General features: G+C 40.1%; 66 protein-coding genes, 1 other RNA gene, 1 pseudogene and 1 riboswitch. Of the genes and pseudogenes, 25 read left to right on the forward strand and 43 right to left on the reverse strand.

Features of this window, described 5'->3' with window-relative positions; genetic code table 11:
- Positions 1-326 precede the first annotated feature (326 nt).
- The 3 genes from V7K41_RS04755 to pstS all read left to right on the forward strand — a co-directional run bounded on the left by V7K41_RS04755 (position 327) and on the right by pstS (position 3,753).
- Positions 327-1,067: a cytochrome c biogenesis protein CcdA gene (locus V7K41_RS04755; RefSeq protein ID WP_334845990.1), complete on the forward strand. Its 741-nt coding sequence runs from the start codon at positions 327-329 to the stop codon at positions 1,065-1,067.
- 30 nt (positions 1,068-1,097) lie between these two features.
- Positions 1,098-2,495, forward strand: coding sequence for a cytochrome c biogenesis protein (locus tag V7K41_RS04760; RefSeq protein WP_334846106.1), 1,398 nt, complete (start codon positions 1,098-1,100; stop codon positions 2,493-2,495).
- 178 nt (positions 2,496-2,673) lie between these two features.
- Positions 2,674-3,753 carry a phosphate ABC transporter substrate-binding protein PstS gene (pstS, locus tag V7K41_RS04765; RefSeq protein ID WP_334845991.1) on the forward strand — a complete coding sequence of 360 codons (1,080 nt, stop codon included), beginning with the start codon at positions 2,674-2,676 and terminating at the stop codon, positions 3,751-3,753.
- Positions 3,754-3,790: 37 nt separating this feature from the next.
- Here pstS and queF read toward each other — a convergent pair whose 3' ends face one another.
- From queF to V7K41_RS04790, 5 genes are all read right to left on the reverse strand, one after another.
- Positions 3,791-4,204: a preQ(1) synthase gene (gene queF, locus V7K41_RS04770; RefSeq protein ID WP_334845993.1), complete on the reverse strand. Its 414-nt coding sequence runs from the start codon at positions 4,202-4,204 to the stop codon at positions 3,791-3,793.
- A gap of 93 nt (positions 4,205-4,297) precedes the next feature.
- Positions 4,298-4,699 (reverse strand): hypothetical protein, encoded by a 402-nt coding sequence (locus V7K41_RS04775; protein WP_334845995.1) that lies wholly within the window; start codon positions 4,697-4,699, stop codon positions 4,298-4,300.
- A 155-nt stretch (positions 4,700-4,854) separates the two neighbouring features.
- Positions 4,855-5,241 (reverse strand): phasin family protein, encoded by a 387-nt coding sequence (locus V7K41_RS04780; protein WP_334845997.1) that lies wholly within the window; start codon positions 5,239-5,241, stop codon positions 4,855-4,857.
- Between the two features lie 25 nt (positions 5,242-5,266).
- An RNA gene (gene ffs / locus V7K41_RS04785) (signal recognition particle sRNA small type) lies at positions 5,267-5,363 on the reverse strand.
- A gap of 37 nt (positions 5,364-5,400) precedes the next feature.
- Complete coding sequence (locus V7K41_RS04790) at positions 5,401-5,667, reverse strand: YciI family protein (RefSeq protein ID WP_334845999.1); 267 nt, start codon at positions 5,665-5,667, stop codon at positions 5,401-5,403.
- Between the two features lie 118 nt (positions 5,668-5,785).
- Here V7K41_RS04790 and V7K41_RS04795 point away from each other — a divergent pair, with 118 nt between their 5' ends.
- Positions 5,786-6,337 carry a 2'-5' RNA ligase family protein gene (locus V7K41_RS04795; RefSeq protein WP_334846001.1) on the forward strand — a complete coding sequence of 184 codons (552 nt, stop codon included), beginning with the start codon at positions 5,786-5,788 and terminating at the stop codon, positions 6,335-6,337.
- Here the strand turns inward: V7K41_RS04795 and V7K41_RS04800 are convergent.
- Entirely contained in the window at positions 6,263-7,708 is a 1,446-nt protein-coding gene (locus V7K41_RS04800) for an NB-ARC domain-containing protein (protein ID WP_334846003.1), read from the reverse strand. The genes V7K41_RS04795 and V7K41_RS04800 overlap by 75 nt on opposite strands.
- A 447-nt stretch (positions 7,709-8,155) precedes the next feature.
- Between V7K41_RS04800 and V7K41_RS04805 the strand changes: the two genes are divergently transcribed.
- Positions 8,156-8,911, forward strand: a complete 756-nt coding sequence (locus tag V7K41_RS04805) for a hypothetical protein (RefSeq protein ID WP_334846005.1) — start codon at positions 8,156-8,158, stop codon at positions 8,909-8,911.
- 261 nt (positions 8,912-9,172) lie between these two features.
- A complete protein-coding gene (locus tag V7K41_RS04810; protein ID WP_334846007.1) occupies positions 9,173-10,051 on the forward strand; it encodes a peptidoglycan-binding domain-containing protein in 879 nt (292 codons plus the stop codon).
- A 227-nt stretch (positions 10,052-10,278) separates the two neighbouring features.
- Here the strand turns inward: V7K41_RS04810 and cobO are convergent, their stop codons facing one another.
- From cobO to V7K41_RS04825, 3 genes are all read right to left on the reverse strand, one after another.
- Positions 10,279-10,956, reverse strand: coding sequence for a cob(I)yrinic acid a,c-diamide adenosyltransferase (cobO, locus tag V7K41_RS04815; protein WP_334846008.1), 678 nt, complete (start codon positions 10,954-10,956; stop codon positions 10,279-10,281).
- A 360-nt stretch (positions 10,957-11,316) separates the two neighbouring features.
- Positions 11,317-11,772 carry a GFA family protein gene (locus tag V7K41_RS04820; protein ID WP_334846010.1) on the reverse strand — a complete coding sequence of 152 codons (456 nt, stop codon included), beginning with the start codon at positions 11,770-11,772 and terminating at the stop codon, positions 11,317-11,319.
- A 255-nt stretch (positions 11,773-12,027) separates the two neighbouring features.
- Positions 12,028-13,296 (reverse strand): plasmid pRiA4b ORF-3 family protein, encoded by a 1,269-nt coding sequence (locus V7K41_RS04825; protein ID WP_334846012.1) that lies wholly within the window; start codon positions 13,294-13,296, stop codon positions 12,028-12,030.
- A 194-nt stretch (positions 13,297-13,490) separates the two neighbouring features.
- Here V7K41_RS04825 and V7K41_RS04830 point away from each other — a divergent pair, with 194 nt between their 5' ends.
- The 3 genes from V7K41_RS04830 (at position 13,491) to V7K41_RS04840 (ending at position 20,803) form a co-directional block, all read left to right on the forward strand.
- The gene (locus V7K41_RS04830) at positions 13,491-14,027 is read left to right on the forward strand and encodes a nucleotidyltransferase family protein (RefSeq protein WP_334846014.1); all 537 of its coding nucleotides are present in this window, start codon (positions 13,491-13,493) and stop codon (positions 14,025-14,027) included.
- A 189-nt stretch (positions 14,028-14,216) separates the two neighbouring features.
- Positions 14,217-19,631 carry a trifunctional serine/threonine-protein kinase/ATP-binding protein/sensor histidine kinase gene (locus V7K41_RS04835; RefSeq protein WP_334846015.1) on the forward strand — a complete coding sequence of 1,805 codons (5,415 nt, stop codon included), beginning with the start codon at positions 14,217-14,219 and terminating at the stop codon, positions 19,629-19,631.
- A 563-nt stretch (positions 19,632-20,194) separates the two neighbouring features.
- A complete protein-coding gene (locus V7K41_RS04840; RefSeq protein WP_334846017.1) occupies positions 20,195-20,803 on the forward strand; it encodes a nuclear transport factor 2 family protein in 609 nt (202 codons plus the stop codon).
- Between the two features lie 185 nt (positions 20,804-20,988).
- Here the strand turns inward: V7K41_RS04840 and V7K41_RS04845 are convergent, their stop codons facing one another.
- Complete coding sequence (locus V7K41_RS04845) at positions 20,989-21,408, reverse strand: (2Fe-2S) ferredoxin domain-containing protein (protein WP_334846020.1); 420 nt, start codon at positions 21,406-21,408, stop codon at positions 20,989-20,991.
- 222 nt (positions 21,409-21,630) lie between these two features.
- On the opposite strand from V7K41_RS04845, the gene V7K41_RS04850 reads away from it, so the two are divergent.
- Together V7K41_RS04850 and V7K41_RS04855 are read left to right on the forward strand one after the other, a co-directional pair.
- The gene (locus V7K41_RS04850; RefSeq protein WP_334846022.1) at positions 21,631-22,023 is read left to right on the forward strand and encodes a carboxymuconolactone decarboxylase family protein; all 393 of its coding nucleotides are present in this window, start codon (positions 21,631-21,633) and stop codon (positions 22,021-22,023) included.
- 56 nt (positions 22,024-22,079) lie between these two features.
- Entirely contained in the window at positions 22,080-22,895 is an 816-nt protein-coding gene (locus tag V7K41_RS04855; RefSeq protein ID WP_334846024.1) for an alpha/beta fold hydrolase, read from the forward strand.
- 3 nt (positions 22,896-22,898) lie between these two features.
- On the opposite strand, the gene V7K41_RS04860 is transcribed toward V7K41_RS04855, so the two are convergent.
- The 11 genes from V7K41_RS04860 to V7K41_RS04915 all read right to left on the reverse strand — a co-directional run bounded on the left by V7K41_RS04860 (position 22,899) and on the right by V7K41_RS04915 (position 36,721).
- On the reverse strand, positions 22,899-24,461 hold the full coding sequence (locus tag V7K41_RS04860) for a hydantoinase B/oxoprolinase family protein (protein ID WP_334846026.1): 1,563 nt from the start codon (positions 24,459-24,461) through the stop codon (positions 22,899-22,901).
- A 63-nt stretch (positions 24,462-24,524) separates the two neighbouring features.
- The gene (locus V7K41_RS04865; RefSeq protein ID WP_334846027.1) at positions 24,525-25,115 is read right to left on the reverse strand and encodes a hypothetical protein; all 591 of its coding nucleotides are present in this window, start codon (positions 25,113-25,115) and stop codon (positions 24,525-24,527) included.
- An 18-nt stretch (positions 25,116-25,133) separates the two neighbouring features.
- Positions 25,134-25,523: a DUF7689 domain-containing protein gene (locus V7K41_RS04870; RefSeq protein WP_442943129.1), complete on the reverse strand. Its 390-nt coding sequence runs from the start codon at positions 25,521-25,523 to the stop codon at positions 25,134-25,136.
- A 48-nt stretch (positions 25,524-25,571) separates the two neighbouring features.
- Entirely contained in the window at positions 25,572-25,898 is a 327-nt protein-coding gene (locus V7K41_RS04880; RefSeq protein ID WP_334846033.1) for a hypothetical protein, read from the reverse strand.
- 77 nt (positions 25,899-25,975) lie between these two features.
- Positions 25,976-28,069, reverse strand: a complete 2,094-nt coding sequence (locus tag V7K41_RS04885) for a hydantoinase/oxoprolinase family protein (RefSeq protein ID WP_334846034.1) — start codon at positions 28,067-28,069, stop codon at positions 25,976-25,978.
- Between the two features lie 148 nt (positions 28,070-28,217).
- Entirely contained in the window at positions 28,218-29,045 is an 828-nt protein-coding gene (locus tag V7K41_RS04890; RefSeq protein ID WP_334846036.1) for an energy-coupling factor ABC transporter ATP-binding protein, read from the reverse strand.
- Positions 29,020-29,832: a cobalt ECF transporter T component CbiQ gene (gene cbiQ, locus V7K41_RS04895; RefSeq protein ID WP_334846038.1), complete on the reverse strand. Its 813-nt coding sequence runs from the start codon at positions 29,830-29,832 to the stop codon at positions 29,020-29,022. The genes V7K41_RS04890 and cbiQ overlap by 26 nt, the downstream gene beginning before the upstream one ends.
- Positions 29,832-30,131 carry an energy-coupling factor ABC transporter substrate-binding protein gene (locus tag V7K41_RS04900; protein ID WP_334846040.1) on the reverse strand — a complete coding sequence of 100 codons (300 nt, stop codon included), beginning with the start codon at positions 30,129-30,131 and terminating at the stop codon, positions 29,832-29,834. Before V7K41_RS04900 ends, cbiQ begins: the two co-directional genes overlap by 1 nt.
- Complete coding sequence (locus tag V7K41_RS04905) at positions 30,118-30,897, reverse strand: energy-coupling factor ABC transporter permease (RefSeq protein WP_334846043.1); 780 nt, start codon at positions 30,895-30,897, stop codon at positions 30,118-30,120. The genes V7K41_RS04900 and V7K41_RS04905 overlap by 14 nt, the downstream gene beginning before the upstream one ends.
- A 26-nt stretch (positions 30,898-30,923) precedes the next feature.
- Positions 30,924-31,063, reverse strand: a riboswitch (cobalamin riboswitch).
- Between the two features lie 317 nt (positions 31,064-31,380).
- Entirely contained in the window at positions 31,381-34,191 is a 2,811-nt protein-coding gene (locus V7K41_RS04910; protein WP_334846045.1) for an ATP-binding protein, read from the reverse strand.
- 277 nt (positions 34,192-34,468) lie between these two features.
- Positions 34,469-36,721, reverse strand: coding sequence for a glycoside hydrolase family 65 protein (locus tag V7K41_RS04915; protein WP_334846107.1), 2,253 nt, complete (start codon positions 36,719-36,721; stop codon positions 34,469-34,471).
- A 641-nt stretch (positions 36,722-37,362) separates the two neighbouring features.
- Between V7K41_RS04915 and V7K41_RS04920 the strand changes: the two genes are divergently transcribed.
- Positions 37,363-40,008, forward strand: a complete 2,646-nt coding sequence (locus V7K41_RS04920) for a sensor histidine kinase (protein ID WP_334846046.1) — start codon at positions 37,363-37,365, stop codon at positions 40,006-40,008.
- Between the two features lie 535 nt (positions 40,009-40,543).
- Complete coding sequence (locus tag V7K41_RS04925) at positions 40,544-41,752, forward strand: glycosyltransferase family A protein (RefSeq protein ID WP_334846048.1); 1,209 nt, start codon at positions 40,544-40,546, stop codon at positions 41,750-41,752.
- A gap of 227 nt (positions 41,753-41,979) precedes the next feature.
- Here the strand turns inward: V7K41_RS04925 and V7K41_RS04930 are convergent, their stop codons facing one another.
- The 6 genes from V7K41_RS04930 to V7K41_RS04955 form a co-directional block, all read right to left on the reverse strand.
- Entirely contained in the window at positions 41,980-42,570 is a 591-nt protein-coding gene (locus tag V7K41_RS04930) for an SAM-dependent methyltransferase (RefSeq protein ID WP_334846049.1), read from the reverse strand.
- Positions 42,567-43,316, reverse strand: coding sequence for a PIG-L deacetylase family protein (locus tag V7K41_RS04935; protein ID WP_334846051.1), 750 nt, complete (start codon positions 43,314-43,316; stop codon positions 42,567-42,569). The genes V7K41_RS04930 and V7K41_RS04935 overlap by 4 nt, the downstream gene beginning before the upstream one ends.
- The gene (locus V7K41_RS04940) at positions 43,306-44,544 is read right to left on the reverse strand and encodes an acyl-CoA dehydrogenase family protein (protein WP_334846109.1); all 1,239 of its coding nucleotides are present in this window, start codon (positions 44,542-44,544) and stop codon (positions 43,306-43,308) included. Before V7K41_RS04940 ends, V7K41_RS04935 begins: the two co-directional genes overlap by 11 nt.
- A gap of 444 nt (positions 44,545-44,988) precedes the next feature.
- On the reverse strand, positions 44,989-45,690 hold the full coding sequence (locus V7K41_RS04945) for a helix-hairpin-helix domain-containing protein (RefSeq protein ID WP_334846053.1): 702 nt from the start codon (positions 45,688-45,690) through the stop codon (positions 44,989-44,991).
- A 24-nt stretch (positions 45,691-45,714) separates the two neighbouring features.
- A complete protein-coding gene (locus V7K41_RS04950) occupies positions 45,715-46,056 on the reverse strand; it encodes an NINE protein (protein ID WP_334846055.1) in 342 nt (113 codons plus the stop codon).
- Between the two features lie 675 nt (positions 46,057-46,731).
- Positions 46,732-47,127 (reverse strand): hypothetical protein, encoded by a 396-nt coding sequence (locus V7K41_RS04955; protein ID WP_334846056.1) that lies wholly within the window; start codon positions 47,125-47,127, stop codon positions 46,732-46,734.
- 455 nt (positions 47,128-47,582) lie between these two features.
- Between V7K41_RS04955 and V7K41_RS04960 the strand changes: the two genes are divergently transcribed.
- Positions 47,583-47,735 carry a hypothetical protein gene (locus V7K41_RS04960; protein ID WP_334846058.1) on the forward strand — a complete coding sequence of 51 codons (153 nt, stop codon included), beginning with the start codon at positions 47,583-47,585 and terminating at the stop codon, positions 47,733-47,735.
- A gap of 150 nt (positions 47,736-47,885) precedes the next feature.
- A complete protein-coding gene (locus V7K41_RS04965) occupies positions 47,886-48,239 on the forward strand; it encodes a hypothetical protein (RefSeq protein WP_334846060.1) in 354 nt (117 codons plus the stop codon).
- 663 nt (positions 48,240-48,902) lie between these two features.
- Here the strand turns inward: V7K41_RS04965 and V7K41_RS04970 are convergent.
- Complete coding sequence (locus V7K41_RS04970) at positions 48,903-53,414, reverse strand: DUF4347 domain-containing protein (RefSeq protein WP_334846062.1); 4,512 nt, start codon at positions 53,412-53,414, stop codon at positions 48,903-48,905.
- A gap of 532 nt (positions 53,415-53,946) precedes the next feature.
- Here V7K41_RS04970 and V7K41_RS04975 point away from each other — a divergent pair.
- Positions 53,947-55,299 (forward strand): histidine phosphatase family protein, encoded by a 1,353-nt coding sequence (locus V7K41_RS04975; protein WP_334846063.1) that lies wholly within the window; start codon positions 53,947-53,949, stop codon positions 55,297-55,299.
- A gap of 258 nt (positions 55,300-55,557) precedes the next feature.
- The gene (locus V7K41_RS04980) at positions 55,558-56,862 is read left to right on the forward strand and encodes a dihydroorotase (protein WP_334846065.1); all 1,305 of its coding nucleotides are present in this window, start codon (positions 55,558-55,560) and stop codon (positions 56,860-56,862) included.
- Positions 56,863-56,986: 124 nt separating this feature from the next.
- Here V7K41_RS04980 and V7K41_RS04985 read toward each other — a convergent pair whose 3' ends face one another.
- Together V7K41_RS04985 and V7K41_RS04990 are read right to left on the reverse strand one after the other, a co-directional pair.
- On the reverse strand, positions 56,987-58,078 hold the full coding sequence (locus tag V7K41_RS04985) for a hybrid sensor histidine kinase/response regulator (RefSeq protein ID WP_334846066.1): 1,092 nt from the start codon (positions 58,076-58,078) through the stop codon (positions 56,987-56,989).
- A gap of 690 nt (positions 58,079-58,768) precedes the next feature.
- Complete coding sequence (locus tag V7K41_RS04990; protein ID WP_334846068.1) at positions 58,769-62,086, reverse strand: PAS domain S-box protein; 3,318 nt, start codon at positions 62,084-62,086, stop codon at positions 58,769-58,771.
- Between the two features lie 924 nt (positions 62,087-63,010).
- On the opposite strand from V7K41_RS04990, the gene V7K41_RS04995 reads away from it, so the two are divergent.
- The 5 genes from V7K41_RS04995 (at position 63,011) to V7K41_RS05015 (ending at position 67,566) form a co-directional block, all read left to right on the forward strand.
- Entirely contained in the window at positions 63,011-63,226 is a 216-nt protein-coding gene (locus V7K41_RS04995; RefSeq protein WP_334846070.1) for a bromodomain-containing protein, read from the forward strand.
- 60 nt (positions 63,227-63,286) lie between these two features.
- Positions 63,287-63,838 carry an alpha/beta hydrolase gene (locus V7K41_RS05000; protein WP_334846072.1) on the forward strand — a complete coding sequence of 184 codons (552 nt, stop codon included), beginning with the start codon at positions 63,287-63,289 and terminating at the stop codon, positions 63,836-63,838.
- Between the two features lie 183 nt (positions 63,839-64,021).
- A complete protein-coding gene (locus tag V7K41_RS05005; RefSeq protein ID WP_334846074.1) occupies positions 64,022-64,579 on the forward strand; it encodes an HdeD family acid-resistance protein in 558 nt (185 codons plus the stop codon).
- A 176-nt stretch (positions 64,580-64,755) separates the two neighbouring features.
- Positions 64,756-66,834 (forward strand): glycoside hydrolase family 10 protein, encoded by a 2,079-nt coding sequence (locus V7K41_RS05010; RefSeq protein WP_334846076.1) that lies wholly within the window; start codon positions 64,756-64,758, stop codon positions 66,832-66,834.
- A 294-nt stretch (positions 66,835-67,128) separates the two neighbouring features.
- Entirely contained in the window at positions 67,129-67,566 is a 438-nt protein-coding gene (locus V7K41_RS05015) for an NUDIX hydrolase (RefSeq protein ID WP_334846078.1), read from the forward strand.
- Between the two features lie 98 nt (positions 67,567-67,664).
- Here V7K41_RS05015 and V7K41_RS05020 read toward each other — a convergent pair whose 3' ends face one another.
- Together V7K41_RS05020 and V7K41_RS05025 are read right to left on the reverse strand one after the other, a co-directional pair.
- Entirely contained in the window at positions 67,665-68,456 is a 792-nt protein-coding gene (locus V7K41_RS05020; RefSeq protein ID WP_334846080.1) for a GH25 family lysozyme, read from the reverse strand.
- Positions 68,457-68,557: 101 nt separating this feature from the next.
- Entirely contained in the window at positions 68,558-69,199 is a 642-nt protein-coding gene (locus V7K41_RS05025; protein ID WP_334846082.1) for a DUF4232 domain-containing protein, read from the reverse strand.
- Positions 69,200-69,419: 220 nt separating this feature from the next.
- Here V7K41_RS05025 and V7K41_RS05030 point away from each other — a divergent pair, with 220 nt between their 5' ends.
- Together V7K41_RS05030 and V7K41_RS05035 are read left to right on the forward strand one after the other, a co-directional pair.
- Positions 69,420-69,557 carry a pentapeptide repeat-containing protein gene (locus V7K41_RS05030; RefSeq protein ID WP_334846084.1) on the forward strand — a complete coding sequence of 46 codons (138 nt, stop codon included), beginning with the start codon at positions 69,420-69,422 and terminating at the stop codon, positions 69,555-69,557.
- 46 nt (positions 69,558-69,603) lie between these two features.
- A complete protein-coding gene (locus V7K41_RS05035) occupies positions 69,604-69,885 on the forward strand; it encodes a pentapeptide repeat-containing protein (protein ID WP_334846086.1) in 282 nt (93 codons plus the stop codon).
- A gap of 99 nt (positions 69,886-69,984) precedes the next feature.
- On the opposite strand, the gene pip is transcribed toward V7K41_RS05035, so the two are convergent.
- The 10 genes and pseudogenes from pip to V7K41_RS05085 all read right to left on the reverse strand — a co-directional run bounded on the left by pip (position 69,985) and on the right by V7K41_RS05085 (position 83,390).
- Positions 69,985-70,923, reverse strand: coding sequence for a prolyl aminopeptidase (gene pip, locus V7K41_RS05040; RefSeq protein WP_334846088.1), 939 nt, complete (start codon positions 70,921-70,923; stop codon positions 69,985-69,987).
- 92 nt (positions 70,924-71,015) lie between these two features.
- Positions 71,016-71,222, reverse strand: a complete 207-nt coding sequence (locus V7K41_RS05045; RefSeq protein ID WP_334846089.1) for a hypothetical protein — start codon at positions 71,220-71,222, stop codon at positions 71,016-71,018.
- Positions 71,223-71,827: 605 nt separating this feature from the next.
- Positions 71,828-75,769 (reverse strand): two-partner secretion domain-containing protein, encoded by a 3,942-nt coding sequence (locus V7K41_RS05050; RefSeq protein WP_334846091.1) that lies wholly within the window; start codon positions 75,767-75,769, stop codon positions 71,828-71,830.
- A 191-nt stretch (positions 75,770-75,960) separates the two neighbouring features.
- A complete protein-coding gene (locus tag V7K41_RS05055) occupies positions 75,961-76,617 on the reverse strand; it encodes a DUF928 domain-containing protein (RefSeq protein WP_334846093.1) in 657 nt (218 codons plus the stop codon).
- A gap of 153 nt (positions 76,618-76,770) precedes the next feature.
- The gene (locus V7K41_RS05060; protein WP_334846094.1) at positions 76,771-78,666 is read right to left on the reverse strand and encodes a CHASE2 domain-containing protein; all 1,896 of its coding nucleotides are present in this window, start codon (positions 78,664-78,666) and stop codon (positions 76,771-76,773) included.
- Positions 78,667-78,838: 172 nt separating this feature from the next.
- Positions 78,839-79,549, reverse strand: coding sequence for a response regulator transcription factor (locus tag V7K41_RS05065; RefSeq protein ID WP_334846096.1), 711 nt, complete (start codon positions 79,547-79,549; stop codon positions 78,839-78,841).
- A 446-nt stretch (positions 79,550-79,995) separates the two neighbouring features.
- Complete coding sequence (locus tag V7K41_RS05070; protein WP_334846098.1) at positions 79,996-80,946, reverse strand: AAA family ATPase; 951 nt, start codon at positions 80,944-80,946, stop codon at positions 79,996-79,998.
- 171 nt (positions 80,947-81,117) lie between these two features.
- Positions 81,118-82,209: a DUF4350 domain-containing protein gene (locus tag V7K41_RS05075; RefSeq protein WP_334846100.1), complete on the reverse strand. Its 1,092-nt coding sequence runs from the start codon at positions 82,207-82,209 to the stop codon at positions 81,118-81,120.
- Between the two features lie 78 nt (positions 82,210-82,287).
- Positions 82,288-82,659 (reverse strand): annotated as a pseudogene (locus V7K41_RS05080) (O-linked N-acetylglucosamine transferase family protein); the annotation flags it as partial.
- Between the two features lie 113 nt (positions 82,660-82,772).
- Positions 82,773-83,390, reverse strand: coding sequence for a hypothetical protein (locus V7K41_RS05085; protein ID WP_334846101.1), 618 nt, complete (start codon positions 83,388-83,390; stop codon positions 82,773-82,775).
- A 155-nt stretch (positions 83,391-83,545) separates the two neighbouring features.
- Between V7K41_RS05085 and V7K41_RS05090 the strand changes: the two genes are divergently transcribed.
- Positions 83,546-84,301: a TspO/MBR family protein gene (locus V7K41_RS05090; protein ID WP_334846102.1), complete on the forward strand. Its 756-nt coding sequence runs from the start codon at positions 83,546-83,548 to the stop codon at positions 84,299-84,301.
- Positions 84,302-84,634: 333 nt separating this feature from the next.
- Here V7K41_RS05090 and V7K41_RS05095 read toward each other — a convergent pair whose 3' ends face one another.
- Complete coding sequence (locus V7K41_RS05095) at positions 84,635-84,817, reverse strand: hypothetical protein (RefSeq protein WP_334846104.1); 183 nt, start codon at positions 84,815-84,817, stop codon at positions 84,635-84,637.
- Positions 84,818-84,929: the final 112 nt, after the last annotated feature.

The following is an 84,929-nucleotide window of genomic DNA, read 5'->3' on the forward strand; positions in this document are numbered from 1 at the left end:
TAGCTATAGCAATTATTGATGGCATGGAAGCTAGAAGTTTAAAGGGTGGATATGACCTTGAGCGTCTTATATTTAATTGCGCCTAGCTACTTACCCCTGCTTTTAACAAAGTGACAATTTGAAATCCGGGTAATGCAATTGTCATGCCAAATACTCCAGCCGTGCTTCTTCAGGGATAATCCGAGCTTAATTGTATTTTAAATACATTTCCTTGGGCAGATGAAATTTAGATGATATCAGGTTCGGATAATCACTTCTGCTGACTCAAAAACCAAAAGTAAGCTAAAATTCAAGCAGAGTAAGCATTTCCCGCTCAGAAACTCCCCATGTTTGATAACCTGCAAACCCAAATTTACCAACTAGAACAATTTGCCAACAGTCTCGTTTCTAACCAACTGACACACCTTAGCGTGGTGAGTATTGGTATCATCTTTGCAGCTGGTTTGCTCACCAGTCTCACACCCTGTATGCTTTCCATGCTGCCAATTACCATTGGTTACATCGGCGGTTATGAAGCTAAAAGCCGACTCCAAGCAGCTGCCCAATCAACTTGGTTTGCTTTAGGATTAGCAACTACATTGGCAGGAATGGGGATCATAGCAGCTTTTGTCGGAAAAGTCTATGGTCAAGTGGGAATTGGTTTGCCGATTATCGTCAGCATTATTGCTATTCTCATGGGGCTGAACTTATTAGAAGCACTACCTCTGCAATTTCCATCCTTGGGCGAAACGAATTGGATTTCGCCAGATTTACCAGCCGGATTGCGTTCTTATTTGCTGGGGCTGACTTTCGGTTTAGTCGCATCCCCTTGTAGCACACCTGTTTTAGCTAGTTTGTTGGGTTGGATTGCCAATACACAAGACTTAATTTTAGGTGCTGTTTTGCTACTTTCTTATACAGCAGGTTATGTAGCACCATTGATTTTGGCGGGTACTTTTACAGCTTCAATTAAAAAGTTACTAGAATTGCGTCGCTGGTCTGGTTGGATTAACCCAGTTAGTGGGGCGCTGTTGGTAGGATTCGGTGTATTTTCCTTAATTTCTCGGATTCCCCTCGGCAGTTTTTAATCTCAATACATTTGTTATATTTTATACATGATGACTTTAGAAGATTCGGCGTCAAAAGAATTAAAATGGTGGGCAGTACCTGGGCAGTTCTTACGACAAGAGCTTTTGCCTGTACTGACTAACTTACGATTAGCGATCGCACTACTGCTCTTGATTGCAATCTTTAGCTCTACTGGTACTGTAATTGAGCAAGGTCAGTCACCCGCATTTTACCAAGCCAACTACCCAGAACATCCAGCTTTATTTGGTTTCTTAACTTGGAAGGTAATTCAGGTAGTTGGGTTAGACCACGTATATCGTACTTGGTGGTTTTTAGCATTACTCATTTTATTTGGCACCAGCTTAACGGCTTGTTCATTTACCCGACAGTTACCAGCCTTAAAAGCTGCCCAACGCTGGAAATATTACGAAGAACCACGGCAATTTCAAAAGTTAGCTTTAAGTGCAGAACTAGATACTGGTTCCCTGAATTCTCTGAGCGAAATATTACAGAAACACCGCTATAAAATTTTTCTAGATCGAGAAAAAGAAAATCTCCTTTACGCCCGCAAAGGAATAGTCGGACGCATTGGGCCAATTATCGTTCATATTGGCATCGTCGCTATTTTGCTAGGGGGAATTTGGGGGGCGATGACTGGGTTTCTCGCTCAGGAAATGGTTGCTAGTGGCGATACATTTCAAGTGACAAATATTGTTGATGCTGGCCCAATAGCCGCCAAAATCCCGAAAGATTGGTCTGTGCGCGTCAATCGTTTTTGGATTGACTACACTCCATCTGGTGGCATCGATCAATTTTATTCGGATATGTCTGTCTTGAATAATCAGGGAAAGGAAATTGACCACAAGAAGATTTTTGTCAACGAGCCTCTGCGCTATCATGGCATAACTTTCTATCAAACTGATTGGGGAATTGCAGGTGTTCGCGTCCAATTTAACAACAGCCCGATTTTTCAGCTTCCAATGGCGCAATTGAACACCAACGGTAACGGGCGCATTTGGGGAACCTGGGTTCCGACTAAACCGGATTTGAGTGAGGGTGTCTCACTGTTAGCGAAAGACTTGCAAGGGATGGTATTAATTTATGATGCCACTGGCAAACTTGTTGATACTGTCCGCGCTGGGATGTTCACCGAAGTAAATGGTGTGAAGCTGAAAATTCTGGATGTCATTGGTAGCACTGGCTTACAAATTAAAGCCGATCCAGGTATACCAATTGTTTACTCAGGGTTTGGTTTGCTAATGCTGGGTGTGGTGATGAGTTACTTTTCTCATTCGCAAATATGGGCATTGCAAAAAGGCGATCGCTTGTATGTGGGTGGCAAAACTAATCGCGCTCAAGTTGCTTTTGAACAAGAGGTTTTAGAAATTTTAGATCGGTTGAGTTCACAGCCAAAAGCTGAGGAAAAAGAGACGGCGATTGAAGTTTAAACCCATAGGCGCTTCGCCTTCCCGCAGGGTAGGGGCGCAAAAGAAATCGCAGAGGTACGCAGAGGATTTCTTTGCGTACCTTTGCTTTTCCAAGTTATTTACAATCAATTACGCCTACACAGCTACAAATTAGGAAATTACTAGAGGTATTTATTAAACATTGAAACAAAAAATTTCTATGTCTGCCAAGCTTCCATCTCAGGGACGGGTTTGCCTTCTACCTTTAATCGCTATCTTGTTAAGTATTGCTTCTTGCGCTGCCGAGCAGAAAAATATAAAGCGTGTTTCCCTTGTTGGTACTGGGGCAAGTTTTCCCGCACCTTTGTACGAGCGTTGGCTTTCAGATTACAACCAGCAAAATCCCAATGTGGAAATTAACTATCAAGCTATAGGAAGCAGTGCTGGAGTGCAACAACTCATTGAAGGTACTGTAGATTTTGCAGCTAGTGATGTCGCAATTACAAGCGAACAAGCGGCCAAGATAAAACGGGGAGTAATCGCTTTGCCAATAACTGCTGGTTCTATTGTCCTAGCTTATAATCTCAAACCAGTTGCACAACAGTCCTCTCAAGTCAATGTGCCAAATGCTCTAAGGCTACCACGCCAAGTTTACGTAGATATCTTTCTCGGAAAAATTACGAATTGGAATCATCCTAGAATAGCCGCAGCTAATCCAGGTGTAAGTTTGCCCGATTTACCAATTCAGGTTGTACACCGAACAGATGGTAGTGGAACTACAAGCGTGTTAACGCAACACCTAAGCGCCATAAGTCCAGAATGGAAAAGCAAAATTGGGGCTGGTAAATCTGTAGCATGGCGAGTAGGAATTGGTGGAAAGGGTAACGAAGGTGTTACCGCCCTGATTCAACAGATACCAGGAGCTATTGGCTATATAGAATACATTTACGCCAAACAAAATAAGCTTCCTGTGGCTGCTTTAGAAAATAAATCTGGTAATTATATTACACCGACACCAAAATCAGTAGCACAAACTTTAGAAGCAGTGAAATTACCAGATGATAACTTGATTGCTTTTATCACCGATCCTACAGATGCTCAGTCATATCCTATCGTCACTTACAGCTGGCTTTTAACTTATCACCAATATCCCAACCGAGTCAAAGCTCAAGTGCTGAAAAATTTTATCAATTGGGCTGTGATTGACGGGCAAAAATCCAGTTTGGAACTTGGATATATTCCTTTGTCTAAAAAAGTTGTGCTTCAAGTGCAATCTGCCGTGAAGAAGATTGCTGAATGAAGCTGATTAATGCCATCTGCATCCATCAATGATAATGTTACTTTTGGTGACGCACTTCAACCACAGTATGTACATTCCCACGAGGCGTGAAATCTGCTTTCACCGTGACTTCCAACGGATCGCAAGCAGCCACAAAATCATCCAAAATTTGATTGGCAGATTCTTCGTGGGAAATGTAGCGATCGCGGTAACTATTAATATAAAGTTTAAGCGCCTTCAATTCCACTACCCGTTCATCAGGTACATAGCTAACATAAATTGTCGCAAAGTCAGGATAACCGGAAAACGGACATTTACAAGTAAATTCCGGCAAAGTAATGTTAATGTCATATCGCCTCCCTACACGCGGATTCGGAAAGGTAATTAATTTACCTTCTGCAATGTCGCGTTCGCCATACTTCATTTCTTGGCTGGTTTGGGATGTACTTTCAGATAATTTATCAGTTGTCATTTCTTATTTGTCACTTGTCATTTGTCATTTGTCATTTGTCATTTGTCATTTGTCATTTACTCCCCCTGCCCCCTGCCCCCTGCCCCCTGCCCCTCAATACTCTTCCTTCTCCCAGTCTGGACAATTCTCATCTTCACAACCGTGGGGATACATAGCACAAACTAATAAATTACCACCATAAACTTGACCGTGGTAGTGACTACAACCGATACAGGCAGGATTTTTTTCAGATGTGGGTTCAACTGAATAAGGAAAACCTGGATCTACATCTGCTACAATGTCTTCCAGTTCCCAGTAAGCTTCTAACATCGGTTCAGCTAAATCCTGTAGATACTGATCGACTTCATTAATAATATTATTGTGTACTTGCTCGCTGACTTCTTCCGTTAGCTCAAAAAAGGCGTCTACCACTTCACTCATTCCCAGGAAGAAGCGCTCTACTTCATCAGCCACTGTTTCGACGATTTCTACTAAATCCTTTTGCCACTGTTCCATAAACTTGACACCTTTGCAGGCTATAAACAGGACGCTTTGTGTTATCTGGCTTGAAGCACTAAAATATACACTAAGCAATGTATCTTATCAAGTTTTATCCGAAGTGTCATGTCAAAATGCCACTTATTAATGATATTTTGCTCAAACAATACTTTTTACCGATCGCGTTGCAATCGTTTTAACTCGTCTTGCAGGTTTAGCACTTCTTGGCGCAATTTATCTACATTTTCATCATTTGACGCCTCTTTCACCGTTGGCTCTTCATCTTCCTCTAAAATTTCAATGCGGCGAGGTTGAGAAGGGGGCGTTTCTGGTGAGGCTACACCAGATGGTTGAGCTTGTTGGGCTTGCTTCATCATATCTTCAACGAAGCGGCGAGCTTCTTCTGTGTTCATTTCGCCCTTGGCCACCATTTCATCTGCCAGTTTTTGGACTTGCGATCGCACTTCGGCTAATTTTCCCCCTGCTTTCTCACCCGCGTAAGAAGCTAATCCAACACCGAGGTAAAAAGCTTTTTGAACAATATCTCCAAAACCAGGCATTGTTGCTAACCGCTCCTAAAAATAGGGCGACCCGGAGACTAAGCCTACCACAAGCCTCCCGTGTTGCTGCTACCTTCCGGTTCTGACAAGATTTGGGTGTTGCGATCGCATAGATCCAGGTCTTATATAAGCATAACATTAAAATTCAGTAAGTGTGTGTTATTCCATTACAATTCGCCATTCATAAAGCTGATAGTTGACGCAGCCGTGTTTCACCAAGGGGTCATCAGCTACAATCACTTCTGCTTCCTGCTTTGAGGCTGCCTCAAACAGCAACATCCCGCCTCTTTGCTCTGCCCAATAGCCTGTTCGCGCTTTGTGTCCTTTAGCAATCAAATCCTGAATGTAGGCTTTGTGGGCAGGTACATATTGGTCAAAGGTAGGTTTATCGACTTTGCCTTCTTCAATTTTTACAAACCACGGCATTAACTTCTTAACTCCAGTTACAACAGACAGTCTGCTTTAGTTATGACTATTTTTGAGTAGCATTTGAGTAGCAATATAGACGAACTATGGTGATTTCCTAATTAATATAGATAGAGATATGAGCCGTTTTTTTGTTGCCCTCCTACCACCGCAAGATATTCAAGACTATGCCAACGAGATTAAGCAGTACTTTGCCGATCGCTATGCTAGTAGCGGGGCGCTAAAGTCTCCGCCTCATATTACCCTGCAACCACCCTTTGAATGGGCAGATGCTAACTTGCCACTGTTAGAAGCATCCTTGAAAGAGTTTGCTAGTGGACAACAGCCAGTGGCAATTACACTTAAAGGGTTTGATGCCTTTGCGCCTCGTGTAATATACATTAATGTTGTCATAAGTCAAGAGCTTTTAACTTTGCAAGCTGATTTAATGGCTCATACAGAAAGCAACTTAGGAATTGTTGATAAGGTTTCTAAAACCCGCGCTTTTGCACCCCATTTAACGGTTGCATTTCAGGATTTAACGAAGCAGAACTTTAAAGCTGCTTGGCCAGAATTTGAAAATCGTCAGTTGCATTTTGAGTTTACTGCTGACAAATTAACCTTGCTGCTTCACGACGGGAAGCGCTGGAATATTAAACGAGAGTTGGCTTTTTTCTCTGGTAGTAATTGAGGGATGTTTTTGTGATGGACGCTGGCGCTGTTTGATATTGTAGCTAATTTTGTTTTGGATTAATTGGTGATTTATATATTCTCTAGTCATGGGTGCTATCGAGAAAAGATTAGCATTATTATCTACTAAAGAGCGCTCTTGCAAAGATTCTAAAGCATCTAGTAATTGTGGTGTTGGTATAGTAGGTGAGATTTGCGATCGCAGTTCTGAAAGTGAGGCAGGCTGAGAATTACCTGCTAACCACTCAATAATCATATTTTCTGTATATGACACGCGTTTAAAATGCTCTTTTAAAAGCTGGTTAATCTCTCCAAAAACTAATGTTTTTTGGTTTAAAAACTCCGAAATATTACCATCAAATAATTTATCAATTTTGTTAAAAGCTATATTTAATACCAATGGATTACCGACATAGCTCTCAATGAGTTGATGCAAATCACCTGTTGAACCCCAAAAAGCACCTTTAGTTTTAAAGATTTCTTCTACTTCTGTGATTTGTAAGCCTTTTAGTTGCAATGCTTTAACAGGTAAGTTTTCTCCTAGCAGTCGTCTAATTACTCTCGGCGTTTCCTGACTTGTAAGCACTAAGCAACTTTGATGAAGTGTTTGTGCCACTCGTCTGATAAGTTCGCTATAATCTTCATAACCTTGATGATAGTATCCAATATCATATTTACCTAAAGCATTTTGTAAAATTGTCTCTAGATTATCTAATATCAATAAACAACGAGCATTTTTTAAATAATGAATCAACTGGGAAATTCTGCCGTCTAAAGTTTTTGATAAATTAGTTTCCTGCCCTTTGGATAAAAGTTTAATTAGATCGGCTAGCATATCTTTTACTGGTGGAGCATTGCGGAGACTGCGCCAAATTACAAACTCAAACTTATCTTGAATTTGCTCTGCTAGCTTTACTGATAAGCTAGTTTTGCCCATCCCATCCATACCTAACAAAGTCACTAGTCGGCAGTGTTCTTCGAGAATCCAGTGTTTTAGAGTTGTTAGTTCTGTTGTGCGTCCTAAGAATACAGAGATATCAGGTGCTTCGCCCCAATCAGTTAAATTTTGGATTGAATATTGATTACTGATTACTTCATCAGTCCGAGGTAATTGATAATCACTTGATTCAAGTAATAAATTAAAAGCCCTGAAACAGGTGTTTAGAGTTTGCTTGTCAACTCCTACTTCGCAATGAAATACCTTCATCAGTGTATCTGGATCTAAGCCAGTGCGATCGCTTAAATCTTCCAAAGTGTAACGTTTATCTAAGTTTTCCCAACTTTGTGCCTGACATTTCGCCGTTTCAAGTTTCTGAAATCCTTGAGGTGTAAGAATAACACCCCGTTTGCGCCTGCGTTGTAGTGGATTCATTATTGTCCCTTAAGTTTTGTACGTACACTCATAAAGTAATAGTCAGTAGTTAGCGCCTGTAATATGCCGCCAAAATATTTACTTCACTTAAGAGGGTGCTACAAAGATGAGATATGCTTTTCCTGAAATCAGGTTTGTTAAATATTATGAATATTAGAAATATGAATGTAGAGACGTAGCAGTGTTACGTTTATACAAAGGTTATGGATAACGCAGATTTAATTTCACCAGATATCTATTGTGACTGACGATGCATTTTTTGCAGAACTGCCAGAGATAAATTAAAAGTTTTGCTGAGGTTGTTGGTAGATGAAATCCTTGCTGAACAAAGCTTTGGAAAATTGCCGACCAAAAAGTTTTAAGTTTATTTCTTAAGTTCCTTAACTTCGGTTGTGAGCGCAGAGCTACACGTGCAAAATACAAAAAGTTTTCCAATTCAGAAATCCAGTGAAAAAGTTAAATCGTATTTTAATAGTTCTCCTCACCTTTATTCTTTGGCTAGGCGGGCTGAGTCCGGCTTTAGCTGATAACAAAACAGTATTAGGTGTAACCACCCTTTACAGTACCCCAGAACAACAAGGACAAGGAGTTACGGTATATAAAGATATACTTCAATACGCAATTGCTACCCCTTTCGCTCCAGATTCTCCGATTCCTGCTACTAAAGAAGAGTTTGATAAAACACTAGTACCACAACTGGTTAAAGCACTTGGAGATGGTTCTATTACGAAAGCTTGGTTCGACTTCCAAGCTGCAAAAGCTGAAAGTACTGGCAATAAATTATTTAGTGTTGATGCTCCTGTGGGAGAGAAACTATATAGTGTAGTAGCTGGAAAACCTTTGCAGCAATGTCCTCTAAAAATTCAAGATACTCAGATTGATTTATTTCTAGATTCAGACAATGCAGCTAAAAGAGCTAAAGAACTAGATGCCCAAGGTTATTTTATCTACGTTTCTCCTGTTGAGGAATTACGCAAAAAAGTACTTGATGCTCTGTACGATCAATATAGCAGTGGAAGTAATAATCCATCTTGTTTCTTAGTTAATGGCACTACTAAGAAAATTACAGTTGATTTCCAAAATATTTATACTTTACTTCCTTCTCAATTGCAGCAGCCAGCGAGGGAAAAACCACTCGTTTTCTTACCTAAGAATGAAAATGAGTTTTTATACGTTGTCAACGCCAGAGAGTCAGTTAGCTAGGATTCCACCAGATTATACCAATTCAAAATTCAAAATTCAAAATTCAAAATTAAGAAAGCCAGATAGAACAAAGGTTTGGGGTATGTATCTGTCGCATTCTTTTTTCAAATTGGGATTAATTTTGATAAGTTCGTAGTGGGTACAGTAGGGGCGCGCAGATGTGCGCCTTGAACACGTAGTATCATTAATAGTTGAGAATAAGCGATCGCATCTCTTTCTTTTTCACTGTCTGTAGTCGCATACGCCGAACGTCTCAAAGAGTTGCAGCTTGTCGTCACACATCGCTTAACTTTCGGAACGCCTTGCCAACAAGAAATGTTAGATTTATTTATTCCTACTTACCTAATTTTTGTAAAACAAGATACATTAAATGGTAGTTTAGTCGCAAAGGAACCAAAACGTATGGCCGTTAGTAGCCCTGAAGTCATCCGTCATATATTGATCGGATTGGGATATTTAGCTCCTGAGATTGATCCTAAGCCGGATCTCACTAAATTTGCTCCCTGGAAGCGGAATAACAACTTTTTGACAGACGATCCTACTGAAGAAGCGATTAAAAAGTTTCAGAAACAGTACTCACAAAAACTTACGGTTAATGGTAACGCTGATGCAGAGACTCGAACTGTAATGGAAGATACAGTCAAAGGGCTTCAGAATAGATTGAAGTTTCACGGTTTTGCAACCAATGCTGAAATTCCAAAAGACTTGCCTTTTTATGGGCCAGCTACTTATACAGCAGTCAAGAAATTTCAGAAATCTCAGGGTTTAACTGAAAATGGTATTGCTACTTTTGAACAGCGTCAAATTCTACAGCAATCTAGTCTAACAGATAAGCCCCAGCCCCAGTCACAAGTCAAGCTGAGAGATTTGTGTTTCCAATTCCAAAAGAATCCTCAAAATCCTTCTTACATCGCAGCATTAAATAATTTACAACAAAATTTACCCAAGGATGTTTTACACAAAGTTACTAACAAATGGAGGGGGACAAACGATCAAAATCCTGAGATTGTCAAGCTGACGAATCTGTTTACTTATTATGATGACAATAATGCAAACCATCGTGATGCACTAAATCACTTACAAAGTCAGCTGACCCCAGCCATCTCTCAAACATTTTTAAATCTTTGGAATAAGAAGTAACAAATGGGACTTTGCATCTGATACCAATTCAAAAAATGTTTACGACAGACAGATAAGCCCACCCGCGCTGACGCCCACCCCTTAGTAAAAGCAGCAGGATTGGTGAGATGTATTATCTATGTGTTGCATTCTTTTTTAAAATTGGTATGACATACGAGAATTAAAAGCCAGGTTTCCAATCTCTGCTGAGTAGGAAACCTAGTTTTTTAACAATTCTGAATTCTGATTCAATACTCAATTCCCGGTTGTGCTTTCACACCTTGATCGCGGAAAGGGTGCTTAACTAGGGTCATTTCAGTTACTAAGTCAGCACGCTCAATTAAAGCAGGTGGTGCGCCTCTACCTGTGAGAATAACGTGCTTGTTAGCAGGTTTTTGTGCCAAACCTGCTAAAACGTCTTCTACTGGTAAGTAAGCCATTTTGAGGGCGATATTGATTTCGTCTAACAATACCAGTTGAAAGTCTGGATTGCGGATGTATTCTAATGATTTTTCCCAGGCGGCGCTAGCTTTATCAAGATCGCGATCGCGGTCTTGAGTTTCCCAGGTAAAGCCTTCGCCCATTGCATGAAATTCTATCTGGTCTTCCCAATAGCTGAAAACCCTTTTTTCGGAAGGTTCCCAGCTACCTTTGATGAATTGGACGATCGCTACTTTATACCCATGACCGAGCGATCGCAACACCATCCCCAAAGCCGCAGTGGTTTTACCCTTACCATTACCAGTATTTACAATAATTAACCCTTTTTCTGGTACAGCTTCTGCTATGCGCTTATCTTGTACTTCTTTGCGTCGCTGCATCTTTTTGCGGTACTGTTCATCAGTCAGAGATGAAGACATTACCTCATCAATCAAGCGCCCAATTTCTTGGTCTGGGTTCAATTCTCGCGGTGTATCGTTTTTCATCAAGCTTGTCTAGAAATAACTGTTAAAAGTGTTGAGTATGAACCAAAATCGCCTTACTTATCCAATTTCACTTAAATTACTTGATTGAAAATATCCAGTAAGTTTTCATGTGAAATATTAATCCTGTGTTAGCTTTATTAATGATTTGCAGACAAGTATGGAAATATATATGATATACAAGCTGAACTTATAATTTGAGTTTACTATTACTGTTTTAAATAAGTTAATATGTTCATTAAAGCACTTTATCAGTAAAAATTTATTATTATCTCCTTTGGTACAGTTATGAGTTAGACTACCAACCAAGTGCGCTGCTTTAACTGTCAGGGATATGATATCTGATATTAGGAGTTATGCATATTATGGATGTTGTTGTTTCCATTTTTCCCATAAAGGCTGTGTATCCTCTGGTTGGCCGTCATAATTGAGCGATTCGTCTGAAATTATTACCCATGACTGGGCACTGCGTGTCCAAATGTTACCCACTGGGCGTAACCAACTTGTATCATCTAAGGTTCCAGCTTTGACATTGATAGTATCTGGCTTGTAAGCCCTTTCATGGAACAATCGCGTTCCGCAGTCGCCACAGAAAAGGTTATTTACTTCACGTCCACTATCATTTTTTCGAGTCCAAGCTTTCGGTTTTCCCTGAACAATCACAACAGCATCTCGTAGTACTGTGAGAGACATTCCAAAAGCACTAGACGATTGCTTTTGACACTCCTTGCAGTGACATAGGTAAAGGGTTAACGGTTCGGCATGAATTTTATAACGAATCTGTCCACATTGACAACCTCCAGTATATGGAAGACTCACAGGTTTTCTCTCCTGACAATTTGTATTGCCTTATTGTAACTAAAACTATCTCATACCAATTATCTGTGAAACTGTACATTATTTTGACTCCTCTCAACCTCTCCTTAGCAAGGGGAGGTGTCGCAGGTGGTGGGGTTCTTTCTATGGGTGTTTATAAAGAATTGGTATCAATCTTAAAGTGGGTTTCAATAGACACAAACAGAAGACATAGAGATACGAAAAAATTTTCATTATCTACACTTCCCTAAATCCTCCTCATTCTTCATTTTCATCCAATTCATCATCCTCACTCCAATACTGTTGAGGTGCATTTCCGTGAACTTCTAAAATCTTCGGTTTCTTGGTTTTGCTATCAGATGGACTAATTGCTTCTAACTGCACATCAAATTTCCAGTTATCACCAAAATCATAAAGATAGGTCATTTTTCCACCCGGTTCTAGAGATAAATCACCAATCTGCACTTGGTCGGCAAATGGGGGTGTTTCCATGTAGGCATGACCGATTTTTATGATGCGACCAAAATGGTCTTTATAACTAAACTCATACAGGTGATCGTAATCAAAGTCAAAAGCATCGAGAATTATCTCTGCTAGCCAGCTTAATGGTTTTTTTGCTGGTATGGCAATGCGTCGCCAAGCCTTAAAAAGGGATACTTTGAAAATATAAATACCATCAGTGAAGCCTTGCTTGGGAACAAGTAAATTCTGCTGCCATTCTGGAAAAAATGGTTGAAAATGTGACTGCAATTTTCCAAAATTAACATTCACATCATCCTGTAATTCTCCTCGTATACCTAATGGAAAGAGGAATTGCAACAGAGCATCACCAAAGGGTAAGCGTTGTAAACTAGTAATGCGCCACCCCTTGCCTTCTTGTGGTTTACCATGTTTGATAGATAATAATCCAAATAACTCTAACAGGGCAATATTATGCAGTCCAGGATAATAACTAATATTGTTTTGATCTTCATATTTAGGAAAATTTAAACCTTTATCTGGAACGCGAGGCCAAAGTTGAATACATCTAAATAAATTCCCTAATGAATCTTGATGTTCGCCTAAAACTTCGTTATTTCCCCAAATCAACCAGGCTTCTAATAAGTTGAAATAGCGTTCGGTTGGATTGAGGCTTGACCATGATTGCAAAGTTGCTGTGTCTAAAACTAAAAACTGCTTCTTCCCTTGGGATTTAATTTGGGCTATTCCAGAACTGCGTAATAACAGATATAGTCCATTAATGTAGGGGTATGATTTCTGTACGGGGCGTTTGAGTTTAGTTTCAATTGGGTGACTTAACCGAGAATTAACTTCTGATAGTACTTTTAGCTGTAGAAGGTTATTAACACTACTAACTTCTACTCCATTTGGTTGTAAGAAATCTATCAGAGTTTGAAAGTCATGCAGAATCGTACCGGGTTGATTTTCATCAATACTGAGTTCTTGTAGGAGTTTTTGTTGTGACTCTGTTAGGGAAGGCAGTTCAGGATTGAGTGTGCGTTCTAGTCGCGCAAATAAATCTTCCATAAATAAAAATTCTAAATTCTAAATTCACAATTTCACCTTCTGTGTAACCTGTTTTATTTCTACTATTACTACAGAGTTTCTCCTGATAAACATTGAACTGCAAAGTGTCACAACAGGACTATCAACATCGTAAGTTTAATGAAATGTGAATGATAATATTTTCACCTTTTACTTGACAATCCCAGGAATTTGATATGAATAGTAACACTCGCTTACAGATGATTTTGGCTGATACACGTATTAATACAGTATTAAGAGCGATCGCTCAACTAAATCTACCTAACTGGTGGTTAGCAGGGGGTGCAGTCCGAAACACCGTTTGGTCTTCAATTTTTGGCAATGACTGTGGGTTAGGTATTAAAGATTTTGATATTGCATTCTTTGATATAGAGGGAAACCGTTCCCAAGAACTAGCAGCAAAGGCGACTCTCACAGAACAATTTCCTGATGACGAGTTTGATGTCAAAAATCAAGCCAGTTTTGCTCGCTGGCGTCTTGGTAGCAAACCTTATACTAGTACAGAGGATGGCATCATAGATTGGCTGCACACCGCTACGGCTGTGGGAGTTCGACTAAATACCCAAGGACAATGGCAATTTTTCACACCTTACGGGTTGGACGACCTATTTGATGGCATTATTCGACCTACGCCAACGCATACTCATAACTTAGATGCCCAGAATAAGGCATCTGGATTTTTACGGAAGTGTCCTTATCTGCGCTTGGTGTAGAAAGTTACAATAAAATCAGTTTAGCCATTAGTTTCCGTTACAAAGAAATAATCGCTTTTTAATTTACAACCCTTGGATACCGAAGCACAATGTTAATATTTTTCTACGTACTGGGAATAATTAAACTAGAACCCCTTTCACGATAGAACAGGGATGATGGTAATTTTATAACTTTATAGTCAAAAATCAATGCCAAATCGTACTGGATACCAAATCAACTCGACTCTCCACGAAGGAATCCAAACAATTATTTATCAAGCACAAACGCCAAAGACGCAACAGCGAGTTATCCTCAAGCTGCTTAAAAATGAATATCCGACTCTCGAAGCCTTTACTCGCCTTAAAAATGAGTATCAAATTCAGCAAGGTTTAGACCATCCCAATATAGTTAAAGCTATCAGTATAGAAAATTTTGAAAACCGTGTAGGACTGTTGTTAGAAGACTTTGCTGGTCAGTCTTTAGCTCAACTACTACAAACAAAAAAACTTGACTTAATTAACCATTTAAAGATTACTATTCAACTGACTAAAGCTTTAGATTATTTACATAATAACCAGATTATTCATAAAGATATCAAACCCAATAACATTATAATTAACTCCCAGACAGGTATTGTTAAACTCGCTGACTTTGGTATAGCCTCCCGTCTCAATAAGGAAAATCCCCAATTTAATAACCCTAACTGCGTTGAAGGCACACTTGCCTATATGTCTCCCGAACAAACTGGGAGAATGAATCGCATTCTTGATTATCGCACCGACTTTTATTCCCTTGGTGTGACTTTATATGAAATGCTCACTGATAAAATACCATTTTTTAGCCAAGACCCCCTAGAAGTAGTTTATAGTCACATTGCAGTTCAAGCGATAAACCCGCAATCATTAAATTCACAAATTCCTACTGCTGTCTCGGAAATTGTGATGAAGCTGATAGCGAAAAATGCAGAAGATAGATATCAAAGTGCTACTGGATTATTAGCAGATTTAGAATTATGTCTCAAGCAGTTAGAAACGAAGGAAATCATTACTGATTTTGTGCCAGGTCGTTTAGATATATTGAGTCAGTTATTAATTCCTCAAAAATTATATGGTCGTGAAGAACAAGTTAATGAGCTTTTAGCTGCATTTAAGCGAGTTACATCTGGAACTAGTGAAATGATGCTAGTTTCTGGTTATTCTGGGATTGGCAAATCAGTTTTAGTCAACGAAGTTAATAAACCCATTACTCGCAGACAAGGGTACTTTATTTCTGGTAAATTTGACCAGTTAAAGCGAAATATACCTTATGCTTCTTTAATTCAAGCCTTTGCTTACTTAATGCGGTATTTGCTGACCGAGAATAATGAAAAAATAGAAATATGGCGTAGTAAAATCTTATCAGCTTTAGGAACAAATGGAAAAGTTATTACTGACGTAATTCCAGAAGTAGAATTAATCATCGGTACACAGCCGGAAGTTGCCCAAATTGGGGCAACAGAATCACAAAATCGTTTCAATCATGTTTTTAAAGAATTTATCCAAGTTTTTACTCAAAAAGAACACCCATTAGTCATATTTTTAGATGATTTACAATGGGCAGATTCAGCCACTTTAAATCTAATTCAACTGCTAATAACTGATTTCGATAGCAAATACTTTTTATTTATTGGTGCATATAGAGATAATGAAGTTAGTTCAACACATCCTTTAATCCAAAAGATAGAAGAAATTAAAAATAGTGGCACGGTTGTTAATAATCTTGTATTACAACCTTTAAATTTAGATAATGTAACTCAGCTAGTTGCCGAAACTCTTCAAGAAATAGAGGTTAAGCCCAGATTTTCTAACAATAAAATTATTAAGCTAGCTGAGTTAATTTGTAACAAAACAGGTGGAAACCCATTTTTTATAACACAACTAATTCAGGCACTTCATCAAGAAAAACTGTTAATATTTGATTTTAATAATGCTAAATGGCAATGGAATCTAGAGGATATTCAGGCAATTGGAATTACCGATAAAAATGTAGTTGAGTTAGTTGCCAGTAGAGTTGAAAAATTACCAAAGTTCACCCAAGATGTTTTAAAATTAGCAGCTTGCGTAGGTGACAGATTTAGTTTGGATGTTTTATCGATAGTCAATGAAAAATCACCTTCTTTGACAGCCAATGATTTACACTCAGCTTTGCAAGCGGGATTAATTCTGCCTTTAAGTGAAGCTTACCGTATCCCTTTAGTTTTTAATCAAGAAGAAGCTGTTAATTTAAATTTTGACACTTCACGGGTGGGTTATAAGTTCTTGCATGACAGAGTACAACAAGCAGCATATTCGTTGATTCCAGAAGAACTGAAGAAGTCTACTCACCTGAAAATTGGGCAATTGCTTCTTCAAAATATACCTAAAGAGGAAATAGAAGCTAATATTTTTGATATTGTCAATCAGTTGAATGTAGGTATTGTTAACCTGATAGAGCAATCTGAAAAAATTGAATTGGCACGATTAAATTTAATTGCCGGACAAAAAGCTAAAGCTTCTACAGCTTACGAAGCGGCTCTTAAGTACTTCACAAATGGAATAGAACTTTTAAATATAAATACTTGGCAAACTGAATATACCTTAACCATCGGTTTATATGAAGGAGCCGCAGAGGCAGCCTATCTGGGCGGTGATTTTGAGCAGATGCAAAAATGGGCTGAGGTAGTGCAGCAAGAAGCTAAAATTCTTTTAGATAAAGTGAAAGTCTATGAAGTACAAATTATCGCTTCTATCATTCAAAGCAAGCAACTGGAAGCCATTAAAATAGCAGTATCAATTCTGCAATTGTTAGGAATAAGTTTTCCAGATGAACCGACATCAACTGATATTCAGCAGGGGATGGATGAAATTGCTACTTCTTTGAAGGGGAAAGCCATTGCAGATTTAATTAACTTACCATTAATGACCGATCCTAACAAGATTGCAGCTATGAGAATCTTAATGGGAGTTCTCCCTGCGGCTTTTCAAACTGCTCCTGCAATGATGCCAATTATTGTTTGTAAAATGGTCAATTTGTCCTTAAGGTATGGAAATACGGCTGTATCTGCCTATGGTTATAGTCTTTATGGATTACTTCTTTGTGGAATTCAAGGAGAAATTGATTCTGGCTATGAATTTGGGAAATTAGCTTCAGGTCTGGTGTCACAATTTAATGCTGAAGAACTCAAGGCGAAAATTCTGACAGTTGTTAGTGCCCATGTTATGCATTGGAAAGAGCATGTTAGAGAGACATTAACATCATCAATGTCAGGATATTCTAGTGGTCTGGAAACTGGAGATTTGGAATATGCTGGTTATTGTGGTTACATTTATCCCTATCATTCATTTTGGCTGGGTAAAGAACTTTGGATTCTAGAAAAAGAACTGATAGCTTACTGTGATTCGCTGAAAAAAATCAATCAACAAGTAGCTTTGACTTGGAACTCAGTGTATTTGCAAACAGTTCTGAATTTGAAAGGAAGTTTTGAAAATGTGGAGTGTTTAATTGGAGAAGCCTACAACGAGCAAAGTATGCTGCCAATTCATCAGCAAGTAAATGACCTTTACACAATTAACCACTTATTTGTTAATAAGCTAATGCTCTCTTACATATTTGGAGAGTATTTTAAAGCTGTAGAAAATGCTGCGATCGCAGAAAAATCTTTAGGTGGTGTTACAGGGTTGTTTGTTGTCCCAGTATTTTATTTTTACGATTCTTTAGCTCACTTGGCAATATATCATACTGCTAAAGAGTCTGAGAAGCAAGCTATTCTAGAAAAAGTCCAAGTTAATCAGCAAAAGATGGAACTATGGGCTACTCATGCTCCCACCAATCACTTACACAGATTTTATCTCGTGGAGGCAGAACGGTATCAGGTTTTGGGTCAAAAGCTAGAAGCAATGGACTATTATGAAAACTCTATTGCCAAATCTCAAGCAAACGGTTTTCTCCAAGAAGAAGCTTTAGCCTATGAGTTAGCTGGAAAATTCTATCAGTCTCTAGGTAAAGAATTAATTCATCAAACTTATATAACTAAAGCATATTATGCCTATATTCGTTGGGGTGCGATCGCTAAAGTTAAACACTTAGAATTAAAGTATGTTTTTCTAGTAGGACAAACTACTACCATAGAAAACACTAGTTCAAAAATTGATACAACTCATATTACCACTAACACTACTACCAATAGCAGCTTAAGCGATTTTCTAGATTTTAATGCATTCATCAAGTTTTCACAAGCGATTACTAATGAAATTGTTTTAGAAAATTTATTGGGTAAGCTGATCCAAATTTTACTAGAAAATGCTGCTGCACAAAAAGCAGTACTACTCCTACTTAAAGATAATCACCTGTATATTGAAGCTTCTGGAAATGCTACTGACGATGTGGTGACGGTTTTACGTTCTATTCCTGTTGAAACCTATCAAGATTTACCGGTATCTGTAATTAATTACGTTCTCCGAACCCAGCAATATATTGTATTAAATGATGCAACAGTTACAGAGCCTTTTAATTTTGATATCTATATCCAAAAATCTCAAACAAAATCAATCTTTTGTTTGCCCATTATGTACCAATCACAGCTTACTGGTATTATTTATTTAGAAAACCAGTTATCATCAGGAGCTTTTGTTCTAGAAAGAGTAGAGGTATTAAAAGTCTTAGTTTCTCAAATGGCTATTGCAATAGAAAATGCCAGTTTGTACACAAGGGCGCAAGAGAAATCTAAAAAATTAAAACAATCGATAAAAGATTTACAAGAGGCACAATTACAACTTATCCAAAGTGAAAAAATGTCTTCTCTGGGTAATTTAGTTGCAGGTGTAGCACACGAAATAAATAATCCTATTGGTTTTATTACAGGTAGTATTACCCAAGCAAAAGATATTGTTAAAGATTTAATAGACTATCTGCAACTGTACCGAAAAAAATTCCCCAATCCTGGCGCTGAAATTGAAGAAAAAGCCGAAGAAATAGATATAGATTTTCTGCTAAAAGATTTACCAAAAATGATTGATGGTATGACAGTAGGGACACAGCGCATTCGTAATATTAGTACCTCTCTCCGTACTTTTTCTCGTGCTGATACTACCTCTAAAGTATTAGCTAATATCCATGAAGGTATTGATAGTACTTTGATGATTTTACAACATCGTCTGAAAGCCGATCCTAATCGTCCAGCAATTAAAATTATTAAGCACTATGCAAATATCCCATCAGTAAAATGTTATTTGGGACAATTGAATCAGGTGTTTATGAATATTATTGCAAATGCAATTGATGCTTTAGAAGAAGCAAATATCGGTCGTAATTTTTTAGAAATTCAAGAAAAGTATCCTAATATTATTACTATTGAAACTTATCTACAAGTAGACAATGACAAGGTGGTAATTAAGATTAAAGATAATGCTAAAGGAATGCCTGAAGCAATTAAAGAATGCATTTTTGAAAATTTGTTTACTACCAAATGTGTAGGAAAAGGTACGGGATTAGGATTATCTATTAGTCGGCAAATTATAGTTGAAAATCATGGTGGAAATTTGATTTGTGAATCAGTCTTGGGACAAGGAACACAATTTATAATTTCTATTCCCATTTTGGCAGAATAAGGGATTGTTGATAGTTTTAGCGGCAGATTCCCGACTTATCACAAATCTTCCAGGATTGCTATAGCAATCCTAAATCATTCGTGAGAGAGAAAAACGCTAAAAGGCTTAAAAACACGTACTTTTAATCTCCGTATTTTCTCTCGTTTCAATTCAGATTGCTATATAGTAATTCTATTTGATTTCTGACACTTGGTAAAATAAAATTCATTTTGCTGTTAGTCAAATTATGTAAGTGGTAACTTTATTACTTAATCAAATCAACACAAACTTAGTTGCAATTAATACTTGTAACTTATTAATTAACTGTTATAACTAATTGTATACATCAAATCTTGTACGTACTAGCTTTATCATTTACTAGAAAATAGGTTTTCTAGCGGATATAAAACGTAATTGCTAGCAAAGTATGCAAGCATTTAGCCAATTTTTATGAGCTAAAATTATTAGCCCAAACTTTAGTATTTGGTAAAGTACAAGATGCGAAAATCGTAAATAATTAAGGAAGTCATCTTGTGGAAAAAAGAAGAGAGAATAGGGGAATAGTTTCAAAGGCTATTTCGTTTTTGTTAAATCGTATAACTTTGATTGTGCTTGCAGTCACTTTTGTGCTGTTTGTTGGAGGTAGGTTTGAATTAGCAAGTGCAGCTCAACCTAACGCGGAATTAGAAATTCAAAAATTAACATCTTGTTACGCTCTGGGAACTGATGCTATTGGTAGAGGAAATCTGCTAGAGGGAAAGAATATTTATCGAGATTGTTTTACTCAAGATTCAGTCCTCACTGCTATTTTTCCTGATGGGGCAAGTGAAACACGTTATGGCACAGATTCTTGGGCAGATTTTGTCTATTCAGTATTCCAAGGAAATGGATATACAGCTACTCAACATTTGATGGGTACGATAAACATTTCAGTTCAAAATAATCAAGCAACGATGACTTCTTACCTCCATGCGACTCACAAACGCTCGGAAACCAGCATTGATGTCGCTAATGGCACTTATGAAGATAAAGTCGTTAACAAAAATGGACGCTGGAAAATTCGTAATCGTACTCTCAAACTCATCGATTTTTTGAATCTCAGTTCCCCAAGTTCTTCTTCAAGCACTAATGCTCGAAGTACTAATTCCTCAGCTACCTTTGTCAGACCAAATATACCTCGTTTAAAAGAATAATTCTTGAGATTGGAATAACACTAATACGGGTTGGATAAGTATTCTTTACCTCCCTGATGACCTGAAAAAAGGGGTGTGAATTAAAATATTCACTCCTTTTTTTATTTGCCACTTGAGCCAAATATAGTGCCAGAAAAAAGGCAGTTCTGAATTAAATAATTTTAAGCTTTAGTAAACCTTTGCAGTCAGCCTTTATTCTGTTTGATATATGAATAAAGAAGTTCGCGATCGCTCTGAGGATTTACAATTAAGCATGGACTATTACCGTGATTTCCATTACTTACAACAACAACAGTAATACCTATCCGTGGACAAACCCCTAAACAACTAGTGCTAACGACCCGAAATTCACCCCATAATCCCTCAAACTTTAAACGAGATTTCAACCAATTTTCTAAGTCTTCGGAAGCTGTTGAGCCTGAGCGCTCGTTTGCACATTGCGAACACACAAGCACCAAACCAGACTCCCATCGAGGAGAAACACTGGAAATAGAAATGTCTAACGGGCGAGAATTTATTAAGGGCGATGGTTGCTGAGAATTGAATGCAGACCTCTTGAGGATACGTTTTAGCAATCTCTTAATACGCTGGATCAATTTTTTCATGGACGACCCCACCTATTTATCTGACAGGATAGGGTAAATTTCCTGTTTAGTCTGTTCTAGTAGATCGCCCAAGAAATGCTAGCCTATGCCAAGTCGTTTGTAGACGATGTAGAATTTTCACCAATAGATGCCAAGGAGAGATGATATTACTATCTTTAATTGCAACTCACTATTACAATTTAGAGGTTCCCACTCGCTGGGGAAACTACATGGAATTAAAATATGACTAAGCCGATCGAATACGAAGAAGCCAGCGACGAAGTACGTGCAGTGTATGATGACATCCGCGTTACACGTCAGAATGACTACATCAATAACTTTTGGAAAGCCATAGCCAATCATCCTCCCACCCTGAAACGAACGTGGCAAGCTGTAAAGGAAGTGATGGTTAGCCCTGGTGAGATCGATCCACTGATGCGCGAACTGATTTATATTGCCGTGAGTGCGACGAATGGCTGTGAGTACTGCATCGCCTCACACACAGCGTCGGCGCGTGCCAAGGGTATGAATGATACTATGTTCGGGGAACTAATGGCGATCGCAGCCACTGCCAATATGACCAATCGCCTCGCCAACGGCTATCAAATTCCGGTGGATGAGAAATTCAAAACGTAGGAGTTTAGCCTTTGTCTATCCCTACTTAAAAATAAGGTTTAGCAGAATCATTTACTATGCCCAAGGTTCAGATTAATGGAATTGATTTGTTCTACGACATTAAGGGAACAGGTGAGCCTTTGCTATTAATAGCTGGCTATCTTTGCGATCATGCCTATTGGTCGCTGATTATGCCATCACTGGTTTCGCAGTATCAAGTCATTCGCTTGGATAACCGAGGTATGGGGAGAAGTTCTGCTCCCGAAAACCCCTATAGTCTGAAACAGATGGCTAGTGACGTTGCAGCATTGCTCGATCGCATCGGAATTAATCAGGTGCATCTAGCAGGCCATTCAATGGGTAGTCAGATAGCCCAAGAATTAGTGTTAGCACACCCTGAAAAGGTAAAAAGTCTGATGCTACTTTCATCTTTGGCAAAGGGTGATGCATTATTCAATAGCATCATTGAGACTTGGGGCGAACTTTCTAGTAATGTAGACCTAAAACTTTATGAAAAAGTCGTATTGCCCTGGATATTTACAGATGCTTTCTACTCAATTCCTGACATGATCGAAGGTCTGATTGAATTTGCCATCAGATATCCTTTCCCGCCTGCAACTCATTCACTTTATCATCATAGCCAAGCCATCCTTAGCAGTGACACAATAGACCGCCTCCAAAAAATTCATTGTCCTACCTTAGTTTTGGTTGGTAAACAAGATATTCTCACCCCGTTAAAGTTTTCCCAACAACTTACTCAAGGTATTCCCAATGCTGAACTTGTAGTCATCGAACGTGGTGGTCATGGCTTCTTGATTGAGTCGCCGGATGCTGTGGTTTCAGCTATGCTTAATTTTCTGGGGAAGTTGAAGCCAGCTTATAGCAATTTTTGATTATTAAGATAATTTACCAAATCCACCGCCGCCAGGAGTTTCTATTACAAAAACATCTCCAGTTTTCATCTCTACTGTTGCTGTGCTGTCTAAATTTTCTTCAATTCCATTCTGTCGTTGTATCCAGTTGCGTCCTACTTTTCCTGCTTCCCCACCATTTAATCCAAAGGGAGGAACCAGGCGATGACCAGAGAGAATATTAGCTGTCATGGGTTCTAGAAATCGAATGCGGCGGACAACTCCATTACCACCCGAATATTTTCCTTTGCCACCGCTATCGGGACGAAGACTAAAGCTTTCTAAAAGTACAGGATAACGGGTTTCTAAAACTTCTGGATCGGTCAAGCGAGAGTTAGTCATGTGGGAATGAATGCCATCAGTGCCAGCAAAATCAATTCCTGCACCAGAGCCGCCGCAAATAGTTTCATAATATTGATATTGCTGATTACCAAAAGTAAAATTATTCATCGTTCCTTGAGAAGCAGCTATAACACCCAAAGCACCATATAAAGCATCGACAATAGTTTGAGAAGTTTCTACATTACCTGCGACTACTGCGGCTGGATAGGTTGGGTTGAGCATACAGCCAACCGGGATAATAATTTCTAGAGGATTAAGACACCCAGCATTGAGAGGAATACTATCATCAACTAAAGTACGGAAGACATATAACACTGCTGCTTGAGTTACAGCTTTAGGAGCATTAAAATTACTATTTAGTTGTAGAGAAGTCCCTGTAAAATCAATAGTAGCACTGCGGTTTTCTGGGTGAATCGTTACTTTAACTTGAATTTGTGCGTCATTATCCATTTTATAAGTAAATGAGCCATCCTTGAGAACTGCGATCGCACGTCTAACAGACTCCTCAGCATTAGCTTGCACAAATTTCATATAAGCTTGAACAGTATCGAGCTTGTATTGGAAAACCATTTTACGAAGTTCTTGTACTCCTCGTTCATTAGCGGCAATTTGTGCTTTAAAATCAGCAATATTTTGGTCAGAGTTGCGAGCAGGATAAGTATGATTTGCGAGGTGCTGTCTGACTGCTGATTCTCGAAAATTTCCCTCTTCAACTAAGAGAAAATTATCAAAAATAATTCCTTCTTCTTCAACTGTGGTACTGTGGGGAGGCATGGAACCGGGAGTAATTCCACCGATATCAGCTTGGTGTCCGCGAGAAGCGACGTAGAATAGGGGAATAGATGCAGAATTTTCTCTACTTTCTAGAAAAACAGGGGTAATTGTAGTTACGTCAGGAAGATGTGTACCGCCGTTATAGGGATTATTAGATAGATAGACATTTCCCGGTTTTATGGTGTCGCCTTTATCATTAATTAAACTGCGGACACTTTCACTCATTGAACCTAAATGTACAGGAATGTGGGGGGCGTTAGCAACTAGTAATCCAGAAGAGTCAAAGATAGCGCAGGAGAAATCTAACCTTTCTTTAATATTGACAGATGTTGCCGTATTTTGGAGAACAATCCCCATTTGTTCTGCAATAAATTGATAGAGGTTTTTGAATATTTCTAAGCGGACGGGATCGGGTTGAGATGTTGTGTACATTTTGAGATTTTCTTGAGATAGATGATTTCATAGCTAGATTTGCCCTACCACCAGCAAATTTATTTAAGGAAGTCTAATTAGACATTTCTTGCTTTTCTCCTTAGCTAGCTCTTCATTAAGATTTTGTCTAGCTCTTTCAGCATTATCTAATTTTTGTTCAAGCTCTTGAATCACTTCTGGTTTAGCGATTTTTTGTAACTCTTGACTTTCGGATGTCAGGTCTTGAATATCTTTTTTATAATTGTCGATTTGCAATTCTAAATTTGATATTTTGCTTTTGTAGTCGGATATAGCCTCAGACTCCTTTACAAAATTAGCTAGAAATGGTGTGGCAAACCCCAAGCCAAAAATACCGATAATAAAAGTAAATTTTAGCAGTCGATTAACTAAATCTTCCTGTTTTGCTTGCTTAGATTTTTCTGGCTTCTCGACTAGTCCCACATCAATTAAATATTGAAAAACTACTTTTTCGCTATAACTTAAATCATCTAAATTAGTTTTCCAATCTACTTTGTCTCTAAAAGCAATTTTGCAGTAATGTAAAATAAAATCGTCTTCAATATGATTTGTTTGTGATAACTTTGTGAAAGCTAAGTTAATCGTCTTTAAGTAATCCTCTTGGTTCAACCTAGTTAGCTTCATTTCCATAGTCACTTGAATTTTAATTTTGAATTAATAAGTCTGACGTTTTAAAATTTGCTGTACAGAACCATACATTTCACTTGTCAAACCTTCAAGTTCATGCTCTATATCCTCCCAACGCCCAAGTTTACTCGTCCATTTTCCGTTAGATAATTGTCTGGCGGCGTGGGTTGGTTCACCATCAGAAGTAGTGTATATTGCTATCTTCTCAAAACCCACTTCAAGCTCGGAATTGTCGCAAACTTTGTACCCTAAGCTTTTGTATGCTTGGATAAAAGCTGACATAGTTAATTCTGCTGTTACAGCTTCTACCCAGTAATACATATTATCTGGGTCTATTGGACTCCACCAGCGATCATCCTCACCCGCAGCCCAAGCAAAACAATTATATGATGTACTTGGTTGCTGGTTACAGAATATTCAGTATGGTATAAGTTGGGAAATTTATTTTCTCTGTAGCTTTCTAACTTACCATCTATATCCATTTGCTTTCCCCCATTCAATCCAAGCTACAGCCATTTGCTGAAGTCTACCACGCTGTTCAGCTTTGACAGGGTTTGCTCCTGTAATTGCATTTAAGGCCCAAAACCAATGGTCTGGTTCGCGCTCAAGTTCACGCATAATTAAAGGAACAACAGGTTGTCCCATCCCGATTATTCTTTGATAAGCGGGATGCATTGATATTTTTGAAGCAACAGAGAGCATTCCTGTTTCACGCCGCCATTGTTCTGCTAATTCTGAGAATGTAGTTTCTATTTCTGCGGTTTTAATAACCGGATAAACGTAAGGTGACATTTAACCTCTATTTAGATTGGCTACAAGTTAACTAATATTAATTATCTTGTAAATTTACGTTGTCTTTGATGAATTCATCAATCTTTACGCTGTAAAATTAGATGATTACATTCAGTTAATCTCGCTTGCCAGTTAGGTTCCACTACAATAGTGCTAATTTTTTCGACAACGATCGCAGGGCCATTAATACTATCTTCTGGTTGTAAATCTTCCCGTCGATAAACAGGAGTATTGTGCCATCTATCAGCAGTAAACATCCTGACTGTCTCAACAGATACAGGGACTTCATTTAAAGGGCGAGTACGAATAATTAAAGGTTCTTCGGGAGTATCCATTTTCTGAATTACTTCCACGGAAGCGGATTCAACAATTAAGCTTTTCTCTAATTGAATAAAACCATAGCGAGATTGATGTTCACTCTCAAATTCTTGTCGCATCAATACCACATCATCGGCAAAATTAACGGTCAAGGTAGAGTTAGTACCCTGATATTTTAAGTGAGCTTTTCGGATTACTTCTACTTGACTCAGTGCCTCATCTATTTCGCTTATAGCTTGAGTTTCTAAATATTCCATTAACTGCTGTAATTTAGGGACTAATGCTTGAGTTAAAGGTTGTTCAACTCCTCCTTCTTTAATCGCCCGCACATCAGCTAATCCCATTCCATAAGCAGAGAGAACGCCAGCATAAGGATGTAGAAATATTTTTTTCATTCCCAAAGTATCGGCAATTAAACAAGCAACTTGCCCACCTGCACCGCCAAAACAACAAAGCACATATTGGGTAACATCATAACCGCGTTGCAGACTTATTTTTTTAATTGCGTTCGCCATATTTTCCACTGCGATCGCCATAAATCCTGCGGCTACTTGTTCAAGAGTGCAATGATTTAACGTAGCGGCTTGAATGTCTTGAGTTAATTGGGTAAATTTTTGAATAACAATATCTTTATCTAAAGGTAAATTGCCATCAATGCCAAAAACTGAAGGAAAATATTGTGGGTGAATTTTACCTAACATTACATTGGCATCAGTAACCGTTAATGGCCCGCCACGCCGATAACAAGCAGGCCCAGGATTTGATCCAGCAGATTTAGGGCCGACACGATAACTAGAACCATCAAAAAAGAGAACAGAACCACCTCCAGCAGCAATGGTATTAATTGCTAATACAGGAACTCGCATCCGCGCCCCAGCAATTTCCGAATCTAGTTGTCGTTCATACTCTCCTTTAAAATGGGCAACATCTGTACTTGTCCCTCCCATGTCAAAAGTAATAACTAACTCGAAACCTGCCCTTTTACTAGTTTGAACTGCGCCAACAATACCGCCAGCCGGGCCACTTAAAATACTATCTTTTCCTTGAAATTGTTCAGCTGCGACTAAACCGCCATCAGATTTCATGAACATTAATTTCACTCCCGGTAACTGACTCGCTACTTGGTTGACATAGCGACGTAGAATAGGAGTTAAATAAGCATCGACTACTGTTGTATCTCCCCGGCTAACCAACTTCATTAAAGGACTAACTTGATGGGATACGGATATTTGAGTAAAGCCGATTGCTTGGGCAAGTTTGGCTATTTGTCGTTCGTGTTCAGGATAGCGATCGCTGTGCATCAAAACAATAGCACAACTCCGAATTCCTGTATGGTAAACTGCTTGTAAGTCACTTTTGACTTGTTCAATATTTATAGGTATTAATTCATTTCCGTTAGCATCGTAGCGTTCATCTATCTCAATCACTTGCTCATAAAGCATCGTTGGTAAAATTATCTGGCGGGCAAATATATTTGGACGGTTTTGGTAGCCAATTTGCAGTGCATCTTTAAACCCTTTGGTGATCAGAAGAACAACCCTATCTCCCTTTCTTTCTAACAGCGCATTTGTTGCTACTGTTGTCCCCATTTTCACTACTTCTATCGCTTCTGTAGGAATGGGTTCGTTGGTAGCAATCCCCATGATATCTCGAATACCTTGGATGGCCGCATCTTCATATTGTTCGGGATTTTCTGAAAGTAGTTTGTAGACTATAATATATTGCTGATTAGGTAGATTCACAATTAAAAAACGTTCGGGATGTTTTGAAAGTCTATTGATAAATGCTTGATTATTAGTAACAGCAACAATATCTGTGAATGTACCACCACGGTCAGCAAAAACCTTCAGCATTACTCTGTTTACTCGATACTATAGTAGGTAGCATAATAATGATATAAAAATATTATACTATGGAAATCCACTTTGATTTCTGAACTTATTTGCGTTGTGTGCTAAACGCGATAGGTAGGCAGTAGGGACTAAGAAATAGGAAATCAGTCTAATTATGAAATATCTTTAATATTCGCTGCTGTACTCTTTTTATAACTACTTCCTCTTCAGGAGATAGCCCATCAAATAGCATCTCATATATCAATGGTACACCCAACTCTAACTCTTCTAAAAGTATACGCTGGCTAAATACATCTTGTGGTTTGCCTTCTAGCATCAGCCGCCCTTTATCCATGACAAAAACCCAATCTGCCCAACGATAAACTAAATCTAAATCATGGGTTGCCATTAATAAAGTGGTTCCATCTTGATGAATTTTCTTCATAGTTGCTATCAAGTTACGAGTATGTTTTATATCTAAGTATGCAGTTGGTTCATCTAACACCAATAGTTCGGGTTGGAGTACCATGACATCAGCTATAGAAACTCGTTTTTTTTGTCCTAAACTCAGATGATGTACTGGTCTTTCTGCTAAAGTTGTCAGTTCAAATTCAATTAATGCTTGTTCTACTCGGTCTTTAATTTCATTTTCTGGCAAACCTAAATTACACAAACCATAAGAGATATCTTCTTCAACAGTAGAAGCTACTAATTGTTGTTCTGGATCTTGAAATACTAGCCCAACTTTCTGCCGTAATTTACTGAGATAACTTCGATTATAACTTAACGGTTCACCACGCCAACGTATAACGCCAGAATCAGGTTTATATAGACCATTAGCTAATAAGAATAGTGTCGTCTTACCGCAACCATTTTGACCAATTAATGCACACTTTTGGCCAGATGGAATTCTCAGTGTTAGACCATTCAAAGCTGATTGCTGTGCTACTGGATAGGTGTAATATACCTGCTCAAATTCGAGTAAATATTCCTGCATTTTGCCAAAATTCTAATCCTATTAATCCTACACAACCGCAAATTGCTTCGATGATATATCGCGCTTGGGGGCGATAGCGCCGGGGATGCCAAACTCGAAATTCACTCACAAAACCTCGTGATTCTAGTCCGAGAGAGAACTGACTATATCGTTGTAAGGTTCGCTGTAATAGTTGTCCGATTAGTAGTGCTAAACTTTTCATTCCAATAGCAAGAGTGCGGTAGCCACCACGGGAATTTTGTGCTGTCCATAATTCACTGGCTGTATTCAGCAGGATGAAAATAAACCGATACATTAGTAATAATAAATCGGTTAAAAGCACTGGAAATCGTAAGTAACGCAGAGTTTGTAATATCTCCGTGAACGGGACAGTTAACATGAGAAAATATAAGCAAGAAACAGATGCTAATGCTCTGGTTAAAATTCCCAATGCTTGGATACTGCCACTATGACTGATATAAATATAGAAGTGTCCGAAAGTTAGTCCAAACCACGAGTCTAATTGCACCCTTGGCAAATCAGTAATCGCAACTCCATTCACCATTAGGGCTGGTAAACTTGTCAAACAAAAAACTATGGTGAACATTAACAACCGAAAATAAACACCAGCCGGAATTCTTGCATAAATAACTGTCCAAAGACCCATCCAAAGCACCATCAAAATTTGCACTAGCGGATGGGTAGCAAGGGAAATAGCAAGAGTAGTAAATGCAAAAATTAGTTTATGTTCTGGTGGCAATCTTCGCAGTCGATTAGTATAAGCTAAAGTATCTATTTGCAAGCTCATTATTCACGTTTTTGTTGTTGGGAACGTCCTTTATACAACCCAATTGCATAACCAACTACTCCCGCACCTAAAGCTGCTTGCGAAGCAAATAATAAGCTTTCTATTTCACCACTAGCTGGTTCAAAAAATGATTTAAACCAGGGTTTATATCCAGGTTGTATTTCAGTAATTGCTTTTTCTGCTTTGTCATCGGAACCGGCAAATTCGCCACCACGCACAAATATTAACGGTGCAACTGCTAAAGCTAATACAGCTACTACCAACAGCCAGTTACTCAACCCTTTTTTAGATTGACTCATTACTTTGACGCTCCTGCTTGATTAATTGCAACAATTCCAATTCTTGAGGATTATAGGATTGCAACCAGTTCCATACCAACACAGTTAGTAATCCTTCACTAATTGCTAAGGGAACTTGAGTTATAGCAAAAATTCCGGCGAACTTGGTAAATGAAGCAATAAATCCACCAACAGGGGCAGGAAAAGCTAGGGCTAGTTGGATAGAAGTGATAACATAGGTTAGTAAATCTGCGATCGCAGCTGCTAGAAATATGGCGATTTTTTGTTTACCACCCAACTTCATTGTCAGATTATATATCCAGTAAGCTGCAAATGGTCCAGCGATCGCCATCGAAAAAGCATTTGCCCCCAGCGTTGTCAAGCCGCCATGCGCTAGTAACAAAGCTTGAAACAACAATACTAAGCTACCCAAAACTGTCATAGTCAGGGGGCCAAACAGCACCGCACCTAACCCTGTCCCCGTAGGATGAGAACAACTACCTGTGACGGAAGGGATTTTCAACGCTGACAGCACAAAAGTAAAAGCACCAGCCAAGCCCAGTAGTAGTTTTAGTTCCGGGTTAGCTTGGGTAATACGAGTCAGACTACGCAATCCTAATAGAAAAAATGGTAATGCCACAACCCACCAAAAAATCGCCCACTGCACTGGTAAAAAACCTTCCATAATGTGCATGGCGTAGGCGGGTTTGGGTAAACCAACTACCAGATAAAAACTGATAACTCCCATCAGGGTTAGACTGACTAACGCCTGTTTTTTTCTTTTCATAATCTGTAACTCGCAGATTTATGTAAACGAATTGATTCTAACCGGCGGGCATCCTGACTCACCTAATTTTGGTTCACAGTTGCGGGACAGCGTCGGATTTTCACCGGACTTTCCCCCTTGCGTCCGATGGCTGCTCCCCATCAGAACCGATTGGAGTAACTATAACACTATTACTAAATTTTGAGCCGTGATTTTTAACCCTTTCAAATCGGACTCAGTATCAGGATATAGAAACCGAGTTACGACAACAGTTACTGCAAGTTAGTCGAGATGAGCAACGAAACAGAATCACTGCTGATATCTTCGTTAACAATTATGCCATGTAAAAAATTTGTGAAAAACTTGGTTTTCGTATCGAACGCACATGATAATTCCACTGTAGCCAAAGCCTAAATCAAGCTAACATTCTAATAGACCTCTTGCAACCCAAGGGGGAAATTTTTACTTTGTTAAAAATAAAACCACGTAAGATGATGTTGACAATTAGATAACTTGCTGGTTTAGCGGAATTACAATTACAAATTCTGTCCCCTGCCCAGGAGCAGAAATACATTGTAATGTTCCCTGATGTTTTTGGGTGATAATCTGATGACTAATAGATAAACCTAATCCAGTACCTTTATCAACTGGTTTAGTCGTAAAAAATGGTTCAAATAATTGTTTTTGTACCTTTTCTGGAATGCCTATACCATTGTCGCCAATGCAAATAACTACCTGATTTTCGCTAGTGAGTTTAGTCTGAATCCGTATTTGACGAGTAGAGAGCGTTTCTTCCCTTACTTCCCACTCACCATTCTCCACTGCCTCTTCTAAAGCATCGATCGCATTTGCGAGAAGATTCATAAATACTTGATTCAGTTGTCCAGCATAACATTCTACTAATGGCAGGTCGCCGTAGTCTTTAATCACTTCAATTGCTAGATTGTTAGATTTAGGTTTGAGGCGATGTTCCAGAATCATCAACGTATTATCTATCCCATCATGGATATTCACAGCTTTCATTTCTGCGTCATCTAACCGAGAAAAGTTTCGCAGAGATAAGACAATTTCTGTGATTCGTTCCGCACCAACTGTCATAGAAGTTAGCAAGTTGGGCAAGTCTGCGATCAGAAAATCTAAGTCGATCGCTTCTGTTTCTTGTTGAATTTCCTTTGCTGGATTAGGATAGTTTTGCTGGTATAATTGCAGCAATCTTAATAAATCTTGGATATATTGATTGGCATAGCCGACATTGCCATAAATAAAATTGATTGGGTTGTTGATTTCATGCGCTACACCTGCTACCAACTGTCCCAAACTCGACATTTTCTCACTATGCACCAATTGAGATACTAGCTGCTTTGCTTCTTGGCGCAATTGTGCTTCTGAGTATCGCAATATCTGCTCTGCTTGTTTGCGCTGGGTAATGTCGTGGAGAATGACGACATATTCCTGAAAATCCCGATGGGGTCGGTCAGAGATGGAAACTTCCAGAGTTCTATTTTTCCCATTACCGATTAGAATTTGTTCGCTACGCTTTGTCCACTGCTCTGGATAGTAGACTAATGCAGGTAGCCATTTGTTAAGGTGATTTCCCCGCAACTCAGAGGGGTTGACACCAAAGAACGATTCTGTGGCTGGGTTAGCTTGGCGGATAATGCCTCGGTCGTCTACGACTAAAATACCATCTTGGGCGACAGTAAATAGATGTTCGGCGGCTTCTCGCGCTTCTGCGATCGCCACCACTTGCGGTAAACTTGTCCAACAAGCGATCGCTACTCCCACAAATGCCACGCTCATCAGTAGCACCACAAATATATTCTCACCGCCCGCAGTTGCCACTTTATTAAGTTTGACGCCAAATAACCAGCCAACTGCCACAGCGCTGCACAGTAAAAAAATCAGGATGCTCACCTGAAGAATTACTGAATCTTTGATAATTACCACAGGGCGCGTGCGATATCGCCGCATCCACCAATCAGGATGGAAAGCAGGGAAATCCATACGGCGAATTACTGCATCTATTCCCATAACACCAATGGGAAATAATAGCCCAATCAGCAAGTTGAGCCAACCCCAGGCAAATCCGCCCACCAATAGCACCACAACTTCTAACAGCAGAATGGCCAGAGATATGCGAGGAAACAAAACTTCCGGGCGATCGCGCCGCAGCCAAAGCCCCAAATGCAGTAACATAAAGGAGATAAACCAGCCAATGTTACCAACAGCCACAATTCGCGCCACATCTCCCCAAATCAGATAAATTAAGCACAACACCAGTGTTAATGTCAATGCTGGGACAAACACACCTCGACGTGAGACAACAGAAAATACTGGTGAAATGTGGTTATCTAAGGCCAGTTGATACAAAATTCGCGGGCAATTAGAAACCACCGTTGCCGAACCTAGTAGACAAGCAGCTACTAGCAAAAAAGAAACACTTACACTAGCGAATCTTCCCCAAAAGGGCCGGGAAGCCGCCACAAGATTCAGGAAAGCATTGTCTTGAAGGTTGGGATTTGTTGCTAACCGCATCACTACCCAAGACCCCCCCAAAAAGATGGGTGGCATCATCCAGGCGGCAACGTCTAGAAACCTTAGCGTTTGAGTGGGGTTGCGGCTATCGGCGACAAAGGAAGAAGCCGTTTCACAACTGTAGGTTGCATAAGTGACGAAAAAGAACCACTTTGCCCAATCCACGAAGCTCAAAGATGACCAACTGCTAGGAAAAAACCCAGGACTAAAGGGAGAAAACGTTAACCAGCTAAGACCTTGAACACAGAAAGTCATTAGCAGTGCAAAGGCTGGAATTACAAAAAACAAATGTAAAATACTCAGGGCGCGAGTCCCACTAAACGCCACAATAAAAGGTAACAGTGTAAAGCTAATATCCAGAAATATGTCTGGACAGGTAATACCCAGCGCCTGCAAATTTACTTTAATTAAATCTCTGAGTACGATTGTATTCACTGACAGGTAGGAAACCCAATTGAGGAGGTATCCAATTGCTGCATAGCGAGCTAGTCCTGGGTAGTGTTGCAGTAGCTTGGTAGCATAGTTAGGTGTTCCTCCAGCTACATTGATGAAATGCATACCTAAGCGTTTTACCTGATAGTTAAGCAGCATTCCAAAAATCACCGCAGGTATCCAAACAAAAATAGCTTGAGAACCGAGAGCAGCATGAATAACTGGAACCAATGCTGTCCAAGAAATATGAGCTGTCAAACCAAAGCTCCAACTTTCAACAGCACTCAAGCTTCTAGTTAAGCGAGGGGAAGAAGATTGGCCCAATGTGGAATGAGCAAAATGGGACATGATTAGCAGTGTTCGGTGGGATAATGTAATTAAGCTTATTAGCTAGAGTTCCCATCTCTTAAATATTCAGAATAAAAACTTTTTGTACGGAATCATACTTAGATGTTACTACATCTAATCTTTCATCAGAGAAAATTCACTTTACAAGACCAGCGTTTATTGCCCTCATCCCCCAACCCCTTCTCCCAAATTGGGAGAAGGGGAGCCAATTTCAAAGTCCCTCTCCAATTTGGAGAGGGATTTAGGGTGAGGGCTTTTGATTCACGCAAGAAGTCTATTAGCTAATTTTTGAGCGTGTATCTGCCAAGGTGGGAACTTTGACTTCTGTTTCGGCTTGTAAGTCGAAGTCATACCACTCGTTACGCCATTGCAGGCGAAACTTCAAACGCGTCCAGTTAGGTGGTAGATTGGGACAGGCAATGGGGCCAAATTGATTCATGCGAATACCGCCAAACCCAAAAACTACTGCTTGCCATACTCCTCCAGCACTGGCAGCGTGAATTCCTTCGGCTGCGTTCAGTCTCACATCCTCTAAGTCTACCAAGGCCGATCGCAGAAAGTGTGTATAGGCTTCGGTTGGTTGATTGAGGTCGCAAGCTAAGATGGCGTTAATGGCTGGGCCTAATGAAGAACCATAACTGTGGTCGGTGCGTTGGGTGTAATAGTCCCAGTTGGTGGCGAGGGTTTGATGGTCATAACGTTCGCGCAATAAATACAAGAGCATCAATACATCTGGCTGCTTAAGAATCTGCTTTTGGCTGGTAGCTTCAATTCCCAACAAACCTTGCAGAGATTTGCTGCGCGGTTCGTAATCAGCGAGGTTAACGTCTTCTAGCTGGAAAAAGCCTTCAAATTGCTCAATTAAACCCGTTTGAGCATCTTCATTGACAAATAGACGCTCTTGGATTTCCGCCCAATGGTGTAGACGCTCTGTGGTTAAGTTGAGTTTTTGCACTAGTTGGGCTGAGGTTTCAGGATAAGCTTGTTTGAGCCAATCCCACAGCGCCAAAGCTGACTGCAAATGCCACTGTACCATGAGATTGGTGAAGGCATTATTATCAACGCGATCGTGATTTTCATCCGGGCCAATCACATCTAGGATGTCATAGCTGTGGCGCTCTTGGTTCCACTGCACCCGACTTTCCCAGAAAACAGCCGTATCAAGGATAATTTCCGCGCCATAATCGCGCATCCAGTCATCATCGTTGGTAGTCTGCCAGTAGTGTAAAATTGCATAAGCGATATCAGCAGTGATATGCACTTCAATGTCACCGCACCAGATGCGGATTAATTCACCGTTGGCAGCCGGAACCCAGCGCGGAGTGACTTCATCGCCAGTAGTGGCACTTTCCCAAGCAAACATCGCTCCTTGATAACCTGCTTCTTGAGCTTTGCGTCTCGCTCCTGGTAGGGTGTGGTAGCGGTAGGTGAGCAAGTTACGCGCTAAGGCTGGTTGAGTTAAGGTGAGGAAAGGCAGGATGAATATTTCTGTATCCCAAAAGATATGTCCGCTATAGGCAAAACCGGAAAGGGTTTTGGGAGGAATGCTTACCCGGTTGTCGTGACGCGGTGTCACCGCTAGTAATTGGAAGAGATTGTAACGGACGCTCAATTGAGCCAAGCGATCGCCTTCTATAATAATGTCACTGTCTTGCCACACTTGCTCCCATGCAGCAATATGAGCTGCTAATAGGGTAGTATATCTCGGTTCATCAGCGAGTCTTTGTAAGGCGGCGGCAATCGGGATTTCTGTCTCTCGTGAAGTAAACAAGGTGACAATTTTTTCTACAATTACCGTTTTTCCGGGATATAACTCTAAGGTGGTTGTCAAAGTGGGAGAACTAGAAGCATTTTCGATGCTCACGAGTCTAGTCTCGTCACCATCTACCACTAACTTAGCTGCCATCCCAAGTTGAATATCTGAGTGGAGAGTTTGACTGTTTAACCAGATAATCCGATCTATACCACTTTGGTTTAAGGTTCGCCAATGTTTGATGCCTTGAGTATCTGGTTCGCTGTCAAATCCGGCTTCAACGGTAACTTCACCCTCAAAGTCTACCGATGTGATTTGAGCGCGAATTGCCAAAACGTGTTGGTCTGCTAAACTGGTGAAACGCTCGAAGTGAAAATCTAGGATATGACCATTAGGACTACGCCAGCGCACATCACGACTAACTAAGCCTAAGCGTAAATCGAGCCGACGTTCGTAGTTGAGAATCTCACCACTGTCCATGCTAAAGCGAACGCCTGCAACTTTCACCACTAATGGCAGCCAGTTGGGACAGTTTACCAATTCGGTATGAGCAATTGTCACATCATCATAAACACCGTGGATGAGTGTGGCTGGAAAATCTTGGGAATACCCTTCCTCAAACGTACCCCGCACTCCTAACAACCCATTACCAAGAGTGAAGACAGTTTCTTTGTGATGTAACTGCGTCGGATTAAACTCCGTTTCAATAACGTTCCAGTCAGTATTGTCAATTAATTGCTGATTTTGTTGAGAATTGTGAGTGGATACGTTGAGCATGAGTGATAAAACCTCTTGGGGATGGCTGTAAGTAAGATGCAGTAAAATTAGGAGCAATCTTTAAGTGATTAACTCCTTTTCTTTAGCGCTTAGATTAAAAGATAGTCTGAACGCTAAAAAATACGCTTCTGATAAGAGTAACGTTTCAAATTTCATCTGTCTACAGTTAGATTTATTGAAAAATGCCAGTTATAACTCATAAATCTCAACTAGCTACGAATTGATTCAGCTTTTCATCAATTTCTTTCATATTTACAATTCAGGCAAGACGCGATTCATCGCCGTCTCTACAAAGGACTGATTATTGTAAAGACGGCGATTTATCGCGTCTTTGTCTTTGTGATACCATGTCCGGTTAATTAGTTATAATTCCCGTAATCTATGCAGAAACCGGAAAACCCTCTTTCCCCCTGCTCCCTGCCCCCTGCGGTCTTAATAATAAGTCTTTCACCGGACACGATATGATGGACGATTTTTGACTGGTAAAATCTACAGGTGCAGTTAAGTAACGTTTTGTTCTTTTACCAGAAGTGATATATTGGCACTTGACCCGACCGAGTACAAACTATGCATAAGCCCACAGGACAGCAAACTCGAGGTGTTGTACTCAATACTACAGAACAGGAAGGGGGAGTGGGCAGATGAATAAAAATACTGGGCAAGGTAGTGTTTTTTCCCTGTTTCAAGGCGTACATCTAAGTCGCATCTTGGTAGCGTTGTTTCTGCTGCAAATCTGGCTAGCTGTGGGATTGACTGCATACTTATCAATCGGAAACGGGCAAAAAGCAGTTAATGAGGTAGCTAACGAATTACGTCATGAAGTTGCCAATCGAGTCGAGCAGAATTTACAAACTTATTTGGCAACTCCGCGTCAGGTACTACGCAGTAATCAAAATCTTATTAACATGGGGTTGCTGAAGATAGAGAATCTGGCAAGCTGGGAGTCATACTTAATAGAGCAGTTAAAGATTTTTCCAGATGCGTTGGCAATAACTGCAAACAATGAACAAGAATATCTAGCGGTGGAGAAGTTCAACGATCGCCAATCTTTACTCAGAAAAGCCGATAAGTCAACTGGGTACGATCTCTATACCTACATAATTGACTCTCAAGGTCAACGTACTCAATTACCAGAAGTAATCAAAAACTATGATGCGCGATCGCGTCCTGATTATCAAACAGCAGTTACCGCCAAAAAATTCAGCTTTAGTCAGATTTTTACACCCCGCACTGAACCAACACTCCTAATTAGTGCATCTCAACCCATTTATAACTCCCAAGGTGAATTACTCGGAGTCAACAGCACTCTCAATCACATATCACAAATTGGGGATTTGCTGCAAAACATCAAAGTTGGCAAGTCTGGGCAAATTTTTATTATCGAGCGATCGGGGCTATTAGTGGCAAGTTCCACAAGCGAAGAACCATTCCGCTTACAAAATGGTAAACCCATTAGGTTAGCAGCTTCCCAAAGCGGCGATTCTTTGACTCAAGCAACCGCTAAATACTTAAAAACTAAATTTAGTAACTTTGACCAAATTCAAAGTTTACAGCAACTGGATTTTTCCTTGGACGGCAAACGGCAATTTTTAGAAGTTAAACCGTTAGAGGGCGAACCAAATGTCAACTGGTTGATAATAGTGGCTGTCCCAGAAGCAGACTTTATGGGACAAATCAATCGCAACACTCAAACCACAATTTTTCTCTGTTTGGGAGCGTTGGCACTAGCTATTATATTGGGGATTGTTACCGCCCGGTGGGTTACTGTGCCAATTTTGCACTTCAGCAGGGCGACAAAAGATTTAACTGATTTTACCAACAGCGAAGACTCAGTGGTGAAAGTACAAGGCATTCAAGAATTAGAGGTGCTAAGTGGATCTTTTAATGAGATGGCGCAAGATTTACGCAAAACCTTTGCTGCACTGATTAGCAAAAATGAGGATTTAGAACTGCAAGTTAAGCAGCGAACTCAAGAATTACAACAGGAGATTCAAGAACGGATTAACAACGAGCAAAAACTGGAAAAGCATCATCAAGTACTAGCAGAACTGGCAAATCACAAAGCGGTTTTTGAAGGAAATTTAGAAACAGCATTCAAAGTCATCACAGAAAAAGCAGCCAATGCCTTAGAAGTAGAGCGAGTGAGTGTGTGGTTATTCAATAGTGAGCGCACCAAGCTACAATGCATAAGTCTCTATGAACGCAGCAATCAGAGACATTCGGCAGGTTTAGAACACAACCTTGCAGATTATTTAATCTACTTTAAAGCTTTGGTGGTTTCTCGTACCATTGCCGTTTCTGACACTCGCACCGATCCACGAGTACAAGAATTATGGGATAAATTGCTCGAACCAAATAATATTGTATCCCTACTTGATACCAGCCTTTGGGTTGGGGGCAAAATGGTGGGAACAGTATTGTACGAGCAGGTTGATATTCCCCAAAAATGGGAACTGAGCGAGCAAAACTTCATTAGCTCAATCGCGGAAATTGTCGCCCTAACTTTAGAAGTATGCGATCGCAAACGTGCAGAATCCGCTCTGCGTCAGGCTAAAGAAGCTGCCGACGTGGCAAATCGTGCCAAAAGCACCTTTTTAGGAAACATCAACCACGATCTGAGAAATCCCTTAAGCTCCATTCTAGGAATCACAGAAGCACTCAAAGAGCAAGTGTACGGCCCTGTGAGTGAAGAACAGCGCCAGTCTCTAAATATGCTCGAATCTAGCGGTAAAAACTTACTAGAATTAATTAACCAAATCCTTGACTTTACCGACACCGAATCCAGCAAGATAGAGCTGCAACTAGCTGCTACTTCGATTCAGGGATTATCTGACTCTAGCCTAAGTTTTGTCAAACATCTGGCATTCCAGAAAAATATCCGGCTGAGGGTAGAAGTACCTGAAGAACTCGAACCCATTCAAGTTGATGAACCCCGCATCCGCCAAGTATTTATCAACTTATTGACTAACGCGATCAAGTTTACTAAAGAAGGAGGCGAAGTCTGGATTGAAGTTCAGCCAAGTTCCACCAATGAATATATCTTTTTTAGCGTGGTAGATACAGGTATTGGAATGCTTTCTGATGACCTTTTCAAATTATTTCAACCTTTTGTACAAGTTGAAACTGCCTCTAACCCTCGTTCTCCAGGCACTGGTTTAGGATTAGTAATGGTGCAAAAAATTGTCGAGTTGCACGGTGGAACTGTCCATGCCGAAAGTCAGTTAGGTAAAGGTAGTCGATTTACAGTCAAACTTCCTTGGAAAAAGGCGGGAGAATGGGGGAGTTAAGGACTTCCTAATAAAAAATAATTAATCGCAAAATGAGCTGTTGTTAAGCTGTTATTGAGCATGGCAAAAAAATATCTTAATAGTCGTCTTGGATGGAGGAATTGAGTAATTTAATATTTGGAGTTACCTGAGAATTAATATTAATTCAAATGTACTTAGAATCTACTTTTCGAGTATAGCCGTAGTCACACAGGTTAGGACATTTTAAAAGCATGAAAGCTAGGAATAGTAATACTTTTACCTCCTGCCTCCTGCCTCCTGCCTCCTGCCTCCTGCCTCCTGCCTCCTGCCTCCTGCTATAACTCTGTTGTAAATGGACTCTTCTGCGATCGCAAACGAACGCTTTTGTCAGCCCAAAAGCATTGGCCGAAACCTTTCTGATTTCCTCAAACTCCAAAATTTTTCGATCTACCTACTGTAGGTAGATTCCAAGTAAATCAAAGAACATTCAAAATAGTATTACAAATTACTAATAATTTCCGATTGTAGATGAATATCCTGTGTCGCTGTTCCTGGAGATGGAAAAATGGTTTTTATGGAAAGTAAGCGCTTACTCCTCGTTGCTGACTTTCCATCTGTACAACTTGATAAAGACTCTTCTCAAACTTTAGTCCAAATACCGCCTTCACCGCATTGTGAAGTTTGTGTAATTGTTCCAGTTTGCAATGAAGCTCAGACATTGGTAGCAACCCTTACTGCCTTAATACATCAAGTTGATCTACAAGGACAGCTTTTAGATCCCAGACGCTACGAAATAATTTTGTTGGCAAATAATTGTAGCGATGATTCAGCAGCTATAGCTCGGAGTTTCGCGGGGCAACATCCAGATATAGCACTGCATGTAGTTGAAAAAACTCTACCACCTGCACAAGCCTATATTGGTCGAGTGCGGCAGATTTTGATGGATGAAGCATATCGCCGTTTGTCTAGTTTAGGACGTACAAGGGGGGTAATTGCTTCAACTGATGGAGACTCGCAAGTAAGCCCAACTTGGATTGCTGCCAACCTGTACGAAATTAACTGTGGTGCTGATGCTGTCGGTGGGCGAATTATCACTGAGCGTGCTGGTCGTGCGGCTTTAGACCCTTACGCCAGAGCTTGCTTTCTGCGTGAAGTGGGCTACCGCTATTTAATTAGCGAATTAGAAACTTATCTCGATCCCGACCCCTATGACAGCTTTCCTCGCCACTATCAACACTATGGAGCAAGTTTAGCAGTAACAGCAGAAATGTATGCACTGGCAGGAGGCTTACCACCAGTGCGGACTCCTGAAGATGTGGCTTTTTACCGTGCCTTGGTACGGGTAAATGCCCGTTTCCGCCACAGTTTGCTAGTGCGGGTAGTAACTTCGGCAAGACAAATCGGACGTACTAATGTTGGTTTAGCAAATCAACTAAATGAATGGATAGAAATGGGACGGCAACAGCAAGCATTTGTAGTCGAACCAGCAGCGGCTATCGAAACTCGTTTTGTTGCACGTCGCCAATTACGACTGATGTGGTGGTGCGCTCTCAATGGCTATCAGCCATGTTATCCTAGTGTCACATCCTTGGCAGAGATGCTGGGAGTTTCAGCCCAATGGCTTGTCCAGAAATTAACGCAACCTTATTCCTTTGGTCAGTTGTTTGAACTAGTCGAAGAACGCCAGCAAGAAGAACAAACTTGGGCTTCGCGCTGGAAATACGTGGATATTAAACAAGCAATTGGGGATCTGCGCTTGCGTCTTGAGAGTTTGCGTCAGTAATTGCTAAGGGGAAGCGTTACCCGAAAGTAGGGCAACGCTTCCAAAAAAAATATCCGATCATTTTTTAAGCAGGGGAACTCTTAGCAAGGCAAGGAAAAGTCGTTTTAATTCCATAAATTGGATAATTTATTTTTTGAAGTTCCCCTAGAGTAACGCTTAGGGAGATCCAAAGCCGTTTCTTCTAATAGGTAAAACTAAACAGCAAAAAATAAGACTCATTTTATTTCTCAGACTCGCTCGAATAAATCAAGTCGATATTCTTCCTCGCGTTGACCTTTTAAATGCCGCAGTTTATTCGGTGTCAACTCAAAAAACGAGTTATGAACTTCATCTCCACTCAACGGATAATCACGAGCATAGAGTGTCCAATGAACTAAAAGTAGATGTCCTCCAGGTTCTAGGTGTTCTAAAATGTACTGTTGCGATTTTTTCAAGTCTTCCCAGCTCCAGTAATAGCCAACTTCCGAGACTAGAGTTAAATCAAACATTTCATCAGGATATTGCTCTGGGACACGCATAATCTGGAACTTGACATTGGAGAGATGCTGACAGCGCTCTATTGCTTTATCCTGAGCTATTTTTGATACATCAATCGAGAGGAGTGAGTCACAACGCTGTTGCAGTTTCTCAGTTAAAACGCCAATCGAACCGCCGATTTCAAAGGCAGACCGATAGCGCTCTTTGCGTAAAGCTGCGATTGTGGCAGCATATTTGTTAGCTTCGTATTCACTTGTCTCAAATCTCCACGGGTCGAGATTTTCGCTGTAGAGTTTATCGAAGTAGCTGGGTGGTAAGGAGTCGGATTGTGACGGGTTCATAGATTTTCCTCTATATAAACTTCCCAAGGATGAGTGAAGTTCGCTAACATTTCAGGAGTTAAGCGAAAGCCTTCTAGATCGTCGTCAATTAAGTCTGTAATTTGGGAACGATAAGCAGCGATCGCTTGTTGTTTCAACTCCACTACTGCGCTAATATTTAACCGCCAGGTTGTCACCTCAAGAGATGCTGGCAGACTCCCGCGTTGCTCCCAGTCCCAATCCCAAATAGGATATTCAATCAATCGGGGGGATAAGCGCAAATCATCCAGCGCTGCTTTAATTAACTTCCACGTTGCTCGATGGTCTGCGTGAGGGTCATATCGCCACGGTAAAAAGATAATTTGTGGGGCGACTTCTGTAATGTAAGCACGACAACTAGCTACTGCACTTTGATACTGTGTTGTAATTGACCCATCTTGCATTCTCCAAAAGGTGACAGCATTTCCTTCTACACCTAGCAATTTCATTGCTGATAGCGTTTCAGTTTCCCGCAATGCCCGGAGTTTATCAGCGGGATATTTCCGAGAGCGAGGGTGTGAAAGTGTACCATCACTGACAACTAATACTTGCAGATAACAATTTAAAGATCGTAACAAAGCGATCGCACCCCCACAACCTAACGTCTCATCATCAGGATGAGGTGCGACAATTAGTGCGGAACTACAAGCGATCTCGTTAATTGAACGCCAGGGCAAACCACTCGGATTGCTTAGTGGTAATCCAATCAACCTAGATTTATTCATCATTCCAAAGCAATTTAGCAGGATTACTTTCACCCAGAACATACTGCCCTACATTTGCCAAGGATGCATCAAAAGCAGGTTGACGCAGATACAGAGTCAAATCTCGGATGATGCGTTCCATCGGATTTGGTGGCATTAAGCCACGAGTCCCAACAGAACGTTCGCACAACTGCATTACATCAATGCATATTTGCTCAATTGCTGTTCTCACCATGTTTGCATAGGCAACGAGTTGGTCTGCTTGCGGGTGGGGAACTGTGGGATAGCCACCAAATATAGGTGCATACGCTGCTACTTTATCCGCAGCCCCCCGCAGCCAGAGATTACCATTTTCAATGGCGATCGCCATTCTGCCCAGCCGTTCTTTTTGATATGGATCGTTCGTATATTCCAAGTCCTGGAGATACTGGCGAGTCAGGTTAAACAGTGCTTCTGCCCCACCTAATTGCACAGCAGCAAACCGAATCACCCCAACAGATAACCAAGGCTGTCGATAGTAATCTCCTGGCTGTCCAATTAAAGCGCTCCGATCCAACTCTACATCGCTAAAATCTACTTTATAACTAGCAGTAGCTCGCATCCCAGAAGGTTGCCACCAAGCTGGGTCACTAACTGTTGTCACTTCGTCCATCGGTACAATGCATATTTGCCAACCGCCGTCTGGCAATACTCCATTCACGAAAGGACGTTCCACATAGCCTGCGCCAGTACAAAAGGTTTTAGAACCTTCCAACCGATAACGTCCATTCTCACAAGGAATTACCTTAACACCATCTGATGCTTCGGCATTCCAAACGCCAAATATTTTATGATCCTCGCGGGCGTCACGAGCGTAGCTTGTAACTTGTTCTACAGTACCAAAAGTCTGAATCAGTTGCAGGGCGTTGATATGTCCTTCATAAATTCGCCCAACTGCTAGATTGCCATGCCCTATCTGTTTTAATAGTATTAGAAGCTCGTAGGTAACACTAGCATCTATTCCTGCACCCCATCCGCCTAATTCTTTCGCCAATGGTGCAGCCAACAACCCAGCCTTAGCAATTAACTCAAACTCGTGCTTGGGAAAAGCACCATTATAATCTATTACACTGGCGTTATTTGCACAATAATCAGCAATTTCTGTGGCACGTTTGAGATCCAGAGTAATGTTAGAATCATGCCATTTAGGAATAACGACATTCTGTGATAGTTGGATGCTAATAACCGACTCCTTTGTATAATCTTTCTTTATGCATTGTTGATAATAATGAAATTAAGTCGTTTAATACCTCTATCTTTTGTGTGATTATATACTCAATAAAAAGGAGGAAAATTTAAATAACGAACTTTTTACTTATTTACAACTGATACAACGCTTCAACCGCGTCCTGACGCTAGGACGTTAGTTGAAGGTAGGTATATTTATCAACCGAATACAAGATAAGGTAATAAACTTATCAACATTGGTCATCTTTACTCGCTACTCTCAATTCTACCAAAGAAAGAGACTGAATATTAACGCAGCTTAGACAGTTCCCTTGTAAAGTCAAGTTCAAAGGCAACGAACTAAGTACAGAACGTGATTAAAAAGGGACAGAAATCAAGCCGCAGTTATCAGGTTATGTGAAGAGAAATCATTAAGTATTTTAGTTCGGCTCCTTGATAAAATTTTGACCCTTTTTTCTGACGAGCTGTACTAAGCTATGTGACGATAAGTAGTAAATGGTAATCCAGTGCGTTGCTTTACGTCAATCAATGATTTATACTCACCTCGTTGCTGCCTTTCGGCAACAATTTGTTCTGCGATCGCTCCATCTAATCCACAGTTAATCAATTCATCAATTGAATATGTGTTTAATCGTTTCCAAGAAAAATCAGCTTCTTTTTTGTAGTTGTAGCTAAAAGTAATTAGTGGTGTAATTCGAGTTACCTGCTTTTCGGGAATTCCGGCTATTTCGATTAACTCTTCTACATGAGTGAAAACATATCCCTCATTCATCAATGATTCGATGTTATTTGCATAAACTATCGGTAGCCCTAAATAGTTAACTAGTTCATGTTTAGAGCATTCATTAATATCTACCTTATCACGAGTACTAGCAACTAACTTTGCTAGCTCTTGTTCTTCGGGAATTGGTAAGTTTTTTGGATAAGTTTTAACTAAATAAGATTTTTTCAGGTAGAAAGCAACGCCAATTTGGGCTAGCCAGATTGCAACTGCTAAACTATTTGCCGATAAAGCTAAAGCTAAAGTAGAGGTGCTAATTCCTATGACAATCCAAGTATTAGTCTTGGATTTATAACCTGCATAGGCAATAGCAAATCCCCCAAATGTCGGAATTAATGATAACCACACCCAAGCAGGAGTTTGTTGGAACCAAGATTTAGATTGTGACACGGTAAATCAACTTATGATTTGAATTTACAAAGATTTCAGAAGTTTTTGCCGCTTTTCCTCATACTCTTCTGCAGTAATTATCCCAGAATCAAAAAGAGTTTTTAAATCAGCTAAGGCACTGGTTGCATCTTTAGCAGATACTGCTCCACCTGCGCTTGCTAGACCTCGATTATACTTTGTATTGAATTCGGTATCTGACATTATAATTAGCCCGAAGAACTCAACAAAGGCTATTAAAGCTGGAATACAAGTCCAGCAAAACAATAAGTACAAAATCCCTGCTACATTTTCTCCTAAATAAAATTTGTGAATACCCAGCCCTCCGCCAAAAAAGCAAAGCAGAATTGCTGTAGATTTAGTCTTCATGGTATTTCCTTACTTAATAAAATCTAATAAATATTTATTGGCGTATAATACAAAAAAACTTTTTGACGCTTTTTGATTATTTATGTGGTTTACTAGCAAACCTTGCTGTCAAAAAATGAATAACAATTATACATAGCTGAGATTCCATTAAGACTAAATATCCTTTAACTATGTAGTTTAAATCTAGGTTGGAATTGAAATAAAAAATCAGAGAACCAATTGCTAGATATGGAACTAAACGCAACTGATGAAGTTTAAATTTGAGTTTTTGGTTATTCAAGTTGCTCATCAGTAGATAAAATTATGTTGAGCAATAATTGTTTATAAACAATCGAGCGGTTATTACAAATTTGCTTGGCTTAACAGATATTGACTGTTATTTAAAGCTAATTGTAGTTAATTTCTATCTGTTAAACCTCACGAATTTTACCGACTTTACTTATAGTTACATCGATATAGTTACGTAAAGTTTCTGATGACTAAAGTAAAATGCACAGCAGAAAAAATCACTTAAGTTTTGCCTTATTTGGTGTTTTAGACAAGAGAACAATGTAAAATTCAAGCACGACAGCGATTAGCAGTTCTTGTTCTACTCTGCATAATTCCTGTTCGTGCCTAAAAACCTGCTAAAAACAGGCTTTGTTTCAATAGTGCAGACTTAAGTCTGAGGCGCTTTTATGCAGTTGTAGCATCCTTAATAGTTGCTTCCTCTAAAGTCGCTTTCAAGCGTGTTGCTCTGCTTTTACGGATGCGATCGCTTTTGCGAACACCACCCGCCATCTGATATTCATGACTGTCTTTACCGTACTTAAAGGCAACTCCCAGGAGCATTTTTTCACTCAGATCGCTCAAAGTTTTTTCCAACTCTTTCATCTCACTTTTATAAGAGTCAATTACAGCCAGAGTGGTATTATAAGCATCTATTTTACTGCGGTACTGCTGAATTACTTGTGCAACATTTTGCAAGTTGCGAGCATCCCCAAAATCCATGCTGGGATCGATTGCTTTAAGTCCGGCGATTCTCAATTCAGCTTTTTCTAGAACGCGATATGTACGCTTTTGACGAGGCATAATTATGTTCTTTTTATGGTGTTCTAGAGCTAGCTTGCCTTAATAAAGCCTAATTTTGGTTGGGTAAAACCCACAAAATTTAGTGTTTATTATAACAATATATTCAGTAATATCAACTAAAACTAGGATGTTTGTAACGAAAATCGTCGTGATGGTAACTAAATTCGTAACATTGTAACGAAAATTATGATGTTTATAACAAAAATCGTCGTGATGGTAACTAAATTCGTTATTTTAGTAACAAATTTGTAATAATGTAACGAAAATTGTAGTGATGGTCATTAAACAGCTTTACCCAAGCGATCGCTCTACTGCGACTGTTAACCCGGATTTCTCACTTGTGAGAAAAAATCATTTATATAAACTGGATGACACGGATTTATTTTATTTAAAGGCGCGTCCACTTCGTCCACTTGCCATACTTAAAACTGCTAGAATCCTTTTGCAACATAAATTTGGCAGTTTTTGACCTCTATTTTTTAAAGTCTTGTGAGAAATCCGGGTTAAATATCCTTAATTTAATGCTGGCATATCTCAACGAACTTAACTGCGATCGCAAAGAAACTGAACCAGATAATCCAACTTCCAAAGAGATGCCAAAGCTATAACTTGTTAATACCTAAAATAGCAAAAATCATTGACACGCTAAGTATATAGGCAATAAAATTATTATAGTTGAACCTAACGATAGAGTTAATCAAAATATTTTTCCCAGAGAATAATAGACAAGCAATATTAAAAATAATTTGGATAAAACAATGAACGCCAAAATTATTGCTTTCTTGGGGATTACGGCAGCCTTTACAAGCTTAGGAAGCCAAGTCTATGCCCAATCACCAGCATCAAACTCAAATCCCGGACAATACAGATTAACTGGTGATTCTCTAGTTGGAATCGATCGGAAAACAGCCCAAGATGACTTTAGAAGTTTTTTTGAGCAAACGAATCCAGCAAGTATTTCCAACAATAATAGAAGAGACAATAAAGCTCCAGCCCAAATCCGCTTTAACGAATCATTATCACAGCCAGACACTTCGGTTTTCTTAACACCAGCTCAGTCAGGCAGTGACAATGATGGACTGCAAGTACAGCTAGATATAAGGAGAGAATAATCAGGTATAAAGGCTGACGCTGTAGTTTTAATTAATTATGCGTTTCCCAAAATCCTTGCTAATAGTCTGTCAATTTGAAATTGATGGGTAAGCAAGTTTGTAGTAAGAACTTTAGTCCTTAATTTTCTAAGCACTAAAGTCCTTACTACAAACCCTTAAAACTAGGTTAGACATTGTACTAGTGGTCTGTCCCATTAATTCTGAGAATTAAGAGAACGAACCGCATTCGCGTTAGCGTCTCCCCTTGGGAGAAGGACGCAAAGAGCGCGAAGTTAAAAGGTAAAGAAGAGAAATTTAAAACTGATTCACCTAGCAAAATTAATGGGACAGACCACTACTAGTGGTCTGTCCCATTAATTTTGCTAGGTAAACTCATTTTTAATCTCTCTGTTTTTCTCCTACTCTGTGTTCTCTGCGCCTCTGTGGTTCGTTCCTTTACCCCTCAGAATTAATGACACAGACCACTAGTTATGATTAGGACTTACGCAAAATATCTCTCAAACTCTGATTTCTCCGTGCCGCGCCAGTTGCTACAAGTCGGGGAACCCGCCCAACGCACTGGCTTCTCTGTGCCTCTGCGGTTCGTTATTCCGTAACTTGTGCGTAAGTCCTAATGATGTCCGGCAAAAGTGTATTCCCGCCATACTATGCTAAATCTGAGCACTAGACAAAGACATTACTACCGACTACCAGATTTGTCGCGGTGAAATTATCCAAAGTCACAAATGTGTCAGTGTAATCCTTACCGTAACTAACTTGTGTAGAAGTACCCAATTGTACAAAATGTAGGTAGCCATCACCGATGGGATTGCTGCCAGTGTAGCCCAGACTCTTAAACAGATCAGTGAGGACTAACTTATCCTCGCTCTGATGAAAGTCAGTGATTGTATCACTGGGAACGGTCAAGGTTTGGTAGATGAACTGGTCATGACCGCTACCACCAGTTAGGATATCTTTACCTGTACCACCAATAAGAATGTCATCGCCAGCACCACCAAGTAGGGTATCATTACCTGTACCACCGCGTAATAGGTCATTGCCACTCTTGCCGTCGATGCGGTCATCACCCCCCTGACCATTAATGACATCATCTGAGTTATCAAAGCCATTGACATTATTGTTCAGGTCATTGACAAAGGTGACTGTGTTTTTGTTGAAGACGGTGCTTTGGGTGGAATTGGCATTAAAGACATCAAAGCTATCACGAATGCTGCTTTGCCCATCAAACAGGATATTGCCGACGCTAGAAAGGTTGTCTAAGTTTTCCAGGGCAAAGTTTTGCAGGATAACTTTGTCATCAGCTACGCCTTCAAAAGTGATTTCCAGATTGTTACTATTCTGGGTGAGTAGCAGATTTCGGGCAGTCAATCCAGCCCCTTGGAATTTGAGTGTATCTAATTCGCCAACGATTGCTGCCGATGGATTTGAGCCTTTTCCTAACTCACCGAAATCGCTGATAGTATCAACACCGTCACCTAAGTTGTAAACAAATTTATCTTTACCACCGCCACTAGTTAGGAAGTCGTTGTCTTGATTACCTGTGATGATATCGTTCCCGCCTTCAGCATCAATTATGTCAGCGTAGTTGTTGCCCACTAAATTATCAGCGCCACTGGTTCCAATCAAACCGTTGAACTCTAATGCACCAATGTCAAGTGTACCCTCAGATATTCTGTCAAATCCAGCGCCGCGTTGGTCAGTGGTGATACCTGCTGGAATCAGAGCATTATTGCCTGCGTTAATGGCGGGACTATCTACAAGTAAGGCATGGGTAGGGGTTGCACCACCGTTATTTTGCAGTGGGCTAAGTTTGGGATCGATAGGGTTGGCGCTGCTGCCAACGATGCTGCTGGTAGTAAAACCAGCGCTACCAGTGTTATCTCCAATCAGGTTATTACCGTCGTCGGTGAAGTCGCCGGAAACGTCGGGGTTGATGTCGCCGCCGTAGAGATTCCTGTTGTTGAAGTTGCCTGCAATGATGGTGTTCGCAACAATCACACTCCCGCCACCAGAAACACCTCCACCAGTGCCGCCCCCCCAGTTGTAAAGGTCTTCTGCGGTGTTATTGGTAATCGTGGTGCTGTTCAGATTGAGGATACCTGAGCTAGAGATGCCGCCACCGTCCCCTCCACTTGCCCTATTGCCAGAGACAGTACTGTTGGTAATGTTAAGGCTGCCTGAGTTGGATATGCCGCCTCCAGAAAGTGCTGAATTACCAGAGATAGTGCTATTACTCAAGCTGACACTGCCAGAGTTAAAGATGCCACCACCGTATGAGGGGTAAGGGTCAGGTTCATAACGAGACTGACCACTGGCGTAAACCCCATTACCAGAGACAGTGCTTTCTGTAAGGCTGAGAGTACCTATGTTAAATATGCCTCCACCGACGGGAGAGGAGTTATTACCAGAGACAATGCTTTGTGTAAGGCTGAGGTTGCCTTTGTTAAATATGCCTCCGCCTAAGAATGACCCAATGTTATTAGAGACAGTGCTTCCCGTCAGAGTGAGAGTGCCTTTGTTAAAGATGCCGCCTACCGCCCCCCTGTTGCCAGAGACAATGCTTTGCGTCAAGTTGAGGCTAGTATTGTTATTAAGCAAAATACCGCCAAAGGGATCGTTAGCATTAGCAATCTTCAAGCCATCAATGCTGGCATCTGTCCCTGTCCCCGATATCTCAAACACGCCGGAGGCATTATTTCCACTGACGATCAGGTTTGCTGCCCCAGTCCCCAAAAGGGTAATATCATCGGTAATTGTTAGTTTCCCTGTGGTGAGGGCGATCGTATCTGGAGTGGCATCACCAAAAACTCCTGCAAAGGTAATAATATCTGTCCCAGTAGTAGCATTGGCATTGAGGATAGCCTGCCGCAACGACCCGTCTCCAGAATCGTTGGTATTAGTTACAACGAAATCATTGGCTGCGATCGCCACCGTCGCACTATAATCCACATTATCGATTTGGTAAGCTGAATCTGCTGCCAAGGTGAGGGTAAGATTTTCTGCCGTTTCTGCCTGAATATCATTGACAGGCGTCAGGGTGATATCTACATAGCTTTGCCCATCAGCAATCACAATACTGTTGCCGCTGACAGGGTTGCCACTCACGCTGAGGTTGTAGTCTGCGATACTGGCATTACCATTGGCAGAGAAGTTAAGTGTTAATGCCCCACTGCTATTACTGCGGCTGATGCGGTAAATGCCAGTATCGCCACTGTTTTCATCGGCAGTGTTATCAGTTGCGATGATCCTGATGGTGGGTACGAGGGGATCGGGATTATCCGGTAGCGTAATTATGGTAGGCTGGACTTCATAAGCACCAATATCAATTGCAACGCCGGATATCCTGTCAAATCCAGCGCCTCTTTGATCGGTGCTGACACCAGCAGGAACTAGGGAATTATTGCCAGCATTAATAGCGGGACTATCTGCAAGTAAGGCATGAGTAAAGCTTGCCCCACCGTTATTTTGCAGTGGCCCGATTTTTGGGTCAATGGGACTGGCGATTGTGCCAACGAGAGTGCTGGTGGTAAAGTTAGTACTATCAGTATTATCGCCAATCAAATTATTGCCAAAGTCAGCGACGTCACCGGACACGTCAGGGTGTATATCACCGGAGGTGGAGTTGTCAAAGTTACCTGCAATAATGGTGTTACTAACCTTCATGGGGCTACCATAATTTGCAACACCCCCACCATTGCCATCTGAGTCGGCTATGTTGCTAGTAATTGTGGTGTTGATCAGAGTGAGGTTGTCGCCTGAGTAGCTGCCAGAATCATAGATGCCACCACCTTCATCAGTCGCCGTATTGCCAGAGATGGTGCTGTTAGTTAGAGTAGCTGAACCGCCACCATAGCCACCATCATCTCCGTTAACGATGCCGCCGCCGGAGTTTGCCGTATTACCAGAGACAGTACTTGCCGTTATGTTGAGAGTACCGCCCTTATTGTATATGCCGCCACCGTAGTTTGCCGTATTGCCAGAGACAGTACTTGCCGTTATCTTGAGAGTAGCGACTTTTGCGTTGGAACCGTCATTATAGATGCCACCGCCGAAGTGACCCGTATTGTCAAAAACACGACTTCCCGTAAGGCTGAGGATGCTACTGTTATAGATTCCGCCTTTAGTATTACTAAAGACAGTACTTCCCGTTAGATTGAGGATGCCGTTATTAGAGATGCCGCTTTCCTCTGTATTGCCAGAAATACTGCTTCCTGTCAGGCTGAGGATGGAATTTGAATTGATTTGAATACCGCCGCTAGCGATCGCCAGGCCATCAATAGTAACACCTGTCGCTAGTCCCGATATCTCGAATACTCTGGAAGTATTATTACCACTCACAGTCAGCTGAGATACGCCAGTTCCCAAGATGCTCAGATCATCGGTAATGGTCAGTTTTCCAGAGGTGAGGGTTATTACATCTGGGGTGGTATCAGTAAACACTCCTCCAAAGGCGATCGCATCATTCCCAGCAGTAGCATTAGCTAAGTTAACTGCCTCCCGCAGTGTCGTGATACCATTATTCGGATCGCCATCATCTGCGTCCCCGGTACTATTTACCGTAAAGGTTGCCAGTACTCCCGCGTAAGCTTCCCGCGTCGTTTCTGAAAACGCTAGAGTCAGTTCCATATCACTGGTGCGTACTTCCAGTTCCCAGTTACCTCCTAATGCCGCATTGCCAATCCGCTGACGGGAAGCAGCAATATTCGCTCCCGTAAGTTGGTGCAGTTTGGCAATAAATTCTGCCCCCAGATCGCCGTCAGCTACGTTGCAACCATAGATGAGTAAGTTGGCTACTGTTGTAGCAGATGTAACTAATGGTTTAACGGTTTTAGATAAGGTGGAAAATATCTTCTGCCATTGTTGCAGTTGCTGGCTATGGTATTCAAGGGTATCAAGTCCCAAGTGAGTGTTACCCAGTTGCAAGCTACCGGGGGCACCGTGGCAAACAATATGAATACTACTAAGATCCTGGTCAGCGCGAGTTGCCAAAATCTGCGTAATTTGCTTAACACCGTTCTGTGTCGGGTCAATAACGAATACTTCGCTGTTGGGGATAACACCGTTAATTAAACTCTGGTAGTCTTCAACTGCCGTGTCAATGAAGACCAGGTTATGCGTATATAAGGTGGGAATTACGGAATTTAATTGGAAGTGTGGAGTATGTAACGTTGCCATTTTGTTAGCTTAAACTAAGGTTATGAGTTCAACTAAAACTGACTGAAGCTTTGTCATTACAGGGTTTTCACACAGTTATTAACAGTAATAATGAATTATTTTTTACCATTAATTTCCTTTTTTATCATCAGGCCAATTGCTGTTTTTGTAAAGCAATATTTCAAGAGCGCCCATAAATGAACTAGTACCATGCGGCGTAAATACACATACCATTTTTAAGCCTTGCAGTCTGCCGAATTTTCGTAGCTTTTAATGGTCTGCTTACTTTTGCCAAGCTGTACTAGGCATAATTCCTAAATTGTACCTAGTACTTTGTCACTGTTATCTGTAATAGTATTCAGGGGAATATTTTTACTTAAATCAAAATAGCTTTATTAGAAAATATCGTTCAGACAACGGCAGTTTTTGCCGATCGTACTGCCTCCTCTAACAGAATAAAGTTTTGCACCTGACTCAATCCGCCTTCCTGAGTCGATAATTATGCAATCGTTTTGCAGTAAAATTAATCGTCAAGATAGAGGAGGGCTTTGAGATGACTCGTGTCATCATTGTGCGCCACGGTCAAAGCGGTTATAACACCGAGCGGCGTATCCAAGGACGCACTGATGCGTCAACATTAACCGAAAAAGGTCGTAACGATGCCAGTAAAGTAGGCAAAGCCCTCAGCAATATCTTATTTAATACGATTTACAGTAGTCCCTTACAACGAGCGAAACACACAGCAGATATTATCCATAGTGAGTTAGCTACTCAGGCTAAACAATCTGCTGTACTCCAAGTTTCTGATTTGCTGCTAGAAATCGACCTACCTTTATGGGAAGCATTGCTGACTGCTGAAGTTAAGCAAAAATTTGCTGAAGACTACCGCACTTGGCATCAACACCCCGACAAACTGCGGATGCTGCTTAATGATGCAGAAGGAACAAGAGAACATTTTCCCGTTCTTGCTTTATACGAACAAGCACGGCAGTTTTGGCAAGAAATTTTGTCCCAACATCAAGGTGAAACTATTCTCATCGTGGGACATAACGGAATTAATCGCGCCTTAATTAGCACAGCGTTAGGAATCCCCCCCAGTCGTTACCACTCAATACAGCAATCTAACTGTGGCATCACCGTATTAAATTTTGCTGGAGGATTGGGCGAACCAGTCCAGCTAGAATCCTTAAATCAGACGCAACACACCGGAGAAACTCTACCTTCATTGCGACCGGATCATCAAGGAGTACGATTGTTACTAGTGCGTCACGGTGAAACCGACTGGAATCGCCAAACCAGGTTTCAAGGACAAATTGATGTCCGTCTCAACGATAACGGTAGACAACAGTCACAAAAAGCAAGCAAATTTCTCCAAGAAGTAGCAATTGATAATGCTTGCAGTAGCACAATGCTGCGCCCTAAAGAAACAGCAGAGATTATCTTAAAACAACATCCGAATGTAAAGTTAGAATTGCAAGATGGTTTAAGAGAAATCAGTCATGGTCTCTGGGAAGGAAAATTAGAAACAGAGATAGAGCAAGAGTTTCCGGGAGAATTGCAGCGATGGCGGCTGATACCAACGCAAGTCCAAATGCCTGAAGGGGAGAATTTGCAACAGGTGTGGGAGCGCAGCGTTGCAGCTTGGCAATCAATTCTGCAAGCAGCATCAAATAATCAGTTCAAAACTGTATTAGTAGTAGCTCATGACGCTACTAACAAAACCTTGCTTTGTCACATTCTGGGTTTATCGCTGGAAAATTTCTGGAGTTTTCGCCAGGGTAATGGTGCAGTCAGTGTTATCGACTACCCTGCTGGAATCGATGGTTTACCAGTACTGCAAGCGATGAACATCACTTATCACTTTGGTGGAGGCGTACTAGATAAAACAGCAGCGGGGGCATTGTGAGTGCTGAGTATTGAGTGCTGAGTGCTGAGTGAGGAGTTAGGAGTTAGGAGTGAGGAATGAGGAATAAAGTTAGAAGCGATGACTGAAGAACAAATAACTCATAAGTAGCTAGACGTAAATAAATTAAAGTTTGTAGTAAGGACTTTAGTCCTAATAATCCTTGCTTTAAGCGATGAATCGCTCGCTACAAACTAAGATTTTACTTTATGTTTAATTATGCCTACCTACTTAACTCCTAACTCATAACTAAAAACTTTTATGACTGAACTGCTGCAAAAAGTACGGGTAATTGATCCTGTTTCTGAAATCGACGAACTCTTTGATGTGCTGATTACTGATGGTTATATCCGAGAAGTGGCTTCGCACATTTCTGATATCAGTTCCGATACTCAAATCAAAGATTGTCAGGGATTAGTTCTCGGCCCTGGATTAGTTGATTTGTACAGCCACTCTGGTGAACCTGGCTTTGAAGAACGGGAAACCCTCTTGTCTTTCTTACAAGCTGCTGCTGCTGGCGGCTTTACCAGAGTTAGCATTTTACCCGATACATCCCCAGTTATTGATAACCCTGCGCTTGTGGCACAGTTGCAGCAGAAAAGGGCAGAGGGGCACAAAAGCAGAGGAGCAGAGAAGAATTTGTCCCCTCTGCTCCCCTGCTCCCCTGCTCCCCTGCTTCATCTCTGGGGTGCTATCACCGTAGATGTTGCTGGGAAGCAGATGACAGAATTGGCAGATTTAGCGTCTGCTGGAGTTGTTGGTTTTACTGATGGTAAACCTTTAGAAAATTTAGCGCTGGTGCGGAGAGTGTTAGAGTATCTCCAGCCATTGGGTAAACCAGTAGCATTTTGGCCTAGCGATCGCCAGTTAACAGCCAATGGTGTAATGAGAGAAGGGACAGATGCTCTGCGTTTTGGTTTACCTCCAATACCCGCCAGCGCTGAAACTACTGCGATCGCAGCAATGCTTGAATTGGTTGCAGCCATCGGCACACCAATCCATATCATGCGTGTCTCTACAAATCGCAGCGTGGAATTAATCGCTTCAGCGAAAGCGGCTGGTTTACCCATCACCGCCAGCACCACCTGGATGCACCTTTTACTTGATACCAAAGCAGTTAAGAGTTATCACACCAGCTTGCATTTAGATCCGCCTTTAGGTAATCCCAGTGATATGGCGGCGTTGCGTGCAGGGGTACGTGCGGGTGTAATCGATGCGATCGCTATCGATCACACACCCTACAGCTACGAAGAAAAAGTCCAAGCCTTTGCCGAAGCACCCGCTGGGGCAATTGGTTTAGAGCTAGCATTACCTTTACTGTGGCAATATCTCGTTGAAACTGAGGAATTTACAGCTTTAGAATTATGGCGGGCATTGAGTACCAATCCAGCAGAGTGTTTGGGGCAAAAAGTAAGTGCGATCGTACCTCATCAACCAGCAGAACTTACTTTATTCGACCCCCAGCAAACCTGGAAAGTCGAACGTAAAAGTCTTTATACACTTTCACAAAATACACCTTGGTTAGGACAGCAGTTAAAGGGTCATGTTGTGCAAACTTGGTGTTGAAAAAGCATACTTAAAACTACGGAATATAACTAATATCCTAAAAGATTAAGATAGATTTCCTTTACTCTCTGAATTACTATTTTGTAAATTTATATTTTACTGTAGTTATATTTGTAAGCATCCCCTAGCAAGGCAAACTAACATTTACAGTAGTTCCTTTTTCAGGAATGCTAACAATTGTCAATTCACCACCATATAATTTAACTATATGCTGAACAATAGCCAGTCCTAAACCAGAGCCTTGTTGTTCCCATAACTTTCGATTAAATTGTACAAAAGCTCCAATTTTATTAATCTCTTCAATTGCCATCCCTTTGCCATTATCAATTACATATAAATTAAATTTATTACCTTCTATTTTACTCATAACTTTGATTTCGCTGTTCAGTAAAGAAAATTTAAAAGAATTCTCTACTAATTCTTCAATAAGAATACTCAAATTTTCTTGTGGTAATTGTACTGGAGATTCTTGGATATCTAGCTTTAAATCTTTTTCTCTACAGTTTTCTGTAGCTTTTTTGAGAGCGACTTCACTAATAATTTTTTCAGTAAAACATCTATCTTTTTTTTCTTTAATTTGACGAGTTTTTTCGGGACTTTTAGTTATTAATTCCAGATTACTATATAATAAAAACCTTTGAACGAGTGCATTCAAGCGATTGGCGGATCTGTAAATTAATTCGGCAATTTCGACTTCTTCAGAGTCAGGCATGATGCCACAACTATCTATTAACAACTGTGACATACCGAGAATACCATTTAAAGGCGTATTCAGTTCGTGAGGTAATGAGTGAGCAATATTCATTCTGAGTTCGTCTAGTTTGGCTTGAGCTTGGCGCTCAACCAAAGCGTGTTTATGAAGACGAGAAGCGATCGCATTGAGTAGTTCTTCAGGAGTAAATGGTTTAGTCAAATAATCATCAGCCCCAAAATCCATTCCCTGACGAAAATCTGAACGCTCTGATTTTGCAGTAACAAATATTAAAGGAATATCGATAGTTACTTCATTTTGACGTAAAGCAGACAGCACGCTATAGCCGTCTAATTCAGGCATCATAATGTCACAAATAATTAAATCAGGTAATTTTGATTGAGCAATTTCTAATCCAATCTTTCCGTTTGCAGCTATCAAAGTTTCAAAATCAGAAAGTTGTAAAATTTCTTGAATGTTTCCTCTTACTTGAGGTTCGTCTTCTATAATTAAAATTGTATTCATCTATGATTAGTAAAAATAAAAATATCAGTTTTATTTTATTGGTCTTGCATGATATTGTATAGCAATTTTCGACCTAGTAAGATATGTTTTCAAAGGTACTAACCTTAGTAAACAAGATTTGGATATACTTCAGTTGCTTAAGAAACGCTATATTCATATAAAGCTTATCTTGCTAAACAATAAAAATTAATTGTCAATAATACCGTATAAGCCTATTTATGCCCTAAGTACAAACGCTGAAATATTTAAATATGCTTGTTGTATAACTATACTATTTACTATGGTTAAGCAAATTAAAATTTTGCAAAGTTTTGGCATTTTCTGGGGTTAGTAGTGTTTGTAAGTTATTCATTTCATTCAAAAACATGATTTTTCTAGCTACTCTTGTTGTAGGATACTCAAGTAGCGATCGCACTCAACATCTGATTGAGTTTTTCAGCATATAGATTGCCATATTGATATTTGAAAGCGGATTGCCTAAGTCTTGTAAAAGTTTTTGTAAAACCTGGTTGCATATTTATCCTATGTGTTGGCTCTCTTACAGTTTTTGTGATATCTATAGACGCAGTAAATGCAGTTGCTAAAACTGATTATTCAGCTTAAAAACTTGGGAATTTACCTTAGATTCCAAACAATATACCGCAATTTATTGTTCCCTAAAATTCTTTACTAATAACACATTAGATATTTTTAATTGAGGAAATCACTTATAATTAGTGGCAGTTCTACCCTAAATGTCGTACCGACTCTGACCTGGCTAGCAAAGGTAATTCTTCCTCTATGAAGGTCTATACAATTGTTGACTATTGCCAAACCTAATCCAGTTCCTGGCGTATTACCAACATTACTAGCTCGGTAGAATGGTTCAAATAAGTTCTGTTGATCCTCTGGTAAAATACCAATACCCTCATCTTGAATCAGAAAAACTGCGCTTTCATCTTGAACTAATAAATCAATTTGAACATTGCTACCATCTGGTGAGTATTTGACAGCGTTTGAAAGCAAATTGCTCAGTATTTGTCGCAAAAGCTTCTTGTCTATACAAGCCATAAAGCGATCGTGTGTTGATGAATTACTCAAGTACTGGGGAGAAAAGGCTAGGGTATGTTTGGGAGAACTGAGTTGAATTTCTTCTACCAAAGAACGACAGAAATTAATTAAATTAATATAAGTTGGTTCAAATGCCAATTTCCCAGCTTCAGCCTTATTAATTAGCAAAATATCATCTAATAGTTGCGTAGTGTGTTGAACATAAGTCTGAATGCACTGGAGATGTTTATGTTTTTGTTGTTCATCTAGTTTATGGCTAAAACTTTTTAAAATTCCAGCAGAGGAAGCAATCACAGCTAAAGGAGTTCGGAACTCGTGGGAGGTCATAGAAATGAAACGAGATTTCAACTCACTGAGTTCTTTTTCTTTTACTAAAGCTTTACAAATATTTTCTTCAGCTTGTTTGCGCTCGCGTATATCTTTAACTACACCGATTGCATAAATGGGTTTACCAATTGGATCTCGAATTAGCGAAACCGTTAGATTTATCCAAATTACATCAGCATTTTTATGTAAATAGCGCTTCTCAATAGAGAATGTTTCTACCTTTCCTGCTATTAATTTTTGCAGATGATTTAGATGGATTTGTATATCCTCTGGATGTGTGATATCTCTAAAGTTTTTCTTTAGTATTTCTTCTTGGCTATAGCCTAAAATTTCACACAACTTTTGATTAGCTTTAAGAAAATGACCATCTAAAGTTTCTAGTTTAATTCCCACAGCTGCTTGATTAAAAATAGCTCTAAGTTCTGCCTCGCTTTGTTGTAAGTCTAAAGTGCGTTGCTTAACCCTGACTTCTAAATCTTGATTGAGTTTTTGTAGAGCTTCTTGTGCTCGTTGCCTTTGCAGTTCAGCAGATGCTCTGGCTGCAAATACTTTGAGAATTCCTTCAAATTTATGTTGGTCAGGTATGGGTTTGTCATCTACTATGCATAGTGAGCCAATTGGTTGACCAAAATCATCACTCAAAATAACTCCCATAGAACTTTCAGCTTCCATAGCAGTTAATCTTTTAGCATTAGGAAAGAACTGCTGAATTCTAGAACTACAGTGGTAAAATCCTTGCTTAAGCAAAATTTCACATAGAGTTGATTTTGGGTCATAACAAATATTCGGTTGTAACTGCCCATCAGACCAAAATCCTAAAGTGTGAGCTTGCCCATCAATTAACTCACTTACTAAGGTGTTACGGACATCTAAAGTAGAAGAAATATGCTCAACTAATGCTGGGAAAAAGTCACGTCCAGTCGTAGAAGCTGTACTTTCTATCAAACTTTGTAAGGCTATTTCAGCTTGTTTGCGTTTTGTAATATCGATTCCAATTGCAACAGCGGCTGTGTTTTGTTGATATTTTTGAGCTACAAGCAAATAATTGCATATTTTACCATTGATTTGGGCATCGATAACCTTAGAATCTGCTACATCTTGCCTAGCTAAAAATTCACGCATAAATTCTGTAAATTGCGGGCTGTTTTCCATAAAGCCCAATTCTTGACCAACAAAAGCATCGGGAGTCAAGTTAAAACTTTCAGCTAAATGGCGATTAACCCCTAAATAATATCCATCATCATTTACCCAAGAAACAAACCCAGGTACTGCATCTAAAACCGTTTGTAATTGCTCTTTTGCTTGTTGCAGATTTTTTTCTGCTCGTTTATATTCTGTAATATCCTCAGAAATACACAACAGGTATTCGGGTTGTTGGTTTTTGTCATACAAAGGAATTTTAGTCGTGTGTAAAATTCTTCTACCAAAACTAGGGTTGTCAATAGGTTCTTCAGAAATATCTTGAGGTAAACCGCTAGCAAAACTTTCTAGGTCTTTTTGGCAGAAAAAGTCTGCTTGTTCTTTCGGGAAGAATTCGTAATCTGTTTTGCCAATAGCCTGCTCTGCTGTAATACCAAAAATATTTTCGCAGGTATGATTCCATAGCTTGACTGTCCCAAAACTTTCTGGTTTTGCATCTTTAACAAAGACGGCTACAGGCAGATTATTAATCATCGACTGTAAAAAGTTGCGAGTCTGTTGGAGTTCCTCTTGTGCTTTTCGGCTTTCAGTAATGTCAATGCCTGTACAGACGATATAATCAACTTGATTATCACGATTAGGTAAGACTTTATTTGACCAAGAAATTAAGCGGCGATCGCTATCTTTAGTAACTAAATAAGTTTCGTAACGTTGAGGAAATTCTCTTTTAGCTAAATTTTGAAAAATATCTTTGATACATTGTGTGATTTCAGGTAACAGCAGCACATCCCAAACAAATCTTCCTTTAACTTCATCAAATGCGTAACCCGTAGCTTGTTCGCAAGTATGATTAAAGCGAACAATTTTTCCTTGAAAATCTAGTACTATCACTAGAGCGTCTGCTAGATTCAAAACGGTAGCAACAAAATTACGCTCCAATCGCAGTTCTGCCTCGATTTTTTGGCGTTCTACAAGTTTGACTCGTGTATGATTGTAAAGTTCGGCTTGTAGAATAGAAACTGTCAGCAGACTAGTAGGAGTCACTAATCCAATTAATTCTCCTCGATCCCCAATAATAGGCAGATGGCAAATCCGATTTTGCCTCAGCAAATGTAATGCAGTGAAAACATCTTTAAAATCTCTTAACTTCAATGTTATTAACTCTCTGGTCATCACTTGAGCAACACTGATACCCTCTAGATTTTTACCTTGTGCTGTCAGCTTAATTAAATCTCGTTGCGTAATTATCCCCACCAACTGTGAGTTTTCTATAACTAAAACACAACTGGTAGCTTGAGATGTGTTGCTAGCTATATCTTTACTTGAGTTGGTCAAAGAATTGCTATCTTTGATTGACAAGCTATCGTGATTACCTGATGCCTCATTGATTAGTGCAATCACATCTGGAAGCATAATCTCAGAGTTAACAATGAGTGGATGACGAATGATAGTCTGTTGTAAATTATCAGAGATGAGAGAGTTAATAAACATTATGTATAGAATTATCTTTAATAAAGAAGTAAATAATATTTTTGCTCATAATTAATTCAAAAGCATCAGTGTTTTCTAGGATTATTTTTCTTAAATTTTTATAAATATTTTATATTATTTTGACTAAATCCCATTTATTGTAAAAGCTGGTTTTTTAGTAGAAGTATATTATTTGTTCATGGCTTGAGTTCTGAGTTTTTTCTTAATTTCAAAAAATAACGGTTTTTAAGGTAGATGCAGCTTAACTGTAATCAGAGTAATTAGAACTAAGTAAAAAATAAAGTTTGAGCAAAGGACTAAGCTTTAAAACATCGGATTATGTTCAGAATCCCAACACTTGTTATCCTGCCAGGTTCTACTACTGTATTGACAGTCAAACTTATTGTCAATCCAGGGAATTGATGTAGGATTGGCATTTGAAGATGAAATTATAGAACTAACTGAAGATATACCCTGAGAGGTTAAATTCGTCACTCAACCCACGGCCCTGTTTCATTAAGCTTTCAATTCTCAATGAAAAGCGATCGCGGCTGTAATTGGATTGGATTTGTATCAGTTTTAGCCTATCCCTTGCAGATGCAATTTGTCAGCCAGGGTAGATTTGGTCAACCTCATGCCATACCTGGTTAGCAAGATTCTCCAGTGCCATAGCCAAATACACAGGATGGTCATATTCACCCTGCTGCAAGCGGTCGAAGAAGATTTCGTATTTGGAGGAATAGGATTTTGGCGTTCATAGAGTTGCGATCGCAACTTCATAATTACCTTAAAATTAGGGTTATAGAGTATTCTTACTCTAAGATGATGTTAAATTTATACCCTCTGAATGAGCCTCTTCAACCCATAGCAGGAGTATCACTTTCCATTCAGCGTCTAATATAAACAACTAGGAAATCAAATTGCAGTATATCTGCCTTTCAAATTATGGACTGGAAGTACAGGTGGAAAAATGGTTATCGACCAAGCCGAGATGAAGCAGCAAAAAATCCTCATTTGTTAGATGAGAGTCAGTTCGAGAACGAACAAGACCGAAAGCTTGCTGAAGAAACTACAAGGAAGCGTTTGGGCGTACCTGCATCAACTTTAGACGAAGATAAATCCATACTACCTCATGCAGCTTCGCCTAATGACAAGGTTTAATACTAAAACATAGGCATTTTTTGCCTATGTCTACTCCATACCATTATCAAGTTTAACAAAATGCAGATTTATCAACTTTTTAGTCGATTAAACAATAAAAAATTTACTAACTTACTCACTCAGACAGTAGCTCTAGGTGTAGGCACTATTGTTCTATTCTCAACTACTAATGCTAATGCTGCCGAGCAAGTCGTTTTAAAGTATGGTACTTTTCAGGGGCAAATATCTGTTGAAGAATTAAGTCAGTTTACAGAAACTGGCAAAACTACCCCAACATTAACAGCTTATTTACAGGCGGCGCAACAAGACCCCGCAGTAGCTCGTAAGGCACTGAAAGCTCCAATAAAAGCTAATGCTGCCTTTTTAAATAGCTTACTGTCTAGTTGGGCAGGGCCAATTTTAGTTAATCAAATTGGTGAGGTAGTTCACCCTCCCGCAGGACAACTAGATCAGCAGGCTTTGCGAAGTGCTTTAAGTGCATCTATTAAACAAAATGGTGAAGTTACACTACTTGGAGCTATTCAGAATTATCCAAATACTTCTGTTGAACTTGAAGGAGATCGTCTCATCTCTGTTTATGAACGCCTAAGCAATCTTGCAGAACTTTTATAGGGTTACTTAAAGACAATGCAGTTGTTATCAGATGATTGATTTAGTATCTCAATAGTCGTAAATTTTAGTCACGATCGCGATCAAATTAATACTGATGAGTCTATCTTAGGGTTCATACGCTGTTACTTAGAAATTCCCTAACCTAAATGTAGAGTTTAGTCTAAGAATAGGAAAAGGATTTTTATGACAAGCGATGTTTCTAGAGATACTAACAAGAATGTGAATGGGTCACTGATAAGTGGTGTTATCCTGAGTGTTTTGGGGATTATTGCGATCGCAGCGCCTAATTTCACCACCTTATTCGCTGAAACTTGGATTGCCGCGATTTTGATTTTCGCCGGATTTACAAAAGTGGTTTATGCCACTCAAACCCGCGAGAGAGGAGGTTTTATTTGGAAACTTCTCTTGAGTGGACTTTATATTGCGACCGGCATTATGCTGTTTATTTCCCCTTATACGGGTGTTCTCACACTGACTCTGTTACTTGGCACATTTTTGTTGACTGAAGGCACATTCGAGTTAATTCTGGCATTCAAGTTGCGTCCACAAGAAAACTGGACGTGGATATTAGCTAATGGCATTATTACCCTCGTGTTAGGTGCAATAATTTGGTTCCAGTGGCCCTTCAATGCGCCTTGGCTGATTGGGACATTAGTTGGTGTCAGCATTATTTTCACCGGCATTTCACGTGTGATGCTGGCGTTGAGTGGGCGTTCTACTTTAACTGCGGAACTACCTTAAGTGGGGAATAGGGAATAGGGAAAGGTTTCTAAATGCCTAATTCCCAATCCCCAGTATCCAAAAAAGTTTACAAGACATTGCAGCAGCGATGCCTACGGCTGGCTATACCTATGCTAACAAAATTGCTAAATTAACTAAGGAAATCAAAATCAAGGCCAGCTAGCTGCTTTTCATCAATGGTATCTATTGCTACTCCATTCTCGGATATTCAAAACCATTGGGCACGCTCATTTATTACAGCTTTAGCCCAACGCGGTATTGTCAATGGGTTGCCTAATGGCACTTATCGCCCCGATAATTCACTTACCCGTGCTGAATTTGCCGCCATCATCGCCAATGCATTTGGGACAGTTTCCAAGAAGCGGCAGTATATTCCCTTTATTGATGTACCCACGAATTATTGGGCAGCAGCCGCCATTAAAACAGCTTACGAAAAAGCATTTATTAGCGGGTTTCCTGATAAAACTTTCCGTTCTGCTAACCGAATTACTAGAGTAGAAGTCTTGGTTTCCTTGATAGGAGGCTTAGAAATTGCCACTAAGGTAAAACCTGACCTTCTCTCAAAACTCTCACAAATTTATCAAGATTCTGTTCAAATTCCTGAGTATGGTAGAAATCATGTAGCTATTGCCACCAGCGCCGGATTGGTGGTTAGTTACCCAAATATCAAATTACTCAATCCTAATCTCGCAGCTACCCGTGCAGATGTAGCAGTGATTATTTATCAAGCTTTGGTGTATTTAGGTCAGGCAGAAAAAATTGCCTCTAGTTACTTAGTGCAACCGCCAATATTAACGCCCACGCCGATACCGATACCGATACCAACTCCAACTCCAACTCCAACGCCGACACCTACACCTGTCGGTAGCGTTAGGGTAAATCATAGCCGGGAGTTCCGGGGAGCATGGGTAGTATCTGTGTGGAATGGTGATTGGCCTTCCAAACCTGGGCTTTCTGTTGCTCAACAAAAAGCTGAACTTACCGAGATTATTACTAAATTACAAGCGCTAAACTTCAATGCCCTGATTTTCCAGGTGCGACCAGAGGGAGACGCTTTGTATGAATCTAGATTAGAGCCTTGGAGTGCTTGGATTACAGGAACTCAAGGGAAAGCACCAGAACCATTTTACGATCCTTTAGCGTTTGCGATCGCAGAATGTCATAAGCATAATCTTGAACTCCATGCTTGGTTTAACCCCTACCGCGCTAGCACCTCCACCGACCCAGCTAAAACAGTCCCTCCCCACATAGCAGCGACCAATCCAGAAAGCGTTTATTTGTGGAAAACTCAGCGCTGGATGGACCCAGGACTAAAAATAGTTCAGGACAGGGCGTATAACGTAATTCTCGATGTAGTGAAACGCTACGATGTTGATGGCATTCACTTAGATGATTATTTCTATCCCTATCCCATTGAGGGACAACCTTTCCCCGATGATAAAACCTACGCTGCATATAAAGCAGCTGCTGGTACACTCAGCCTTGGCGACTGGCGACGGGACAATGTTAACAAAATGGTACAGCGCCTTTGGCAGGGGATTAAAACAACCAAACCCGACGTTAAATTTGGTATCAGTCCTTTTGGGATTTATCGCCCCGGACAACCCGCTGGTATTACTGGGTTGGATGCTTACAACGTGCTGTATGCTGACTCAAAAAAATGGTTAGAAGAAGGCTGGATTGATTATATCGCTCCTCAACTTTACTGGCGCACAGACCAACCACAACAAAGTTATCCAGCGTTGCTAAAGTGGTGGACACAGGTAAACACAAAGCAAAGACACGTTTATGCTGGTAACAATCTAACAGAACCAAGCAACAAGAGTCGGGAGAGTGACGAGATTGAAAAACAGGTGAAAATTAGTCGTAGCCAAGCTGGACAGTTGTCACTGGGGAATATTTTCTTTAATCTCAGTGTTTTGACAGAAAATAGTCAGGGCATTGCTGATAAATTTCAAAGTCTGCTTTATAACAAACCTGCGCTACCGCCAACTTTGCCTTGGCAGGATACAACACCACCATCTCCACCCATTGGACTACAAGTCAATAACCGCAAACTAAGTTGGCAGCCTGGAGATAATCAGCCAGTTCGTTCCTGGACACTTTATCGGCTGAGTGGCGATACTTGGACAATTGGGCGAATTTTGTCTGCTGGCACAACCTTCGCTACCGTCCAACAAGCGGGAACCTATGCCGTGTGTGCAGTGGATAGATTAGCCAACGAGAGTGTGGGAACAGTTATTACAGTTAGTTGAACAAAAGTGCTGCCCAGATTCCCGATAACTTTTATGGAGACAACTGACAAATAGTGTCTGACTCCTCAAGATAAAACCAGTCTGACAATAATAGTGTAACTGCGGCATTAAAACCATCATCACCCGCTCAAACACTTATGCTGGAAATTTTTTGAATAATTAACTTTTATAAGCAAAAAACAATTTTTAACCTTTTCATAACTTAAGGTTAACCAAAATTTATTCGGTATCAGCTCTAGAATTTTTGAAGTAAACATTGTACAAAAAAGCTAGGACGTACAGGATGTAAATTACATGAGTCGAAAAGCCAGCAAAGTGTTTAAACAGTCTGGGGTAATTCCTTACAGAGTGAACAATGGTAAAGTTGAAATCTTGCTAATTACAACCCGTGACTTTCAACACTGGGTAATTCCGAAAGGAGATATTCCTAGTGGCATGAGTCCACCTGCTTCAGCAGCCAAAGAGGCGTGGGAAGAAGCAGGGATAATTGGGCAAGTAGATGCAAATGAACTGGGAACTTACAAGTACCGCAAACAAGGCAAAATTTACTGTGTCAAAATGTATTTATTATCAGTCGATATGCTGAGTGAAGATTATCCAGAAGCAACTAAAAGAAAACGGCAGTGGGTAGAAGTGAATAAAGCTATCAGGCGGGTTAAGTTTAATTCACTCAAACGAATCCTTAAAGGTTTTTTCCAGGTTAAATCTCAATTTTGTGCATTACGCTCTTAAGTAATTGTCACAATAAATCAAACTATATTATACAATAAAAATTAATTAAAGGTTTGGAGCCGTTGACTACAAACCTTTGTTTATTCACACCTACTTACTTAAATCCATAGTAAAGCTACCCAAGTTTTTATACCGACAATTCCATCAGCCTGCAATTTCTTAGATGTTTGGAAACTAACAATTGCATTTTTAACTGACTCAGAAAAACGCCCATCAATGGCATCAGTATATAATCCAATATCTTTTAATTGCTGTTGTAATTGTTTTACTCTCAGCCCAGAATCTCCTAGCTGTAATCCATTAAATCTATTCAAATCGGCTCGACCACTAACACCAGTCACACCAGATATATCACCTTCATATTGATGGATTAAATATTGTCCCTGCCAAGCACCAGGAATAGTTGGGTTTCTAGTTCCGTAGTGGGCAATCCATAACGGATAATTAGCAAAATCAGATGGATTACCAAGTTCTGTCCAGAAGCTGGGGAAGGTATAAATAATTGGTTTGATTGGTTTTTTTGTTTGTTGTAAAAGGGCTTTTTCTACCTCTGCTAACCACTGTTTGGCTGCATTAATTACAGCTTGGCTATTTACTTTGTCAGTTACCTCTACATCTATGACTGGTGGTAAGTCTCCCGGTTCTAATTTGCCTAAAGTTTTTAAGAATTCCTTTGCTTGCTGAACCGGGTCAGATGTATGGGGGTGAAAGAAATGATAAGCACCCCGAATAATACCAACAGCTTTCATGGTTTGCCAGTGATGAGCAAAAGCAGAATCTTTAATGCTAGCTCCTTCTGTGGCTTTGACAAACGCAAAAGTTTTACCAGAGTTTTTTACTGCCGTCCAATCTACTCTGCCGTCTTGATCGGCAACATCAATTCCTTCCATAGTATTTTTTAACCTTTTTGATTAGTACAATCTTGAACTTATCAGAGGCTTTGATTAAATTTATGCTTTTTCTGGGTCTTTGAGTAAATTACAGAAAGTTACTAGGGTTGAGTGTTAGCGGCTTGTACTGGAGTCACTCTAACTTTGCCTGTACAAGGCTTGATTTGTTCTGTAAGGGTAAAGTGATCGTAAGCATTAGGAGGTGTGATTTGAATTTTACTAGACATTGGGCAGTTTTTCTCTGGGGAACTAATGTGGTTGTATGCTATCTGAAATGAGGCTTGTTTTCCAGGAGCTAGAGTTACTTGTTGTCGAGGTTGCTTACTCGAAAAGTAAGTGTCCTGGGAGCGAATAACTTTAATCCCCTCCAAAGGTTGATCTTTTGCATCCAGTAGTGCCAATCCCGGATAACCATAGAGGTTGCAAGGGGATGAGCCGTTATTAGTAAAGGCATAGGTAAGTGCAACATTCCCAACCCCAGCATCTTCAGAGACTCGGCGCACTAACAATTGACTAGTTTCACAGCGCGCCGGATTCGTGCCAGTAGTGGCTTCAGGGGTAGAATTCTCTGTAGTTTTTTCAGTCGGTGTAGGTGTTGAGGTCAATACAGCTTCTTTCGTCGGCTGTTCAGTGATTGTTGGTAAGGCTTGTGTCTGTTTGGGAACAGAGGAAGAACCGACACAGCTAGTTGTCACCGCAGCCAGGAGCAACAACATACTGCTTTTCATAATTAGAATTCGCATATTTTTTTTCTCTCTAGTGAACTACTTCCACTGATGCTTTTCATACAGTGTAAGTTTCCAAATTCACAAGGGTTAGCGTTGCTGGTTATCTTTATATATTAGGACTTACGCAAAAAACCTCAAACTCTTATTCCTCCGTGTCCTCTGCGTCCTCTGTGGTTTGATTTTTCGTTACCTGTGCGTAAGTCCTGTATATGTTGGTTGATGTAAGAGATAAGTTATGAATGCTGAAGAGTTGTTGCAACGCTACGCTGCTGGGAAGAGAGATTTTACTGGAGTTAAGCTGTCAAGAGTTCGCTTGCTCGACGTGAATCTTAGCAGGGCTATTTTCAGGGAAGCCGATATCAGTAAACGCTAGTCTGGATTGGACTAATCTCAGTTATGCCGACTTGAGCTATGCCAACTTGAAGGGAGCACGTCTGGGTGAAGCCGCTTTGAAAGGAGCTAATTTGGAAGGAGCTGACTTGAGTGGAGTTGTTTGCGGTCAAACTGGTTTCTTTGATACTAATCTCAGCCATGCCAACTTGAGAGGAGCTATTTTGACGGAAACGTCTTTCGACGATGCCAACCTCAGTTATGCTGATTTCAGGGGTACTCAAAATTTCAGTATTAATAGGTGCAAGGGAGCTATCTTCCACGAAACTATCATGCCTGATGGAAGTATTCGAAGTGAAAGTACTGCATAATCCCCTCGAATCTTAGTAAGGATTGCCTTGCCGTGGGTTTGGTCTTACATCCGCTCCTTTGGCAAACTCCCCATCTCCCAAGCTAAATATTCAACTGAATTAAATATTATCTGTTGCTTCAATCAGAGCACTGCAAATTCCTGGTTCACTCATCGAATGTCCGGCATCAGGAACCACTATAAATTCGGCTTCTGGCCAAACTCTATGTAATTCCCAAGCTGAGATCATTGGGCAGACTATATCATAGCGTCCCTGAACAATTACAGCCTGAATATGGCGGATGCGATCTACATTTAAGAGTAATTGATCTTCTGTTTCCAAAAATCCCTTATTCATAAAGTAATGGCATTCAATTCGAGCGAAAGCGGAAGCAAATTCACTCTCGCCAAACTTTTGCATGAGTTCTGGGTCTAAGAAAAGTCTACTAGTACTAGCTTCCCAAATTGACCAAGCACGCGCTGCTGTTAATTGAATTTCTAAATCTGGATTGGTCAACTGCTTGTAATATGCTGCGATCAGATCGTCACGTTCATCTATAGGAATCGGTTTGAGATATTCTTCCCAAGCATCAGGAAAAATATAGCTAGCACCCTCTTGGTAGAACCAGCGCAGCTCTTTTTGTCTCAGCATGAAGATACCACGCAGAATTAGCCCCGTGCATCGAGAGGGATGGGTTTGACTATAGGCTAATGATAAAGTGCTACCCCAACTTCCACCGAAGACGACCCACTTTCCTATACCTAAATGTTGGCGCAGTTTTTCGATATCACTGACTAAATCCCAAGTGGTGTTTTCTCGTAATTCAGCATGGGGAGTACTTTGACCACAACCGCGCTGGTCAAACATGATTAACCGCCATTTTTCTGGGTGGAAATATTGCCGATAAAAAGCTGGACATCCACCACCGGGGCCCCCATGCAGCAAAACGATGGGTTGACCTTGCGGGTTTCCTGACTCTTCAAAATGGATAGTATGAAGGTCGGAAACTTGTAAATTACCTTCTAAGTAAGGCTCGATCGCTGGGTAAAGTTCTCGCATTTTGCATATTTTATCAGTAATGTTGTCATGGCGATCGCTATGTTTTGGTAAAACAACTTCAATCTCTTCATGTCAGGTGATTGAGTAATACACTAGCTTTGATATTGCGATCGCGATCGGCTTCTGTAAAATGTGGGTTCTAAACCTGACAAAGCTAAATTGTTGCAATCATGGCGATGCCTGCGGTGGTCACTGACTTGTACTAAGCGCAGTCGAAGTAGCTTTGTCGTTCGCGCAGCGTCTCGTAGAGAAGTGCGGGCTACACCAACGCATTTGTTATTTCGGCGTCTCCATAACACAATACGCTTGGGATAAGCCTTTTTCTCTCCCCCTGCCTCCCCTGCTTCCCCTGCTTCCCCTGCCTACCTAAACAGATAAATTTCCTTAACTGAACCGTATTGCTCCATAACGCACCCTACGAAACTACTAGAAAAGTTGAAACCTATGCTGGTCATACTTGTGTGTACACCGTAGCCCAAGTAGGGAGAGGGATTTAGGGTGAGGGCAAAAACTACGGTTCTCAACATAGACAAGGTTTAACTACCCTTTCAGAGGATGTTTGAAAAGTCCTTAATGATGTATCAAATAGTTTTAGATCCCCCTAAATCCCCCTTGAAAAGCAGGGTGGTTTCATACGAAAAAAGAAAAATACATAAGTCTTGATTTCTCGTGAAAGTGGCATGGCTTTTTCCCTCACTTCCATTCCTCTCCCCCACGGGGGGAGAGGCTTTGAAACCCAGTTTTAATTTTTCTTTGCTTGTATGAAACCACCCTGCTAAATCCCCCTTGAAAAGGGGGACTTTAATCCTACTTCCCCCCTTTTTAAGGGGGGTTAGGGGGGATCAAGAAGTGTCTAAAATCACAGTTAATCACTTTTCAAACAACCTCTCATTTAAAAATTGCTTCACTGACATTCTCGACTGAGTACCAACCGTCCATCAGCAAGTCGATAAAGCCCTTGTGGTTCAACTATTGCATCGCCTTTTTTCCAAGTCTGCGATATTGGTTCAACATTACGCACTTCACCAGTCGAATAGATTGAAATTAATCCATCCCCTGGACTATTACGTAAAGCACCAGAACCTGTAATGAAGAATGTACCCTTTTGCTTGGAACTGCCTGAAATGCAACTATTGGCGATGAGTGCATTGGTGTCGATGACGTTTGGAGATGTTCCAGTGAAGCTGTTTTGAATGTAACTGGTATCGGGTGCGTTAATATTTGTTGTACCTGAAACGCCTAATTCAGAACTTGCAGTAATATCGCTTTTTCCGGTTGGTTTTGTCCGCGCTTCGATACCGAAGATACCTTGCGAGTTGATTTGGACTCTTCCACCGGAACCAGTGTATGCGTTGGCGCTGATGTCGCTGTTTTCTTCTGGGCTGGCGGCGATAAATTTAGAGTTGATATTGATGTTACCGCCATCGCCACCTGATTTGGCTAACCCCGCAGTTGTGGTGATATTGCTGTTACGACGCAATAGTAATAAATCTGTAGCAGTTAAGTTAATATTTCCACCATCACCAGAGGTAGTTGCAGCAGCAATAATTCCTTTATTATCTAGTTGTACAGTACCTGAATTAATGTTAATATTCCCGGCAATTCCATCTCCCTGACTACTAGCAGATAAAGCTGCACCATTGAGAGATAAATCACGGGCTGTGACATTAATATTCCCGCCTTTACCTTTACCTGTGAATCCTGCATCTACTCCGACTATGCTAAAGATGCCAGTGTCAAAGTTAGAACCATCGAGAGTTGTCCCCTGAAGAGAGAATTTTCCGCCAGCATTAACGGTGACATTGCCTGCATTTCCCTGTCCAATTGTCGCAGCGTTGATTTTAGCACCATTTGTGAAAGAAATGTCACCAGTAGCATTAATTAGCACATTTCCAGCATTGCCTTTACCACCAGTAATAGACAATAAAGCAGCACCATCGGATAAAGAAAAATTACGTCCCTGAATTTCAATATCTCCACTCTTACCTACTGCATTTAGGTAAAGAAAGGAGGATAAAAAGCTTTTTCCTGAAATAGAAACGTCGCCACCTGCTCGAATTGCAATTTTACCAGCATTTCCATCTGTGGCAATAATTGTTGCTATATTACTATCTTTGATTGTTGTGTTACCTGATGTAGTTATAAAAACGTTACCCGCGTTGCCTTCACCATTAGACAATGTAAACAAATCAGCACCATCAGATAGCTCTAAACTACGGGCTACAATCTCAATATCACCACTGTTACCTACACCGGTTTCCAACACGCCGCTAAATATTCCGCTACTAAGTCTTTCACTACGTCCAGAAATTGTCACAGCACCACCTGCTTGAATTTTAATATTCCCGCCATTACCTTCACCCGATGTACCATTACTCAAAGAAGAACCACCTGTGAAGGAAACATTATCTTGTGTATTTATGGAAATATTACCAGCATTACCTTTACCACCAAGATTGCTGTTAAAAATGGCAGATTCTCCGTCTAAAGAAAAAGACTTGGCGAAGATATCAATATTTCCGGCATTACCTACACCTGTTTCGGAAATGGCGCTACTTATATTACTGCTATTGGCAAGATAAACTGTATCTGTTGCTTGGATTGAGATATTACCAGCATTTCCTTTGCCAAAAGTGCTAGCAAAGAAATAAGAACCATTATTTAAAGAAAGCTTTCCTGTTTGGATATCAATATCTCCACCATTACCTCCTAGTTCTGAAGTTGCACTACTAAAATTTGCTTGATTATTCAAAGATAAAGTATCATCAACTTTAATGGAAATAGTGCCAGCATTTCCCTGCCCAAGAGTAAAGGCGTTAATGTAAGCATTATCTAATGATAAATTTCTAGCTTGAATGTTGATAGTACCACTGTTACCCCTTGCTTTATCGCCAACATTAGTACTAATTTGAGTTAAACCAATATTATTAGTATCGCTGAGAGAAATTTTCTCTGCGGCTTGAATAAAAATATTACCTGCGTTACCTATTCCATTTGTACCTGTATCAATACTTGCACCATTTGTCAACGACAGCAAGCCAGTTGTGACTGCTATATTTCCCCCATTACCAATACCTCCAGTTATTACATCACTTTTGATACCAGCAATCGAATCGCCTACTATCCCATCTAGCTGAATTGTGTCGCGGGCATTAACAAATATATTACCTGCATCACCTTTACCGGAAACGGCGGTAGAGATTTGTGAACCACCTAATAATGAGAGGGTTCCAGTATTAACCCGGATATTTCCACCTTTACCTACACCATCAGCAAACACCCGGCTGCTAATATCACTATTACTATCAAAAGTAATATCATTAGCATCAATCGTAATATTTCCCCCATCTCCTTTACCAAGGGTACTGCTGCTAATAAATGCCCCATTAGTTGATTGGAGAGAAGCTGTTTTTATCTGAATATCTCCAGCTTTACCTGTACCTTCTGGGTTGACGCTACTAATAATACGGCTATAAATTCGATCTGGTTCACCGTCACTTAAAGTAGTATCTATAAAACCATCTAAACTTATGCCATTACTCGCATTAATATTGATACTACCGGCATTTCCCTGTCCGAAACTTTTAGTGTTGAGTTCGGAACCTTGCGCTAAAGAAAGAGAACCTGTTTGGATGTTAATACTACCACCATTACCTACACTCCCTTCTTCCGCAGAACTATAAATATCACTACTATCTGTAAGCGTAATGTTATCTTTAGCTAGGATGGAAACTTTACCAGAATTCCCTTGCCCAAAAGTACTGGCATCTAGAAATGAATCATTACTTAAATTCAGGGAACCTGTAATTATATTAATGTCACCTGATGTACCAACAGCGTCTTTTCGCAATGTATTAGAAATAAAGCTGGCGTTAGTGAGATTTATGGTTCCTGTAGCGTTAATTTCAATATTACCACCTTGACTATTTGGTGTTCCTAGACCTATGTCTCTACCTGCTCTAAGTTTACTTTCTCCTGCTAAATTCACATCACGAGCATGAATTTTGATATTCCCGCCATTCGTACCGCGAACATTAACTTCTGCGGCGTTATTTAGAGAAACATTTGCTCGTTCTACACCATCAGGTACTGCCAAACTGATATTATCACCTGCAATATTTAATCCTACATTTCCTGGTGCAGCCAAACCTGCTAATTCAATATTCCCTTCATAAGTGCGAATACTCCCACCATCAAGATTGATATTTCCACCGACAAGCAGCAAACTTTTACCATCTGCTACTCTTAAACCTGTGACATCTTCAGCAAGAAGATTTTTACCAGCATCTGCTTGCGATTGATTGGTAATTCCTGCATTCGCTTGGATTTGATTAAACAACAACGCCGAAGGATTAATCGTCAATAATGGTGCTGCTTCAAGATTCGTCGCGCTAAAAACCCCCTGATTTCCAAACTGAATTCCGTTCGCTGTTGTGCCCACAAACGAACCCTGCAAATCTAAACTGGCATTTTTACCAAATAAAATGCCATTGGGATTGAGCAAAAACAAATTCGCACCACCTAATACACCCAATCTCCCGAAAATATTTGATGAGTTACCACCAGTAACGCGAGAAAAGATATTGGTTATTCCCTCTGGATTAGCAAAATAAACACCTTGACCTTCATTTACGTTAAAATCTTGAAAACTGTGAAATAGGTTAGCACCACGAGCCGCACCGCCGTCGATGCGGTCATTGTTTTTATTAATGGGAATGACTTGCGATCGCTCCTTTCCCAGGCTGTTATCGGGAGTTAACTGAGCAAAAGTAGGATGAATAGAAACTGCAATACCTACCACGCATCCCAGCCATCCTGTGACAGCAACCGGCCAAATTTTCACCATTTCTATTATGCCTACTATTTCTATAGTGGTTCTTAGTTGTTTAATAAAGACCTCACCCTAACCCTCTCCTAAGAGGAGAGGGGATCAGAAAAATTTTTATTGCTGGAAGGAGAGTAAGATTCAAAGCCTCTCTCCTTTTAGGAGAGAGGTTTGGAGTGAGGTCAGAGTGTGTTGCATCAAAATGAAAACTGCTATATTTTTTCGCTAGCAATTTTCTGGAGATATTCAATTCGTTGCTGAATATTTTTTTTATCTACGCCATCACCGATAAGCATTTCGGACTGTGCAAGCTCTTTAACTAAAGTTGCCCCAGTACGCCCCAGTTTACCATTACCAGTTGCTTTTAATGCTTCTTCTAGGGCTTCATACCACAGATCGTTTTCAGCATAATAATTTATGCTTTCTGGAATGCTAGTAAATCGATTTTTAGCAAGTGATTCAAGATTGATAACGGTAAATTCTGCACGTCTAATAATCGTGTCGTTTTCGCAGTCAATTGCAATTTGCCATAAATATGTTTTACCTACTGTGAGTTCGGGGTAATCAACGGGAAGTTTTAGTTTGTTAATCCCGACTGTTGTGGGTATTTCTTTAACTTGCCCAATTTTTTTAACGGTGTTGGCTGAATCAAATTCATACAGTTGGAATCGCGCATTTTGAGAACTTGACATATACCAAGCTAACATTGGACGTTTAGAAGCGGTTTTACCGATAAATGTCTGAGGTGCAAGCTGTGTCAGTGGTATGCCGCTAGTTGAACATCCACGCGAACCACCCGGACGGGTATTTCCGCTGGCTGGTTTGCGATCGCGCGGGTTAAACTGAGCAAATGCTGGGATTGCAGTCATAAGAAAAACTACCCCGACAACCAAGCTTGTAAGTCTGCGCTTATTTTGCCAAGATACGAAATGTTGATGATTCATGGTAAATGCTGTTGATAGTATGCTTATCTAAAAGTTTTGGAAAATTCAGAATTCTGGCGACTAACGCCTTATTCTTTCTTAAAATTCCTTCATAGGTGTCCAACTAAGTTCGCATATAGTTCCACGTGGAGAAAGGGATTCACGGCGAAACTCTCCTCCTAATTGTTTAGCAAGCATTTTAAAATGTTTTGTGCCTTTATTTTCTAGTTTTGATTTAATGCCCGAACCGTTATCTTTCACAGATAAATTGTATTTATTTGCGCTATAAACACCTGATGCTTGAACGCGCTTAACTCCTTGAGCGTGTTTACCAACATTACATAGAGCTTCTTCCAAAAACAGACATATTCCCCGTTTGTGTTCTATACTTAAATATTTATCATTAATTGGGTCAAAATTGCGTATTTTTACTTTTAATGTTTTAAAATGTTCAAAATCTTGACGTTCTAATGTAGTTGAATAAACTTCATATAATAAATCGTGTAGAGGTCGTTTCAACTCAAGTGTTAATCCGCTACCTAAACGCAAACTCTCTTCTGTGGTTAATGCTTCGAGTTTGAGAAATTCGCCAAGTTCCCGAATTTCGCGATCGAGTTTTTCAAATTGCCCAACCAGTTGTTCGTAGGGGATGTCATTAGCACGCAGATGCTTTAATCCATAAGCAAGAGTTTGCAAAGGGCCATTATGAATTACGGTAAAAGTATGTTGAATTGTGTTTTGACGTTCGTTAATTTGCGATCGCAAAAATTTATCATGCTGGTAAAACGCAAAAGCACTCAAGCCAAGCCCATTTACACCTAAGATCAGCAAACTAGGTACTACCGGAATCCATATACCCCACATCCACAACATTATATACCCACAGCTAAATAGAGCAAATACAGCTACACTAACACTAAGTATATTTTCCCAAATGGATTGGGTAAGCCGTCCGATAATAATCGGCAAAAAACCCCAAATAAAGATCCATACGTACTCTTCTATATCTCCCCAACTATGCAACATTGGGCGATTGTCGATTACACTACTAAGAATTTGACCGATCGCATGAGCGTGATAGTCAATGCCATAAATTTGACCGTTTAATTCTAAGTTTGACAATGCAGATGTATAAAAAATATCGCCGACACTTGTGTTGCGGTTGCCAACTAATACAATGCGATCGCGCAACAATTCTGCATCTACTTTTCCATTTAAAATCTCACGTAGCGAGACAACATGAAAAGGCTTATAAGTATTGCGGAAGTTCATCAAAATTGACAATCCACCATCATCAACATTAACGTATCCGCCAAAATTACGAGTGATTCGGGGTAATTCAATCCCTCGAAATCTGATTGTATTCGGGTCATTTTTTCCTGTTTCCAATTCAATTCCTTTCGCCTGAAAGTACTTAATAACTAACCGCAGCGCTAAAGAATATTTATCTTCGTTGATATTGTCAGGATTATTAGGGTCTGTTGTAAATAACAGATAACGTCGATTTTTGCTATCCTTATCATTGGGTAAATCTACAAATCCAACTCGTTCCGGTGGCAAATTCTGAGGTGGAGAAATTTGTTTCGGTGGTAATATTTTTTGAATCCCGATAATATTAGTATTTTGCTGTAACACTTGCGCCAGTTGTTTCCCACCAGGTTCAACAGGAACATTTTTGAAGATATCTAGCCCAATAGCTAGTGGTTTATAAGTTTCTAGCTTGGTGAGTAACTCTGCAATCTTCTCATCTGGAATGGGATATTGTTTAACCGATTCAATATCCTTTTCATCGATACCTACAATTACTACACGTTCATCAAGTTTTTCTACCGGACGCAGATATAACATTTTATCGAAAAGCATCCATTCCCAAGATTGCATTCCTCCAGTTATACGTATCAATATCACCATAAACAGTACTATGATTCCAGGAGGTGCAGCCTGTAACCACAATCCAAATTCTTGGCGAATGCGATTCCAAATTCTCCTGCTCATATCATGTCCGAATAATTAGTTATAATTCTCACAGTCATTGCACCCCCACACGCCAGATGCTTTACTTGGTGAGACAAAGCTAGGCTTTGTCTGTTTAGGTTTATTCGAGTTTAATAAGTAATCAAACGGACATAATATCATCTCGTTTTTTACCGAATTAAATTTCCCCGGATTAATCAATTAAACCTTCATCACGGGAACGAATTTCAGTTTGAATTCGCATATTCTTACCACTTTGCTTGCAGTCTTCAGGATACACTCCCAACACATCCTGAATCTTCGTCCAGTAAGTACGGACTGCTCGTTCTGATTTATACATTCGCTCGGCGATCGCTCTATCTGTCAAACTCTCTTCAAAAGCTAACCGCAACACCTCCAACCATTCTGGTTTGAGTTCGATTCCCGTTTTGATGTCTTTGGTGTGAGTTGCACCATGAAGGGCCAAATTAACCCGCATTAGCATTTCATCTTCGGGTAATCCTTTATCTGCGATCGCAAATCCAGCTTGATGATTATCAATCTCGTGTTTGATCCGAATTAACGCCTTCACATAACTAGTTTGCACCATGAAATTCTGATCGGGATATTCTTGGAGCAAAGTTTGCAACAGCTTAATTCCGGTATCAATTTCTGCTGTCTCTCCTTGGCGATCGGGAATTGATAAATCCATCACAATCAGGTCAAAGTGTTGATATTGAAGTTGATAAAGTGTCTCTTTTGCCGTCTGAGCCTTAGCGATCGCAGCTTCGGGATACTGTCGACTTAAGACATCGAGCGTACCAGTTAAAATTAATTGGTGGTCATCTACAACAAGAATACCCAGTTTTTTTTCCACTGGTAAATATCCAAAAACTTGATGTTCTTTTAAATTTACTACTACCATAATTTCATCCAAATTCAAAGTTTCCTTAAGCTTTATGAAAAATTCCTTCGTCTTTGACGTTTAACTTGAGAGTCATATCTTGTATCTTTTAGGCCTAACTCATTGAAGTATGCGCTTATTTTAATTGGAGATGAATTTTCAAGCTATACAGAAAAGTGCAAATCTAGAGGTCAATACGGTTCGGTTAACGTGTTTATTCCTCAAAGATCCCCCCAACCCCCCTTAAAAAGGGGGGCTTACAACCCTCTTTTACCCCCTTTTTAAGGGGGTCGCCGTAGGCGGGGGGATCTTAACCGAACCGTATTGATCTAAAGGTGCGATCTGATTTTGGAGTCCTCACCCTAAGTCCCTCTCCGAAACTTGGGAGAGGGACTTAGGGTGAGGACTCCCCTTCTCCCAATTTTGGGAGAAGGGGTTGGGGGATGAGGGCAAGAGGTTTAATTTTTTCACCTCGGAACTGGTACTTGATTAATTACCGACGCAATTACCGCATCCATTTGTAAACCATCCAGCATCGCTTCTGGTTTCAATATGAGACGATGACGTAGCAACGGTGATGCAACTGCTTTTACATCATCTGGCGTTACAAAATCCCTTCCTGCTAACCACGCTAGGGCTTGAGATGTCTGCAACCAAGCACCGGTAGCGCGGGGTGATGCACCCAAAGTCAAATCGGGATATTGACGCGATATTGTCACCAACGCCAACAAATAATCAACGATCGCTTCTGATACTTTAACTTCTTTGACTGCTTGTCGTGCTTGCAAAATGTCGCTTACTGTTGCGATTGGTTTCAAACGGCTAATATCTAAACGTCGTGCTGCAAAACCCGCCTGACGATTGAGTAACATTTGCTTTTCAGCAGCTCGATCGGGGTAATCTACCACCAGCTTAAATAAAAATCTGTCTAACTGTGCCTCTGGTAATGGATAAGTACCCTCAAATTCCAGAGGATTTTGTGTCGCAATTACCCAAAATAAATCTGGTAAAGGCAAACTTTCGCCATCCAGCGTTACCTGCATCTCTTCCATTGCTTCTAGCAGCGCCGCTTGTGTCTTGGGCGGAGTACGGTTGATTTCGTCCGCTAGCAGTACTTCGGTAAATATTGGCCCTTTTTTCAAAGTGAAATTGCGGCTATTCAAGTCAAAAATATTTGTACCAGTAATATCTGAAGGTAAAACATCAGGTGTTAATTGAATCCGGCGAAACTCCCCTTGAATTAACTGCGCTAACACTTTTACTAGTAGGGTTTTCCCAGTTCCCGGTACTCCTTCTAAAATTACATGCCCACCCGCTAGCAGTGCTACTAAGAGTTGCTGTATTAAACTAGATTGTCCGACAATTACTTGATTAAGACCTTGACCAAGCCTAACTAAGATAGGATGTGTTTCACTCATATTTTTTATTGATAAATAACTAACCCAAAATACTATGCATAATTCCAAAACATTAATTTTTAATTTTTATAGGATTTACCCACAGCTAACGGAAAACGAACCACAGAGAACGCAGAGGTCACGGAGAAATGAGAGTTTGAGAGAGTTTTTGCGTAAGTCCTATTTTAATTTTTAATTTTTAATTTCCCTAATGGTTCGCCATTTCCCCAACCAGCTTAACAGGTCTCGTTCACTGATGGGTTGTTTGCGAGATTGTAGCTTTAAAACTGCATCTAGTTCTGCTGCACTTGCGCCTGTTTTTTCCATCCAGAAATCGATCAAGGCTTGAGGTTCTAAAAGTACTTGTCCTAATCCCAACGCTTTTTGGAGTTGTAGTTGTTCTTGTTTACCCACCATTTCAACAACAAAGTCGGTGGTATCAGCTTTCTGCAACACCCCGGCTAAAGCTTGGATATATGCCGAGCTATTATCTACAACTGGTGTATCTAAAGCTACTGGTTTACCAAAGCGGCGATTCTGCGCCCAAACTAGCACTAATAGCAGAATACCTACCTGTATCAATATTGGCAGTAAAGGAGTTTTAGCAATAAAACTAGATAAATCTCCTTCGCTTTCTTTTTTCCTGACATCGGCATCTTTATAGCCGTGAATGTATTCATCGACAAAGATTGTGTTACTTTTTTCAGTAACCAAACTAGCTAAATACTTGAAATTACTTAAATAATCTTGGTAAGCATTGGCGGCTAAATAAGGAGTAGTAGAAAAAATCACCTTTCCTTTTTTGTAATTTTTTTTCCAGACAACAGCACCAAAGCGATCGCCTAAATTAACTTGCTGGGAGTTAGCTTTTTTATATCGTCTACGTGTATCAATTTTAATATCACCTTCAGGAGATTTTTGCATAGTGCTAAACTCCGCTTCTGTAACCCGCGCCTTCGCACCCAAAATTACCAAAGTATTCCCTTTTTCTACCCATTCCCGCTCTTGACTATCCAGTGTCGCCTCCTTGGGATAGCCGCCTACCTGTAGCAAGGTAACTGGGCTGTTCTCTAGCTGAATATCACTAAAAGGCTTTTGCCAGCGCTTAATAGAAATTCCCTGTTGTTGCATAAAAGCGTACCAAGCACCATAACCATCAGAGTTGCGGTTATAAGTAGAGCCAGCGTTAATTTTAGTATTATTGGGAGCCGCGAACAAACTAAGTAAAACGATCGCAGCGAGTGCGATCGCTCCCATCCAAGCAAGGCGATTTGGACGTTTCATTTTCGACTTTCATTGCCTTTGAATATCACTAGTGTTAATACTTACTTATTTTTCAGCTAAAGTCAAAATATACTTGCTTTAGTTTTTCAACGCGATCGCCTGTTTGATGAATGCTTCTAAATTTTGGGTAGCAGTGGGATTGTCAAACAGAACGTTGCTTGAGAGTTTTAGGGCTTCACGAACTGAGTATCGCCAATCAATATCTACGGCTAATCGCACTGCAATCTGAATATATTGCGAGGTATCAGCTGCAATTGTTTGTGTTACAGCGATCGCTTGCAAAAAACCATAAGAATGACGCCCCCGCATAAACTCACCAGGACAAGTGACAATTGGTAAATGACAGGCGATCGCATCCAGTGTTGTGTTACCACCCGCCCAGTCGAAGGTATCTAAATAAATGTCTGCCAAAGAAAGCAAGTCAAAGTAATCATCACGTGGTAGCACAGGAGAAAATACACAATAGTCAAGACTATAGTGACTATTATATTAATGCGAATATACAGCAGAATTCAGGAGTAAAACACGCTTTATACCTGGGTAACATACTTAGAAATAAGTTACTAACTACAATAAGCCAGACTGCTTAATCCAGGAGTATTTACTAAGTCAGTGTTGACCATCCAACCATTACCAGATAATTCTCCAGGGAAACTTCTGGAAAGGTCGATTTCTACCCAAATGTAATTTTCAGATTTGTATGACTTAACTACATTACCTGTAACCAAGCTCACAAACACACTTGTGTTTGGATAAAGTGTTGTAATAAAAGGTTCTCTTGTACTTGGTTGGCGACGTATAGTTTCCTGTCGTACAATTTGCCGACATACACTGCCAATAGTAGGTTTACTCCATAGGTTTTGAGCGTTGTTATTCGTCTGACAAAATTTCAGCACAGCAGTTTGAATAAACCCTGAAGTCGGAGATTTAATTCTAACAAATCTATCTCCGCTAACTGGTATATATCCTAAAGTAATCCTTGTTTTTGCCGATAATATTCTAATAGCGTTGGATGATGTTGAAGGTTCTTTGAAAATTGGAGTATTTACTTTAGTTGCACGACAACTCGACTGTGAAGAATTAAAGGGAGTCTGTGTGATTTGAGCAAATACAGGTACACTCAGAGCAAACGTAGCAATATTTACTAGAGTAAAAATATACAATAAATTCTGAAATTCCACGTTTTTTCCTCAATATCACTCACGAAAGACTATACATTAGATTCGGAACTTCTAAACTCTGATGTGAAAAGAGCTACAAAAATTATTTTTAATTATTAGAATATTATATAATGACTTATTACTACTAATTACCAACTACGCGCAATCTTTTAATTATGAATCAATCCAAGAATAGTGGAATAGTTGAACAGTTTGTTAATACAGTGATGGGGGTAAAACCTGGGAATCAACAGCAGTCTCCAAGTACATTAATAGCTAATACACAAGAAATAGATATTAAGGCAATTTTAGTTTATACAATAGGAACTACCCTACAAATCTTAGTGATGATTCTCGTATTACTAGGAATGGAGAAATTAGTAATGTTCGTTGAAGATAGTTCTTCTTTTCCTAGTTGGTTTAGCACTTTATTGACTGGATTATTTTTTGCTCTATTAAGTATCCGTTCTCGAATTTTCTCTCTTTTAGATAATACCCGTTCTCGTCAGACCTATGACCAGGTAATCAGACCAAGATGGTCTCCTCCACCTTTAGTATTTCCCATAGTTTGGATGATAATTGCTGTTTTGCGGGTAATTTCTTCTGTATTGGTTTGGCAGCAAATGAATCACCAATTTTTAGTGTTACCTTTAATTTTGTTTGTGGTAAATTTGGCTTTAGGGGATACTTGGAATACGATTTTTACTGTAGAACGGAGATTAGGTGCTGCTGTACCTGTAGTTATTTTAGGCCCTTGGTTATCTGCTGTAGTAGTAACGGCAATTTATTGGCAAACTAATCCTATAGCAGGAATGACTTTATCATTTTCTTGTGTGTGGTTAACTATAGCTGCTGTATTGGTATTTAGAATTTGGCAATTAAATGGATCTGAGCCATTGTATCCTTTAAAACTAACACTTGTGGATAAATAAATACCAAAAATTCACCTTGATATCAAGTTCGGGTTATTACTTGTAATAAAATCTATCAATGTAGGTTGGGGAGACGCAAGTGGCGTTTGAACACCAGTGAAACTCAACATAAACAAGGATCAAATGTTGGGTTTCGTTCCTCAACCCAACCTACAGATATTATAAGTGTTTAACCGGACATGATATGACTTTTGATTACCACATTCAACATACATAAAAAACGGTAGAGCAATTAAAAATCTACCGTTTTTTAAACTCTTTAAGGGGGTTAGCTTCTAAACCAATTTTATCTAAATCTTTTTTCTTAATCATAATGATAAGCATTGCCAAGTTCTAAATAGTGCCGAAAGTAACACCCTGTTGTTTGAGCCACTTCCGGTATGCTATAGAATAGCGATCGCTCGGTAAATGTATTTCTGCTTGCAAATCCAAAGGTAAGCGTCGGGGTTGCTGGGACTCGACAATGGCGATATCTTGACTAGCAACTTGATTTTGAATATCTAGATACACTTCCACTTTTAGTTCGCGGACACTAGACTTCTTGCAAAAGTCGCTAGTGATGTGAGATAAGTAGGTGAGAGTGAGGTAATATATATGACCTATGAACAGGTTAAAAGCCTGAAGTCAG

Source organism: Nostoc sp. (genome assembly GCF_036917415.1).
Classification (GTDB): domain Bacteria; phylum Cyanobacteriota; class Cyanobacteriia; order Cyanobacteriales; family Nostocaceae; genus Nostoc.

Excerpts from the sequence above, each read along its gene's own strand:
- V7K41_RS04950 (WP_334846055.1), bottom strand. The coding sequence starts at position 46,056 with ATGAAGACTAAATCTACAGCAATTCTGCTTTGCTTTTTTGGCGGAGGG.
- V7K41_RS04985 (WP_334846066.1), bottom strand. The coding sequence starts at position 58,078 with ATGAATACAATTTTAATTATAGAAGACGAACCTCAAGTAAGAGGAAAC.
- cbiQ (WP_334846038.1), bottom strand. The coding sequence starts at position 29,832 with ATGAGCTTGCAAATAGATACTTTAGCTTATACTAATCGACTGCGAAGA.
- V7K41_RS05070 (WP_334846098.1), bottom strand. The coding sequence starts at position 80,946 with ATGAGTGAAACACATCCTATCTTAGTTAGGCTTGGTCAAGGTCTTAAT.
- V7K41_RS04900 (WP_334846040.1), bottom strand. The coding sequence starts at position 30,131 with ATGAGTCAATCTAAAAAAGGGTTGAGTAACTGGCTGTTGGTAGTAGCT.
- V7K41_RS04885 (WP_334846034.1), bottom strand. The coding sequence starts at position 28,069 with ATGCTGAAGGTTTTTGCTGACCGTGGTGGTACATTCACAGATATTGTT.
- V7K41_RS04920 (WP_334846046.1), top strand. The coding sequence starts at position 37,363 with ATGAATAAAAATACTGGGCAAGGTAGTGTTTTTTCCCTGTTTCAAGGC.
- V7K41_RS04830 (WP_334846014.1), top strand. The coding sequence starts at position 13,491 with ATGAATAGTAACACTCGCTTACAGATGATTTTGGCTGATACACGTATT.
- V7K41_RS04995 (WP_334846070.1), top strand. The coding sequence starts at position 63,011 with ATGGACTGGAAGTACAGGTGGAAAAATGGTTATCGACCAAGCCGAGAT.
- V7K41_RS04780 (WP_334845997.1), bottom strand. The coding sequence starts at position 5,241 with ATGCCTGGTTTTGGAGATATTGTTCAAAAAGCTTTTTACCTCGGTGTT.
- V7K41_RS04800 (WP_334846003.1), bottom strand. The coding sequence starts at position 7,708 with ATGAATCCACTACAACGCAGGCGCAAACGGGGTGTTATTCTTACACCT.
- V7K41_RS04850 (WP_334846022.1), top strand. The coding sequence starts at position 21,631 with ATGACTAAGCCGATCGAATACGAAGAAGCCAGCGACGAAGTACGTGCA.
- V7K41_RS04905 (WP_334846043.1), bottom strand. The coding sequence starts at position 30,897 with ATGAAAAGAAAAAAACAGGCGTTAGTCAGTCTAACCCTGATGGGAGTT.
- pip (WP_334846088.1), bottom strand. The coding sequence starts at position 70,923 with ATGCGAGAACTTTACCCAGCGATCGAGCCTTACTTAGAAGGTAATTTA.
- V7K41_RS04890 (WP_334846036.1), bottom strand. The coding sequence starts at position 29,045 with ATGCAGGAATATTTACTCGAATTTGAGCAGGTATATTACACCTATCCA.
- V7K41_RS04935 (WP_334846051.1), bottom strand. The coding sequence starts at position 43,316 with ATGATGAATAAATCTAGGTTGATTGGATTACCACTAAGCAATCCGAGT.
- V7K41_RS05015 (WP_334846078.1), top strand. The coding sequence starts at position 67,129 with ATGAGTCGAAAAGCCAGCAAAGTGTTTAAACAGTCTGGGGTAATTCCT.
- V7K41_RS04910 (WP_334846045.1), bottom strand. The coding sequence starts at position 34,191 with ATGTCCCATTTTGCTCATTCCACATTGGGCCAATCTTCTTCCCCTCGC.
- V7K41_RS04955 (WP_334846056.1), bottom strand. The coding sequence starts at position 47,127 with ATGCCTCGTCAAAAGCGTACATATCGCGTTCTAGAAAAAGCTGAATTG.
- V7K41_RS04795 (WP_334846001.1), top strand. The coding sequence starts at position 5,786 with ATGAGCCGTTTTTTTGTTGCCCTCCTACCACCGCAAGATATTCAAGAC.
- V7K41_RS05050 (WP_334846091.1), bottom strand. The coding sequence starts at position 75,769 with ATGGTGAAAATTTGGCCGGTTGCTGTCACAGGATGGCTGGGATGCGTG.
- V7K41_RS04860 (WP_334846026.1), bottom strand. The coding sequence starts at position 24,461 with ATGTACACAACATCTCAACCCGATCCCGTCCGCTTAGAAATATTCAAA.
- V7K41_RS04775 (WP_334845995.1), bottom strand. The coding sequence starts at position 4,699 with ATGGAACAGTGGCAAAAGGATTTAGTAGAAATCGTCGAAACAGTGGCT.
- V7K41_RS04755 (WP_334845990.1), top strand. The coding sequence starts at position 327 with ATGTTTGATAACCTGCAAACCCAAATTTACCAACTAGAACAATTTGCC.
- V7K41_RS04835 (WP_334846015.1), top strand. The coding sequence starts at position 14,217 with ATGCCAAATCGTACTGGATACCAAATCAACTCGACTCTCCACGAAGGA.
- V7K41_RS05055 (WP_334846093.1), bottom strand. The coding sequence starts at position 76,617 with ATGACTGCAATCCCAGCATTTGCTCAGTTTAACCCGCGCGATCGCAAA.
- V7K41_RS04980 (WP_334846065.1), top strand. The coding sequence starts at position 55,558 with ATGACTGAACTGCTGCAAAAAGTACGGGTAATTGATCCTGTTTCTGAA.
- V7K41_RS04845 (WP_334846020.1), bottom strand. The coding sequence starts at position 21,408 with ATGAAAAAATTGATCCAGCGTATTAAGAGATTGCTAAAACGTATCCTC.
- V7K41_RS05025 (WP_334846082.1), bottom strand. The coding sequence starts at position 69,199 with ATGCGAATTCTAATTATGAAAAGCAGTATGTTGTTGCTCCTGGCTGCG.
- V7K41_RS04880 (WP_334846033.1), bottom strand. The coding sequence starts at position 25,898 with ATGTCACCTTACGTTTATCCGGTTATTAAAACCGCAGAAATAGAAACT.
- queF (WP_334845993.1), bottom strand. The coding sequence starts at position 4,204 with ATGACAACTGATAAATTATCTGAAAGTACATCCCAAACCAGCCAAGAA.
- V7K41_RS04970 (WP_334846062.1), bottom strand. The coding sequence starts at position 53,414 with ATGGCAACGTTACATACTCCACACTTCCAATTAAATTCCGTAATTCCC.
- cobO (WP_334846008.1), bottom strand. The coding sequence starts at position 10,956 with ATGAAAAACGATACACCGCGAGAATTGAACCCAGACCAAGAAATTGGG.
- V7K41_RS05000 (WP_334846072.1), top strand. The coding sequence starts at position 63,287 with ATGCAGATTTATCAACTTTTTAGTCGATTAAACAATAAAAAATTTACT.
- V7K41_RS04930 (WP_334846049.1), bottom strand. The coding sequence starts at position 42,570 with ATGAACCCGTCACAATCCGACTCCTTACCACCCAGCTACTTCGATAAA.
- V7K41_RS05005 (WP_334846074.1), top strand. The coding sequence starts at position 64,022 with ATGACAAGCGATGTTTCTAGAGATACTAACAAGAATGTGAATGGGTCA.
- V7K41_RS05065 (WP_334846096.1), bottom strand. The coding sequence starts at position 79,549 with ATGGTAGTAGTAAATTTAAAAGAACATCAAGTTTTTGGATATTTACCA.
- V7K41_RS04760 (WP_334846106.1), top strand. The coding sequence starts at position 1,098 with ATGACTTTAGAAGATTCGGCGTCAAAAGAATTAAAATGGTGGGCAGTA.
- V7K41_RS04925 (WP_334846048.1), top strand. The coding sequence starts at position 40,544 with ATGGAAAGTAAGCGCTTACTCCTCGTTGCTGACTTTCCATCTGTACAA.
- V7K41_RS05060 (WP_334846094.1), bottom strand. The coding sequence starts at position 78,666 with ATGAGCAGGAGAATTTGGAATCGCATTCGCCAAGAATTTGGATTGTGG.
- V7K41_RS05075 (WP_334846100.1), bottom strand. The coding sequence starts at position 82,209 with ATGAAACGTCCAAATCGCCTTGCTTGGATGGGAGCGATCGCACTCGCT.
- V7K41_RS04790 (WP_334845999.1), bottom strand. The coding sequence starts at position 5,667 with ATGCCGTGGTTTGTAAAAATTGAAGAAGGCAAAGTCGATAAACCTACC.
- V7K41_RS04825 (WP_334846012.1), bottom strand. The coding sequence starts at position 13,296 with ATGGAAGATTTATTTGCGCGACTAGAACGCACACTCAATCCTGAACTG.
- V7K41_RS04975 (WP_334846063.1), top strand. The coding sequence starts at position 53,947 with ATGACTCGTGTCATCATTGTGCGCCACGGTCAAAGCGGTTATAACACC.
- pstS (WP_334845991.1), top strand. The coding sequence starts at position 2,674 with ATGTCTGCCAAGCTTCCATCTCAGGGACGGGTTTGCCTTCTACCTTTA.
- V7K41_RS04855 (WP_334846024.1), top strand. The coding sequence starts at position 22,080 with ATGCCCAAGGTTCAGATTAATGGAATTGATTTGTTCTACGACATTAAG.
- V7K41_RS05020 (WP_334846080.1), bottom strand. The coding sequence starts at position 68,456 with ATGGAAGGAATTGATGTTGCCGATCAAGACGGCAGAGTAGATTGGACG.
- V7K41_RS04990 (WP_334846068.1), bottom strand. The coding sequence starts at position 62,086 with ATGTTTATTAACTCTCTCATCTCTGATAATTTACAACAGACTATCATT.
- V7K41_RS05090 (WP_334846102.1), top strand. The coding sequence starts at position 83,546 with ATGAATCAATCCAAGAATAGTGGAATAGTTGAACAGTTTGTTAATACA.
- V7K41_RS05010 (WP_334846076.1), top strand. The coding sequence starts at position 64,756 with ATGGTATCTATTGCTACTCCATTCTCGGATATTCAAAACCATTGGGCA.
- V7K41_RS05030 (WP_334846084.1), top strand. The coding sequence starts at position 69,420 with ATGAATGCTGAAGAGTTGTTGCAACGCTACGCTGCTGGGAAGAGAGAT.
- V7K41_RS04915 (WP_334846107.1), bottom strand. The coding sequence starts at position 36,721 with ATGCTCAACGTATCCACTCACAATTCTCAACAAAATCAGCAATTAATT.
- V7K41_RS04965 (WP_334846060.1), top strand. The coding sequence starts at position 47,886 with ATGAACGCCAAAATTATTGCTTTCTTGGGGATTACGGCAGCCTTTACA.